The 86,065-nt window shown below is 67.0% G+C and carries 86 protein-coding genes, 1 tRNA gene and 3 pseudogenes; 21 read left to right on the top strand and 69 right to left on the bottom strand.

Annotation, left to right across the window (positions count from 1 at the left end; translation table 11 throughout):
- Positions 1-92: 92 nt before the first annotated feature.
- From SPI01S_RS17065 to SPI01S_RS17055, 3 genes are read right to left on the bottom strand one after another with little or no spacing between them, the layout of a single operon-like run.
- Positions 93-1,469, bottom strand: coding sequence for a glutamate--cysteine ligase (locus tag SPI01S_RS17065; protein ID WP_066725338.1), 1,377 nt, complete (start codon positions 1,467-1,469; stop codon positions 93-95).
- Between the two features lie 58 nt (positions 1,470-1,527).
- Positions 1,528-2,268, bottom strand: coding sequence for a 16S rRNA (uracil(1498)-N(3))-methyltransferase (locus tag SPI01S_RS17060; RefSeq protein WP_066725337.1), 741 nt, complete (start codon positions 2,266-2,268; stop codon positions 1,528-1,530).
- A 50-nt stretch (positions 2,269-2,318) separates the two neighbouring features.
- On the bottom strand, positions 2,319-4,124 hold the full coding sequence (locus SPI01S_RS17055; RefSeq protein WP_084253537.1) for a hypothetical protein: 1,806 nt from the start codon (positions 4,122-4,124) through the stop codon (positions 2,319-2,321).
- A 60-nt stretch (positions 4,125-4,184) separates the two neighbouring features.
- On the opposite strand from SPI01S_RS17055, the gene SPI01S_RS17050 reads away from it, so the two are divergent.
- Together SPI01S_RS17050 and SPI01S_RS17045 are read left to right on the top strand one after the other, a co-directional pair.
- Positions 4,185-4,604, top strand: coding sequence for a GtrA family protein (locus SPI01S_RS17050; RefSeq protein WP_174539123.1), 420 nt, complete (start codon positions 4,185-4,187; stop codon positions 4,602-4,604).
- A gap of 1 nt (position 4,605) precedes the next feature.
- Positions 4,606-5,337, top strand: coding sequence for a class I SAM-dependent methyltransferase (locus SPI01S_RS17045; RefSeq protein WP_066725336.1), 732 nt, complete (start codon positions 4,606-4,608; stop codon positions 5,335-5,337).
- 215 nt (positions 5,338-5,552) lie between these two features.
- Here SPI01S_RS17045 and SPI01S_RS17040 read toward each other — a convergent pair whose 3' ends face one another.
- Both SPI01S_RS17040 and SPI01S_RS17035 read right to left on the bottom strand, forming a co-directional pair.
- The gene (locus SPI01S_RS17040; protein WP_066725335.1) at positions 5,553-6,578 is read right to left on the bottom strand and encodes a glycosyltransferase family 2 protein; all 1,026 of its coding nucleotides are present in this window, start codon (positions 6,576-6,578) and stop codon (positions 5,553-5,555) included.
- 49 nt (positions 6,579-6,627) lie between these two features.
- Entirely contained in the window at positions 6,628-7,944 is a 1,317-nt protein-coding gene (locus SPI01S_RS17035; RefSeq protein ID WP_066725332.1) for an Nramp family divalent metal transporter, read from the bottom strand.
- A 164-nt stretch (positions 7,945-8,108) separates the two neighbouring features.
- On the opposite strand from SPI01S_RS17035, the gene SPI01S_RS17030 reads away from it, so the two are divergent.
- Together SPI01S_RS17030 and SPI01S_RS17025 are read left to right on the top strand one after the other, a co-directional pair.
- Positions 8,109-10,310, top strand: a complete 2,202-nt coding sequence (locus SPI01S_RS17030; RefSeq protein WP_066725329.1) for a TonB-dependent hemoglobin/transferrin/lactoferrin family receptor — start codon at positions 8,109-8,111, stop codon at positions 10,308-10,310.
- Between the two features lie 17 nt (positions 10,311-10,327).
- A complete protein-coding gene (locus SPI01S_RS17025; protein ID WP_066725326.1) occupies positions 10,328-11,311 on the top strand; it encodes a DUF6607 family protein in 984 nt (327 codons plus the stop codon).
- Positions 11,312-11,590: 279 nt separating this feature from the next.
- Here SPI01S_RS17025 and SPI01S_RS17020 read toward each other — a convergent pair whose 3' ends face one another.
- Both SPI01S_RS17020 and SPI01S_RS17015 read right to left on the bottom strand, forming a co-directional pair.
- On the bottom strand, positions 11,591-13,396 hold the full coding sequence (locus SPI01S_RS17020) for a DUF885 domain-containing protein (RefSeq protein WP_066725324.1): 1,806 nt from the start codon (positions 13,394-13,396) through the stop codon (positions 11,591-11,593).
- 102 nt (positions 13,397-13,498) lie between these two features.
- Positions 13,499-15,586 (bottom strand): RelA/SpoT family protein, encoded by a 2,088-nt coding sequence (locus SPI01S_RS17015; RefSeq protein WP_066725323.1) that lies wholly within the window; start codon positions 15,584-15,586, stop codon positions 13,499-13,501.
- Positions 15,587-15,722: 136 nt separating this feature from the next.
- On the opposite strand from SPI01S_RS17015, the gene SPI01S_RS17010 reads away from it, so the two are divergent.
- Both SPI01S_RS17010 and SPI01S_RS17005 read left to right on the top strand, forming a co-directional pair.
- The gene (locus tag SPI01S_RS17010; protein ID WP_066725321.1) at positions 15,723-16,205 is read left to right on the top strand and encodes a winged helix-turn-helix transcriptional regulator; all 483 of its coding nucleotides are present in this window, start codon (positions 15,723-15,725) and stop codon (positions 16,203-16,205) included.
- Positions 16,206-16,273: 68 nt separating this feature from the next.
- The gene (locus SPI01S_RS17005) at positions 16,274-16,576 is read left to right on the top strand and encodes a hypothetical protein (protein WP_066725318.1); all 303 of its coding nucleotides are present in this window, start codon (positions 16,274-16,276) and stop codon (positions 16,574-16,576) included.
- Here SPI01S_RS17005 and SPI01S_RS17000 read toward each other — a convergent pair.
- Complete coding sequence (locus SPI01S_RS17000) at positions 16,573-16,995, bottom strand: acyl-CoA thioesterase (RefSeq protein ID WP_066725315.1); 423 nt, start codon at positions 16,993-16,995, stop codon at positions 16,573-16,575. The genes SPI01S_RS17005 and SPI01S_RS17000 overlap by 4 nt on opposite strands.
- A gap of 280 nt (positions 16,996-17,275) precedes the next feature.
- On the bottom strand, positions 17,276-18,484 hold the full coding sequence (locus SPI01S_RS16995; RefSeq protein ID WP_066725356.1) for an LL-diaminopimelate aminotransferase: 1,209 nt from the start codon (positions 18,482-18,484) through the stop codon (positions 17,276-17,278).
- 130 nt (positions 18,485-18,614) lie between these two features.
- On the opposite strand from SPI01S_RS16995, the gene SPI01S_RS16990 reads away from it, so the two are divergent.
- The 3 genes from SPI01S_RS16990 to clpS all read left to right on the top strand — a co-directional run bounded on the left by SPI01S_RS16990 (position 18,615) and on the right by clpS (position 21,728).
- On the top strand, positions 18,615-20,351 hold the full coding sequence (locus SPI01S_RS16990; protein WP_066725309.1) for a PHA/PHB synthase family protein: 1,737 nt from the start codon (positions 18,615-18,617) through the stop codon (positions 20,349-20,351).
- Positions 20,352-20,470: 119 nt separating this feature from the next.
- Positions 20,471-21,229, top strand: a complete 759-nt coding sequence (locus SPI01S_RS16985; RefSeq protein ID WP_066725306.1) for a phasin family protein — start codon at positions 20,471-20,473, stop codon at positions 21,227-21,229.
- A gap of 166 nt (positions 21,230-21,395) precedes the next feature.
- Positions 21,396-21,728 (top strand): ATP-dependent Clp protease adapter ClpS, encoded by a 333-nt coding sequence (clpS, locus tag SPI01S_RS16980; RefSeq protein ID WP_064310916.1) that lies wholly within the window; start codon positions 21,396-21,398, stop codon positions 21,726-21,728.
- A gap of 177 nt (positions 21,729-21,905) precedes the next feature.
- On the opposite strand, the gene SPI01S_RS16975 is transcribed toward clpS, so the two are convergent.
- The gene (locus SPI01S_RS16975; RefSeq protein WP_066725304.1) at positions 21,906-22,613 is read right to left on the bottom strand and encodes a Crp/Fnr family transcriptional regulator; all 708 of its coding nucleotides are present in this window, start codon (positions 22,611-22,613) and stop codon (positions 21,906-21,908) included.
- 151 nt (positions 22,614-22,764) lie between these two features.
- Between SPI01S_RS16975 and murA the strand changes: the two genes are divergently transcribed.
- Positions 22,765-24,048, top strand: coding sequence for a UDP-N-acetylglucosamine 1-carboxyvinyltransferase (murA, locus tag SPI01S_RS16970; protein WP_066725301.1), 1,284 nt, complete (start codon positions 22,765-22,767; stop codon positions 24,046-24,048).
- 174 nt (positions 24,049-24,222) lie between these two features.
- On the opposite strand, the gene SPI01S_RS16965 is transcribed toward murA, so the two are convergent.
- The 3 genes from SPI01S_RS16965 to scpC form a co-directional block, all read right to left on the bottom strand.
- The gene (locus SPI01S_RS16965) at positions 24,223-26,550 is read right to left on the bottom strand and encodes a GH92 family glycosyl hydrolase (RefSeq protein ID WP_066725298.1); all 2,328 of its coding nucleotides are present in this window, start codon (positions 26,548-26,550) and stop codon (positions 24,223-24,225) included.
- Between the two features lie 48 nt (positions 26,551-26,598).
- Positions 26,599-27,873, bottom strand: coding sequence for a GGDEF domain-containing protein (locus SPI01S_RS16960; RefSeq protein WP_066725296.1), 1,275 nt, complete (start codon positions 27,871-27,873; stop codon positions 26,599-26,601).
- 102 nt (positions 27,874-27,975) lie between these two features.
- A complete protein-coding gene (scpC, locus tag SPI01S_RS16955; RefSeq protein ID WP_066725293.1) occupies positions 27,976-29,481 on the bottom strand; it encodes a succinyl-CoA:acetate CoA-transferase ScpC in 1,506 nt (501 codons plus the stop codon).
- A gap of 215 nt (positions 29,482-29,696) precedes the next feature.
- Here scpC and SPI01S_RS16950 point away from each other — a divergent pair, with 215 nt between their 5' ends.
- The gene (locus SPI01S_RS16950; protein WP_066725286.1) at positions 29,697-30,593 is read left to right on the top strand and encodes an iron-containing redox enzyme family protein; all 897 of its coding nucleotides are present in this window, start codon (positions 29,697-29,699) and stop codon (positions 30,591-30,593) included.
- A gap of 31 nt (positions 30,594-30,624) precedes the next feature.
- Complete coding sequence (locus tag SPI01S_RS16945; RefSeq protein WP_066725284.1) at positions 30,625-31,611, top strand: SGNH/GDSL hydrolase family protein; 987 nt, start codon at positions 30,625-30,627, stop codon at positions 31,609-31,611.
- A 99-nt stretch (positions 31,612-31,710) separates the two neighbouring features.
- Here SPI01S_RS16945 and SPI01S_RS16940 read toward each other — a convergent pair whose 3' ends face one another.
- Positions 31,711-33,027 carry a cystathionine gamma-synthase family protein gene (locus tag SPI01S_RS16940; RefSeq protein WP_066725282.1) on the bottom strand — a complete coding sequence of 439 codons (1,317 nt, stop codon included), beginning with the start codon at positions 33,025-33,027 and terminating at the stop codon, positions 31,711-31,713.
- A gap of 254 nt (positions 33,028-33,281) precedes the next feature.
- Between SPI01S_RS16940 and katG the strand changes: the two genes are divergently transcribed.
- Positions 33,282-35,489, top strand: a complete 2,208-nt coding sequence (katG, locus tag SPI01S_RS16935; protein WP_066725280.1) for a catalase/peroxidase HPI — start codon at positions 33,282-33,284, stop codon at positions 35,487-35,489.
- A gap of 133 nt (positions 35,490-35,622) precedes the next feature.
- Here katG and SPI01S_RS22840 read toward each other — a convergent pair whose 3' ends face one another.
- Positions 35,623-36,777: a DUF2171 domain-containing protein gene (locus SPI01S_RS22840; protein WP_066725278.1), complete on the bottom strand. Its 1,155-nt coding sequence runs from the start codon at positions 36,775-36,777 to the stop codon at positions 35,623-35,625.
- Between the two features lie 221 nt (positions 36,778-36,998).
- Between SPI01S_RS22840 and SPI01S_RS16925 the strand changes: the two genes are divergently transcribed.
- Positions 36,999-37,074, top strand: a tRNA-Ala gene (locus SPI01S_RS16925).
- Between the two features lie 33 nt (positions 37,075-37,107).
- On the opposite strand, the gene SPI01S_RS16920 is transcribed toward SPI01S_RS16925, so the two are convergent.
- The 17 genes from SPI01S_RS16920 to SPI01S_RS23375 all read right to left on the bottom strand — a co-directional run bounded on the left by SPI01S_RS16920 (position 37,108) and on the right by SPI01S_RS23375 (position 46,517).
- On the bottom strand, positions 37,108-38,244 hold the full coding sequence (locus SPI01S_RS16920; RefSeq protein WP_169804535.1) for a site-specific integrase: 1,137 nt from the start codon (positions 38,242-38,244) through the stop codon (positions 37,108-37,110).
- Between the two features lie 38 nt (positions 38,245-38,282).
- On the bottom strand, positions 38,283-38,654 hold the full coding sequence (locus SPI01S_RS22730; protein WP_169804534.1) for a hypothetical protein: 372 nt from the start codon (positions 38,652-38,654) through the stop codon (positions 38,283-38,285).
- Between the two features lie 333 nt (positions 38,655-38,987).
- On the bottom strand, positions 38,988-39,977 hold the full coding sequence (locus SPI01S_RS16910; protein ID WP_066725272.1) for an MT-A70 family methyltransferase: 990 nt from the start codon (positions 39,975-39,977) through the stop codon (positions 38,988-38,990).
- Positions 39,961-40,182: a hypothetical protein gene (locus SPI01S_RS16905; protein ID WP_066725270.1), complete on the bottom strand. Its 222-nt coding sequence runs from the start codon at positions 40,180-40,182 to the stop codon at positions 39,961-39,963. The genes SPI01S_RS16910 and SPI01S_RS16905 overlap by 17 nt, the downstream gene beginning before the upstream one ends.
- Entirely contained in the window at positions 40,179-40,574 is a 396-nt protein-coding gene (locus SPI01S_RS16900; RefSeq protein ID WP_066725267.1) for a hypothetical protein, read from the bottom strand. The genes SPI01S_RS16905 and SPI01S_RS16900 overlap by 4 nt, the downstream gene beginning before the upstream one ends.
- Entirely contained in the window at positions 40,571-40,873 is a 303-nt protein-coding gene (locus SPI01S_RS16895; RefSeq protein ID WP_066725265.1) for a hypothetical protein, read from the bottom strand. The genes SPI01S_RS16900 and SPI01S_RS16895 overlap by 4 nt, the downstream gene beginning before the upstream one ends.
- Positions 40,870-41,001: a hypothetical protein gene (locus SPI01S_RS23280; RefSeq protein ID WP_281179447.1), complete on the bottom strand. Its 132-nt coding sequence runs from the start codon at positions 40,999-41,001 to the stop codon at positions 40,870-40,872. Before SPI01S_RS23280 ends, SPI01S_RS16895 begins: the two co-directional genes overlap by 4 nt.
- Positions 40,998-41,138: a hypothetical protein gene (locus tag SPI01S_RS22415; RefSeq protein ID WP_157084754.1), complete on the bottom strand. Its 141-nt coding sequence runs from the start codon at positions 41,136-41,138 to the stop codon at positions 40,998-41,000. The genes SPI01S_RS23280 and SPI01S_RS22415 overlap by 4 nt, the downstream gene beginning before the upstream one ends.
- Positions 41,138-41,383: a DUF2312 domain-containing protein gene (locus tag SPI01S_RS16890; RefSeq protein ID WP_066725355.1), complete on the bottom strand. Its 246-nt coding sequence runs from the start codon at positions 41,381-41,383 to the stop codon at positions 41,138-41,140. Before SPI01S_RS16890 ends, SPI01S_RS22415 begins: the two co-directional genes overlap by 1 nt.
- Positions 41,384-41,502: 119 nt before the next feature.
- Positions 41,503-41,646, bottom strand: coding sequence for a hypothetical protein (locus tag SPI01S_RS22410; RefSeq protein ID WP_157084753.1), 144 nt, complete (start codon positions 41,644-41,646; stop codon positions 41,503-41,505).
- Positions 41,643-42,095 (bottom strand): hypothetical protein, encoded by a 453-nt coding sequence (locus SPI01S_RS16885; RefSeq protein ID WP_066725263.1) that lies wholly within the window; start codon positions 42,093-42,095, stop codon positions 41,643-41,645. Before SPI01S_RS16885 ends, SPI01S_RS22410 begins: the two co-directional genes overlap by 4 nt.
- 3 nt (positions 42,096-42,098) lie before the next feature.
- On the bottom strand, positions 42,099-44,813 hold the full coding sequence (locus tag SPI01S_RS16880) for a toprim domain-containing protein (RefSeq protein ID WP_066725261.1): 2,715 nt from the start codon (positions 44,811-44,813) through the stop codon (positions 42,099-42,101).
- Positions 44,814-44,918: 105 nt separating this feature from the next.
- A complete protein-coding gene (locus tag SPI01S_RS16875; protein WP_084253539.1) occupies positions 44,919-45,209 on the bottom strand; it encodes an ogr/Delta-like zinc finger family protein in 291 nt (96 codons plus the stop codon).
- 2 nt (positions 45,210-45,211) lie between these two features.
- Positions 45,212-45,703: a hypothetical protein gene (locus SPI01S_RS16870; RefSeq protein WP_066725254.1), complete on the bottom strand. Its 492-nt coding sequence runs from the start codon at positions 45,701-45,703 to the stop codon at positions 45,212-45,214.
- Positions 45,703-46,008 carry a hypothetical protein gene (locus SPI01S_RS16865; RefSeq protein ID WP_066725251.1) on the bottom strand — a complete coding sequence of 102 codons (306 nt, stop codon included), beginning with the start codon at positions 46,006-46,008 and terminating at the stop codon, positions 45,703-45,705. The genes SPI01S_RS16870 and SPI01S_RS16865 overlap by 1 nt, the downstream gene beginning before the upstream one ends.
- Entirely contained in the window at positions 46,001-46,204 is a 204-nt protein-coding gene (locus SPI01S_RS22405; RefSeq protein WP_157084752.1) for a hypothetical protein, read from the bottom strand. Before SPI01S_RS22405 ends, SPI01S_RS16865 begins: the two co-directional genes overlap by 8 nt.
- On the bottom strand, positions 46,197-46,517 hold the full coding sequence (locus tag SPI01S_RS23375) for a transcriptional regulator (RefSeq protein ID WP_084253536.1): 321 nt from the start codon (positions 46,515-46,517) through the stop codon (positions 46,197-46,199). Before SPI01S_RS23375 ends, SPI01S_RS22405 begins: the two co-directional genes overlap by 8 nt.
- A 61-nt stretch (positions 46,518-46,578) precedes the next feature.
- Here SPI01S_RS23375 and SPI01S_RS16855 point away from each other — a divergent pair, with 61 nt between their 5' ends.
- Together SPI01S_RS16855 and SPI01S_RS23105 are read left to right on the top strand one after the other, a co-directional pair.
- On the top strand, positions 46,579-47,133 hold the full coding sequence (locus SPI01S_RS16855) for a helix-turn-helix domain-containing protein (protein WP_084253535.1): 555 nt from the start codon (positions 46,579-46,581) through the stop codon (positions 47,131-47,133).
- A 357-nt stretch (positions 47,134-47,490) separates the two neighbouring features.
- Positions 47,491-48,021, top strand: a complete 531-nt coding sequence (locus SPI01S_RS23105) for a hypothetical protein (RefSeq protein WP_245653642.1) — start codon at positions 47,491-47,493, stop codon at positions 48,019-48,021.
- A 46-nt stretch (positions 48,022-48,067) separates the two neighbouring features.
- Here SPI01S_RS23105 and SPI01S_RS21950 read toward each other — a convergent pair.
- The 29 genes and pseudogenes from SPI01S_RS21950 to SPI01S_RS16710 form a co-directional block, all read right to left on the bottom strand.
- Positions 48,068-48,346: pseudogene (locus SPI01S_RS21950) on the bottom strand (thermonuclease family protein); the annotation flags it as partial.
- Between the two features lie 23 nt (positions 48,347-48,369).
- Entirely contained in the window at positions 48,370-48,648 is a 279-nt protein-coding gene (locus tag SPI01S_RS16845; RefSeq protein ID WP_066725243.1) for a BrnA antitoxin family protein, read from the bottom strand.
- On the bottom strand, positions 48,645-48,890 hold the full coding sequence (locus tag SPI01S_RS16840) for a BrnT family toxin (protein ID WP_066725239.1): 246 nt from the start codon (positions 48,888-48,890) through the stop codon (positions 48,645-48,647). Before SPI01S_RS16840 ends, SPI01S_RS16845 begins: the two co-directional genes overlap by 4 nt.
- 56 nt (positions 48,891-48,946) lie before the next feature.
- Positions 48,947-49,948 carry a contractile injection system protein, VgrG/Pvc8 family gene (locus tag SPI01S_RS16835; RefSeq protein ID WP_066725237.1) on the bottom strand — a complete coding sequence of 334 codons (1,002 nt, stop codon included), beginning with the start codon at positions 49,946-49,948 and terminating at the stop codon, positions 48,947-48,949.
- On the bottom strand, positions 49,945-50,334 hold the full coding sequence (locus SPI01S_RS16830) for a phage tail protein (protein WP_084253534.1): 390 nt from the start codon (positions 50,332-50,334) through the stop codon (positions 49,945-49,947). Before SPI01S_RS16830 ends, SPI01S_RS16835 begins: the two co-directional genes overlap by 4 nt.
- The gene (locus SPI01S_RS16825) at positions 50,331-52,850 is read right to left on the bottom strand and encodes a phage tail tape measure protein (RefSeq protein ID WP_245653639.1); all 2,520 of its coding nucleotides are present in this window, start codon (positions 52,848-52,850) and stop codon (positions 50,331-50,333) included. The genes SPI01S_RS16830 and SPI01S_RS16825 overlap by 4 nt, the downstream gene beginning before the upstream one ends.
- A gap of 4 nt (positions 52,851-52,854) precedes the next feature.
- On the bottom strand, positions 52,855-52,983 hold the full coding sequence (locus SPI01S_RS16820) for a GpE family phage tail protein (protein ID WP_066725226.1): 129 nt from the start codon (positions 52,981-52,983) through the stop codon (positions 52,855-52,857).
- 8 nt (positions 52,984-52,991) lie between these two features.
- Entirely contained in the window at positions 52,992-53,297 is a 306-nt protein-coding gene (locus tag SPI01S_RS16815) for a phage tail assembly protein (RefSeq protein WP_066725224.1), read from the bottom strand.
- A 36-nt stretch (positions 53,298-53,333) separates the two neighbouring features.
- Entirely contained in the window at positions 53,334-53,840 is a 507-nt protein-coding gene (locus tag SPI01S_RS16810; RefSeq protein ID WP_066725222.1) for a phage major tail tube protein, read from the bottom strand.
- A 37-nt stretch (positions 53,841-53,877) separates the two neighbouring features.
- Positions 53,878-55,044: a phage tail sheath subtilisin-like domain-containing protein gene (locus tag SPI01S_RS16805; RefSeq protein WP_066725220.1), complete on the bottom strand. Its 1,167-nt coding sequence runs from the start codon at positions 55,042-55,044 to the stop codon at positions 53,878-53,880.
- Between the two features lie 12 nt (positions 55,045-55,056).
- Positions 55,057-55,428 (bottom strand): GPW/gp25 family protein, encoded by a 372-nt coding sequence (locus SPI01S_RS16800; protein WP_066725218.1) that lies wholly within the window; start codon positions 55,426-55,428, stop codon positions 55,057-55,059.
- Positions 55,425-55,970 carry a phage baseplate assembly protein V gene (locus SPI01S_RS16795; protein ID WP_245653638.1) on the bottom strand — a complete coding sequence of 182 codons (546 nt, stop codon included), beginning with the start codon at positions 55,968-55,970 and terminating at the stop codon, positions 55,425-55,427. Before SPI01S_RS16795 ends, SPI01S_RS16800 begins: the two co-directional genes overlap by 4 nt.
- 76 nt (positions 55,971-56,046) lie before the next feature.
- Complete coding sequence (locus SPI01S_RS16790; protein WP_066725213.1) at positions 56,047-56,289, bottom strand: hypothetical protein; 243 nt, start codon at positions 56,287-56,289, stop codon at positions 56,047-56,049.
- A 17-nt stretch (positions 56,290-56,306) separates the two neighbouring features.
- Positions 56,307-58,097, bottom strand: a complete 1,791-nt coding sequence (locus SPI01S_RS16785) for a gp53-like domain-containing protein (protein ID WP_245653637.1) — start codon at positions 58,095-58,097, stop codon at positions 56,307-56,309.
- Between the two features lie 95 nt (positions 58,098-58,192).
- On the bottom strand, positions 58,193-58,735 hold the full coding sequence (locus tag SPI01S_RS16780; protein ID WP_066725209.1) for a phage tail protein I: 543 nt from the start codon (positions 58,733-58,735) through the stop codon (positions 58,193-58,195).
- Entirely contained in the window at positions 58,732-59,634 is a 903-nt protein-coding gene (locus SPI01S_RS16775) for a baseplate assembly protein (protein WP_066725207.1), read from the bottom strand. The genes SPI01S_RS16780 and SPI01S_RS16775 overlap by 4 nt, the downstream gene beginning before the upstream one ends.
- Before the next feature lie 69 nt (positions 59,635-59,703).
- The gene (locus SPI01S_RS16770; RefSeq protein ID WP_066725206.1) at positions 59,704-60,366 is read right to left on the bottom strand and encodes a phage virion morphogenesis family protein; all 663 of its coding nucleotides are present in this window, start codon (positions 60,364-60,366) and stop codon (positions 59,704-59,706) included.
- The gene (locus SPI01S_RS16765; RefSeq protein WP_066725205.1) at positions 60,363-60,764 is read right to left on the bottom strand and encodes a phage tail protein; all 402 of its coding nucleotides are present in this window, start codon (positions 60,762-60,764) and stop codon (positions 60,363-60,365) included. Before SPI01S_RS16765 ends, SPI01S_RS16770 begins: the two co-directional genes overlap by 4 nt.
- A gap of 77 nt (positions 60,765-60,841) precedes the next feature.
- Complete coding sequence (locus SPI01S_RS16760) at positions 60,842-63,364, bottom strand: spike base protein, RCAP_Rcc01079 family (protein WP_066725203.1); 2,523 nt, start codon at positions 63,362-63,364, stop codon at positions 60,842-60,844.
- 1 nt (position 63,365) lies between these two features.
- A complete protein-coding gene (locus SPI01S_RS16755) occupies positions 63,366-63,572 on the bottom strand; it encodes a hypothetical protein (protein WP_066725199.1) in 207 nt (68 codons plus the stop codon).
- 31 nt (positions 63,573-63,603) lie between these two features.
- The gene (locus tag SPI01S_RS16750; RefSeq protein WP_066725197.1) at positions 63,604-64,122 is read right to left on the bottom strand and encodes a hypothetical protein; all 519 of its coding nucleotides are present in this window, start codon (positions 64,120-64,122) and stop codon (positions 63,604-63,606) included.
- Positions 64,119-64,601 (bottom strand): glycoside hydrolase family protein, encoded by a 483-nt coding sequence (locus tag SPI01S_RS16745; protein WP_066725194.1) that lies wholly within the window; start codon positions 64,599-64,601, stop codon positions 64,119-64,121. The genes SPI01S_RS16750 and SPI01S_RS16745 overlap by 4 nt, the downstream gene beginning before the upstream one ends.
- Positions 64,598-64,942, bottom strand: a complete 345-nt coding sequence (locus tag SPI01S_RS16740; RefSeq protein WP_066725191.1) for a hypothetical protein — start codon at positions 64,940-64,942, stop codon at positions 64,598-64,600. The genes SPI01S_RS16745 and SPI01S_RS16740 overlap by 4 nt, the downstream gene beginning before the upstream one ends.
- A 2-nt stretch (positions 64,943-64,944) precedes the next feature.
- Positions 64,945-65,160: a tail protein X gene (locus tag SPI01S_RS16735; RefSeq protein ID WP_066725349.1), complete on the bottom strand. Its 216-nt coding sequence runs from the start codon at positions 65,158-65,160 to the stop codon at positions 64,945-64,947.
- A complete protein-coding gene (locus SPI01S_RS16730; protein WP_066725188.1) occupies positions 65,160-65,633 on the bottom strand; it encodes a head completion/stabilization protein in 474 nt (157 codons plus the stop codon). The genes SPI01S_RS16735 and SPI01S_RS16730 overlap by 1 nt, the downstream gene beginning before the upstream one ends.
- On the bottom strand, positions 65,630-65,824 hold the full coding sequence (locus tag SPI01S_RS16725) for a hypothetical protein (protein ID WP_066725185.1): 195 nt from the start codon (positions 65,822-65,824) through the stop codon (positions 65,630-65,632). The genes SPI01S_RS16730 and SPI01S_RS16725 overlap by 4 nt, the downstream gene beginning before the upstream one ends.
- 124 nt (positions 65,825-65,948) lie before the next feature.
- Complete coding sequence (gpM, locus tag SPI01S_RS16720; protein ID WP_066725182.1) at positions 65,949-66,818, bottom strand: phage terminase small subunit; 870 nt, start codon at positions 66,816-66,818, stop codon at positions 65,949-65,951.
- A 52-nt stretch (positions 66,819-66,870) separates the two neighbouring features.
- Positions 66,871-67,929 (bottom strand): phage major capsid protein, P2 family, encoded by a 1,059-nt coding sequence (locus SPI01S_RS16715; protein WP_066725180.1) that lies wholly within the window; start codon positions 67,927-67,929, stop codon positions 66,871-66,873.
- A gap of 58 nt (positions 67,930-67,987) precedes the next feature.
- Positions 67,988-68,800 (bottom strand): GPO family capsid scaffolding protein, encoded by an 813-nt coding sequence (locus SPI01S_RS16710; protein WP_066725178.1) that lies wholly within the window; start codon positions 68,798-68,800, stop codon positions 67,988-67,990.
- Positions 68,801-68,961: 161 nt separating this feature from the next.
- Here SPI01S_RS16710 and SPI01S_RS16705 point away from each other — a divergent pair.
- From SPI01S_RS16705 to SPI01S_RS16695, 3 genes and pseudogenes are all read left to right on the top strand, one after another.
- A pseudogene (locus tag SPI01S_RS16705) lies at positions 68,962-70,743 on the top strand (terminase large subunit domain-containing protein); the annotation flags it as partial.
- Positions 70,744-70,795: 52 nt separating this feature from the next.
- A complete protein-coding gene (locus tag SPI01S_RS16700) occupies positions 70,796-71,833 on the top strand; it encodes a phage portal protein (RefSeq protein WP_066725176.1) in 1,038 nt (345 codons plus the stop codon).
- Positions 71,834-71,986: 153 nt separating this feature from the next.
- Complete coding sequence (locus SPI01S_RS16695; protein WP_066725173.1) at positions 71,987-72,790, top strand: DNA adenine methylase; 804 nt, start codon at positions 71,987-71,989, stop codon at positions 72,788-72,790.
- 58 nt (positions 72,791-72,848) lie between these two features.
- Here the strand turns inward: SPI01S_RS16695 and SPI01S_RS16690 are convergent, their stop codons facing one another.
- The 8 genes and pseudogenes from SPI01S_RS16690 to SPI01S_RS23430 all read right to left on the bottom strand — a co-directional run bounded on the left by SPI01S_RS16690 (position 72,849) and on the right by SPI01S_RS23430 (position 80,235).
- A complete protein-coding gene (locus SPI01S_RS16690) occupies positions 72,849-73,250 on the bottom strand; it encodes a hypothetical protein (RefSeq protein ID WP_066725170.1) in 402 nt (133 codons plus the stop codon).
- On the bottom strand, positions 73,231-73,482 hold the full coding sequence (locus SPI01S_RS16685; RefSeq protein WP_066725167.1) for a hypothetical protein: 252 nt from the start codon (positions 73,480-73,482) through the stop codon (positions 73,231-73,233). Before SPI01S_RS16685 ends, SPI01S_RS16690 begins: the two co-directional genes overlap by 20 nt.
- On the bottom strand, positions 73,479-73,685 hold the full coding sequence (locus SPI01S_RS16680) for a hypothetical protein (protein ID WP_066725165.1): 207 nt from the start codon (positions 73,683-73,685) through the stop codon (positions 73,479-73,481). The genes SPI01S_RS16685 and SPI01S_RS16680 overlap by 4 nt, the downstream gene beginning before the upstream one ends.
- 1,078 nt (positions 73,686-74,763) lie before the next feature.
- Entirely contained in the window at positions 74,764-76,110 is a 1,347-nt protein-coding gene (locus tag SPI01S_RS16675; protein WP_066725162.1) for a sensor histidine kinase, read from the bottom strand.
- Positions 76,111-76,113: 3 nt separating this feature from the next.
- Positions 76,114-76,818, bottom strand: coding sequence for a response regulator transcription factor (locus SPI01S_RS16670; RefSeq protein WP_066725159.1), 705 nt, complete (start codon positions 76,816-76,818; stop codon positions 76,114-76,116).
- Between the two features lie 120 nt (positions 76,819-76,938).
- Positions 76,939-77,490, bottom strand: coding sequence for a DUF4142 domain-containing protein (locus tag SPI01S_RS16665; RefSeq protein ID WP_066725346.1), 552 nt, complete (start codon positions 77,488-77,490; stop codon positions 76,939-76,941).
- Between the two features lie 107 nt (positions 77,491-77,597).
- Positions 77,598-79,043, bottom strand: a complete 1,446-nt coding sequence (locus SPI01S_RS16660) for a S41 family peptidase (RefSeq protein WP_174539122.1) — start codon at positions 79,041-79,043, stop codon at positions 77,598-77,600.
- A gap of 410 nt (positions 79,044-79,453) precedes the next feature.
- A pseudogene (locus SPI01S_RS23430) lies at positions 79,454-80,235 on the bottom strand (IS5 family transposase).
- Between the two features lie 245 nt (positions 80,236-80,480).
- On the opposite strand from SPI01S_RS23430, the gene SPI01S_RS16645 reads away from it, so the two are divergent.
- Both SPI01S_RS16645 and SPI01S_RS16640 read left to right on the top strand, forming a co-directional pair.
- Positions 80,481-83,210 carry a TonB-dependent receptor gene (locus tag SPI01S_RS16645; protein WP_066725150.1) on the top strand — a complete coding sequence of 910 codons (2,730 nt, stop codon included), beginning with the start codon at positions 80,481-80,483 and terminating at the stop codon, positions 83,208-83,210.
- Between the two features lie 337 nt (positions 83,211-83,547).
- On the top strand, positions 83,548-86,065 hold a 2,518-nt coding region (locus SPI01S_RS16640; protein ID WP_066725147.1), incomplete at its 3' end, for a TonB-dependent receptor.

Raw genomic sequence — 86,065 nt, 5'->3', positions numbered from 1 at the left:
GGGGGAGGTAAGCGACCAACCAGCCGGCGTGCTTCCTCCCCCTCCGTCAGGCTGCGCCTGACACCTCCCCCTGGCGGGGGAGGATCGCAGGATCAGAACTTCGCCTCGCCATAGACCCGCGTGATATCCCCCTGCCAGTCGCCATGATAGCGATCGAGCAGCACCTGTGCCGGCACCTTGCCGGTGCGCACGATCTCGCGCAGCGGATCGAGGAAGCCGGATTCGTTGTCACCCGAGCCGTTGAGCCGCGCGCGCGCCTTGAGGCCCGCTCCGGCAATCTCCAGCACCTCGCCGGCGATGTCCGCCAGCTTGCCGCCGCCCGGCAACGGTGCATCCAAAGCGAGCTTCGGCACCGCGCTGCGCAGTGCCTCGCGGCCTTCCATCGACCAGCCCTTCACCAGATCCCAGGCCGCATCGAGCGCGCCCTGATCGTACAGCAGGCCCACCCACAGCGCCGGTAGCGCGCAGATGCGGCCCCAGCGGCCGCCATCGGCGCCGCGCATTTCGAGGAACTGCTTCATCCGCACTTCGGGGAAGGCGGTGGAGAGGTGGTCGGCCCAGTCGTCGATCGTCGGCAGCTCGCCTGGCAGGACCGACAGCTCGCCCTTGAGGAAGTCGCGGAAGCTGAGGCCCGCCGCGTCGATATACTTGCCGTCGCGGTAGACGAAGTACATCGGCACATCGAGCGCATAGTCGGCATAGCGCTCGTAGCCGAAGCCGTCCTCGAACACGAAGGGCAGCATGCCGGTGCGCGCCGGATCGGTGTCTGACCAGATATGGCTGCGGTAGGAGAGATAGCCGTTGGGCTTGCCCTCGGTGAAGGGCGAGTTGGCGAACAGCGCGGTCGCCAGCGGCTGCAGCGCCAGGCCGACGCGGAACTTCTTCGCCATGTCGGCTTCGCTGGCATAATCCAGGTTCACCTGGATCGTGCAGGTGCGCAGCATCATGTCGAGCCCGAGGCTCCCCACGCGCGGCATGTGGCGCAGCATGATCTCGTAGCGGCCCTTGGGCATGATCGGCAGCTCGGCGCGGGTCTTGTCCGGCCACATGCCCATGCCGAGGAAGCCGATGCCCAGCCGGTCGCCGACGGCCTTGACCTGCTTGAGGTGGCGGCCGGTTTCGGCGCAGGTGTCGTGGAGATTCTCCAGCGGCGCGCCGGAGAGTTCGAACTGGCCGGCGGGTTCCAGGCTGATCGCGCCGTCGGGGCCGGACAAAGCGATGACGTGCTCGCCCTCGTAGATCGGCTTCCAGCCGAATTCGGTGAGGCCGATCAGTAGCGCATGGATGCCGCCGCGCTCCTCATAGCTGGGCGCACGGTGGCTCCCGTCCATCCAATAGACGAACTTTTCGTGCTCGGTGCCGATGCGCCAGCGCTCCGCCGGCTTTTCGCCCTTGGCGAAATATTCCACCAGCTGGGCGCGATCCTCGATGACCGCCGCGGTCTTGGTCGAAACGGTCTTGGTGCTCATTTTCGCGCCCTTAGCGATGCCGACGAAACGACGCCAGCGGATTTTTGTACCGTTCGGTTTACCAGTCGCCGGCAGCGCCCATCCACAGGCTTACCGCCGCCGCCGCCGCGGTCTCGGCGCGCAGGATGCGGGGGCCGAGCGCAATGCCGATCGCTTGCGGAACGGCGCGGATCGATTCGCGTTCCTCGGCGTCGAATCCGCCTTCCGGGCCGACCAGGATCGCGGCGGGTCCCGGGTGCGCCCGCATCGCCTCCAAGGCAGGCACGCCGCCGGTCTCGTCGGCGAAGAACAGCGCGCGGTCCGCGGGCCAGTCGCGGAGCAGGGCGGGGAGCTTCACCGGTTCGACCAGCTCGGGCAGCGCGGTGCGGCCGCATTGCTCGGCGGCCTCGACCATGTGGCTGCGCAGGCGATCGAGGTTGAGCCGGTCGATCACCGTGCGGCGGGTGAGCACCGGCACCAGCCGCGCGACGCCCAGCTCGCAGGCCTTTTCCGCCACCCAGTCGATGCGGCCCTTCTTGATCGGTGCGGCGCACAGCCACAGGTCCGGCACGGCTTCGTGCGGGCGGAGCTGCTCGGTGACCTCCAGCGTCAGGTCGCGCTTGCCCACGTCGCGGGCGATGCCGAGCCATTCGCCGCTCGTGCCGTCGAACAGCTTCACCGCTTCGCCCGGCTTCAGCCGCATCACCGATCCCAGATAATGCGCCTGCGGTCCGTCGATCCGGCGCATGCCGGGTTCGAGCGGGCCCGCGACGAACAGGCGGGGGGCGGATTGCGGCGGCCAGGCGGGGGTTGCGGGCATGGGAGGCGCTGTAGCCGGGCAGCCCCCCGTCCGTCCATCCGCCCGGCGGGTTACTGCCCCTGGTACCGTATCTTCCAGAGCTTGTAGGGCGAGCCGTCGGGCAGCGCGACCGGCTCCAGCCAGTCCGGCACCCGGCCCCTGGCGAGCTGCGCGTAGAAGCCCACCGGGTTGTGCGAACGGTACACGGTTGTCTCGGCCATGTTGGGGCAGAGCAGCAGATAGGCCGCCTGGTGCCGCGCGGCGATGGCACGGAAGCCGTCCGCCGTGCCGGTGAAGGCGTGGTGGACGTCGAGGATCGCCTGGCCGTTGCGGTGATAGGGCCCGGCGACGGCGTTGTGGTGGGTCACCACGATCAGCCGCGGCCCGAGATCGACCTGGGTGAACATCGTCGCGGCCGGGATCGCGTCGAGCGTGCGCAGCTGCGAGGTGCGGGTGCAGGCGATGTTCGCCTGGCGTACCTTGTCGCTGCCGGGCCTGGAGGCGGTCTTGGTCGCCCAGGGCATCTTCACGCCGCTGGCGAGCACGCCGACGCCGACGAAGGCGAGCACCGCCACGCCGATGCGCAGCCACAGCGGCCCGCGCCGGACGATCAGGGGCACGAGGATCCAGATCAAGGCCGTGATGCCGGGCACCGCGAGCAGCTGCGCGCCGGGCGCCGCGCGCATCTGCCACAGCAGCATCGCGGCGGCGAAGGCGGTGAACAGCGCGACCGCGACCCAGCCGACCAGCTTCGGGCTGCGCCGCGCGTTCCACACCGCGAGCAGCGCACCGAGCAGGCCCAGCCCCGCCACGATCGCCACTGGGATCGCGACGTCGGCGGGATGGCGGTAGATCGGCCGCGCCTCGCGGACGTTGGACAGCCAGGTGTGGTAGAGCTCGTCGGAGACCTGCTCGGGCCGGCCGAGGCATTGCGGGAAGAAATGGACGAAGCCCGCGACGATCAGTCCGCCTGCGACGATCGCGAGCCCCAGCCGGATCCAGCGCGACGCCGGATTGAGCAGCGTCAGCGCGACCACCAGCGCACCGGCGGCGACCAGCACGCTCAGCCACACCGGCGTCAGCGCGTCGCAGCGCATCGCCTGGTTGGCGTACGACGCGAAGGCGGCGAAGCCGATCGCCGAGCCGCCGCCCAGCGTGAGGCCGTAGACCATCAGCCGGGGCCGCTCGGCCGCGTCCCAAACCCAGCGCAGCGCGAGGATCGCGCCCGCCATCGCGCAGAAGGGGAGCAACTCCAGCCCGATCGACAGCGAGAAGGCGCTGGCCAGCCCAACGGTCGCGCCGCCCCGGGCGCCCCTGGGGTCGGCGATCCCGGCGACGGTCATCGCCAGCGCGGCGAGCTGCCAGCCATGATGGTCGATGCGCAGCGGCGCGTACATCGGCAGCGTCGTGGTGCAGGCGGCGATCAGCAGCACCAGCGCGATCGGCCAGGCGAAATGCGAAACCAGCCGCCGCACGGTGAGTGCAAGACCGGTCATCGTGATCGACAGCGGCAGCAGCGGCGCGATGCCGCACGCCCATTTCTCCGCAGTGGCCATGCCGACGAACGGCTTGAGCAGCAGGATCAGCCCGGCGATCGGCAGGTCGACGATCCGCGACCAGTGGATGTCGAACCCGCCCAGCGCCGGATCCATCCGGTACTGGCGCAGATCGTACCAGCCTTGCCCCGCGAGCAGCGCGCGCACCTGCATCAGCCGCATGTTGTCGTCGGTGTCGCCGAGGGTCAGCCAATAGATGTTGGCCTGGCGCTGGACGAGGTACCAAACCGTCACGCACGCCCAGGCGACCAGCGTCCAGAGCAGCCAGTGGCGGTCGAATTCGTCTCGAAGGCGGAAAAGCCGCTGGATGTTGGGCGTCAAAATCGCTTTCCTCGGATGCTGCAGCGCATTAGGGCGAGCGCCGGTCGGAGGGCAAGCGAGATGACGGCAGTATTGCAACGAGTGGAGGCTTTGCGCGCCAGCGGCGTGCTGGGCCAGCTGATCCGCTTCGTGATCGTCGGCGGGCTTTCGACGGTGGTCTATGCCGCCGTCTACTGGCCGCTCGCCACCTATGTCATCCATCCGGTGGCGGCTTCGGTGGCGGGCTTTCTGGTCGCGGTGGTCTTCGGCTATTTCCTGCACAGCCGCTGGAGCTTCCAGGGCCATGGCGTCGAGGAGAATGCGGCGCTGAAGCTCAAATTTTTCGTCGTGCAGGCGACGGGCATGCTGCTCAACGCCGGCTTCACCTGGTTGCTGACCGGCCCCTGGGTCCATGGGCCCACCTGGTGGCCGCTGGTGCCGGCGGTGCTCGTCACGCCGTTTGCAACCTTTGCACTCAATCGCTTGTGGGTTTTCGGCTGAAATGGACCGTATCGTTTACGACCGCATGGCGGCGCATGATTCCACCCATTGGTGGTACCGCGCTCGCCGCGACATCCTCGCCGATTATCTCGCCCGCTACGGCGCGGTGCCGAAGGACGCCAGGATCCTCGAGATCGGCTGCGGCACCGGGCACAACCTGCCGATGCTCGGCGCGTTCGGCGAGGTCGATGCCATCGAGATCGATCCCGCGGCCGCCGCCATCGCCAGCGAGCGGCTGGGCAAGCCGGTCGGTTCGTCCCCGCTGCCCGACCTGACGGGGGTCGAGCCCGGCAGCTACGACCTCATCGCGGTGCTCGACGTGGTCGAGCATATCGACGACGATGTCGGCGCGCTCAAGGCGATGGCGCGGGTGCTGAAGCCCGGCGGCAAGATCCTGATCACCGTGCCCGCGCACCAGTGGATGTGGAGCGCCCACGATACGGTGAACCATCACAAGCGCCGCTATTCCAAGGGCACGCTGCTCGCGGCGCTGGAAAAGGCCGGGCTCAAGTGGCGCAAGCTGCGCTGGTTCAACTCGCTGCTGTTCCCGGTGGCGGTCGCCGCGCGCTTCGCCGGCAAGCTGATGGGCAAGGACGACAGCGACGATTCGCCGCCGCCGGCGCTGCTCAACAAGGCGTTCGAGACGATCTTCGGGCTGGAGCGGCACCTGCTCGGTCGCCTGCCGATGCCGCCGGGGCTGTCGATCATCGTGATCGCCGAGCCGAAGGGGTAAATCCTCCCTGTACGGAGAGGTGGCGCGCGAAGCGCGACGGAGGGGTGTCGACGCCTCAACAACCATCGTCATTCCCGCGAAGGCGGGAATCCATTCGCCTGTGCGTTCGGGGAAAGAAGTTCGGCATCAGCGCCAATGGATCCCCGCCTTCGCGGGGATGACGCGGTAGTTTGGCCGTAGGCGACTGCCTAGACAGGGGAGGATCTAGAAGAAACTCACTCCGCCGCGTCGTTGTGGCGGGCCTGGGGCGAGACGCTGACCGCGCCCGAATCCTGGTGGCGATAGCCGAGCGAGGCATGGCCCTGCACGGGGCCGGCCACATCGGCGATCAGGTAGAGCGGCCGCCGCTTCGACTCGACGTACAGCCGGCCGAGATATTCGCCGATCATCCCCAGCACGAACATCTGCACCGCGCCGATCACGACGACGACCAGCATCGTCGAGGTCCAGCCCTGGATCGCGTGGCCCATCGCCCACGCGATCAGGATGTAGAGGATCAGGAGCACCGACGCTGCCGTCAGCAGCAGCCCGACATGGCTGGCGAAGCGCAAGGGGGCGGTCGAGAAGCCGGTGATCGCGTCGAGCGCGAAACGGATCATCTTGCCCAGCGGATATTTGGTCTCGCCGGCATGGCGCTCGTGCCGGTCGTAGACGAACGGCACCTGGCGGAAGCCGATCCACGCGACCATGCCGCGGATGAAGCGCGCCTGTTCGGGCAGCGACAGCAGCGCGTCGAGCGCACGCCGGCTCATCAGGCGGAAGTCGCCGGTATCGAGCGGGATCGGCGTGTCGGTGATGCGATCCAGCATGCGGTAGAACACCGCCGCCGTCGCCTTCTTGAACAGGCTCTCACCCTCGCGCTTGCGGCGGACGGCATAGACCACGTCGGCGCCCTGCGCGGCCATGGTGGCGCGCATCTCGGTCAGCAGCTCGGGCGGGTCCTGCAGATCGGCGTCGATGATCAGAATCTGCTCGCCGGCGCACAGGTCGAGCCCGGCGGTGAGCGCGAGCTGGTGGCCGTGGTTGCGCGAGAGGTTGATCGCGACGAGGTGCGGATCGGCAGCGGACAGGCGCTGCATCACGTCCCAGCTGCGGTCGCGCGAGCCGTCGTTGACGAACACGATCTCGTACGACTCGCCCACCGCAGCGCGCGCGGCGGCGCTGACGCGGGCGTGGAGCATGTCGAGGCATGCTTCTTCGTTGTAGCACGGGACGACGACGGAAAGCTGGGGACGTTTCATGACCGGCGCTCTGTAGCGCTGCCGGAACGGCCCGTCGAGCGGGCGCGCATCACGCGAACAGGCTCGAAACGAGCCAGAGGTTCGCAGCGGTGATGCCTGCGAACAATAGCCAGCCGACCAGCTGCAGCCAGCGGGGGCTGGCGAAGCGGCCCATCAGCGTGCGATCGGCGGTGAGCAGCAGCAGCGGCGCCATCGCGAAGGGCAGGCCGGCGGACAGCACCACCTGCGTCAGCACCAGCAGCCGGCCGACCGCGCCGTCGCCGAGCAGCAGCACGCCGACCAGCGCGGGGATCAGCGCAAGGCCACGCGTGATCAGCCGTCGCACCCAGCAGGGGATCTTGAGGTCGAGAAACCCCTCCAGGATCACCTGCCCCGCGATCGTGCCGGTGAAGGTGGCGCTCTGCCCCGAGGCGAGCAGTGCGATGCCGAACAGGGGTGCGGCGATCGCGGCGCCGGTGGCGGGAACGAGGAGGCGGTAGGCGTCCTCGATCTCGCGCACGCCGGTGTTGCCGTTGGCGTGGAAGGCGGAAGCCGCGACGATCAGGATCGCGGCGTTGACGAAGGTGGCGGCGAGCAGGGCGGCGATGATGTCGATCTGGGCATAGCGCACCGCTTCCTTCAGGCCGCTTTCGTCGGTGCGCGACACGCGGGTCTGCACGACCGAACTGTGCAGGTAGAGATTGTGCGGCATCACCGTCGCGCCGAGAATGCCGATGGCCAGGTAGAGCGCGTGCGGGTCTGCCAGGCGCGCCGGATCGGGCACCATGCCGGCCAGCACCGCCGCGCCGTCCGGGGGCGAAAGGAACAGCTGCACCACGAAACAGGCCGCGACCGTGCCGACCAGCCCCAGCATGATCGCTTCCATCTGGCGGAAGCCCTGACCCTTGAGGCTCAGCACGATCACCACGTCCAGCGCGGTGATCAGCACGCCGATCCACAAGGGAATGCCGAGCAGCAGCTGGAAGGCGAGCGCGCTGCCCAGTACCTCGGCGACATCGGTGGCGATGATCGCCAGTTCGGCGAACACCCACAAGGTCCTGGCGACGCCCGGCGAATAGCGGTCGCGCACCAGCCGGGCGAGGTCGCGGCCCGTCGCGATGCCCAGCCGCGCGCAGAGGGATTGCAGCAGCATCGCCGCCGCGCTGGACGCCAGAATGACGAACAGGAGCCCATAGCCGTAGCGCGAACCCGCCTCGATGTCGGTCGCCCAGTTACCCGGGTCGATATAGCCGACCGAGACCAGCAGCCCCGGCCCCATGTAGCGCAGCAGCTTGGCAAGCGGCGGAAGGTTGGCGGGCACCATCACCGTGCCGCGCACCTCCGAGGGGCAGAAGGGCGCGGTGGCGGTGCGGGGAAGTCGAAACATGGCGGGCTCACGGACACGGGGAAGGCAACCGCCCTTGTGGCGGCGGGTTCCTGCGACGGCAACCATGCGGCCGTCTGCGATCGTTACGGAACGGGTTTGACGTCCTCCTCTTTCGGGTTATAGCAACTGCGAATCAGTTGCAATCGCAAGTAAGGGGAGCCTTCGTGATCCATTCCATCGCCCGCCTGGCCGGGGCGGCGAGCCTGTTCGCCTATCTATCTGCCGCGCCGGCTTTCGCCCAGGCGCAGCAGGCGCGCTTCGCCGCCAACGAGGAGGGCACGCCCGATCCTGCGACGATCACGGTGACGGCAACGCGCATCGCCACCGATACGCAGAAGGTGCCGGCCACCGTCACCGTGGTGACCGACGAGAAGATGGCGGACCAGCTGGTGAACGACATCAAGGACCTGGTGCGCTTCGAGCCCGGCATCAGCGTGCCCCGGCAGCCGGCGCGGTTCGGCGCGGCATCGGGTACCACCGGTCGCGCGGGCAATGAGGGTTTCGTGGTCCGCGGCATCGGCGGCAATCGCGTACTGATCCAGGTGGACGGCGTGCGCGTGCCCGACGGCTTCACCTTCGGCGCGCAGAGCGTGGGGCGCGGCGACTATGTCGATCTCGGCCTCGTCAAATCGGTCGAGATCCTGCGCGGGCCGGCCTCGGCGCTCTATGGCAGCGACGGCCTGGCGGGCGCGATCAGCTTCACCACCGCCGATCCGGGCGACTTCCTGACCGGCGGCAAGTCCGTGGGCGGGCTGGTGCGGGCCGGCTACCAGTCATCCGACCAGGAATGGAGCGAGACCGGCATCCTCGCAGGGCGCAGCGGCGCCTGGTCGGCGATGCTCGCCTATACCCGCCGCGACTTCGCCGAGCTCGACAACAAGGGCAGCGTGGGCGGCGTCGGTGCCGCGCGCACCGAACCTAATCCGCAGGACGGCGATTCGAACGCCGTGCTGGGTCGCATCGTCTACGAACCCGGCACCGGCCACAAGCTGCGGCTGACCGGCGAATATCTCGACAACCGGATGGACAGCAACGTGCTGACCAGCGTCAGCACCAGCGTCGCCGGCACCACGGCGAACGACAAGACGAAGCGCAAGCGTGCGGCGTTCGACTGGACCTGGGCCGGGCAGGGCGCGATCCAGCGCACGCGGCTCAGCCTCTACTGGCAGCAGGCCGAGGACCGCCAGTTCTCCGCCGAGGACCGCGTTGTGCTCGCCGATCGCACCCGGCTGAATACCTTCGACAACCGCGTGTTCGGCGGATCGGGCGACATCATGTTCGCCTATGAGACCGGCGCGCTGCGCCACCGGCTGATCATCGGTGCCGATGCCAGCCGTACCCGGCAGGAGGGATTCCGCGACGGCACCGTGCCGCCCGCCGGCGAGACCTATCCGACGCGCGCGTTCCCGATCACCGACTTCACGCTGGCGGGCGTGTTCGTATCCGACGAGATCAGTCTCGGGCCGGTGACGCTGTTCCCGGCGCTGCGCTTCGACCATTATGCGCTGGATCCGAAGAAGGACGCGGCGCTGCCCGCGTTCAATTCCGCCAGCCAGAGCGGCTCGCGCGTCTCGCCCAAGATCGGCGCGACGCTCGCGCTGAGCCCGGACGTGAGCCTGTTCGCCAACTATGCGCAGGGCTTCAAGGCGCCTGAGCCGAGCCAGGTCAACCAGTTCTTCCAGAACCTCGCCTTCGGCTATCGCTCCGAACCCAATCCGAACCTGAAGCCCGAGACCAGCCGCAGCGTGGAAGGCGGCATCCGCTTCGGCGGCGGCGGGGTGCGCGTGCAGCTGACCGGCTTCCATGCGGATTACGACAACTTCATCTCGCAGGAAGTGGTGGGCGGCGCATTCACGCCCGCGAACCCCGCGGTCTACCAGTTCATCAACCTCGACGAGGCGCGGGTGAACGGCATCGAAGGCCGGGTGGACGCGAAGCTCGGCCGCGGCTTCAGCGCCAATCTCGCCTTCGCCTATGCCGATGGTGACGTGATCCGCAACGGCGCGCGGGCGTCGCTCTCGACGGTCGATCCCGCGAAGATCGTCGGCGGGCTCGGCTATCGTGCGCCGGGCGGCGCGTTCGGCGGCCAGCTGACCGTGACGCACAGCACCCGCAAGGAGCTGAGTGCCACGACGGCCGTGTGCACCGCCGCCTGCTACCGGCCGGATGCCTTCACCATCGTCGACGCCACCGCCTTCGTGCGGGTGACGGACGGGCTCACGCTACGCGCCGGCATCTTCAACCTGCTCGACACGAAATATGCCTGGTGGAACGACGTGCGCGGCCTCGCCGCCAGCGCGACGATCACCGACGCCTATACCCAGCCGGGACGCAACGGCAGCGTCTCGATCAGCTACCGCTTCTGAGCATTGGAGGGGACATCATGAAGATCCACCATATCGGGCTGCTTGCCCTGAGCCTGCTGGCGACGCTGCCGGCGCTGCCCGCCGCCGCAGACGGCCCGGTGAAACCACGGACCGCTGCCGAGGAACAGGCATCGTTCGAGGCCGACCGGCGCGACATCCTCGCCATGGCGGGGGCGTACAAGGTGCGCTTTGACATGCAGGAATCGACTGCCTGGCGCGCCGATTACACGCCGATCGAGGCCAAGGTCTCCGGCGGCAACGAAGTGGTGCGGGTGATCGAGGACACCGGCCGCCATATCGTGCTCCAGCACCTGCTGGTGGTGGCGCAGGGCGGCAAGTCCATGGTGATCAAGCACTGGCGCCAGGACTGGGACTATGAGCCCGCCCGCGTCCTCGTCTATGCCGGGCCGAACAGCTGGAAATGGGAAGCGGTGCCCGAGGCGATGCGCCGGGGTCGCTGGTCGCAGACCGTCTATCAGGTCGATGACAGCCCGCGCTACGGCGGCTGGGGCCAGTGGACCACCGAGGGCAGGGTGCGGCGCTGGCGTTCCGGCTGGACCTGGCGTCCGCTCGCCCGGCGCGATGCGGTGCGCGGCCCCGTCTATGACCGCTATCTCGGCATTAACCGCCACCAGCCGACCCCGACCGGCTGGATCCACTGGCAGGACAATACCAAGATGGGCGTGATCGACGGCACGCTGCAGCCGGTCGTCCAGGAATATGTGCTGAACAGCTATACCCGCTTCGACGGCTATGACGTGAAGGCGGCGGATGCCTATTGGAGCGCGACCAAGGGCTATTGGGCGGCGATCCGCGCCGAATGGGATCGCATCGCCAACGCCAAGGGCGGCATCCGCATCACCGAGGCGGCGCAGGCCGGCACGGTGATCGCCAGCCGGCTGCTCGAAATCGCCGACGAGGTGCAGGCGGGCAAGAGGAAGGAAGCCGACGCGATCGCGCTGGCGAAGACGCTTATGGATCAGGCGACCAGGGCCGCCTGATCCTGCGCGCGGGCCGGGGAGTTCGAAGGCCACCGGCCCGCGCGCGAACCTCGTTATCGCGGACCCTCCCCCGCGAGGGGAGGGCTATCGCAGTTGAGGCGAGGGGCCAGCGGCACCTCCCTGACCATCGTCATTCCCGCGAAGGCGGGAATCCATTGCCCTCGGCGCTGGGGGAAAGAACCGGCGATCCAGCGCCAATGGATCCCCGCCTTCGCGGGGATGACGCGGTATTTCGGCAATGGGGGACAGCCCTGCCGTGTCGGGGAAGTCTCAATCCCCTCACGCAATCGCCTTGGCGCGCTCCTCCACCAGCCGTTCGAACATGGTGAGCGGCATCGCGCCCAGCCGGATCACCTCGTGGAACTGCTTGAGGTCGAACTTCGGGCCGGCGATCTTCTGCGCATTGGCGCGCGCGCGGGTCCAGGCGATGTGGCCGAGCTTGTAGCTGCACGCCTGGCCCGGCTGGGTGCAATAGCGCTCCACCTCGCGCTGCGAGCGGGCGCGCGGGAAACCGGTGGTGGCGACCAGATAGTCGGTCGCCTGCTCGCGGCTCCACTTCTTGGTGTGGATGCCGGTATCCACCACCAGCCGCGCGGCGCGGAACAGGAAGGACTGGAGATAGCCGGCGCGCTCCAGGGGGCCATGATAGGCGCCGATCTCGTCGGCCAGCTGCTCGGCATAGAGCGCCCAGCCCTCGGTATAGGCGCTGAAGAAGCCGAACTTGCGGATCAGCGGCCCTTCCGCCGCCTGCGCGGTGCTGATCTGGAGATGGTGGCCGGGCAGGCCTTCGTGGAAGGTGAGCGAGGGCAGGCTGTATTTCGGCCAGTCGTGCACGCTCTTGAGGTTGATCCAGTAGATCGCCGGGCGCGAGCCATCCAGCGCGGCGCGGGTGTAATAGCCGTTCGAGGCGCCGTCCTGGATCTCCACCGGCACCGCGCGGATCTCCAGCGGCGCCTTGTTGGGGTCGAGGAAGGCCTTGGGCAGCAGCGTCGCGATTTCCTGCACGCCGGTGTTGAGCCCGGCGATCAGCGCGGTGCGGCCCTCCGCCGTATCCGGATAGAGCTGGTCGGGGCGGGCGTTGAGCGCGGTCAGCCGCTCGCCGACGCTGCCCTGGGTCAGGCCCTGCGCCTTGAGCAGCGCATCGAGCTGGGCGCTGATCTCCGCCACCTGTTCCTGGCCCATCTTGTGGACCTGATCCGGCGTGAAGCTGGTGGTGGTCCATTGCTCCAGCGCGGCGGCATAGATGTCCTGGCCGCGCGGCACGTCCCACAGGCCGGCGGAGGTCCGGCCCTTGGCGTGCAGCGCCTGGATCAGCGCATATTGGCGGTCGAGGGCGGGATAGACCTTCTCGCCGACAATCTTGGCGGCGCGGCCCTGCCAGTCGCCCTGCAGCTGCTTGGCGGCCGCGCGGCGGACCAGCGACTGGGTGAGCGTGTTCGCCGCCGGATCGGGCTGCCGCAGCTTGGCCATCTGGGCGAGGGTGAGCTCAAGGCAGAAGCCGGGGGCGACGAGACCGCGGGCTGCGGCGTCCTTCTGGTCGGCGGTGTCCTGGTCGAGCGCGCCGGCAAAGGCGTCGAGGCGATCCAGATAGGCCTCGGCATCGTCCTGCGTCACGATGGTGTGGCTGGTATTGAGGAAGTCCGGCGTCGAGAAATAGGCGCCGCCCTGCTGGAAGATCGGGAAGGGTCGGCCGACCGAATCGATCTGGAACCTGTCCTGCGCGACGATCCCGCTGCGCAGCGAATAGAGTACGACCTCGCGATCCAGCCGCGCGGGTTCGGACAGGGTGGCGGGCGCGAACGCCTCGATCTTCGCGATCGCGGCTTTGGTGTCGGCAAGGGTGCGCGCCTTGGCGGCGGGGCTGCCGTCGCTGAGCTTGTGCTTGAGCGGCGCGTTCGGGCCTTTGTCGAAGCCGAGCGAGGTGGCGAATTCGGGCGCGCGCTGGATGCGCTCCAGGACGATCTGATTGTAGACGGCGTTGATCTCGGCATCGCGGGTGCCCGCCACCGCGGCGCGCGCGGCGGCCGGGATCAGCGCGGCAAGCGCGGCGGTGCTCGACGATGCGAGGAAGTGTCGACGGTCCACGGTGTTCCCCCTCCGATAGGTCTGATCGGGGGGAAGGTAGCGCGGATTTGGCCAAGGTCTACCGTGTTTCCTCCCCCGGGAGGGGGAGGAAACGGACGTTCCTCACACCCGCTCGGCCGAACTCACCGCGTCCGCCGCGCGCAGCGCCGCGAGCAGCTTCATCAGATGCGCGGCGTTGCGCACTTCGAGGTCGATCGTGTTGGTGTGGAAGGTCGTGTCGCGGTTATCCAGCCGCAGCCCGAGGATGTTGGCCTTGTGCTGGCCGATCAGCGTCGCGACCGTGCCCAGCGCGCCGGGTTCGTTCTTTAGCGTAACCGCGATTTCCGCCACGCCGCCATCGGCCTTGTCGCCCCAGGTCAGGTCCACCCAGTCCGCCTCTTCCACCGTCGCCAGGCTGGGGCAATCGATGCGGTGGACGACGATCGGCTGGTCGGGCTTGCGCACGCCCAGGATGCGGTCGCCCGGCACCGGGCAGCAATCCTCGGCATAGGTGAACGCCACGCCGGGCGTGAGACCCTTGATGTCGATCGCGTGGTGCTGGGGCGGCAACTGGTCATCCTCGCCGCTGGCCGAGCCGGGCATCACGGCTTCCATGACCTGGCCGTCGGTAAGCGTGCGGCGGGCGATCGCTTCCATCAGCGCTTCCGGGTCCGGAAGCTTCAGCCGCTTCAGCGCTTCGGCGAGCGCGCCTTCGCCCGGGGGCACGGGCAGGCGGGCGACGATGTCCTCGTAGAGCTTGCGGCCCAGCCGGATCGTCTCGTCGCGTTCCTTGTGGCGCAGGTGCCTGCGGATCGCGGCGCGCGCCTTGCCGGTGATCGCGAAGTTCAGCCAGTTGGGCTGCGGTTCCTGGGCCTTGGAGCGGAGGATCTGCACCTGGTCGCCCTGTTCGATCTCGGTACGCAGCGGCACCACCTTGCCGTTCACCTTGGCGCCGACCGACTGGTCGCCCAGATCGGTGTGCACCGCATAGGCGAAGTCGATCGGCGTCGCGCCCTTGGGCAGCTGGATCAGCTCGCCCTTCGGCGTGAAGGCGAAGATGCGATCCTGGTACATCGCCATGCGAGTATGTTCGAGCAGCTCTTCCGGGCTCTCGGCATGTTCGAGGATCTCGATCAGGTCGCGGATCCAGCTGACCTGGGTGTCGGGCCGCACCGAGCTCTGCTTGTACGCCCAGTGCGCCGCAAGGCCGAATTCGGCCTGGGCATGCATGTCGCGGGTGCGGATCTGCACCTCCACGCGCGTGTCGCCCGCGTGCATGATCGTGGTGTGGAGCGAGCGATAGCCGTTGCGCTTCGGCGTCGAGATGTAATCCTTGAACCGCCCGGGCACCATCGGCCAGCGGCGGTGGATGGCGCCGAGCGCGCGGTAGCACTCCTCCTCGCTGTCGACGATCGCGCGGAAGGCCATGATGTCGGAGAGCTGTTCGAGGCTGACATGGCGCTCGGACATCTTCTTCCAGATCGAATAGGGATGCTTCTCGCGCCCCGTCACGTCCGCCTCGATGCCGCCGCGGCCGAGCAGCAGCTTCAGGCCCGAGGCGATCTTGAGCACCCGGTCCTCGCCCTCGACGCGGAAGCTCTCCAGCCGCTTCGTGATCGATTCATAGGCCTCGGGCTCGAGCTCGCGGAAGGCGAGCGTCTGCATCTCCTTCATGAACTCGTACATGCCGATCCGCTCGGCGAGCGGGGCATAGATGTCCATCGTCTCGCGGGCGATGCGGCGGCGCTTCTCCTCCTTCTTGATGAAGTGGAGCGTGCGCATGTTGTGGAGGCGATCGGCCAGCTTCACCAGCAGCACGCGGATGTCGTCGGACATTGCGAGCAGGAACTTGCGGAGATTCTCGGCGGCGCGCTCGCTTTCGGTCTGCGCCTCGATCTTGGACAGCTTGGTGACGCCGTCGACCATGCGGGCGACGTTCGGGCCGAACAGCCGCCGGATCTCCTCCGGCGTCGCCACCGTGTCCTCGATCGTGTCGTGAAGGATCGCGGTCGCGATCGTCTCGTCGTCGAGATGCAGGTCGGTGAGGATGCCGGCCACCTCGATCGGGTGGCTGAAATAGGGGTCTCCCGAGGCCCGCTTCTGCGTGCCATGGGCGTTGACCGAGAAGACATAGGCCCGGTTGAGCAATGCCTCATCGGCTTCGGGGTCGTAGGAGAGGACCCGGTCTACAAGTTCATACTGACGCAGCACACTGTCTAGATGGCGTGACCAGCCCGGTTTTTGCAACCGATTTGACGGAAAAGTCGGGCTTCCGTGCCACGCTGTTGCAGAAGCGTGACGTTGCGCCCGGTTTCCCACCCCCGGATTTTACGATAGGGTAGCATCTATGGGTGGAGCCGTTCGAGAAACGCTGCGGGCGATGGCGCGGGAATGCAGCCTGCCGGCGGCGCTGGAGGCGATGGGGGAACGCTGGTCGTTCCTGATCCTGCGCGGTGCGTTCAACGGCATCCGCCACTTCGAGGAGTTCCAGAGCGAGCTGGGCATCGCCCGCAACATTCTCGCCAACCGCCTGGCGCGGCTGGTGGAGCATGGCATCCTCGCCCGCGTCCCGTGCGCCGACGACCGCCGCAAGGTGGAGTATCGCCTGACCGACAAGGGGCATGCGCTGCTGCCGACGATGGTGGCGCTGCGCCAATGGGGCGAGCGCTGGGAAACCGGCGTGCCCGCGTCGCCGATCCTGGTCGATGCACGCGACGGCAAGCCGATCGCGCCGGTAACGGTGCAGGCGCAGGACGGGCGGGTGCTCGGCAAGGGCGACCTGCTCTGGGCCCTGCCCGAGGACGCCGAGGAAGCCCGCGCTGCAGAGTAAGTGCGGCCGGGCGCGCCCGAAAGCGTAAATGCTTCTATAATGCGCCTGTGCATCAGGGAAATTTGCGCATGGCGTTCGGCATTTCGACGGTGGGGATCGGTGGCGTGAAGGGCGTGGCAGCAAGTGCTGCGATCCACGGCGGCGCAGGCGGCCCCGTGGACGACACCGCCGAGGCCTTTCTGCGCGAGGCCAGGAAGAGCCCGGCCGAACGCACCAAGGAAGCCGTGCTCAAGCGGCACAGCCTCACCCAGCAACAGTTCGACCAGCTCTCCCCGGAAAAGCAGGCGGCGATCCGCCAGGAGATCGAGGAAGAGATGAAGCGCAAGCTGGGCCGCGCCCAGGGCGGCGCCTTCGCCGACGTGGTCGTCTAGCCGCCGATCGCGAGCAGCGCGGTGCGCACCGCGTCCGGGATCGGCTTGGGACGGCGCGTCTCCAGGTCGAGATGGACGCTGACCAGTTCCACCTCGGCATGTAGCTCGCCCGTCTCGGCGTGGCAGAGATCGGCGCGCATCGTCATGCTGCTGTTGCCGAGCCGCTCCACGCGGACGAACACCTCGACCAGATCGTCGAAACGGAACGGGCGCTTATACTCGACCTGCGCGCGGACGACGTTGAACTCCGCCTCCATCCATTCGGGCCCGAGCTTGGCGAGATCGGCCCAGCGCCAGAATTCGGTGAGCCCGACATCGGCATATTCGAGATAGCGCGAGTTGAAGACGATCTTCTGCCCGTCGATCTCGGAATAGCGGACGCGGAAGCGGGTGGAGAAGGGGAAACCGGGACGGGACATGATCGCGGGCTTTGCCCCGAGCGAGCCGCGGTTCGCAAGTGCGACGTACGCATGCGGGCGTGCCGGGATCGAACACGACCGTCATCCCGGCGGAAGCCGGGATCCATTTGCCAGAACGCTGGGGATGGAGCCGAACCGCAGGCCTCACTGGATCCCGGCTTTCGCCGGGATGACGGTCGTAGGGGAATGAGCCCCCGCCGTTGCAGCTGCGGAGGCTCGCATCCTAGGAAGCCCATGTCATTTGCAACGGCAGTCTAGCAGAACCGCCGCATTGCCGCCATCACCCCGCGTTCGCCGCCGGCGTGTTGACCCCCATCGACTGGAGATACTTCTTCACGTTGCGCGCGGCCTGGCGGAGGCGCTGCTCGTTCTCCACCATCGCGATGCGGACGAAGCCCTCGCCATTCTCGCCGTACCCGACGCCGGGCGCCACCGCGACCTTGGCATGGGTGAGCATCTGCTTGGAAAACTCGAGGCTTCCCAGATGCGCCAGCGCCGGCGGCAGCGGCGCCCAGGCGAACATCGACGCGCGCGGGGAGGGGATTTCCCAGCCGGCACGCGCGAAGCTCTCCACCATCACGTCGCGGCGCTTGTGATAGAGCAGGCGGTTCTTCTCGACGATGTCCTGCGGGCCGTTGAGCGCGGCGCAGGCGGCGGCCTGGATCGGCGTGAACGCGCCGTAGTCGAGGTACGACTTCACTCGCGACATCGCCGCGATCAGCTGGCGGTTACCCACCGCGAAGCCGATGCGCCAGCCGGCCATCGAATAGGTCTTGCTGAGCGAGGTGAACTCGACCGCGACCTCTTTCGCGCCCTTCACCTGCAGGATCGACGGCGTCGGCTTGCCATCGAAATACAGCTCGGAATAGGCGAGGTCGGAGAGGATCCACACCTTGTTCTCGCGCGCCCAGGCAACGAGGCGCTCGTAGAAGGCGAGGTCCACCGTCTCCGCCGTGGGGTTGGACGGGTAGTTCACGACCAAGATCGAGGGGCGCGGCACGGTGAAGTTCATCGCGCGCTCGAGGCTCTCGAAATAGGCGTCGTCGGGCGTTGTCGGCACCGCGCGGATCGTCGCCCCTGCGATGATGAAGCCGAAGGTGTGGATCGGGTAGCTGGGGTTCGGCGCCAGCACCACGTCGCCCGGCGCGGTGATCGCGGTGGCGAGGCTGGCGAGGCCCTCCTTCGAGCCCATCGTCACGACGACTTCGGTCTCGGGATCGAGATCGACGCCGAAGCGGCGGCCATAATAGTTCGCCTGGGCGCGGCGCAGGCCCGGAATGCCCTTGGACTGCGAATAGCCGTGCGCGTCGGGCTTGCGGGCCACCTCGCACAGTTTCTCGATCACATGGTCGGGCGGGGGCAGATCGGGATTGCCCATGCCAAGGTCGATGATGTCCTCGCCTGCCGCCCGCGCCGCTGCCCGCATCGCGTTCACTTCTGCGATAACATAGGGAGGCAAGCGCTTGATGCGGTAGAATTCTTCGGACATTTCCTCGACTTTCAAGGGTTTTGACACGCGACACAAAATTGTGTCGTGCGCGCGTTCTACGCCATAAAAGCGTATCCGGGAATGACGCATTGCTCGGCCCGCGCTAAGGCGGGGCAAAGGAGAGGACCGAATGGCCGATACGCGCACGCCGACCTTGCCCCGCCTGGAGGACCTGCAGCACTGGACCTGGGTGCTAGGCCGCGCGCAGCAGATGATGCTGGAGCATGGTCTGGACCTGATGGAGCATGCGCCCGGCGCACCGCCCTTCGGCATGCTGCTCGATCCCACGCCGGCGATGCGGGCCAGCGCCGAGTTCTGGGCGGACACGATGCAGCTGTGGCAGCGCTTCCTCGATCCTGCCCATGCCGAGCCGTTCGTCGAGACGCCCGAGCAGGCGCGCGACAAGCGCTTCAAGGCGCCGCAGTGGCGCGAGCAGCCGGTGTTCGATTTCCTGCGGCAGAGCTATTTCGTGATCGCCGACCACATGCTCAAGAATGTCGAGGCGCTGGAGCATGTCGATGAACGGCAGAAGGACCAGATCCGGTTCGCCACCAAAGGCTTCATCGACGCGATCAGCCCCACCAACTTCCCCGCCACCAACCCGCAGGTGCTCGAGAAGATCGTCGAGACCAAGGGCGAGAGCCTCCTGAAGGGCCTGCAGCACATGCTGCAGGACATGGCCAAGGGCCAGATGACGCAGACCGCCGCGGGGGCCTTCGAACTCGGCCGCAACCTGGCGATGACGCCGGGCAAGGTGGTGAAGCGCACCCCGCTCTACGAGCTGATCCAGTATTCGCCGACGACGGACGAGGTGCTGGAAACGCCGCTGATCATCTTCCCGCCGTGGATCAACCGCTTCTACATTCTCGATCTCACCCCCGAGAAGAGCTTCATCCGCTGGGCGGTGGAGCAGGGGATCACCGTGTTCGTCGTCTCGTGGCGCTCGGCGGATGCGAGCATGAAGGACGTGGTGTGGGACGATTATGTCGAGCGCGGCCAGATCGACGCGATCGACACCGTACGCGACCTGCTCGGCGTGGAGAGCGTGCACACGATCGGCTATTGCGTCGCCGGCACCACGCTGGCGGCGACGCTGGCGGTGCTCGCCGCGCGCGGGGAGGCGGCGAAGGTGGCGAGCGCGACCTTCTTCACCGCGCAGGTCGACTTCACCGACGCGGGCGACCTGCGCGTGTTCGTTGACGACGATCAGCTGGCGATGATCCGCAGCCTCAGCGGCGACGGGTTCCTCGACGGGCGCTACATGGCGGCGACGTTCAACCTGCTGCGCGGGCGCGACCTGATCTGGAACTACGTCACCAACAACTATCTGATGGGGCAGGAATATGCGCCGTTCGACCTGCTCCACTGGAACTCGGACGTCACCAACCTGCCGGCGACCTGGCACCTCAGCTACCTGACCGACCTCTACCGCGACAACAAGCTGATCGTGCCCGGCGCGCTGAGCATCGGCGGCACTCCGGTCGACCTCTCCAAGGTGGAAACGCCGGCCTATATACAGGCGGGTCGCGAAGATCATATCGCGCCGGCCAAAAGTGTCTGGAAGTTGACGGAGCATTTTCGCGGGCCGCACAAGTTCGTGCTCGCGGGTTCCGGCCATATCGCGGGTGTAATAAACCCGCCTTCGGCGAAAAAATACCAATACTGGACCAATCAGAACCCTGCCGAGTCGCTCGATTCCTTCGTGGAAAATGCGACGGAACATGCCGGGAGCTGGTGGCCCGACTGGGTCGACTGGGTGCGTGCGGTCAACGGTGGCAAAGTCGCGGTGAACGGCGCGCGGGTGCCAGGGGGTGGGAACCTTTGTGCAGTTGCGGAAGCTCCGGGGGATTACGTTAAGATGCGCTGAGAAAATGTTGGGAAATAGCGGCATTTGTAACTTTTTGTGCAGTGCACAATGACGCCTTGCAAATCGGGCGCCATGTCGCTATCTGTTGCGGTGCAGCAATAGGCAGGGAAGCTAGTCACATGGCCATCAAGGGACCTAAGACGACGGCCAAGCCCGCCGCCAAAATGGCGGCACGCGGGGCTGTGAAGTCCGCGATACTGGCCGAAGCTGCCGCGGCACCGCCGACGCCCGTACCGCCCGTCGCCGAGACGATCGTCCCGGCCGCGGCGCTGATACCCGCGCCCGTCGATGCCGCTGCACCGCAGGAAGTGAAGACCAACGTCGAAGAGGCGATCGCCGCCCCCGCGGAAACGGCCACGGCCGTGGCCGAACCGGTGATCGAAGCAGCAGAGACCGTCGCGCCGGCGGTCACCACCAGCACCGCGAAGGAAACGACTATCATGGCTACCAATTTCGAGAACGCGACGACCCAGGCCCACAATGTGTTCGGCGACATGAACGAGCGCGCCAAGGCTGCCGTCGAGAAGTCGACCAAGCTGGTCGAGGAAGCGAACGAGTTCGCCAAGGGCAACATCGAAGCGATCGTCGAGTCCGGCCGCATCGCCGCCAAGGGCTTCGAGAGCCTGGGCCAGGAAGCTGCCGACTATAGCCGCCGCTCGTTCGAGAGCGCGACCGCTGCGATGAAGAACCTGGCCTCGGTCAAGTCGCCGACCGACTTCTTCAAGCTGCAGAGCGACTATATGCGCGGCGCGTTCGACGCCTATGTCGCCGAAGCCTCGAAGCACACCGAAGCGATGATCAAGCTGGCCGGCGACGCCGCGCAGCCGATCTCGAACCGCTTCGCGGTTGCCGTCGAGAAGGTGAAGACCAACGCCTGATCGGCTCTGCCGACCTGCGAAGGACCGAATTGGGGCAGTCGCTACGGCGGCTGCCCTTTTTTCTTGGCCACAAAATGCGGTCCGCCCGGCGCGACGCCTTGCCCTTGGGGGCAGCGCGTCATATTTTGCGACCCCTATGGTCGAGCTTCGTACAATTGAGATTCGGATGGCCGAGGACGGCGACCAGGATGATCGCGGTAACGACAACGCGGTCGGCATCGCCACGCGCACGCGCACCCGCACCAAGAAGCCGACCCCGTACCGAGTGTTGATGCTCAACGACGATTACACGCCGATGGAGTTCGTCGTGCTCGTCCTGCAGCGCTTCTTCCGCATGAACATCGAGGAAGCGACCCAGGTGATGCTCCACGTCCACCAGCGCGGCGTGGGCGTTTGTGGGGTCTTCAGCTACGAAGTCGCCGAGACCAAGGTCTCGCAGGTGATCGACTTCGCCCGGCAGAACCAGCACCCGCTGCAGTGCACGCTGGAAAAGGCATAAGCGATTTTCGCTGCGCCGAGGTGGTCGGCGTCGGTATCGTTCCCACGCATAACGCCCGTCCTTCCCGCGAAGGCGGGGATCCATTGGCGCTGAAATTGCGGTTCTTTCCCCCGCCGTCCCGGCAAATGGATTCCCGCCTTCGCGGGAAGGACGAGGGAGGTGGAGGAGTCCTGCGCCTCACCGCGCGGGCGGCAGCCAGCGCAGGTCGAGCCCTTCGTAGCGATTGACGTAGTTCGCTGCACCGGCCAGTGCCGCGCGGTCGAGCAGGGTGACGCGGCCGCCCTCGCGGGCGATCATGCCTTCCTCCTCCAGCTGGCGCAGCATCCGGTTGACGTGCACCGCGGTGAGGCCGGTGGCGTCGCCGATTTCCTCCTGCGTCAGTCCCAGCGTGTATTCGCGGTCGATCGACTTGTCGGTCGCGCGGAGGCGATTGCGCAGGTCGAGCAGCAGCGCCGCGACTCGCGCCTTGGCGCTGGTGCGGCCCAGCGCGGCGAGACGGTCGGTCAGCGCCACCCGCTCGATCTGGCTGTAGACGAGAATCATCGCCGAAAGGCGCGGATGCTGCTGCATGATGCCGGACAGCGCGGCGCGGTCGAACGGGCAGACCACCGTGTCCGAGAGGGCACAGAGCGTCTCCGGCGCCTCGCGATAGATTGCCGACGAGATCCCGAGCATGTCGCCCGGGAACAGGGATCGGAGGATCTGGCGGCTGCCATCGTCCAGCAGTACGTAGCTCATCATCAAGCCTTTGCGGAGAATGAACAATTCTCCGCATGGCTCGTTCTCACGCTGCAATATGGCGCCGCGCCGGATATGGCGCTGGCGCAGCTCGAGCGCATCCAGCGCCTCACGCTCTCGTTGCGTAAGCGTGATGAACTCGCTCAAAACATCGGCAAAACAACTGGCTGACACGCTCTGCACTTTCCCCCGGGCATTTCCTGCAAAGCAGCGCAACGAAATCAGTGCATTAAAATCGATCAAGCCCCTCCAGCAGCCCACCGCTTGCGCGGACGCGCAGAGCGGCTAGAAGCTCGCCATGGACCGTATCCTTATCCGTGGCGGCAATCGGCTTGCCGGCAAGATCGCGATTTCCGGCGCGAAGAACGCCGCCCTCACCCTGATGCCGTGTGCGCTGCTGACTGACGAGCCGCTCACGCTCAGGAACCTGCCACGGCTGGCGGACGTAGACAGCTTCGGACATCTACTGAATGAGCTGGGGGCATCGACCTCGGTAGAGGGCACCCGCCCGAACGAATTCGGCCGCGTCCTCTCGGTCCGCGCCAGCCGGTTGACGTCGACGGTTGCCCCCTATGACATCGTCCGCAAGATGCGCGCCTCGATCCTGGTGCTCGGCCCGCTGCTCGCGCGCGAAGGCGAGGCGACGGTGTCGCTGCCCGGCGGCTGCGCGATCGGCAACCGCCCGATCGATCTCCATCTCAAGGCGCTGGAGGCGCTGGGCGCCGAGATCGAGCTGAGTGCCGGCTATGTGAAGGCGATCGCGCCGGGCGGCCGGATTTCGGGCGGGCGCTTCCGCTTCCCCGTCGTCTCGGTCGGCGCGACCGAAAACGCGCTGATGGCGGCTGCGACGGCACGCGGGACCAGCGTCCTCGAAAACGCGGCGCGTGAGCCAGAGATCGTCGACCTGTGCAACCTGCTAGTCGCGATGGGCGCGGTTATCCGCGGCATCGGCACGGAGACGCTGGAGATCGACGGCCGCGATCGGCTGCACGGTGCCACCTATGCGGTGATGCCCGATCGCATCGAGGCGGGCAGCTATGCCTGCGCGGCGGCGATCACCGGCGGCGACGTCGAACTGGTCGGCGCTTCGGCCGAGGACATGCGCGCGACGCTCGATGCGCTGGTCGAAGCAGGCATCACGGTGGAGGAGACGGTGAACGGCGTACGCATCGCCGCCGAGAACGGCATCCAGCCGCTGACGCTCAACACCGCGCCGTTCCCGGGCTTCGCCACCGACATGCAGGCGCAGTTCATGGCGATGCTGTGCAAGGCCGACGGCGCCAGCACGCTGACCGAGACGATCTTCGAGAACCGCTACATGCACGTGCCCGAACTGGCGCGCATGGGGGCGGACATCGAGGTGCATGGCCGCACCGCGATCGTGCGCGGGGTGCCCAAGCTGACCGGTGCACCGGTGATGGCGACCGATCTGCGCGCCTCGATGAGCCTGATCCTCGCCGGCCTCGCCGCCGAGGGCGAGACCCAGGTCAACCGCGTGTACCATCTCGACCGCGGCTATGAGCGGCTGGAAGAGAAGCTGCAGGCGGTCGGGGCGGACATCGAACGCGTCGGCGACGGTTAAGGCATCCCGGCATAGCGTAACTTGCAAGACTGGCCCCTACTGATCGTCATCCCGGCGAAAGCCGGGATCCATTGGGGGCTAGGTCAAGGTTCTTGCCGAAACCGAGAGGCGAATGGATCCCGGCTTTCGCCGGGATGACGGTTTGAGGGAAGGGCTGACTTTTCAACGTCAGCGTCAGCGCGAGGCGGGCACGGACATCGAATAGGGCCGCCCCGCTGCCGGCACCACCGTCCGGTTCGGCATGGCCTGCATGGCGAAGCGCAGTTCGCCGCCGCGCATGACTTCCTCATGGGTGATGTACGCGCGGTCGAGCTTGCGGCCGTTCAGCGTCACGCTGCCGACATATCGGTTGGTGTCCGACAGCCCCGGCGCGGTCACCGTGAAGCGCTTGCCGTTCGGCAGCGTCAGCGCGGCGCGCGCGAGGAACGGGCGGCCGAGCACATATTGGTTCGATCCCGGCGCGACGGGGTAAAATCCCAGCATCGTGAACACCAGCCAGGCCGACATCTGGCCGAGATCGTCATTGCCGGCCAGACCGTCCGGCGTCGGCTTGTACTGGCTGTCGACGATCTGCTTGAGCCGCTCCTGCGTCCGCCAGGGCTGGCCGGCATAGCTGTACAGATAGGCGACGTGGTGGCTGGGCTCGTTGCCATGGATATACTGGCCGATCAGCCCGGCAATGTCCTCGGCATGGCTGTAGTCGATCTTTGAATTGTCGAAATCGAACATCGCGTCGAGCTTGCGGACGACCGCGGCATCGCCGCCCATCAGCCGGAACAGTCCGGCCTGATCGTGCGGCACGAACCACGAATATTGCCAGGCATTGCCCTCGGTATAGTCCGAACCATAGTTGATCGCGGTGGGATCGAACGGCGTGCGGTACGCGCCTTCGCTCTTGCGGGCGCGCAGGAAGCCGGTCTTGACGTCGAAGCTGTTGCGCCAGTTGCCCGCGCGCTTCTCGAACGTTGCGGCGAGATCGTCGCGGCCCAGCGCGCGGGCCATGCGGGCGATGGTCCAGTCGTCATAGGCATATTCGACGGTCTTGGAGGCCGCCTCGGGCTCCTTGTCGATCGGCACGAAGCCGAGCTTCTGGTACCAGTCGAGCCCGCCATAGGGGCCATAGGTCGCGCTCGCCACCATCGCGTCGAGCGCCGCCTTGCCGTCGAAGCCGCGTATGCCCTTCAGATAGGCGTCGGCCATCACCGGCACGGCGTGATAGCCGATCATCGTCCAGGTCTCGCGCCCCTGGAACTGCCACACCGGCAGGATGCCGAACGGGCTCGCCTGCTGGCTGGCGATCAGCGAGCGGACGATGTCGCGGTTGCGCGCCTCGGGCTGGACAAGCAGCAGCAGCGGGTGCTCGGCGCGGAACGTATCCCACAGCGAGAAGGTCGAGTGGAAGGTGAAGCCCTCGGCCTGGTGGACCTGGTCGTCGGGCCCGCGATAGCGGCCATCGGCGTCGGAGAAGACGCTGGGCGCCATCAGCGTGTGGTAGAAGGCCGAGTAGAAGTTGCGCAGCGCCTTGTCGCTTCCCTGCGCCTCGATCGCACCCAGCGCCTGGCGCCACGCGGCGGTGGTGCGGGCGCGCACCGTGTCGAAGTCGCCGGGCTCGCTGGCGAGGTTTGCCAGCGCGGCGTCCTCATCGACGCTCGACAGCGCGACGCGGAGTTCGAGCGGACGATCGAGTACGCCGAAATCGAGCCGCGCGACGATCGCGCGCCCCTGCAGTTGTGCGACGCCTTCGTCGCCGCGTCCGGGCCCCTGGAAGCCGCGATAGGGCAGCTTGCCCTCGGTATCGACGAAGGCGTGCGCCTTGAGCGGCACCGAGGGGCGGATCGCGAAGAACAGCTTGCGCGCGGGCGCCCAGCCGCGCGTCTCGCGCGCGCCGGTGATCGTACCGTCGGGGCGCACGCGCACCGAGGACCACAGGATCTTGCCCGGATAATTGTACAGCGAGCTCCGCAGATCGAGCACCAGATGCGCCGGCTTGCCGGCCGGGAAGGCATAGCGCTCCACCGCGACGCGGGTGCCCGCGGTCATCTCGGCGTGGACGGCCTGGTCCTGCAGCGTCACCGCATAATAGCCCGGCCGCGCGACTTCGTCGGCATGAGCGAAGCGCGAGCGATAGCCCGAGCCCGGCTGCTTCGGGTCGCCCGGTTCCAGCGGCACCGTGTCGCCCGCCACCGGCGCGATCAGGAGGTCGCCCAGATCCGAATGACCGGCGCCCGAGAAATGGGTCAGCGAGAAGCCCTGGATGGTCGGGTCGCCATAGCGATAGCCGGCGGCATGGCCGTAGCATTGGCGGATTTCGCAGCCGGTATCGGTATCGGGGCTCAGCTGCACCATGCCGAACGGGGCGACGGCGCCGGGGAAGGTGTGGCCCTCGCCGCCGGTGCCGACCAGCGGATCGGCATGCTCATAGCCGGTCTGCGCGGCGAGCGGTGCGGCGAGTAGCGCCGTGGCGGCGAGTGCGAGCGCGGCGCGCTGAAATGTCCCCTGCATTCCCGAGGCTTAACCGAGCGAAGCTGAAGGCGGAAGCCCGCTGGCGCGTCACTCTGCGGCGAGCGGGAGGATCGGCGTTTCGCGGCTCGGCGCGGCGACGACGCGGTTCCGCCCGCCTTCCTTGGCCTGATACAGCGCAGCGTCCGCCATGCCGAGCAGATCGGCCACCGCGCGGGTGCTATCGGGCATGGCGGCGACGCCGAACGAGGCGGAAACCTTGGCCTCGTGCATGGCGGACAGCGCTTCGATGCGTTCGCGCAGGATTTCCGCTTTCACCACGGCCTCGTCGAGCCTGCACTCGGGCAGGATCACCAGCAGTTCCTCGCCGCCGTAGCGGCAGGCGACGTCGGAGGTGCGCAGTGCACCCATGATCGTGGCGGCGGTCTCGCGCAGCACCGAATCGCCCACGGCATGGCCGAACTCGTCGTTCAGCTTCTTGAAGTGATCGAGGTCGATCATGATCACGGACAGGTGCGTGCCGCTGCGCTCGGTGAGGCTGGCATAGCGGCCGAGCGCGTCTTCCATGTAGCGGCGGTTGTACAGGCCGGTCAGCGGATCGCGCAGCGCCTGGGTGCGCAGTTTCTCGCGCAGCGCGATGTTGGAAATCGCCAGCGACATCGCATCGGCGATCGCGGTGGCGAGCGGCTGGATGCGCGCCAGCTCCGCCGCCGCGTCGGGCAGGGTGGTCGCTATCTTCAGCATGCCCTGGATCTCGCCATGCGCGGTCATCGGCAGTTCGAGCACGGTCGCCGTGCCGAGGTGATGATCGCAGCGCAGCGCCCCATGTTTCTCCGCGTTCACATGCGGTTTGCCGCGCTTCAGCGCCCAGCATTGCGACGGTGTGAGCATGGGGCGGAGCGTGTCCGCCTCCGGCCAATGCCAGCTGCCGGAAAGCTCCAGCCGGTCGCGGGAATTGTTGAGCACGTAGAGCGCGCCGCCGAACCCCGCGAGCAGCGATTCGATCGTTGCGCCCAGCACGGCGTTGGCGTCGGCATAGCCGTTGGCGCTTTGCAGCATCTCCGTCATGCGGAACAGATGGTTGATCTGCTTGCGCTCGGCATGCGCGCGCTCGGCATCCTGGCGGCGCTCGCGCAGCGCTCGGATCGATTGCGGACCGCCCAGCATCAGCAGGAGCAGCACGAAGACAGCGCCGCCGAATTCGATGGCGCTGTCGATCAGCTGCGCATCCCGCGAATGCGCGAGGGGATGAAGCACATGCGCGAGCATCATGATGATCACGGTCGCCGATGCGGCCGTCACGCGCAGCCTGAGCGCGGTTTCCAGCGGATCGCGTCGAGGCTCTTCGATCGGTTCCTTGCTCACCAGCCTGCAGACCCCTGGCCGTAGCGCAAGCCGCCACGGCGCAGGAGCATTATAGCGATGCCGCCGGCACGATTCGTCCCGTGGAACCGACCCTAGGTAGTCTTACAGCATCGAACCCGTATCGATGAATCGCTGGTGCCAGGCGAAGGCTTCGCCCGGCAGCATCGGCGTCTGCTTGCCATAGCTGCCGGCCAGCGCGCGCTCGTAATAGTCGCGCAGCATCGGGCGGAAGCTTGGATGGGCGCAGCGTTCGATCACCTGCTCGGCACGCTTGCGGGGCGCAAGGCCGCGCAGATCGGCCAGGCCCTGCTCGGTCACCACGATCTGCACGTCCTGCGCGATGTGATCGACATGGGAGACGTGCGGCACGATCGCGGAGATCGCGCCGCCCTTCGCGGTCGAAGGCGACATGAAGATCGAGATATAGGCGTTGCGCGCGAAGTCGCCCGATCCGCCGATGCCGTTCTGGATGCGCGAGCCCATCACATGGGTGGAATTGACGTTGCCGTACAGATCCGCCTCGATCATCCCGTTCATCGCCAGGCAGCCGAGGCGCCGCACGACTTCGGGATGGTTGCTGATCTCCTGCGAGCGCAGCAGGATGCGGTCGCGGAAGCGGTCGAGATCCTGGTTCAGCCGCTCGGCGGCGGCGGGGCTCAGCGAGAAGGCGGTGCAGCTCGCCATGCGCAGCTTGCCGGCGTCGAGCAGGTCGAGCATCCCGTCCTGCAGCACTTCGGTATAGGCGGTGAGGTTCTCGAACGGCGCGGTCATCAGCCCGGCGAGCACCGCATTGGCGATGTTGCCCACCCCCGATTGCAGCGGCAGCAGCGACGGCGGCAGCCGGCCCTTGCCGACTTCGTGGCGGAAGAACTCGATCAGATGCTGGGCGATGGCGACCGCGCTCGCGTCGGGTGCTGCGAAGGGCAGGTTGCGATCGGGGGCGTTGGTCTCGACCACCGCGATCACCTTGTGCGGATCGCAGCGCAGCGTCGGCTGGCCGATGCGCTGGTCGGGCGCGGTGAGCGGGATCGGCACGCGGTTGGGCGGCAGCGCGGTGCCGTAATAGATGTCGTGCATCCCCTCGAGCGCCGGGTTCTGCCAGCTGTTCACCTCCAGGATCACGCGCTTGGCGACATCGAGCCAGGTCTTGTTGTTGCCGACCGAGGTGGAGGGGATCAGCGATCCGTCCGCGCGGATGCCGGCGACTTCGATCACCGCGACGTCGAGCTGGCCGAGAAACCCCTCCCAGGCGAGCGGGGCGACCTGGCTGAGGTGCAGGTCGACATAGTCCATCTCGCCCGCGTTGATCTTCTCGCGGGCGATCGGATCGGAATTATAGGGCAGCCGGGCGGAAATGCCGTCGACGCGGGCGAGCGCGCCGTCCAGCTCCGGGCCGGTCGAGGCGCCGGTCCACACCTTGAGCCGCATCGGCTTGCCGACGGCATGTTCGGCCTCGATCTGCGCGGCGAGCGCGGTCGGCACCGCCTTGGGATAGCCGGAGCCGGTGAAGCCGCTCATCCCCACGGTCATGCCATCGGCGATGAACGAGGCGGCGTGTTCGGCGGTGGTGACCTTGGCGGCGAGTCCGGGGTGGGCGATACGCGACATGGATCCTCTCAGAGCTGCATCGTTGGCGGCGATGCAGCCCTATCGAGGCGCGTGCAATTGTTGCAATTACCTACTTGGGCGCGACGAATGCACCCGATGCACGCTGCGGTGCACATGACCATGCCGTGACAGCCAAGTGGTTGATCTACTTAAGTGGATCGGAACTCCCCCCTCGGCCTGCGGGTTTAGGCAGCCAAGCAGGAGAGAGTTTTCCCATGGCAACGCTCGCGCGCGACTTCGCGCCACGCATCCGTTCGCAGTTTCTTACCGACAGCTTCCAGCGCGGCCTGGCCCACTGGAACCGGGAGCGGCTGGAACCCGGCTTCCCGTCCGACGACTGGCAGCGCCTGTTCGAGCGCGACATGCGCATGGAGCGGCTGCAGGGCGCGTTCCTCGAGGAACTGCGCGCCGAGATCGTCGACGAGGCAGCGGCGGCGCCCACCGACGTCGAGGGCTTCATCGCCTGGTTCGAGGAACTGAAGGCGACCGGGCCGGGGCAGGGCGACCCGCTCTTCCCCTGGCTGGCTGCGGAGGCGGACCGGGACCAGCTTCGATGGTTCTTCGAGCAGGAGGCTGCCGGCGAGGCGGGGTTCGACGATCTCGTCGCGATGACGCAGGTGAAGCTGCCGACCCGCCCGAAGCTCGAACTCGCCCGCAATTACTGGGACGAGATGGGGCACGGCACCGAGAAGGGCATGCACGGCCCGATGCTCGATGCGCTGGTCGAGACGCTGGCCGTTACCCCGGTGATCGAGAACACCGTGTGGGAAAGCCTGTGCCTCGCCAATGCGATGACCGCGATGGCGAGCAGCCGCCGCTATGCCTGGCATTCGGTAGGGGCGCTGGGCGTGATCGAGCTGACCGCGCCCGGCCGCTCCGCCGCGACGGCCGAAGGGCTGAAGCGCGTGGGGCTCAGCCCCAAGGAAGCGCGCTACTTCACGCTGCACGCGGTGCTCGACATCAAGCACAGCGAGGACTGGAACCGCGAGGCCATTCGCCCGGCGGTGGAAGAGGATCCGCGCCGCGCGAACGCGATGGCCGAAGGCGCGCTGATCCGCCTGCGTTGCGGCGCGCGCTGCTTCGAGGCCTATCGCGAGCGGCTCTGGGGCTGACGGCGCCGCGCGGGGTTGCTAGGCAGGCTGCATGCTTCGCCTAGCCCTTGTCGCCGCGCTGATGCTCGCGCCTGCCGAAACGTCCATTCCGCTGCACGCCGGGGGCCGCGTGACTGCCGATGGCCGCTTCGGCTGGCCCGGCGTCTATTTCGAGGGGCGGTTCAAGGGCACCTCCGTCACCGTGTCGGTCGAGGCCGGCGAGGACCATCTCGCCGTGCTGATCGACGGGGTGGAGCGCGCGGTGCTGAAAAAGCCCGGCAAGGTGCAGCGCCGGTTCGAGGGGCTGGCGGACGGCGAACATGTCATCCGCGTCGAGAAGCTGACCGAGAGCCAGAGCGGCTATAGCCGCATGCTCGGCATCACCACAGACGGCACGGCGCTCGCCCCACCGATGCATGCGCGCCGCGTCGAGTTCATCGGCGACTCGCACAGCGTCGGCTATGGCGACACCGCGACCGTGCGGGATTGCACCGGCGAGCAGGTGCACGACACCACCGATACCCAGCGCGCCTTCGGGCCGCTGCTCGCGAAGAAATGGGATGCCGACTATCGCGTCATCGCCTTTTCAGGGCGCGGCGTGGTGCGCAACTATGCCGGCGGCAACCCCGGCGAGACGCTGCCGGTGCTCTACGCCCGCGCCATTCCCGGCGAACCGGCGCCCGCGGTGCAGGACGACTGGCAGCCGCAGCTGGTCGTGATCAACCTCGGAACCAACGATTTCTCGACGCCGGTCCATGCCGGCGAGGCGTGGAAGGACGATGCCGCGCTGCACGCCGATTATCGGGCGAAATATGTCGCATTCGTGCGGCAGCTGCAGGGCGCGAACCCGGCCGCGCGCTTCCTGCTGATGGGCGCGCCCGCCTTCATCGCCGACGTGCGAACGGTGGCGACGGCGACGGGGGCGACGGCGGTGGCGGTGCCCCAGCTGGAATTCACCGCCTGCCACTTCCATCCGTCGCTGAAGGACCAGCAGACGATGGCGGCGCTGGTCGAGGACGCCGCGCGGACGCTGAAGTAAGGGACGGTGCGGCGGTGTTTCTCCGCACCAAAGCCGCCATCCCGGCGTTCGCCGGGATGACGAAGGAGGGCTTTCTGTCCTCCTTCGTCACCGGAAAGATCACACCGCCTTCAGCGCATTCTCGAAGTCGGCGATAAGGTCGTCGGCATCCTCGACGCCGACCGAGATGCGGACCAGATTGTCGGTGATTCCCAGCGCCTGCTTGCGCGCCTCGGCCACCGACAGGTGCGTCATTCCCGCCGGGTGGCTGGCCAGCGTCTCGGTGCCGCCCAGGCTCACCGCCAGCTTGGCGATCTTGAGCGCGTCGAGGAACGCGAACGCCTCCTTCTCGCCGCCCTTCAGATAGAGCGAGAAGGTCGATCCCGCGCCGGTGCAGTGGCGGCGATAGATGTCGGCCTGGCGCTTGTCCTCGCCGCGCTCGAGGAAGCCGAGATAGCCGACGCGCTCCACCTTGGGATGCGCCGCGAGGAATTCGCACACCTTGGCGGCGTTCTCGCCCGCGCGGCTCATCCGCAGCTCCAGCGTCTCCAGCGAGCGCAGCAGCATCCACGCCGTGTTCGGATCGCAGATCGTGCCGATCGTGTTGCGCATCAGCCGGATGGTGTTGATGTGCGCCTTCGATCCGAGCACGCCGCCCGCCACCAGGTCCGAATGGCCGCCGGCATATTTGGTCAGCGAGTAGACGACGATGTCCGCACCTTGGCGGAGCGGCTGCGCCCAGAGCGGCCCGAGGAAGGTGTTGTCGATCGCGATCGGCGGCTTGGTGTCGCCCTTGAAGATCGCGTCGCGGCTGGCGGCGACGGCTTCGACGTCGACCAGCGCGTTGGTCGGGTTGGCCGGGCTCTCCAGATAGATCAGCGCGACGTTCCCGGTCGCCGCCTTGCTGAGCACCGCATCGATCTCCTCGCGGGTGGCGCCCGCCGGGAAGTCGAGCCAGTGAATGCCGAAGCGGCCGAGGATGCGCGCGATCAGCGTCTCGGTCGCCGCATAGAGCGGGCCCGAATGGACGATCGTGTCGCCGGGCTTGACCATCGACAGGAACAGGGTCGCGATCGCCGACATGCCCGAGGAAAAGGCCAGCGCGTCCTCGGCCTCTTCCCAGATCGCGAGGCGGTCTTCCAGGATCTCCTGGTTCGGGCCGTTGAAGCGCGAATAGACCAGGCCCTCGGCGCCGCCCGGGCGCTTGCCGGTCACGCCCTCGAAATGGCGCTTGCCCGCCGCCGCATTGGGGAAGACGAAGGTGGAGGTGAGGAAGATCGGCGGCTTGAGCGCGCCTTCGGAGAGCATCGGATCATAGCCGTGCCCCATCATCATCGTCGCCGGCTTGAGCTTGCGATCGCCGATCTTCTCGACATCGCCCTCGGGGCGGGGACGGGGGGTGCCGCCGGTCAGATCGGCTTCGGTGGCGTCGGTCATTGCAGGCTCTCCGATGTGTATTCTGATGATGGTTACATATGTAACCAAGTCAGGCGGGCAATCCACCCGTTGCTGTAATCATCCTGAGCGGGATCCGTTTCGTCTGCGTGACCATGGTCGGGGCCTATCCGTTGAGATATACTGACACGAGCGGAAAGATCGATCAGTGTGCCCGAACTAATCCATTTCATCGATCGCTCTGGCCGTGCGAGGCTCTGCGCAGACCATAGCCCGGATCCCAAGGAGATGCCCGAATGAACGCCGAATCCCAATGCCCGATGCATGGTGGCAAAATGGAGGGTAATGCCGTCCTGTTCGACATGACGAACCGGACCTGGTGGCCCAACCAGCTCGACCTGACCGTGCTCCACCAGAACCCGCCCGCCGGCGACCCGATGGGCGCGGACTTCGATTATGTCGCCGAATTCCAGAAGCTCGATCTGGCGGCAGTGAAGGCCGACATCTTCGCGCTGATGACCGATTCGCAGGATTGGTGGCCGGCGGACTTCGGCCATTACGGCCCGCTGTTCATCCGCATGGCGTGGCACAGCGCCGGCACCTACCGCGTCGGCGACGGGCGCGGCGGCGCGGGCTCGGGCACGCAGCGTTTCGCGCCGCTCAACAGCTGGCCGGACAATGCCAATCTCGACAAGGCGCGCATGCTGCTGTGGCCGATCAAGCAGAAGTACGGCCGGGCGCTGTCCTGGGCCGATCTGATGATCCTCACCGGCAATTGCGCGCTCGAATCGATGGGCTTCAAGACCGCCGGCTTCGGCGGCGGCCGCGCCGATGTGTGGGAGCCGGAGCGCGACATCAACTGGGGCCCCGAGCGCGAATGGCTGCAGACCAGCGAGAAGCCGGGCGGCCGCTATTCGGGTGAGCGCAGCCTCTCCAATCCGCTTGCGGCAGTGCAGATGGGCCTGATCTACGTCAATCCGGAAGGCCCGGACGGCAACCCCGATCCGCTGCTCGCCGCGCACGACATCCGCGAAACCTTCGCACGCATGGCGATGAACGACGAGGAGACGGTGGCGCTGATCGCCGGCGGCCATACCTTCGGCAAGACGCACGGCGCGGCGGACCCGAGCCAGCATATCGGGCCGGAGCCGGAAGGCGCGGGGCTGGAGATGCAGGCGCTCGGCTGGGCGAACAGCTTCGGCAAGGGCAATGCCGGCGACACGATCACCAGCGGCCTCGAAGTCACCTGGACCGAGACGCCAACCCAGTGGGGCAACGGCTTCTTCAAGAACCTGTTCGAGTATGAGTATGAACTGACCAAGAGCCCGGCCGGCGCGCACCAGTGGGTGGCGACGAACGCCGGCGAGGTGATCCCGGACGCGCATGATCCGTCGAAGAAGCATCGCCCGACGATGCTGACCACCGATCTCGCGCTGCGCGACGACCCCGCCTACGGCCCGATCTCGCGGCGCTTCTACGAGAATCCGGACCAGTTCGCCCATGCCTTTGCCGAGGCCTGGTACAAGCTGACCCACCGCGACAGCGGCCCGCACGGCAAGCTGCTCGGGCCTGAAGTTCCGGCCGAGCCGCGTATCTGGCAGGACCCGGTGCCGTCGGTGGACCATGCGCTGATCGACGACGCCGATGTGGCGGCGCTCAAGGCCGAGATTCTCGGCTCCGGCCTGTCGATCGCGCGTCTGGTGAAGACCGCCTGGGCATCGGCCGGCACCTATCGCGGTTCGGACAAGCGCGGCGGCGCCAATGGCGCGCGCATCCGCCTCGCCCCGCAAAAGGACTGGGCGGTGAACGAGCCGGCCGAACTCGCCCAGGCGCTGGGCGTGCTGGAAGGCATCCAGGCCAGGTTCAACGCGGCCCAGACCGGCGGCAAGAAGGTGTCGCTCGCGGATCTGATCGTGCTCGGCGGCACGGCGGCGGTGGAAGCCGCGGCGAAGAAGGCCGGGCATGCGCTGGCGCTGCCGTTCGCACCGGGCCGTACCGATGCGACGCAGGAGCAGACCGACGCGCACAGCTTCGAACCGCTCGAGCCCAAGGTAGACGGCTTCCGCAACTATGCGGGCGACACCATGGGCTGGTCGGAAGAGGAACTGCTGGTCGACCGTGCCGCGCTGCTGACGCTCACCGCGCCGGAAATGACCGTGCTGGTCGGCGGCCTGCGCGTGCTGGGCGCCAACCATGGCGACTCGAAGCACGGCGTGTTCACCGATCGTCCGGAAACGCTGACCAACGACTTCTTCCGCAACCTGCTCGTCACCAGCTTCACCGCGAAGTGGGAAGCGCAGGGCGACGGCAGCTTCGTGGCGAAGGACCGCAAGACCGGCGAAGCCAGGTGGACCGGCAGCCGCGTCGACCTGATCTTCGGTTCGAACTCGCAGCTGCGGGCGCTGGCCGAGGCCTATGCGACCGACGATGCCGAAGCGGCGTTCGTCGCCGCGTTCGGCAAGGCCTGGACCAAGGTGATGCACGCGGACCGCGTCGACCTGTGATCGGGTGAATGGGGCGTACCCGCAGCCGGCCCTCCCGTTTGGCGTTTCCTCCCCCTGGCGGGGGAGGATATGCTTCAACGGAAAGGGGCCGCCCGGTATTGCCGGACGGCCCCTCTCTTCGCCTCAGGCGCCCTTAGTAGGTGCCCTTGAAGCTCGAATTCAGATTACCGGTCGTGCTCCAGTCCTGCGAACCGTCACGCACGGCGCTCTGATCGGTGGTCGTGGCGGTGGACTTCACCTTGTCCTCGCCGAACATCGCGCCCGACTGTTCCTCGTCGCGCCAATGGTTCTTGGCTTCGTCGGCGGTCTTGCGCAGATTCACCTTGTCGTCGACCGTCTGGATCCAGCGCGACGGGATCGAGTGGTGGCGACCCTCGGCGTCGGTGTCGGTCTTGGTGAGGATGATGCGATCGCCCCGCACCTTGTCGACGGTGCCGACATGGCTGCCGTCCGAACCCAGCACTTCCATATGCTCGGTCACGCGGCGGAGCGAGTCGCGCTGGCCGGTGCGTTCGGTACGGAAATTCTCGAACTCGCTGTGAAAGCGCTGGGCATTCTCGCGGCGATATTCGTCATAGTCGCGGTCGAATTCCTGGAGGCGGCTGCGGCGCCATTCGCCGTAATGGTTGTCGGCATGGCCCTCGTTGCGCGCCTGCTGCTCGTCATAGCGCTGGTCCTGGCGGCGGCGGCGCTCGGCTTCCTCGTCGCCGAACCACGAGCGGACCTCGTCGCCGGCGCGATCGAAGAAGCCGCGATCGCTGTCATAGCCGCGCAGGTCGTTGCCGCCGCGGTTGCGATCATAGCCATAGGCACCGCGGCTCTGATCCTGCCGCCCATAGCCGGAACGGCCCTGGTCCTGCTGGCCGTAGCTGCGCGCGAATGCGTCGCGATCGCCCCAGTCGCTATTGCCATAGGTGCGCTGCCCATAGTCGCGGTCGCGTTGCTGGCCGGAGGCGCCGCCATAATTGCTGTAGCTGCGCGAGCTGGTATCGCTCCAGTCATTGTCGCCGCCGTCCCAGCCGCTGCGTTCCTGGCTGCGCTGGCCATAGGCCTGCGCGCCATAGTTCGAGCGATCCTGGTTGCGCCCGTCCGAGCGGCCGCGGTTCCAGTCGTCGCGCTGGTTGCGGTCGCGCCCGCGGCCCAGTTCGCCGGCGGCGGCATAGTCGCGCGCGCTGCTATAGGTGTAATCGCGGCCGGAGCCGTAATCCCGGCCATAGTCGCCCTGGCTGCTGCTGTCGTTATAGCCGGTGGGGCCATAGGGGCCGTAGCGGTTGTTGCGGTCGTCCATCGTATCTCTCCTGCTGAGATTTCGGCGGCTGCGGCATGCTTGCCGTCACACGTCGTTCAAGCGAGCGGAGGGGCAGATGGGTTCCGAGGATTTAACTTGGCGGACAGGCACTTCGCCGCTGCCGAACCAAAAGCGGCGGGAAGACGCCACAAGCCGGTTGCATCGCACGTTTGGGCTCGCTAAGGGGAGCGCCTCTCGGGCCAGCCCGGGATCAAGGCGGCGGGGCTGTAGCTCAGATGGGAGAGCGCTGCAATCGCACTGCAGAGGTCAGGGGTTCGATTCCCCTCAGCTCCACCACCGCCTTCTAGCTGAGATAGCTACCTTTTCCCATCACCGACGACAGCGCGCCGAGGCCAGTTCGGCCACGTTGGTATCGCGCTGGTATCGCAAGTGCGCGTCGGTGTGCTCCCCGACAGCCGCCCAGAATGCCTCAGTGGAGGTGATGAACTCGCGCAGATACTCCGGGCGCAGGTGCGTGTAATTCGCGCCGGTGCCCTCCTCGCTGTGCCCGGCCGCTGCGTCGATCTGCGCATCGGGCACGCCGAACCGCTTGTGCCAGGTGTGGATGGTGTGGCGCAGGGTGTTGGGCGTGCCGATGCCGCGCAGCTTCGGCCGAGGGCGCGTCTCGCCCAGCTTGCGACGGGGCGGAAGCCAGACCAGCTCGCCGGCTTTGTCGCGTACCTGCTCGGCAAAGCCGAGATCCGGCCGCGCTGCGTGGGCGGCGAGCAGCACGCCCTCGAAGGCGTTGCCGATATCGCTTGTCGGGCGCTCGTAATGGTCTGGGCCGCCGGCCGCGCGCGTCTTCTGCGACGTGGGCACGCGGTAGCGGATGATCTTGCCGGTGGCGCCTTCCAGCCATGGTGCGAGCGTGGGGCAGATCGGCACGATCGGCCGGCGCTTGCGGGTCTGCTCTTCGCCAGGCCGAAGGAAGTGGATCATGCCGCGGCGGATCTGCGATGCGTCCAGCTCGAGTGTCGCCTCGGCGCGGCCGTGGGTGCTCAGCATGATCAGCGTGAACAGGAAGACGTGGTCCCGTTCCGGCGCGCCGCGCGCGGCATCGAGGATGGCGGCCACCTGCTCTGGGCTCCACTCCAGTTCCTTCGGCTTCTTGCGGCCCTTCACGTCCTTGATCTTCGGTGCGCTAGACAGCCGGTTGATTTCCGGCTTCATCGCCCAGTTGATCGGGCCGCGCAGCGCAGCCAGGTCGCGCGAGATCGTCGGCGCCGAAACGCCCTGGGCGGCGCGCCAGGCGATGAAGGCGTCGACCAGCGCATTCGATACGTTGGCGACGCTGAACGGCTCGGGCAGCAGCTGCTGCGCGCGCAGCTCGGCCCAGAAGGCTTCGAGGCGATCCACGCTGTCGAGATAGCGCTCGGGGCTTTCGAGGTGCGCGACATGCTCTTCCAGCCAGGCGGCGGTGAGGTCGGCGAGCAGCACCTCATGGGGACCGCGCGGGCCGGTCGGCATGATCGCCTCGGCCTGCGCCTTCCACGCGGTCCAGTGGTCTATGAGGGCGAGTTTCGCTTCTTCCGGCGGATTTCCGCCGTCACCGCCGATACCCGTCGATGCGCGCCGAGTGACACGTCCATCGAGCCAACAGATGTTCCAGTCGTCGCGGTCGCGGCGATACCAAAGCCAGAAAGGCCCGAGCTCGAAGCGCTGGGCTTCGCCGGCCTTGGCCGTGCCGGAACCTGCACCGCTTCGCCTTCGACCTGCCATCCCGCCCTGAATTCCTCCGACTCGATCTCACACAGCACCGCGTAGACACGCGGGTCCATCAACGCCCGCGCATGCTCCGGACCAAGGTGCAGGCGCTCGCCATTACGCGCCGCGCGCCGCACCCGCTTGAGCAGGACACTGACGGGAAGATCATCCATGCCCGATCGTCTCCGATTCGGCGAATCTGTTCCTCCGACGTTCCACCGCCAGAAAGGCGGGGCTAAAGCTCGCGGTCCGCATCGCCGATCGTGGGTACCGCGATGCGTGCGGATATGAGACCGCGTGGAGGCGCATCCACAGCGCATTGCCATGGCGGGGGATGGCGTGCTCAAGGGAAAGCATGGCGTCCGCGACGGGCATCCGGTGGCGTGCGATAGCCCAAAGGAACCGGTCATATGGCCGGCGTGGCGTGAAGCGTTTGCGGACTTCCTTCAACCGGCCGGCCTTGGACTTCCAGCGGCGTATAAAGATTTCGTTGTGGCGCGTGCGCATCACCCGATCTCCGAGGCGAATTTCTCGACATCATTGCCCCAGCAGTCCCAGCCGGGCCGGCGCTGGCGGGCGAACAGCTCGACATAGGGGCCGGCATAGAGCGCCTCGACGTCGGCGATCATGCTGTCGGGCTTGCGGCTATGTTCGCGCACCGGCGCCACCAGCAGGTTGCGGACGCTGCGCGACTGGACGCGTGGCTTGCCGATCGTGCCGACGAGATAGAACTCGGCGGCCGAGCGGAAGACATAGCCGGTGCCGAAGGCCCAGCTGCGATCGGTCGACGTGCGCTTCGCCCAGGCCCCGGCGCTCTTGAAGGTGAAGCCCCACGCGCGCAGCAGCTCGATCGCGCGGTCGAGCAGCGGCGCCGTCGCCCACATGATCAGCGCGCAGTCGGGCGCGGCGAGCCGCGCGACCGGCAGGCGGGCGAGATCCGCGAGCGACATGCAAGGATAATGCGCCGTCGGGTTCTTCGCCTCGCCCTTGGCCGAGAAGTTTGCAAAGCGCCACGGCGGGTCCGCATAGATCACGCCGTATCCGCCGGGGCGCAGGTTGCCGAACGGCCACTCGGCCGAGGCCGGTGCCGGCGGCGCGAGCACCTCGGGAAGCGTGGGCAGAGTCGGGGTGCCCAAGTCGCCGCCGAACAGTTCAAGGTTGCCGGCGGCCTGCAGCCGCCGGCGGGACATCGTCTGCCTGACATTATGGGCGTGGTGATCACGGTCGTAGCCGAGATGGCACCGCTGGCACATGGCGCGGAGGTTCTCGTCCGTGCAGTGCTCGGGCTGGTGATCAAGGTGCGCGACGGTGAGCACCACCGTCGAGCCGGTGACGCTATGCGGCCCGCCGTTCACCTCGGGGCAACGCCCGAGGTGCGGGTGGCCGCATTCGCCCTGGCACTCGCACCGATCGCCCGCACGTTCCTTGCGGATGCGCAGGCTGATCGCGGGCCAGTCCTCGGGGTAGCGGGCGCGGTTTTCAGGGCTGATCGGCATTGATCGTCCATTCGATGCTGCTGCCCGGTCCCCACCGACGCGACTTCACCTTTCCCTGTTTCTCAAGGGCGGTGAGGCGTCGGCGGACCTGAGCGGTCGTGATCTCCATGCGGCCCAGCTCGGTCGCCAGGATGTTCCGCACGACATAGGTGTGCTGGCTGCACGGGCGCTGGGCGACAGCGGCTAGGATCTGTTCGTCTGTCATGAGCGAGACTTCCAGAGGTAGCGGTGCCCGTGCTGAGCAGATGCGTAGCCCTGATCCATGGCGCACCGATTTGTGCAGAAGAACCTGTCCTGCCAGCTCTCGCCATCCCAGTAGCTGACGCGCGAAAGCACCTCGCCGTCACGGCGAACACTGATGATCTCGCCGTTCACATAACGCTGTGCTTCTTCGCGACTGCGGGGCCTCTGATGGAGGTAGATTGAGTTCCCCTCCCGCCACCCGTCGGGCTTTGCCTCAATGGCATTATGGTCGCCGCCCCAAGAGTGTGGCTTAGGCGGCTGATACGCTACGGGTTCGCGAAAGAAGAAGTCGCTCGTGCGCTTGGCGATCGGGCGCCCGCATACGATGCAGAGGCGTTTGGCGGTGCTGCTCATGGCTCGCTCCTTTCGCCCAGCATCCGCGCCTGCAGCTCGTAGGCACGCTGTGGCGATATGCTGGGGGTGATGGTGGCCGGCGCCTTCGTGGGCACCGGCAGGTTCAGGAATGCGCCGGCCTGGCGACGGGCGGTGAGGTGGTCGCACCAGCGGCGCTGGTGGTGCGCTTCCTCGATCGCAATGCGGATCTCCGCGGGCAGGCGCTCGCGACAGCGGTCGCACACACGGCGCAGCGGCACGCGCGAACGACCGCAACCGATGACGTCGCAAAGCTGGGGTTGGGGGCGGCGGCGCTTCATCGGCGGCGCTCCCCCATCACGGTGCCGATGGCGATCAGGAACAGCGTGAACATCACGCCGATCGTCACGATGGCCTTGCCGGCGGTGCGGACGTGCGCGCCTGCGCGGCGCGGGTCGATGCGGATCATGGGCGGGTCTCCAATTGGGTTTCGCCGCAGGCGCGCTCGGGCCGCTGCTGCGCCAGAGCGAGCAGGAGCACGATGACGACGAAGGCGAGGATCGGGATCTCGCGCGTGATGGCGCGGACGAGGTCGGGGCGGCGCATCACACGATTCCCAGCGCGGACTTGTAGGTTTCGAGGATCTCCTCCGCCTCGATGCGGTGGTGCTTTTCCAGTTTCCGGATCTTCACGATGGTGCGCATCGTCTTGACGTCGAACCCGGTCGCCTTCGCCTCGGCATAGACTTCGTTGATGTCGCCAAGGATGCCCGCCTTCTCCTCCTCCAGGCGCTCGATGCGCTCGATCAGCTGGGCGAGCTGCTGCGCGGAGGTGTCGGGGTTGGCCTTGATCGGATCGGCCGGCTTGGTGGCCTTCTTGCCCTTGGCCTTGCCGGCGGTGGGGATGAACGGGGTGGGCACGTGGCGCAGCGAGCCGTCGCCCGCGCGCTCCTGGCGCATGGTCATGGTGGTCACTGGAAGTTCCTCAGGATCTGGATGATGATCAGGCCGACGCCCAGGCCGCCCCAGGCATTGAAGACCAGGCGGGCGAGCGGGTGCGCGGTGGGCTGGCAGCTCTTGCAGTTGCAGCCGAAGATGCGCTGCAGCCGGTTCATTGGGCCGCTCCGCTCTGGCAGCGGGTGCAGGTGCCGCGCTCCAGCGTGCAGATGCCGGCGGCGCCGGTGCACGGAAAATAGTCCGAACAGCCGCACGACAAGCAAACGGTCGGGTGACGGTCCACCGGATCGTTCGCGAGCTGGTTGTAGATGGCGACGTCGACGGGGATGATCGTTGCAAGCGCCTGGACCAGCTCGGGGTGCTTCGCACGCGAGCCGGGGCGTTCCAGCTGTTCGATCAGCGAGGCGATGGCGCCGATACCGCGGTGCCGTTGGGCTGGGCTGGGAAAACTGCTCAAGCGCACCGCCAGTTCTAAACTGTTCAAGCGCACCGCCAGTTCGTAGCGGGAGAGCCCCGCCGCCTTGCGGCGCAGCTCCAGATAGCGGGCGGCCGTCATGCGCATGGGCGCACTGCGCGTGCCGGGGACGTGCGTGTTGGGCAGCAGCATCGATTATGCTCCTTTGCTCTCGTGGGAATCGGGATTGCGGAAGACCCAGCAGGCGACGGTCTTGCCGGTGATGGAATTGATCGGCTTCACCGCGATGAAGCGGCGGCTCTTCGAGGTCTTGAGCAGCTTCTGCAGCTCGATCATCGTGCAGAGCGGGCGCAGGCCGCTGGTGGTGCAGCGCGATTCGTACTGCACCAGGCTGATGGCGATCTGATCGGCCTTGCGGCTGTGGTTGATTGGGTTCGGCGGGTTGGTGACGCTCGCGTCCTGGGCGAGGAAATGGTCGTACCGCTCCCAGAACTGCACGACATACGGGTGATCCGCGTCGGTGAGCTGGTGGCGCTCCACCAGCATGGCGAGGATCAGCGCGTGCGCATCTGCGACATCGCGGTCGCTGATGTTGGTGATGACGACGCGCATCGCGTCCAGCATCGCGGCGAGCTGTGCGTGGTTGTGCGCGAAGCGATAGTTGCCGCATCCGGGATAGTCCCGCATCGCCGGTTCGTGGCGGGCATAGGCCGCGAAATAGGCGGCTAGGATCTGCTCCTCGCGCCGGGTCACGTGCACCGGAAAGCCCGAAATCGCCTTGATGTCGGCGGCCTTGAGCTTGCCCGCGGCGGCCTTGCCTTCGGGGGAGAACCGGCCCTTGTCGAAGTGCACGCCCATGATGCGCTCGGTGAGCGCTTCCGATCCCTGCACGCGGGCGTTCTGGGCGATCACCAGCGCTGCGCGGAATGGCGGCTCGTAGGTTTCCATGCCGGCGTTCGCGACGGCGCGCGTGCGCACGGGGCGGCCGTTATAGGCGGTCTTCAGCTCGTCCCATTCGAAGCGGCGGGCATGCGCCGTCTCTTGGGTACGGTCGCCCTCGATCATCGCCACCGGCAGGTTCGCGACCTGGCCGAGCGTGCGTGCGATACCGGCGATCGTGCCCTTGGTGGGATCGAAGCCTTCGTATCCGGGGCGGCCGAGCAGTTTCCAGAGGAACTCCAGCAGCGTCGTCTTGCCGCTGCCGGGCTCGCCGGTCATTTCGAGGAAGCCCAGGCTCTCCTGGTGGTGGCGCACCTGCTCCGCGAACAGGCTCAGCACCCAATAGGCGAGCACCACCAGTCCCTTGGGGCCATAGGCCAGCGACAGCGGCTTCACCCATGTCAGGTCCAGGCGATCGGGATCGTACTCGATCCGCAGCATTCGCTCGTTGGAGCGCAGCTTCACCGACTGTTTGCCGAGGCGGAAATAATCCTCCTCGTTCACCTCATAGGTGCGGCCCTTGTGGACGGCGATGTCGCCGAAAACCCACGCCTCATGCTCCTTGGAATAGCCGACGAACTGCAGGGCCTCGACCATGCGGATCTGCGCCCATTGTACCTGCATCAGCTTGTCCAGCTGATACTGGTTGCCGGTCCACTGGGCGCCGGGGGCAATACTGGCGAGGCGCTTCTTGAAGTCGCCTGCACCCGAGCAGGCGGAGCCGGAAAAGGTGGCCTTCACGCCCGCACGGTCGGACGGAAAGTCGACGCGGATGAGGTACGAGCCTTCCTCGACGATCGGGTCGCGCTGATAATAGAGGGTGCGGAAGGTGCAGTTCGCCACCTCCTCGATCGCGACGGCGCGCTCGGCGGCCTTGTTCCACTGCTCGTCGAACGGCAGCTCCTTGAAGTCCTCGAACTCCGGATCCTGGCTTTCGAGCAGCGACTGCAGCTCTCCCTGGATGCGCTCCAGCGAGAAGTTGGCCCATAGCTGCTTGCCGCCGAAGGTGATCGGGAAAGACTCGAGCCGCTTGCGCTCGTAGATCAGCAGGGCCTTGGCGGTGGCCGAGCTGGCGATCGTGATCTCGCCGTTCCAGCGATACTCGTCCAGGTCGGACGGCTGCAGCTTGTCGCGCTGCGCCAGGTCGTTCCAGTCGAGCTTCTCGCCCTCGCCATCCGGGCGCACCTGGGCGGCGCCGCAGGTCCAGCCCTCGGCTCGGGCTTGGTCCGCGAACTTGCGGGTAAAGCGCACGCCAGCCGCGCCGACATCGAAGGCCCAGATCAGCTTGGGGGTGGCGATGTTGAGATCGCCGCACGTCTTGCGCAGCTCGGCGAGGAAGTGCTCAGGATAGACGTTGCACGACATCGCCGCGACGGCGTGCACCTTGCCGGTCTGGACGAGCGCGATGGCGTCGAAGATGCCCTCGGCGATCCAGATCTCGCCGGCACGCGCATAGTCGAGCATGCTGCTCTTCGGGTACAGCCAGCAATGGCCGCGCCAGGTGCTGCCATAGTTGAACCGCGCCTTCTTCTTCCCGAAGCGGCTGGGCTGGTCGATCAGCCGTTCCCAATAGCTGTCGCCGGGGAGGGGGAAGCGAACGGTGGCGGTCGTAAGGCCGAGCTTCTGATCGCTGTACCACTCCTGCCGGTAGCTGCCACGCAGGCCGGACAGGTTGAAGCCCCGGGCGTGCTGCAGATAGGCGTCGGCCGCCGCGTTCGGATCCTCGGGGGTGGCCTTGTGGCGGTTCGACCAGTTGTCGAACAGGTCCGGATACAGCTCCTTGACGGCGCTATCGCGCCCGCACTTGTTCTGGCGCCCGCACTTCACCACCCACGGGTTGTCGGCACGGACGAAGGCTTCCTTCTTGTCGCAGTGCGCGCAGCGACCCTCCTGCAGCCATGCGCCCTTTTCCTTGAAGCCGTAGTCACGCTTCAGGCGGGCCAGGACGTCCTTGAGCAAATCGTCGCGCATCGGGTGGTGTGGTCTTTCGCAGGCAAGCGGAGGGCGTTCCCGGAAGCGGGGCGCTTCGGGCTAGGCATTCGAGTTTCAGTTCGGCCGGCGCGGTGCCGGCGGGCGTCAGCCGGTCACGAGATCGGCGGCGATCCTGTCGTCATTGGCCGGGCGTGGTGGGCTATCGTCGTTCGCCGGCTCTCTCCACCTGCCGACCGGCAGGTGCAGCTCGGGGTTGGGGGCAAGGCCCCGAACCACGAGGCGCACGGCGATAATGTGAACGACGAAAGCGCACCCGCAGTCGTCGTTGTCGCACAGCATCCGCCCTTCGCGGACGGTGCGGGTCATCTGTTCGCTTGTGCGACAGGTCACGCGTGACCCGCACTCCGGACACAGCACATGGAGGCTTCGCTTCATGCTCATTGGGTTCCCCCCGCGATTTGCCGAGGCCCCGCGCCACGGCGAAAGATGGCGCCAAGTCGGCGCGTGATTGTCTTGGCCGCCTGTTCCAGTTCGGCCGCCTCCGTCATCGCCCGCAGCACGTCGCTGCGGCTGGCGGTCGACCGTGCGGCGGCGAGGCCGTGTTCGACGACCTCGCCGAATTCCTTGGCGGTGTCCGCGATATCATCGACGAGGGCGAGGCGGCACGGATCGGCAACGATCGCGCGGCACTCGGTCGCAGCCTGGTAGACCGCGAGGAAGGGCAACGTGTCGCCGCCGGCATCGAAAAATGCCATATCGAGCGCGAACGCTTGGGCCAGCGTGGGTGTGCCCTCAAGATCCGGATCGGCCCAGTTGTAGAAGGTGCGTTCGCTAACCTGCGCGACGGCAGCGGCGCGCTTGGCGCCGAGGTGCTCGCCGATCTTGAAGGCGGCGTGGGCCCAAGTGCCGGGGGTGCGTTGCTTGGTCATCAGAAAGGCAGCTCCTCACAGCTGGAGCACTCAGGTCCCGTCGCGCCGGCCAGATTCTCGAAGCAGTTGGCGCAAAAGCCATTCTCGATCGCGATCGCCGCAAGCATGCGGCGGATCTGGCTCAAGCGCTCGGCCTTCGCGTACTTCTTGGCACGCGTGCGCGGGCGGTATTGCCAGAGCCTCTCCCGCTCGGCCTTGAGATCGGCAAGATCAGGTAGGCCACCACCGCCGCAAGGAGACACAACGTCGATGGTGGCCTGCCCCACAGTGCGACCCGTGGGGTTATTCGGTGCGAGGTCAGCCATTGCGCGGCCTCGAAAAGCGGACGTTCAACAGACCGAGATCGTTCTTCTCGAGCACGATCTTCCAGCCTGCTGCGTTGTCGATGTTGGCGATGCCAACAGGCTCGCGCTGGATCTCGGCTGCCTTGGTTTGAAGGTCGGTCAGCGCGGCGAGCATATGGCCTAGCGTGCGAACCTCGTGCGAAGCGATCTCAGTCATCGGCCGGCGCCTTCGGCAAAAGCGGAGCCTGATTGCAGGCGACGCTTATAGTTTTCTCCGATACAGAGGCGTCATGAAGAGTCTCCTCTACCGCTCGCGGGTAAAAATCGGGACGAAGATCGTGGCGGGACACGCCAGTCGCAGCTTCGACTTTCAAGACGAAGCGCGCGGACAGCGGCTTACCCTGTTTCCGGGGCTGGTAGATTGCTCCGGGGGTGCAGCCGCAAATTCGGGCAAGCGCGCTCTGCGAACCTGCGATCTGCAGCGCGCGATCGAACGCGGCGAGCGCGGTTAAGAGGTGTCTCTCATCCATACGCCAACGTTATAGAAACCTCTCAAAGTACGCAAGAGGATTCTATGAGAGGGAACTATTAATGTCGGGAAGAGATGTCTCTGATAGCGAGCTACAATCTCTTGCACTATCGCTCGACCGCATGACGGCCTTGAACCCCGAGCGCGTGCGGCAGGCGATGGAGAGGGCGCAGCACGATCAGTCGTCGCTTGCGCGTGCAATCGGTGTGACGCCCGGAACGATCCATCAGATCATGAGCGGGAAGATCAAGCGATCCAAGTTCCTGCCTGAAATTGCTGAGGTGCTTGGCGTGTCGCTGCGCTGGCTGCGCGGCGAGGATGTTCCGTCTGATAAGGCTGACGAAGATGCGTTGGTGCCGGCGCCTCCCCCGGTCCGGCACCTGATGATGCATGTCGCGCTACCTAGTGAAGATGCGCTGACCCAGATGTTCGCGGCGCTGTTGGCTCTGGAGCGTCCAGACGACTCGCGGGACGAACGCGCTCGATTTCTCGCTCAGCTATTGCCAGCCGCTCTCGCGCAGCTTCAAGCGCAAATCCCTGTTGAAGATGTGGTCGCGTCGCTTGCGCGCGCGACAAAGTCTCAACCTGCAACCAAAGCGAATCTCGCGCGGCAGTGAGCACTGCGCAGGTCATGTTGCAATCTGAACACCCGAAATCACACCCCTGCCCCTGTTCACGAAAATTCACGTAATGCGCCCTCTAACGTTGCTCTTTTATGTTCCCGTTCCGTTCTCCATAATGAAAGAGCGAAGCTGTAGGAAACAACGTTCTCATGCCCGGTTCGTGCGACACTGGCATGTGACGGTATCCCTTGACGTTTTCGGTTTTTCGAGGCGGCATCGTGACGGCCCTCACGGCAGCATGGCGCCTGCCGGCGATATTGCATGACCGACGTCGGACAAGATCGACCGGGAGAAATCTCGGTTGCGCCGCTGCTTCGGCGGAGGCAATAGCACCGCCGTTCAGGGGGCTGAGTGACATATCTCGCAAATTCTGCGCCGGGCCGTCCGCGATGCACGCGGTTCGCTCGCGCGATTCTCTCCGTCACCGCGATCTTCGTCGCAGGTGGTGCATTGTTGACCCCGTTGAAGCCGGGCACCGCGGTGCCGGTTGGGCGGGTTCTGAACCCTTCGAGGGTGAACCTGTCTCGATCGGTTCAGCACCGGCTTGAGGCTCAGGTTTGGTTCGCCGACCGGATCGTAGACGCCCAAGTTTATGGGTCCATAGGGGCAGCAGTCCGGCTAGTAGCCGTCAATCTGGCGCATCGGCCTGACATCGATCCCGGCGACATTGTCGGGATATCTATCCATGACCGCGCGGGCCAGTTCTATCATCTGACCTTCACCTATGAGGCCTTGGCCAGGATCTTGCGGGAAGAGATCAGCGGGCAGCAGACGCTGCTGTTCGCGACAGAGCAGGCGATCGACGCCCCTCGCGCGGTCGAAGCGGCGCGGCAATGGGCTGCGTCCCGGCCGAACGGCTCATTGGATCGTCTAGGCCTGTGATTCCGCACGCGCGGGCAACTCGCCCGCCGTTGTCCCAGCGGGCAATATAAGCGGCATTGCCGCCGCGGATCTGGCCGCAACTGACATCGCGGCCATTCACACGGACGGCAGCAAGGGTGCGACCATAGCGATCGAGTCCGATCCGCTTGATCGTCGCGGCGCCACGGATGGCCAGTGCGAGCGCCTGCTTCGATCGCACTGGATCGCCGGGGACGCATTGCCGTCCGCGCCGGCAATGTCCTGGCATTTCGGGTGCGTCGATACCTAGCAGCCTTATGCGCTCACTGCCGCAGCGAAGCGTATCGCCGTCCACAGCGACCAACATGCAAGCGAGGGGAATGAAGCCGATCAACGGTGCTCTGCCACCCACTGGCGCAGGGCATCGTTGATCCGCGATTGCCACCCGTCGCCGCTGGCCTTGAAAAAGTCGACCACGTCCGGGGACAGTCGAATCGTAGTACTCACCTTCCGCGGTGCTTTCTGCGGCCCGCGCGAGCGAACCATCTTTGCCGCGAGATCCGGGAAGGCCTCCGCGAACGGGCGCGCGCCCGCGATCTGCTCCTCGGTCAACTCGGGGGTGTCGGAGACCGCATCAAGGTCGGCCTGGGTGTATCCGCGCTTGGTCATGCCAGCAGTTGCCTTTCCTTCTTGCTCGCGGGGCGCGCCGAAATGATCGACAGCCCTTCAGTGCCAAGGCGGGCGAAGATCACGGTGATTACGCCGTTCAGCTCGCCAACCGCGAAATAGCGGCCATCCTTGGCTTCACCAACGATCGCCGAGAGGAAGAAGTCGAAACCGACATGCGCAAAATCGATCCCGTGCTTGTCGAGATTTGCGAGGCGCTTCGGTTCGTCCCAAACGATGATCATGCAGAAACTGTAGTAACAATTCGCCCGGCTTGCAAGCAGAATGTTACTACAAAAAGCTAGGCGCGAATCTCCAGATTGACCGCCGTGGTGAAGCCTCCGCGCGCGTCCAGCTGATGGTTCACCTCCGAGATCAGCCAACGCTGTGCGTCGATATCGGCTTTGAACCCTTCTGCCGTGGCGGGCTGCTCGGGCGCCAGTTCGGCGCGGCCGAGGGCGAGGGTGAGATCCAGGCTGCGCGGCGCGCGGCCGGCGCGCTTCGTTTCCGCCGCTGCTGCGCGCTTCGCCTCGCCCTCGCTCGCATAGACGCGGGATAGCTTCCGCTCGGTGCCGTCGCCGCTGCCCGCGGTCACCTTCTTCTTTTTCGCAGCCTTCCGATCGTGCCATTCGGCTACCACCTTGCCCGCCGCCTCGCGCTTCTCAACGCGGTAGCTGTGCCGATCACCGTCGCGCCGGCGGATGGTAACGCCGGGCAGGGGCTGGCCGGTCGCCGTGATCCCGGCGCCGATCGGCGCGAAGATCAGGCACCCGGCCTTGATGGTCGCCACGGCATCATGCTCGCGGCCCAAGCGGCGCAGCAGCGCGATATCGCTTTCGCGCTCCTGCGCCTTGGCGTGGACGGCAATGGACGCGAGCGCGGGCGCGCAGCGCGGCTTGAGCTTGTGCCGCCCTGCCACGGTGTCGACGATCGCGCCCAGGGTGGTGCTGTGCCAGCTCTGCTCGCGGCGCGTGGTGAGGGCGCTGGCGAAGTCCGCCGCGCTGGCGCGGATGCTCACGGTATCTGGCGGTCCGCTATGCTCCACTTCGTCCACCTTGAAGCGGCCCTTGTCGACCAGCCCTATCGCCACGCCGTCGCCGGCTTTCCAGCCAAGCTCGACGGTCAGCACCGCGCCCTCGGGCGGCAGCGCCAAGCGGCCGTCGCTATCGTCGAGCACCAGGTCGAGCTGGTCGGCGTCGCCGCCGCGCTTCTCGGTGATGCGCAGGCTGATCAGGCGCGGCCGGATCTTCGGGGAGAGATCCTCGCCGTCCAGCGTAATGCGGAAATCGGCGATCGGCGTCATGCGGCAGCGTCCGGCGCTTCGAGCAGGTCGATGCCGAAGTCGATCTGGCGGGGCTGGCCGTCCGGCAGGAAGTGGCGGTGCCGCTCGTCGATCGAGGTGATGACGAAGCTGCCCAGCACGTTGCCCAGCCCGTCGACAAGGGGCCAATCCCCGCCCTCGGCCGCCATGTCGATCAGCTGATCGAGCGACGCGCGCCCGTCCGCCAGCTCGATATGCGTGCTGCCGGACAGGGTGATCGTCTCCAGATCCGCGCCGGTGAACTGGATCGCGTCCTTCGCGCCCACGCGGCCGTTCGTCGCGAAGCGCCAGGCGCGCTTCCGCTGCAGCTCGTCATAGGCGAGCGTGTCGATTGCGAAGACGAACATGCCCAGGCTGAGCAGCTTCACAGGTCGTCTCCATCCGGTCGGTCGGCCATGGACGTGCGCCGCCCAGCGCCGGCCCCGCCGCGCGTCAGCTTTTCCAGCTCGTCGCGCACCATGCGGGCGAGATCCTGACCGGACTGCCCGGGCTGCTGCTGGATCACGATGGTGATCGGGCCGATCGGCGCGGGCGCGGCGATGGGAGCGGCGGCGGCGGCGACCGGCCCGGCGCTGGGAACGGCGGCGGCCGGGCCGGCGCTGCCGGCGCCGATCGCCAGCGCCGCGGTGCCGGTGGCGACGGCGTTCGCCAGCCGGGCGGTAAGGCCATCCACGCGATCGACCGGCGCATCCTGCTCGCGCGCGAGGCCCTGATCGAGCCCCTGCATCATGAACCCGCCGAACGAGGCGAACACGCGGGAGGGCGAGTGGATGCCGAGCTTGCTCTTGAACCAGTTCGCCGCGGCCGATGCCGCGCCCATGACCGTTGCCTTGAGCTGGCCCAGCATGGCTGAGATGCCGGTGATGATGCCGCGCACGATATCGCCGCCGGCCGCGATCATCTGTTGCCCCAGCGGGCCCCGCATCCACGCCAGCAGCGCCATGAAGCCTTGGATCATCAGCCCCACAGGCGAGAAGTTCAGCAGCAGGCGGCCGACGAACTGGATCGCGGTCCAGGTCGCCGACTTGATGCTTTCCCACAGCCCGGCGAACCAGGTGCTGATCGCGCCCCAATTGGCATAGATCGCGTAGGCAGCAGCCCCGAGCGCCACCACGCCGAGCACGACGCCCCCGACGATGCCGATCAGCGGCAGCATGCCCACGCCGAGAAGGGTGGCCGTGGCCGAGAGCGCCGCGAACGGGGCGACCAGGCCGGCGATGAGGATGGCGCCGCCGCCCAGGACCAGAAACAGGGCGGCGAAGGCGGCGGCACCGACCGCGATCGAGCGCGAAAGGCCGGGGTTGGCGGCGGTCCACTTCGATACCCGATCGGTGAAGGCGTTCGCGCGCTCCAGCACGGCGTTGACGGTGGGGAGCAGCGCGGCGCCCAGCGTCACCGCCAGCGCGGTGCCGCTCACCTGCAGGCGCTTGGTCTGTTCGGCCGAGTCCTTCATGCGCTCGGCGAAGTCACGGTCGGTGGTGCCGCCGGCCGACAGCGCCTCGGCGCGGATGCGGCGATATTCCTCCATGTTGGCGATCAGCGGGCGCAGGCCCTGCTGCACCTGGGCATCCTCGAACAGGTTGCCCAGCTTCGACATGTCGCCCCCCAGCGTCTTGTTGGTCAGCTCGGCAATGGCTTCGAGCGGCGTCTTGCCCTCGGCGTAGAGCTTTTTCAGCGCCTTGGGCAGATCCACGCCCATCTTGCCGAACGCCTTGACCGTGCCCGGCGAGCTGATCTTCTGCAGGACGTTCGACACGTTGCCCGCTGCGGTCGCGGCGTCGCCCGCGCCCTTGCGGGCGATCTGCAGCGCGGCCGAGAGATCCGCGACGGCGCCGACGCCCTTCTGCCCCAGCGCCTGATAGCCGGCGCTGAGCGTGGGGAAATACTGCGCCATGTCCTTCATCTCGAAGGCACCGGCCTTGCCGGCCTGCGCCATCACGTCGATCGCGCGGCCGGTCTGCTCGATCGGCACCTTCAGATTGTCGAGATTGGCGAAGCTGGCGGCGGCCAGGTCCGAGATTTCGGCCTTGTACGCGGTCGCGGCGCGGCCGATCGGCGCGATCATCTCGGTCGCCTTGGCGGGGTTGAGGCCGAAGCCGCTCAGCACGTCGACGCCCTGCTGCAGGTTCTCGGGCAGCTGGTTGGCGGCGCGCGCGGCGACGAGCAGCCCTTCGCCCATCTTCTCGGCCTGGGCGCGGGTGAGGTCCGCCTTCTGGGCGATGTCCGTCATGCCCGATTGGAACTGCTGCGCGGCGACGACGGCGCCGACCAGCGGCGCGCCGATCGCGCGGCCGGTCTCGATCGCGGAGAAGCCGCTCGCGGCCATGCCGGCGGCGGTGCCCTGCATGGCGCCGAAGCGCTCCCGCGCGGCGCCCATGCGGCGGGCGCGGTCGCTCGATTGCTGCAGGCGGCGGCTCTGCTCCTCGAGCTGATCGTTGGTGCGGGCGACGGCCTGGCGCAGGTTGCGCTCGTGCTGGACGAGGCCCCCGGCGCCGAGCCCGGCCTCGCGCATCCGGTCGCGCAGGCGCTGCAGCTCGGCGCTCTGTCCCTCGGCTTGCGATTTCAGCGCTGCGGCTGCGCGCTTGGCGGCGTCGAAGTCGCGGGCGAGCTTGCGCGAGGGGTTCTCGGCCGCCTGCATCTGGCGCGCCAGCTCGGCGACGCGGGTGCGCGCGAGGCCGAGCTGCTGCTCGGTGCCGCGCAGGTCGTTCTTGAGGGTGCGGAACGACGCCAGATCGGACTGGGCGCGATTGAGCGCGGCGAGCTGGTCGCGGGTCTGCTGCAGGGATCGCGAAGCGCGGCCCGAGCCGCTGGCGATGTCGCGCAGCGGCCGGGATACCTTGTCGCCGGCTTCGAGCAGCATGCGGATGCGCAGATTGCGGTCCATCGTGTCAGTCCTCGATGCCGTTCATGGCCTTCAGCCGTTCGATCGCGCGGGCGTGCCAGCCCATCAGCTCGGCCACGCCCATCTCGTGCATGACGGGCGGCGGCCAGTGAAAGACCGCCGCCACGTCCGCCATCGCGTCTTCTATGCGTCGTGGGAGACCGGCTTCGCGGCCTTCGGCAGCAAAAAATCGATCACCTCGGTGCCGAACTGCAGCATGTCGTTGGGCGCCATCGCGGCGGCGAAGGGCTTGTGGATCGTGGGGCTGGTGATGCGCGGCGCCAGCGTCTCCAGCGAGGCGACGTCGAGGTTGATCAGGCTGTTCAGCGCCAGGCCGCGCAGCTCGCCCGAACCGGGCTTGCGAACGGTGATGACGGTGCCGGCGGCGATCTTCTCCTCGCCGGCAATGGTGATCGGATCGTCGAGGGTGAAGGTGCGGATTGCGGTCATGGAACAGGCTTTCGATTAGGGGGGAGGGGGACGCGATCAGGCGAGCAGGCTGCTCCAGCCGGCCAGGCGATCCTCACCGGCGATCCGATAGATGCCGTTCAGCGGATCGATCTCGGCCAGTTCCTCGCCGTTCCATTCGAGGCGGAAATAGGCGCACTGGAACTTGCACTTGAACTCGCCGCCCTCGCCGGGCTTCATCTCGCCGAAGTCCATCTCCTCGAAGCGACCGCGCACGGTGATCTCGCCGATATCGACCACGCCGGTGCCTTCATCCTGCCAGGCGCCGGCGAAGCGCAGATAGCTGCCGGCGACGCCGGGGCGGGCAAACTGGCGGAGAATGGAAAGCTCGGGACCGCCGAGGGTGAATTCCATCTCCATCGCCTCAGCGCCCTGGTCGAGCTTCACGGTGCCGTCCATGCCGGCGCCGCGATAGTCTTCGAGCTTGCGGGCGAGCTTGGGCAGCGTGACCGACGTCACGATGCCGCGGAACGATTCGCCCTCCGAATAGAGGTTCATGTCCTTGAGCTTGCGGGGCAGTGCCATGCCGGTGCCTTTCGATCAGATGGGGGAGGGGGTGCGATCAGGCGGCGACGCCGGCCGCGAAGTCGGCGAAATAGGTGTCGGTGATGCGCTGCTGCAGCGAGAGGTTTTCCAGCGGCGGCACCGGCGTGAAGTCGTAGGGGATCACCAGCTTGCCGCCTGCCAGCGTGTCAGGCGTGTTCTGCTGGGGATCGTACCAGGCGCGGCCACCGATGATCTGGCCGGCCAGCTTCATCTGCCGAAGCGTGCCGTTGATCGTCTCGACGATGTCCTTCGCCAGGCTGGGGCGCAGCGGCTTGTCGATCGCCCACAGCATGCCGGCGGCGATGGTGTCGCGGATCACCTGTGCGGTGCGGACGCTGCTTTCGAAGGCGAACAGCGGCTCCTCCGCGCAGGTGCGCGAGCCCCACACGCGGAAGCCGGTGCTGGTGCGCACCAGCGCGCAGATCTGCGCGGCATTGAGGAGGTTCGCCTCGCAGGCCGGATCCTGAATATCGAACTGGATATCCTTGGTGATGCCGGTGACGCCCGCGACCGCGACGTTGCTGATCGTCTTGTGCCAGCCCTGCTCCTGATCGATCCGCGCGCGCAGGCCGAGCACGCGGGCGACGCCGTAGCTGATCGCCGTTTCGCCGCTGATCGCGTCGGCCGCGTAGAAATCGGGATAGACGAGCATCAGCTCGCGCGCGCTGAAGGCGGCGCGATAGGCGATCGCCGCGCTGACATCGCCGCCGACCGCCGCGGCATAGGCCATGCCGCGCAGTTTGCCCGCGACGATCGCCAGCGCCTCGGCGACGGCCTGGCTGTCGAGGCCGGGGGCACCGAGGATGCGCGGCTTGACGCCGAGCTGCGCCTCGGCGGCGAGCAGCGCCTGCATGCCGGTCTTCTGGCCCTGCGCGGTGGTGGTGCCGACCGCGTTTGCCGTCTTCTCGGCCGCGTTGGCGCCGTCGGCGATGCGCACGACCACGATCGGGCAGCGCACCTGATCGCTGATCGCGCGCAGCACATTGGGCAGCGTGCCGGTGGCGCCCGCCTTGCCCAACGCCGCCTCTGCGTCGGTGACCAGGACGGCCTTGTTGAGCGGGAAGGCGTCGGCGTTCGCAGCCGGTGCGGTTGCGACCAGGCCGATCACTGCCGTCGCAACGGTGGTGAGCGGGCGACTGCCGCTGGTCACTTCGGTGATGTTGATGCCGTGCGAATAGGCCATGGCGTGGGGCTCCTAGGCGGTGAAGGTGAGGCCGGATCGTGAGGCGATCGGCACGGTGATGCGGGTGCGCGACGCGGCGCGGGGCTGGTCGGTGCGGATGCCGTCGATGACGACGGTCGCCGTGCCGGGCTCGAGCTGTGCCAGGCCGACGCGGGTTACGCGGATGCGCGGCTCCCAGCGCTTGAGCGCCAGGGCAGTCGCAGCGAAGATCCGGATCCGGAGCGCGGGGTTCGCGGGCTGGTCGATCAGCTCGGGCAGCAGCGAGCCGAAGTCGCGGCGGCCGACGCGCGTGCCGATCGGCGTGGAGAGAATGCGGCCGATCGACTGCGACAGGTGCGCTTCGCCTGCCAGCGGCTTGCCGGTGGCGGCATCCATGCCCCTCATTGCGGCGCCCCCGACACGCCGTTGCCGGGCTGCACCTGCAGATGCTTGTGGCCGGTGAGGCTCTTGCCGGCAGCGACGACGTCCTCGGCGCTGGTGATCTTGCCCGTCGCGTCCACCTTGCCGTTGAGCTGGACGTCGGCGTTGATGGTGAGGCCATCGGGGGCAGAGATCTCGGCCGCGCCGGCCACGGTGATCGAGAGCTTGCGCGCCTCGCTGTCGTAGGCGAGCCGCGTCCCGTCGCCGAAATCGACCAGATAGGTGCCGTCAGCGGTGGGGGCGGGGTGCGCATCGCAGAACAGCGCGCCCAGGATGATGCCGGCTTCGATGTCGCCTTCGGGGCAGAAGAGCAGGACCTGCTCGCCGATGCTCGGCGGCGCCCAGATACGCATGGCGCCGGCGCGCGGCGCGGCGAAGGGAATGTCGCCGGTGACGATCTCGCCCACGCGAACGCGCACGGTGCCCTGGGCAAGATCGATGCTCTCGATCGTGCCCAGGCGCATCAGGTTGCCGATCAGGCGGCGGGGATCGTTGAGGTCGCTCACGGTGCCGGACTGTGCCGCCGGCAGCGCCGCCGCGCGCGGGTCCGAGCTTGTAAGACAGCAGCTCTACAAGGTGCGGCTATTTCGTCGCGGGGGAATTCTGTTCCTGCGCCGGGAGCGGATTGGTGATCGCTCCGGCTGCGATCTTCACCTCCACGCCGCGCGCGACGTCCGCGATGCGCGCATCGGTCGCCGCCGCATCGAACTTGCCCTTGGCGGTGCGGCAGATGTTCACGTCCCGGGTATGGGTGATCCCGTCATGCTCGAAGGTCACCGAAGCGGTGCCGGCGCTCGCATCCACGCTGTTGATCGTCGTCTTCATGGGATTTCCTTTGCTGCTCAAATGCCGACCGCGCGCCAGTCGATGCCGTCGATCTGATTGATCGAGCTCGAGGCGGCAGTGTACTGGACCATCAGCGTGCAGCCATTTGCCGAGATATCGACGCGCTGCACGGTGATGTCGAAACGGTTGTTGGCGCTCGCGTTGACGGCGACGGGCGTGACCACGACCGAATTGGGGTCGGCGAAGGGGACCGGGAAGCTGATGCCGACCGCGCTCTCGGTGAAAGGACCCGTCACCTTCCCCCATTGCTCGATCACGCCGTTGGGGCGGCGCTCCCAATAGCCGTTCCCGTTCGATCCGAAGCGGGAGCCGTCGCTCAGCAGCGCGAAGTCGGACGCCTGGCGACCGTCGAGCAGATCGGCGTCCAGGCCGGAGCCCGCGCCGTCGTTGCTGCTCCGCCAGACGTCGGCAACATGACTGTCGAACAGGACGTTACCGATGTCGGTTGCGTCGACCGTCATCTTCACGCGCGCGCCTGACCATCCGATCTTGATGGTGTTCGGCAGCTGCCCGATGCCGGTTCCCTGCTGGACCGGCACATAGCCGAGACGGGCAAGAACGTCCGCGTAATAGCCGCCGTCATGCCCGTCGAGCAGATCGGCGTCGAGGCCGGAACCGGCGCCGTCGCTCCCGCTGTGCCAGATCTGATAGGCCTCGTTGCCGAAGGTGAAGCCGCCGACCTTGAGGCGGTTGTCGGTATCCAGCCCGAAGTGCATGCCGAAGCCGCCAGGGCGATGAAAGGTCATCATCGCCGCGCCGACGCCATTACCGCGGACCTCGATTTCGCCGCGGTCGCCGGTTGGTGCTGCCACGCCTCCGTTGCCGGCGGCGGCGGCGCTGAACACCAACCTGCCTGACGCCGTGTCGCCGGCCTTGGACAGGAAATCGGCAGCTTGCCGACCATCGAGCAGGTCCGCGTCGAGACCCGAACCGGCGCCATCATTGCCCGCGTGCCAAAGCGCGTACGAAATCGCGCCCATGCTAGATCCGCCGAACTTGAGCTGATTGTCGACGTCTACGCCAAGATAGGCGGCAAATGCGTTCGGACGGTGGAATGCGAGCATGGCGGCGCCCACGCCGTTGCCCTTGATCTCCAGCTCGCCGAGGAACGGAGTGCCGGTGCCGACGCCATTGCCTCCCGTAACGCCGCCGCCGAACGTGCATCGCCCGGTGAAAGCGTCTCCCGCACGGTTCGCAGGCACATAGCCTAGGCGGCCACTGATATCCGCGTACCAGCTGCCCTGCTGCCCATCGAGCAGATCGGCATCGAGGCCCGAGCCCGCGCCGTCGTTGCTTGCGCGCCAGATGTCGTTGCCCCAGCCGGCGAGGCGCGCGGAAAGGGCAAAGCTCAGGCCCTTGGGCGTGACGGCGCGGCGATCGTCCGTGCCGGCGCTGGTTTCGGCATCCGTCGCCAGCTCGGCGACACCGGCCCTATCCGTTGTGGCGGGTGGATTGAGGAAGTCGGTCGACCCGAAGGTGATGCTGGTCGCCGTGATGTCGACGAAGCGCACGTCGAGCGCGAGCAGCAGCATGGCCTGAGACGATTTTTCGACGAAGACATTGGCCTGTCCATAGACAGCAAACAGAGTGCCGTCGCTGAGATACAGAGCGATCGACCGCACGGCGTAGGCCGCGTTCGTCTCGTCCCGAACGGTGATGTGGATCGTATCGGCTGCGACGGCATCGCCGGAGATGGTCGCGATGCGTTTAATCTCGCCGGGGAGCGACGTGGTGGCAGCGCTGGGAGTGATGGCAGTCGCAGACACACCAACGGCGGCGATGCGCACCGCGTTGGTGCCGTCCTTGGCGGCGTTGACGAGCGCGGCGCGGCCCGCATTGGTGACGGTGATGGTGAGAGCGTCGGACATCGGCGGGGCTCCGGTCAGGCGGCGAACGCCAGGCGGGTGAAGACGAGGGGCCGCGCAGCGGCGATCAGGCCGGTCGCACCGGTGAAGCGGAGCCCCTGGGTGAAGGTGAAGTGCGAGCGCACCGGCTTGGTGCGGCGGACTTCGTTGATCACGGCATCGGCAAAGGCAGCGGTGGCGGGAGCGCCGCCGCCGCCGCTCAGCTCCACGGCCATGGTGAAGGTGTGGGGCTCGCCGGGCGGATCGAGCTGCCACCATTCGCGCAGCGCCACGGCGCCGCCGAACGATTGAACCACCGCGCGCACCGACGAGGCGGTGCCCTTGTGCCGCTGGATTTCGATCGCGCGGCGCACGCGGGCGCGCTTCACCTCCTCCGGCCAATCGCTCGACCAGGCGTCGATCGACACCGCCCAGGCCAGGTAGGGCAGGAGGGGAAGCGGGCAGGTGTCCGGATTGACCAGGTCGCGCAGCGGCACCGGCAGCGCACCCATGCGCGCGGTCGCCGCCTCGATCGCGCGTTCAAGGGCGGTGACGTTCGGCGGAAGCAGGCTGCTGCTCATTCGCCGATACCCGCATAGGTGACATCGATCGCGGTGCAGAAGGCCGCCTGCGTTCGATCCACCACGATGTCGGCCGCCGGCTCGGCGAGGACGACGTTCTGCACGCCCTCCGCGTGGAGCGCGGCGAAGATGCCGGAGCGCGTCACGTCGACGCCCAGGCGGTGCTGGCGCTCGCGATAGTCCTGCACGCGCCGCTGCGCCTCGGCGAGCACGATCGAGCCGTCGGGCCCGCTGTACGTCGTGAGGCTGGCGCGGATCTGGTAGGGCACGATGGTGGCGGACTGCACGGTCACCGCATCGGTGAGCGGACGGACCGTCTCGGCCGAGACGTGGGCCGCGATCTTGGCGATAAGCTCGGGCGAGGCGGTGCCGTCGCCCAGGCGCGACAGGATCGTCACCAGCACCTGGCCGGGCGCGGGGCTCGTGGCACTGGCGTCCAGCACGTCGCCATCGGCGGAGCGGGCATGGTAGATATAGGCGCCCTCCGGGCCTGCTACCGAGAAGCCCTCGGGCGCCAGCACCACGCGGGCGCGGAGCGAGGTGTCATCCTCATAGGTTGGCGGCACGTTGTTGGCGGCGTCGCCGGGATCGAGCTCCAGCCGGGTGACGTTCATCAACGCGGCCAGGTGATCGAGGTCGGAGCCGGTGGCGAAGGCCGGCATCACCGCCTTGGCGGCGTCGTTGATCTGGCCGCGCAGCAGCATCTCGCGATAGGCGCAGACCTGCAGCAGGATCACTGCCGGATCAGATTCGACGGTCGCGTCGAAGTCCGGTTTCAGCCGAACGAGCGAGGCGAGCATCTCGCCATAGATCTGCTCGAAGCTCAGCTGCTCGATCACTTTCGGCGCCGGCAGGCGCGAGAGATCGACTGCGGTGAAGGTGACGGAGGTATCGGCCATGCCGCCATGTCGCGGCGGTGCCCGGTCTGCTGCCAGTAGCTCGGCTTGTAGAGGTGTCGCTTTACAATGTCAGGGGTTCAGGTGGCGCAAGAGACGATCCAGCATCGCGCCAGCCTCGGCGTCGGTGACGCCCAGGACCGCTCGGCGGGCATAGCGCACTGGCTTTGCCTTGGCCGCCGGGCGGTCCATCAGCCCTTCCTGCGACACGCTGGCGATCTCCGACGCGCGGCCGGCGAAGCCAATCCACGCCTCGCGATCGGTGGCGCCGGCGCGGAGGTTGCGCCCGCTGCGAAGCTTGCGGAACATGGCGGCGCGGCGGATGCTGCCCTTGCGCCGGTATTTTCCCGCGCCCTTGTTCTGCTCCTCGGGCTCCAGCGGCAGCCAGCGGTCGACCTTGTCCCAGAAGAAGCTGCGCACGCCGCCGGCCTCGACGTCATAGCCGGTGAGCAGGTTGCCCTCGTGCGCCCAGCTTTTCATGAGCACCAGGCGCGGCTCGGCGGCGCCCTTGGGGTAGAGGAACTTCACGGCATAGTTGCCCGGGCGCGGTGCCGGCTTGGCCTTGCGCGGCGTGTAGGCGCTGCCATCGGGGTTCTGCTGGCGGCCGATCCGCGCGGACTGCGATCGCTGCAGGTCCTTGACCATCGCGCGCAGGATCCGGCGGCGCTCCGACGGCGCCGTCGTGCGCAGCAGCGCACCCGCGATCCGCTCCAGCTCGGCCAGGTCGCCGCTCATTCGACGAGCCGCGGCTCGGGGAGGTGGACCGCGTTGAAGCCGCCCTGCGCCAGCGCTTCGACCGACACCGCCTCGGTCAGCTCGATCCACAGCGACACGTCGGCCGTGTCGCCGTCGAGGAGTTCGGACTCGAAGCGAAACGGCTCCTGCTGGCCGGCCTCGAGCAGTTCGGGCTGCGCCTGCGCGATCCAGGCGAGGATGGGCACCATCAGCCCGTCGATCGAGCCGGCGTAATCCTGCACGACGATGTTGAGGGTGTAGCGATATTCGAACGACAGCCCGCCGGGCCGCGCGGCGATGCGGCCCTTGTCGACGAAGAGGCTGAGCTTCGACGGATCGGCGCCGAGCTGGAGCACATGGGCCAGCAACACGCGGCGCAGGCTATCGGGTTTGTTCATTGGTCCGAATTTCCCAGGATGCCGCGATGGGACCGGACGAGGAGGCGAGGGCACCGATCGCCTCCTCGTCGCGGACGTCAGAGGCCCTGGCCCATCTTCACCTTCAGCCGGACGACCGCCGCAGCCTGGATTTCATGGGCATAGGTGCTTTCGTGCAGGCCGTTGCCGCCCGCGTAGACGCCCCGGATCGTGGCGCCCTGAGCCGCCGCGCCGGTGCCGCCCTGCCAGACACAGGCGACCGTGCTCGTACCGTCGCCATTGTCCTGAACGGACGAGACGATGCCGTATGCCCAGCCGCCCGAGTCCAGCTGGATTTGGACGGCCAGCTTGTACGGGAACTGCCCGACCACCTTGAACGCGCCCGAGCCCGTCCAGGCGGCCGCCAGGGTGGAGCTGAATGGGGCGACCGGCCACTTGTCGCGGTTGGCGCCGGTGTCCGCTGCGCCGTCGCGCCAGGGCGCCTCGCTCCACGTGATGGCGTTGGTGCCGTTGCGCAGCGTCGCCGCCGCGTCGCCCAGCCCATCCGTGCCGCCGATAGCCTCGTTGAGCTTCCAGCGGATGCCGTTCGGGTACTGGTCGACGCCGCCGGGCCGGAAGGTCTGGCCGGTGAGCGTACCGAAGGCGTCCGTGCCGGCCGCGGCGTACGCGGTCAGTTCAAGCTGTGCGATCGGGACCGGCGCATTGCCGCCGCGCGTCCGCCAGAGACCGTACATGTCGCGATAGCTCTGGATCAGCGTGTTGAGGATCGCCGATCCGCCGATGCTGTTGGTCCCGTGCTGGCTCAGCAGCACGTCATACGGCAGGAGGCCGCCGTTGCGCTCGACCAGCTTGTCGATCATTTCGAGCATACCGCCGACCAGTGCCGGGTTGCCGAAATTCTCCACGTTCTGCCCGCTCACGCAGAAGTTGGCGAACGGGAGGCGCTTGGCCCCGACGTTGCTGTCCAGGCCGAGGCTGGCATAGCCCGCTTCCAGACGCGGCGAAATCTGCAGCGCCGCAGCCGCGCCGTCGCGGCCCAAGCCCTTGCTATCGCCTATGAGCAGCACGCACGGACGCCCATCGCCCCCCTTGGCCGCCATCTTGGTCGGGCGAAGCGCTGCGACGTTCGAGTTGTTGTAGGCTGCATTGTTCGTCAGGGTCGCAGCCATCGAGGTCGTCGATCCCTGCGCGGCGCCGCCCGTTACGCCGTAATAGTCGTTGCGCGGGAAGGTCTGGCCGGCCACATCGTCGAACTTGTATGTCGCGCGGAGGCGGATCTTGGTGTTGGCCGGCAGGGTGACGCCGCCCATCTTGATCCACTTGCCCTTCCCGTCGACCGACGTATCGAGCCGGGTGCTGTCAGGCGTGGCTTGCCGCCAGACACCACCCCACTCGAAGGCAAACCCGTCGAACGTCGCCGCATAGTTGGAGTCCTGAACGAACGACGTTCCGCCGCCAGCCAGGTAGGTCTGGTGATTGTAGTAGAACTCGGGGTTCGGAAGGTCCCAATCCCCGGTGCAGAAGTAGGTATCGGCACCGCAGAAGAGATACGTCCGGTTGAGGTCCCACGGGCCCACGGTGGTGCCGCTGACGTTTCGGCCAGCCGTGACGTTTTCGCGGAAGCCGGTGCCCGCGAAACTGAGTCGGTTTGCAGAGGTGCCCGTGCCGATTGCAGTAATGGTGAGCGCCAGAGTCGCGCCGTTCGCGCCGCCTGCTGCGACGTTGATGTTGACCTTGCCGTCGCTGATTGCGGCGTTGCCGAGCACGACAACCCAGCCGGTCCCGGCGCCGCCGCCGATCAGGAAGCGGCCGTCGTTCGGCGTCAGCGTGGGCGTTACCCCGGCGGGAACGTTGCCGATCGCCGCCAGCTGGTAGCCGGGTGCCGCGCTGGCGGGGACGGATGCGGTGGTGGGCGTGAGCGTAAGCGTCGGCAGATCGTCGTTGCTGATCGTGCCGGTGCTGGTGACCGTGTTGAGGCCCGAGGCGGTGACCGTCAGCGTGAAGGTTTCGTCCGGCTCGGCCGCCGTGTCGCCGCTCACCGGCAGGGTGATCGTCTTGGTGGTTTCGCCGGCTGCGAAGGTGCCGCTGCCACTGGGGAAGGTGCCGCCGAAGTCCGCGGCATTCGCCGGGTTGCTGCCGCTGCCGGTCACCGCCCAGGTGAACGGATAGGCGGCCGTCGAGCCGTCGCGGTTGAGGGTGAGCGTCCAGGTGAACGCGGTTGTGCCGGAATTGCCCTCGGCCTTGGTGACGGCGCTCGAAAGGCTGAGCGTCGGCTGGGGCGTGGGTGCGGGCGTGGGCGTCGGGGCCGGGGCAGGCGTCATGGCCAGCGCCACGGCGCTCAGCAGCGCGCTGAGTCCGGTCGCGGAGGTGCCGGTGTTGAACACGCGCTTGAAGCGCAAGGCGATCGTCTGTCCCGAGGCAATGGCGATGGTGCGATCCTTGCCGGCGGCGGTGCGCAGCTTCACGGTGCCGGCGTTGCCGCCGCAGGCGATTGCCGAGGCTTCCTGATCGAGATCGGCGGTGTCGCTGGGCGCGATCGGCACGGCATCGGTCGCCGGGGCGAGCGCCTGCAGCGCGGAGAGCATCTGCGCCTGCAGTTCAGCGGTGGCGGCTTTGGCCATTTCAACGGGTCTCCGGTTCGGGCTTGCAGGTTCTTGCGGCGATCCATTCGATCAGGCGGCGGAAGCGGACGCGCTGGTCGCGATCGTGGAGCACCAGGCCGCGCAGGGCGGCGCGCAGGGGCGGGGGGATGGTGGCGACCTGATCGGTGGGAAATGCGGGCGGGGCCTCGGGGCAGACGAGCAGGTCGGCGGAGGGCGTGTCCTTCACAGGAACGGCGACCACCTCCGCCGGGCGGTGCTCAATGGCTGGGCTGCATGCCGCCAAGGCGGTTGAGAGCAGCAAACCAGCTGCCATCGACGCGATCGTCGTCGCGGATCTGCGCATCGGCTTTCTCCATGGTGGTGAGGGCGACGGCCCGGTTCCCGGACTCGGCCTGGGCGGTGGTGCGGTCGCTGACGGCCTTGGCCTGCTGCTCGGCAGCGGCGGCGGTGAGCAGGCGGGCGGTGCTGGCGAGCGTTCCCGCGCGGAAGGCGGCGAGATCCTGCACCGCCTCGCTGCAGGCGACCCCGCGCGGCAGCACCGCCTTGTGGCGCTTCCCGGCGGCATCGACGCGCTCGGCCGTCGTGGCGGCGGGCGTCGCGCCTGCAAGGGCACAGGTCGCGGTGGCCCACGACGCCCAGGCATCGCGATCGGCGCGGACGCGGCGCGCATCGACGTAGAGGGCCGCGGTGGCGAGGCTGAGGGCGAGCAGGACGAGCCAGCTGTTGCCGGCCCATTTATGGAGCGCCGACCAGGCGCCGGTGATCAGCTTGATCATGCGGTTCCCTTTTCCATCATGGTCGCGAGGCGCTCGGCGCGCGCGCCGACCTGGCGGGCCCAGAGCGAGGCGCGCATGCCGGCGGCGGCGGCGGCGAAGTCGCCGCGCTGCATCTTCGCGAGCGTGTTCTTGAACCCGAGCAGGCCCGTGATGCCGAGGTTGAAGCACATGTTCAGCAGCACGCGCTGGCGCACGTCGCTGAGCCCCCGCCACCAGGGCAGCTTGGCGTCGAGCTGGCGCTCGCAGGCATCGATGTCGTTCGCGAGCAGCGCGCGAGACTGAGTGCGCGTGATGCCGTTCTTGAGCACGCTGGCGAGTGTGATGCCGAGCGCGGCGGACTCCGCCTTGGAGATCCCGACGTCATCAAGGTTGCGGCCGACGCCGATGGACCGCTTGTTCGCGGTGCAGCGGTAGACCTTGAGTTCCTCGCCTTCGTCGCGGATCAGCTCGGCTTCCAGCGCGGCGCGGTCGTAGCTCACTGGTCGCCTCCCTTGCCGAGGAAGCGGTCGCGTAAGGTCGCGGGGATGGTGCCGGCCACGTCGGCCGCCGCAGCGATGAAGCGGGGGGTAGCCTCGAAGGCGATCATGCCGACCGTGAAGGCGATGCCCTGGAGCACGAAGGGATCGAGCGCCCAGATCGCGCCGATCGCGCGGCCTGCGAACCACGACACAATGATGCCCACGACGAGCTGGATGAAGCGCTCGCGCCAGGTGAGGCCCTTGCGCCAGGCGAGCCCCACGGCCGCGCCGATCGCGCCGGGGGCAATACCCGAGAGCAGCGCGAAAAATGCGTCGAGCAGGGCCGCGATCTTCTGTTCCATGGTCAACTCCAGAGCTGGACCGTCTCGCGCACCGGCGGTGCCTGGGCGGCGAGGACGGGGAGGGTGACCGGCGTGCCGATCGGAAGGGTGGGGCCGCGCTCGGCCAGGCCGGGATTGGCGGCGAGCACCGCGTCGAGCGCTTCCGGGCCGAGGCCGCGCTCGCGCCACAGCAGCTCGTCCAGCGTGTCGCCCTGGCGCGTGGTGAGAATGTCCGCCATCACAGCAGCTCGACGTTGGTGCGGGTCTGGCCGAGGATCCGGCGCACGGCGTGGAGCGCGTCGCGGCGCAGCTCGCCGATCGAGTCGTCCAGCTCGTCCACCTTGCGCTGGCCGGCGCCGGTGAGGTCGACGTCGCGCTGCCGCTCGATCAGCAGTGCCTTGGCGGACGCGCCCACGGCGAGCTGGTACAGCACGACGTTGCGGCTCAAGCCGTCGAGCGTCGGCGCGGGAACCTCGGCGAAGCTGGGGGCCGACTGCTCGGCGCGCCAATCCTCGAGCTGGTCGTTGGTCCAGATGATCGCCTCGCGCACGGCGGCGCGCAGGCGATCCGCCGGCAGATCGCCGGGGATGCGCCGCGCCTTGCGCAGCTCGGCGGGGTCGATATCCGGAAACCAGCCGTCGTTGAAGATAGGTGCGGCATCGGGCGCGGCGGGTGGTGGCGTCAGGATGGGAGGGCAGCCGAACCCGCTCATGCGAGCGCCACCCGGCCGAACACGGCGCACCAGAGAACGAAGCCGAGCAGGTTCGCTACGGCCATACTGATTCCCTTCCAGTATGCCGATGCGGAAACCGCGAACAGGCTCGCGATCATGGCTCGCGCGAAGCCGACGCCCGCGACACAGAGGCCAAGCAGGATGAGCAGCAGGTCGAGGCCAATCATCATCGGATCGCGGTTCCTTCGGTGGCGACCCCGGCAAACGGGGGTGGGGACCGGGTCCGCGACGGCCCTCAGCCCGTAGGCCCTCCCGTCGCGCGCGATCCGCCCCCGAGCGCCGGGGGCGAGCTGGTCAGGCGCCCTGGGCGGGCGCGGATTCGGTGGTGGTGGCCGGAGCAGCCGCGCCGAGCAGCTTCTCCAGCTTCCGGATGTTACCCTTCACGCCAGCCCGTTCGTCGAGCTGGTGCGCGCGGCGCAGCGCATCGAGTGCCTTGTCGAGCGCAGGGCGCTGATCGTCGGCCGAAAGCAGCGCCTCGGCCGCGAGCGCGGTCTCCTGGCCGATCGCCTTGTAGAGCTTGGCGCGGATCTGATCGTGCATGTCCGCGCCCTCGGTAAGGCTTTCGACTGCCCAGAGGATGCCCAGCTCGAAGCGCTGGCCGGTGCTCTGCGCCTTGATGGCGGCGATGGCGATTTCCTCGGTTACCAGAGCGGCCGTGGTGCGCTGGTAGCGTGCGGGCATCGGCAGATCGTGCAGCAGCATGTATTCGGCCAGCTCGATCGCACCGCGATATTCGCCGACGTCGATCAGCCAGACCATGATGGTGGGGATCACTTCGTCGGCCACGGCCTTGCCGGCCTCGGCCGCCGCGGCGAGGCGTGCCATCACCCAATCGCGATAGGCGGGCAGCATTTCGCGCTTGGCCTCGATCTTCTTCTCGATCGACTGGATGCCCTTCAGGCGCCGCATGTCGTGGACCAGGCGCAGCATGATCTGCGCATCGGGCCCGTCGCCCAGCGCTGGATCGAGCGCGGCGGGATCTTCGATCGCCGCGCGCGCCGCGTGCTGCAGCGAGTGCAGACGCGCGGGGCTGGCAGACACGATGGGGGAGGCGAGCAGGGGTTCCTGCCCGCCCTCGCCCTCCGGCGCGGCAACGACTGTGCTGGTGTGATCGGACCTGGCCGAAGCGGCGAAGCGGTCACGATGCTGGCGAGCTGGGCTCATGATGCGTTCCGGTGCTGGGTGGGGAGAGGGCGGGCAGACCTGGCGCAGGTCCTCAGACCTTCGGGCCAAGCTTGATGTTCTCGACCAGGGCGGCCTTGCCGTATTCCTCGACGACGAAGGCGTCGTTGACGCTCTCGTAGTTGGCGATCTGGTCGTAGGCAGATTCCTCGACGACGTTGCGGCGCGCCGAACCCGTCTGCTGATAGTAGGACAGGTTGCTGAGGCTGGTGACCATCAGCGCATTGGCCGGGAAGTTCGGCACCTGCATGGTCGGCTTGCCGCCAAGCTGCCGGCTCGACAGGATCACGTCGCGCGCGACGATCTCGGTGGCGGTGTTGCCGGCCTCGCTCACGATCTTGAAGTATTTCTCGTGAACAAGATCGCTGCCGACGATCACCACCAGGTCGGTCGCGCCCCGGAACTGCTCATGCAGCAGGTTGTGGATCACGTCGAAGACGAGCGCGTCGAGGTTTTCGTAATCGGCGCTGCCGCTGTCCGACACATAGACCTTCGCCTGATCGAGGCCGCCATGGGACAGGACGCGGTTCGGCGCGTAGGTCCGCATCTTGTAGAGCCAACCATAGTTGACGTCCTGCAGCAGCGGATAGGTGACGCGGTCGGTCTGCGCCTTGGCGTCTACGCCGTTGAAGCCGATGGTGATGATGTCCTGCGACTTCTGCACCAGCACGGCGTCGCGGCAGAGCTGCTGGAATTCCGGGCGGTGCGCCCAGGCATCGAGCAGCGCATAGGGCCACGCATAGTCGTAGTCGGTCTTCTTGCAGATGTACTGGTCGATCGCGTCGCTGCCGAAGGGGCTGGTCGGTCGGCGGCGGTTGCCGGGAACCGACAGATCCGTGCGGCCCGCGAGCGTGCGGGTGACGCCGACGCCGACGCGGTCGCCAATCTGCGCGGCAACCGGGATCACGTTGATGCGCGACAGAAAGTCGCTGGTGGTCTGCAGCTTCGCGAGCAGCTTCTGCTCGATCGCGGGGGCGACCGAGAAGCTTTTGATCTCGGTCGAGCCGGGGGCGAAGAAGTGGCCGTCGAGGTTGTTCAGCTTGGCGAGCTGCCCAAGGTACGAGTTGAACAGCACGCGGGTCTGATTCTGCATGGAAGTTGCTCCGGGGTGCGGGGGAGGGGCGCGGGCGTGGGGAGGCGGTGGGCGACGATCAGCAGTCGGTGAGGTGCTGGCCGGCACCGCCGCTGGCCGGCGGGCGGCTGAACCCGGCTGGCGTGGTTTCGAGCTGGCCCTTCATGGTCGCCAGCTCGCCGCGGACTTCGCCCACAGCGTCCAGCGCGGGCTTGACCGCGGCCGAGACGGCATCGCTCATCGCCTTGCTGAAGGCTGTCATGTCGAAGGTGTTGTCGTTGGCGGGCTTGGGCTCCGGCTTCGGCTCGGGCTTTTGATCCTGCTGCTCGCCCGTGCGGAACATGCCGAATGCCTTGGCGATGCCGGCGGCAATGGCGTCGGCGATGCCCGCCGCGCCCTGCTCGAATTCGATCGCGACCGCCTGATCCGAGGCGCTGAAAATGGTGCCTGGCGCGGTGCGCGAGAACTGCAGCTTCTGGGTGCCGATCGAAGCGGGGGTGTCGGTGAAGGCGAGGCCGACCAGGCCGACCTTGCCGGTGCCGGCATAATCCGGGGTCAGCTCCACGGACGGATACGGCTTCTGGCCATCGGCCGAGAGCTTCACCAGGTTGTCGTTGGCGGCGACCTGCACATAGAGCGCGCGGCGCTTCTCGGACTTGCCATCGATGGTGAATTCGTCGTCCTGCGCCTTGACGGCGGCGACGTCGCCATAGCCGTTGAAGGGCGGCTCCGGGCTGAAGCCGGCGATATGCTCGATGTTGATGCGCGGCGAATAGGTGTCGCGGTTGAAGGTCGCGACCACGTCGTCGATCATCTCGTCGGTGATCGTGCGCCCGTCGCTGATCGTCTGGCCGGCGACGAAGGCGCGGAAGAACTTGGAGAGTTTGGCCATGGCGGTGCTGGTCCCTGCGTGATCGAGCCGAGGCGGCGTTTGACCAGGCGAACAGGGACCGGATCGGGCGATCTTCTCAAGCAAGCGGACTTGTAGAAACGGGGCTGCACAAGGCGAGCCGCTCAAAGGCGGGCGTTCGGCGTGGCTAGGTTCGCGGCGCCATGCATGCCGCCGACGAACCCCTGCCAGCATCGACGATGCCGATCCCCGTGGATGCACGGCGGAAGGCGCGCAGCCTGTACTGGCGCTATTGGACGGTTACCCAGATCGCCGAGGAGCTGGCGCTTTCGCGCGCGACGGTGGAGTCCTGGCGCCAGCGCGATCGGTGGGACGATGCGCCGGCACTCACCAAGATCGAGGACGCGATCGAGGCGCGCATCGTCGGGCTGGTCGACAAGGACAAGAAGACCCCCGGCGACTTCAAGGAAATCGACCTGCTCATGCGCGCGGTCACCACCGCCGCGCGGGTGCGGCGCTATGAGCAGCCGGGCGGGCACGAAGGCGACCTGAACGAGAAGGTCGGCAACCGGAACAGGGGCGAAAAGAAGAAGGCCAAGACCAACTATTTCACCCGCGAGCAGGTGGAGGAGCTGGAGCGCATCTTCCACGACGAGCTGTTCGGCTATCAGCAGGATTGGTGGGACGCGCGCGACCAGCGCACCCGCATGATCCTGAAATCCCGCCAGATCGGCGCGACCTGGTATTTCGCCCGCGAGGCGCTGCTCGACGCGCTGCGCGGGCGCGGCAACATGATCTTCCTGTCCGCATCGAAGAGCCAGGCGCATATCTTCCGGGGCTACATCATCCAGTTCGCGGCGAAGGTGGGAGTGAAGCTGCAGGGCGATCCGATCGTGCTGGATGCCGAGACGCTGCCCGAGGGCGAGGATCTGCCGCAGCTGATCTTCCTCGGCACCAACGCGCGCACCGCGCAGGCATATCACGGCAATTTCTATTTCGACGAGTTCTTCTGGACCTATGGATTCGAGGAGCTGAACAAGGTCGCCAGCGGCATGGCGATGCACAAGAATTGGCGGAAAACCTACTTCTCCACGCCGTCCACGGTGGCGCACCAGGCGCACCCCTATTGGACCGGCGAGCGCCGCAATCGCCGGGTGAAAAAGGAGCTCCGGGTCTCGATCGACACCGGGCACGGCCGCTTGAAAGCCGGCGTGCTGTGCGAAGACAATATCTGGCGCCAGATCGTGACGATCGAGGATGCCGAGGCGCGCGGCTGCGACCTGTTCGACCTGGACGAGCTGCGCATCGAATATGCGCCCGACGAATTCGCGAACCTGCTGATGTGCCAGTTCGTCGATGACAGCCTCTCGGCCTTCAAGTTCAACGAGCTGCAGCGCGCGACGGTCGACAGCGTCGTCGATTGGCTCGACGTGCAGCCGCTCAGCTCGCGTCCGGTGGGCACCCGCGCGGTCTGGGCCGGCTATGATCCGCAGGAGAGCGAGAACGGCGACAACGCAGCGCTGGTGATCGCGCTGCCGCCGGAAGGGCCCGGGGGCAAGTTCCGGCTGCTCGAGAAGTACCAGCTGCGCGGGCTCGACTACCAGGCCCAGGCCGAGTTCATCCGCCAGCGGCTCGCGCGGTACAACTGCACCTATCTGGGCATCGACGCCACCGGCATCGGCTCGGCCGTGTACCAGCTGCTCAGCGGCACGGTGCGCGGCTGCACCAAGATCGAATATTCGCTCGAGTCCAAGGCGCAGATGGTGATGAAGGCGCAGCACAGCTTTGCGCGCGGCCGCATCGAATTCGACGCGAGCTGGATCGACGTGCAGTCGAGCTTCCTCAGCATCAAGAAGGCGCTCACCAGCTCGGGCAAGGCGATCACCTTCAAGACCAGCCGCGGCGACGAAAGCATCGGCCACGGCGACCTGGCCTGGGCCGTGATGCACATCCTGATCAACGAACCACTGGACGGCAGCGCGCGGCCGCAGACGCGCTTGGAGATAATCGATGGCGAAGCGGACTCGGGCGCGGACGATGTCCCGGCAGGAAACGGCGGCGGCGTCGTCTGGGGCTTTGGTGCCGGCGAAGGAAGAGACCAGCTCGGGTGGCCTGGCGTTCAGCTTCGGCGATCCGGAGCCGGTGCTCAACCGGCGCGAGCTGCTCGACATGGCCGAGTGCTGGCACAACGGCCGCTGGTACGAACCGCCGGTGAGCCTGGACGGCCTGGCGCGCGCGTTCCGCGTATCGCCGCACCACAGCAGCGCCATCATGCTCAAGCGCAACCTGCTGGTGGCCTCGTTCCAGGCATCGCCGCTGCTCGGCACCGCGGCGTTCGAGGCGCTGGCGCAGGATTTCCTCGTGTTCGGCAACGGCTATCTGGAGGAGCGCCGCAACGTCCTGGGCGGCGTGCTGCGCTATGAGCATGCCATCGCCAAATACACCCGGCGCGGGGTGGAGGCGGGGCGGTTCTTCTATGTGCCCGGGGACCGCGACGAGGTGGAGTTCGCCCCCGGCAGCGTGCAGCAGGTCTGCCAGCCGGACGTGAACCAGGAGATCTACGGCGTGCCGGAATATCTGAGCGCGCTGCAGTCGGCGTTGCTCAACGAGGCGGCGACGCTGTTCCGCCGCCGCTATTATCTGAACGGCAGCCATGCCGGGTATATCCTCTATGCCACCGGCGAAATCGACGAGAAGGACACCACCGCCTTGAAGACGGCGCTCAAGGCGTCGCGCGGGCCGGGCAACTTCCGCAACCTGTTCGTGCACGCGCCGAACGCCAAGGAGGGGAGCCTCAAGATCCTGCCGATCGCCGAGGTGGGCGCGAAGGACGAGTTTCTCGGCATCAAGAACGCGACGCGCGACGACGTGCTCGCCGCACACCGCGTGCCGCCCCAGCTGCTCGGCATCGTGCCGGCGCAGGGCTCCAGCGGCTTTGGCAACCCGCTCCAGGCGGTCGACATGTTCTTCGAGCTGGAGATCCTGCCGCTGCAGGTGCGGCTGCTGCAGTTCAACGAGCTGGTCGGGCGCGAGGTCATCCGGTTTCGCGAGCGAAAGCAGGCCGCCGCCGCATAAAACCGTTTCGCCTGCGCTTCCGGCTGTTTCCTACAGATCGGGTGCCGTGTCACCGTGGCGCCCCCAAGATCCCGCCGGCCTGGTCGCGGTCGGCGGTTCCCCTTGCGCCGCCGACCGGCAGCGCCAACCCCAGAAGAGGCAGAGCCTTCCACCATGCTGAGTGCCGTTACCCCCGTGTCTCCCGCCGCCGGCTATATCGGCGGCAAGCGTAATCTCGCCGGCCGCATCGTTCGCATCATCGAGCAGGTCGACCACCAGCTCTACGCCGAGCCCTTCGTCGGCATGGGCGGCATCTTCCTGCGCCGCCGGCAGCGGCCGAAGGCCGAGGTGATCAACGACGTCAGCGGCGACGTCGCGACGTTCTTCCGCGTGCTGCAGGAGCACTATCCCTATCTGCTCGACATGCTGCGCTTTCGCGTCGCCAGTCGTGCCGAGTTTGAGCGGCTCCGGGCGCTGCCCAGCGAGCGCCTCACCGATCTCCAGCGCGCGGCGCGGTTCCTGTATCTGCAGCGGCTCGCCTTCGGGGGGAAGGTGAACGGGCGCGTGTTCGGGGTGGACGTGACCCAGGGCGCGCGGTTCAACATCACCAAGCTCGAGCCGGGGCTCGCGGACATCCATGATCGCCTGGCCGGCGTGGTGATCGAGCAGCTGAACTATGCCGCGTTCATCGATCGCTACGATCGCGCCGGCACGCTGTTCTACCTCGATCCGCCCTATTGGGGATGCGAGACCGACTATGGCCAGGAGGTCTTCGGCCGCGACGATTTCGAGCGGCTTGCCGCCCAGCTCGCCGGCATCAAGGGCAAGTTCCTGCTCTCGCTGAACGACACGCCGGGCGTGCGCGAGGTGTTCGGCGCTTTTGCAATGACCGAGGTGGGCACGACATACACGGTGGCGAAGGGCGCTGCCTCCAAGGCCGGTGAGCTGCTGATCAGCAATTTCCCGCTGCCCGGCTGATTACGGTCGCGCGCGACCGATTTCCGCGAGCCCGGAAGCACGAGCTTCCGGGCTCTTTTCATGCTCTCGGCGTGGCCCGCCGGCGCTGGCTGGCCGCACCCATCGAGCAGCCGTGGCGGCGACAGAATTGCTCCAGCGTCATCGTGTGCAGATCGTCCGCTCGGGCTGCCCACCAGGCGTTCCACTCGAAATGCAGGTCCAACTCGGCGCGCAGGCGCTTGATGGTGCTGGCGCCAATTGGCAGCACGATATCCCGCGGGCGCTCGACCGACTGCAAATACTCGGCGAGCGCAGCCGTGGTAATGACGCGCGGGTTGCCGGGGCCTACACCTTCTACGGGCCAGCCAAGCGGCAGCGCAAAACCCTGACCGCTGGGTCGAAACTCAGATACCAGCCATTCGGTGCCGTAGACATCGGTGATACGGTCGACCGCCAGACTTTCACGGGTTGGGCGGGGCATTATTCTCTCCGTCCAGCATTGCCTGCGCCTTGCGCTGGTCTAGCGTACCGATCGCGCCGGTGGGCAGCTGGATGACCAGCGATCCGGAGGCGAGGCGCAGTAGCCGCCCCTGATCCTCGCCGCGCTGGATGTAGCCGAGCGCTTGCGCTCCCGCCGGGGTATGCCAACGGATAAGCTCCAGCGCGCGAGGCGCTGGAGCGAGAAGGGTGATGCGCGAGCGATGGCGGCTCAAAACTGGGTGATCACTTCGCCGTCGATCTCAATCGAAATGATCTGCGCATCTTCGGCCTGGCGCAGCGCCTTGTAGGCGGGGGTGCGGCGGGCTTCTTCAAGGATCGCCTGGACCAAGCCATAGGCTTCGATTTCGCGTGCCCGCGGGGTAACCTGAATGTCGGTCTTGGCGGCGTCATTCATGGTGGCGATGTAGCTGGTCATTGTCTTGTTCCAACCCCTGATCCGGCGAGGTGCCCGATCGGCGATCACCGCCGATGCATTCCTCCTATGCTTCATCTTAGGTTGTGTAAAGCGAATAATGATGAGCCACGCGCGGAGATGCCTGCATATTGTGTGTAACATTGTTGTGTGAGTGAAAGGGCTGAGCCCCACCGCATGACCGCAAATAGACTGGGCCAGCACCCGCCGGGAGCGCCGTAGGGAGTGGGCGTGATCGTGGTGCGAATCTCAGCCGCCGAGCCAGATCGACCTTCATGCGGTCTCCAGCGGCTCGGGCGCCCACCCCCTGCCCCCTCGACCACTGCAACCCCGAAAAGAGCGCTTTTCCCCCCGCCTCGCCCGCCCCCTTTTCGTGCCCCTTTTGATGCAGTCTATCGCCGCTGAGCCGCCCTCAGAGGGAGCAGGCGCGATAACGTGATGCGATCTGATGCAGCTAAGGCTGCTCCCTGCCGGGCCTCTTGCACAAGAAGATGATGCGTCAGCGCGACGCTTTCCTACCCTCTAGGGGGCGGGAAGACATAATTTCGCTGATCTGCTGCCTTATGTGATCCTAAGTCACTGATTTAGCAAACTTAAAATGTTATAGCTGAGGCATAATCAATGTTAACCTCAGGGACGAGAAGCGTGGCAAGGTACTGTAAATGAACGATTATAATTTCTAGAAAGATTATATCACTCCACCATAACCCGGTTATATCGAGGTCAGCTATTTTGTTAGGTCAAAAGTGGCGGAAAACGGCCGATGTTATGGATGTTATAGCTATCCCGCGTGCTACTCTCCCTCTCGGCTAGGGGGGCGCATTATGCCTCCTGTCCAAGCCGGACAGCTGCAATGCCGAGCATGGATGCGCTTGATGCGAGATCGTGCCGCTAGTTCTGGTATCGCGCTGGTATCGCAAACAGCCTTATGTTCTTCGCTTGTTCGCGCCATTCGGGAGTAGCAATCGACGGAAATCTGCCGTTTTCGTCAACCTAGAATGCAATCGCACTGCAGAGGTCAGGGGTTCGATTCCCCTCAGCTCCACCAGCCGCCTTCTACCCTTCCCGACAGTCCGAACGATCAGGCCGCCAGCGCCAGCCGCAGCGTAACGCGCAGGCCGGGGCGCGCATCCTCCAGCGTCAGCGTGCCGTGGTGCAGCCGGGCGATCGCCACTGCGAGCGGCAGGCCCAGCCCGTGCCCGCGCGTGTGCCGGCTGGCGTCGAGCCTTCCGAAGCGCCGCAGCGCGCGGTCTCGGTCCGCGGCGGGGATGCCGGGGCCGTCGTCTTCGATGCTGAGCAGCGCCGCGCCGGCCTCGCGTCGCACCGCCAGCCGCACGGTGCTGCCGGCAGGCGTATGGGTGACGGCATTCTCGATCAGGTTGACCACCAGCTGGGTAAGGAGGCGCGGATCGCCCTCGACCGGCACCACCATGTCCGGCGACAGGAAGGTGAAGTCGCGACCGCTTTCGGTAGCTACCAGTTCCAGTCCTTCGCCCACCTCGCCCGCGAGCGCGGCGAGGTCGACGCGCTCGAAACCCGCGCGGCGCTCGCCACCCTCGATTTCGGTGATGCGCAGGATGGCGGCGAAGATCGCGAGGATCTCCTCGCTCTCGGCCACGGCATCGGCCAGTTCCTCCCGGACTGGCGCCGCCTCCGGCGCGACGGCCAGCGCCGCCAGCCGGCCGTGCAGCCGCGCCAGCGGGGTGCGCAGGTCGTGGGCGATGTCGTTGGAGATGCCGCGCATGCCGGTCATCAGGTCGCCGATCCGGTCGAGCATGCGGTTGAACGTCACCGCCAGCCCGCCAAATGCGCTGCCGGGCCGGTTCACCGGCACCCGCGCGCGCAGGTCGCCGTCGATGATCGCCTCGGCGGTGCTGCCGATCGCCGCGATGTTGATGCGGATCGCGCGGATCAGCGCGAAGGTGCCGATCAGCAGCAGCGCCACCACCGCGCCGAAGCCCATCGCCAGGATGCGCACGCGCCGGTGATCGTGCTGGTCGACCGGTTCGCTTTCCGCCACGAGTGCCAGCGTCTCGCCGCCGGGCAGCCGCTTCACCCAGGCCCTGCCGCGGCTGAGGCCGGGGATCGCCGCGTCGTGCCGGAGCGTGGAGACGCCGATCGGCAGCGGATGCGCCGGCGCGATGTTGCCGGCGATCACCCGCCCGGCGGAATCGCGTAGGAGGAAGCCGATATCGGCGCTCTCGCGCTCGCTGCTCTCGCGGGTGATGCGCCGGGCGATTTCGGGCAGGTCGGCATTGCCCTCCAGCAACTCGCGCGCCTCGCCTTGCAGTCGCAGATCCACCTGATGATCGATCGCGTCGAGCAGCGCGAGGTACACACCCACGCCGGCGAGCGTCGTCGCGGCCGAGAGGCCGAGCGCGAAGGCGATCGCGATCCGCCCGAGCGAATGGAGGCGCCGCCGCGGCACCGCTCAGGCGCGGAACATGTAGCCCACGCCCCGCACCGTCGCGATCGGATCGGGCAGGCCGGGCATTTCCAGCCGCTGGCGCAGCTTGAGGATGTGGACGTCGACGATATTGGTGGTCGGCACGAAGTCGTAGCCCCAGACGCGTTCGATCAGCATCTTGCGCGACAGCACGCTGCCCGCCTCGCGGACCAGCTCGGCGAGTAGCTTCAACTCTGTCTTCTGCAATTCGATCGGCTTGCCGGCGCGGGTGACGCGGTGGCGCAGCACGCTCACGGTCACATCGCCTGCGCTCAGCGTCGCATTGTCGGCTGCGGGCGTGCTGCGGCGGCGCAGCACCGCGCGGATGCGGGCGTTGAGCTCGTCGATCTCAAACGGCTTGACGATATAGTCGTCGGCGCCGGCCTCCAGGCCTTCCACCCGCTCCTGGGTCAGCCCCAGCGCGGTGAGCAGGATCACCGGCGTCTCCACGCCTTCGGCGCGCATGCGGCGCAGGACTTCGACACCCTCGATCGCGGGCAGCATGCGATCGAGCAATACCGCATCGAACTGCGCGCGGGCGAGGGTGGCGATCGCCGCGCGCCCGTCCTCCGCGCTCTCCACGTCATAACCCAGCGCGGACAGCTGCCGGACGAGCAGCGCGTTGAGCTGGGCATCATCCTCCACGACGAGGATGCGGACGGCGGCGGGCGTTTCGGACGGGGACTGCATGACGGGCACCCTTAGGACGGACGCCTGTTCCTAACCTTACAGTCCCGGCGGGTCGACCCGCCGCGCACGAAGCCTGTCTCGGCGGCGATCGTGCATCCCGGCTGGCAGGTGCGAGGCCGCTCAGCCCTTCGGCAGCTGGGCGAGCAGATCGATGTGGCGCTGCACGATGGGCACGGCGGCGGCAGCCACCTTGCGCAGCGCGGCGTTGTCGCCATTCTCCGCATAGCCGGAATGGAGCGCCAGCGCTTCCTGGTGCGCCATGCGCTGCTGGCGAAGATAGGCGGCATCGAACTGCGCGCCGGACAGGCCGCGCAGCTCGTCGATCATCTTCTGCTGCCGCGGTTCGAGCGCCGGGGGCGGCGGGGTCATGCCGGCGGCGCGGGCAGCGCTGGTGAGCTGCTGCGTCGTCATGTCATGATGCTCGATCATCATCTGGCCGAACTGGCGGACCGCCCCGCTTCCCGCCTTTTGCTGCGCAAGACGGGAGGATTGGATTTCGTACAGGTCGCCGGCGCCGGCCTTGCGGGCATAGCCCATCGCATCGCGCGGCATCGTCATCTGCGCCGGTGCCATGGGTTCGGTTTGCGGGCCTGCCCGGCTGGGCGCCTCGGCGGCCGTGGCAGCCGTCATCGCTAGCGACGCGAAGGCGCCGCACAGGATCATTGTCTTCATCATTTCCCTCCTGGACGTGCACGGTAAACCGGCCAGGCAGGCGATGGTTGCAAATTAACCTTTATCTACTTGCGGTTACTTGCGATCTTCGGCGCCGTTGACTTGCGTCAGAACAGGCCCGGCACTTCGCGCTGAGCGGTGCTGGGGCGTTCGGGCGTCAGCAGTTCCCTGGGCGCTGCCGCCAGCCGGGCAAAGCCGGTGCCGCCGATCGGGGTACAGCTGCGTCCGGCGACGAAATCGAGCGCGGCCTTCACCGACGCCTCCCGCACATCGCCCAGCGGTTGCGACAGATCGTCGGCAGCCGCGCAGCTCGCCTCGACGTTGCTGGCGAGGCCGCTGAAATAGCTGCCCTGCCGATTGGCGTTCTGCGTGGCGAAGGCGATCACGCGCAGCCGATCGTCGCATGCCGACTTGTCGATCGCGACCTGCCCGACCGGCTTGCCATAGGTGTTGGTGCCGACCAGCCCCAGGTTCGCGCGGAAATAGGGGATCATCCCGTTGATCACCAGCTCGCTGGCCGAGGCGGTGGCGCGCGTGCCGATGAAGGCAATGCGCGTGGGCGTGATCGATTCGGGCTTGGGCGCGAACAGGCGCACGGCGTCGTTCGCCGACTTCTCCGGCCGGAAGCTGGTATAGTCGAACACGTCGGTAGGCGCGCGCGCGCCCCCCAGCAGGTCGCCGAACAGTTCGGCGACCGCGACGAGGCCGCCGCCATTGTAGCGCAGGTCGACGATCACCTTGTCGATCCCCTGCGCCTTGAACGTCGCAAAGGCGCTGCGCAGCGCCGGATCGGCGGTGGTGATGAAGGTCCGCAGGTTGACATAGCCGACCCGCCCGCCGCCGTTCGGATCGGTCAGGACCTGTGCGCCATATCGGCTGGAGACCGGGGTGAGGGTAAAGTCGGACTTGGCCAGGGTGACGGTGCGGATGCTGCCGTTCGCATCCCGCACCCGCAGCACGCGGGTGGTGCCGCTGGTGTCGGGACCCAGCGCCGCCTGCACGCCGGCCGACCCTTGCGCCGCCATGATGTCGCTGACGTCGCGAAGGTCGTTGCTGGTAGTGCCGATCGCCAGGATCTGCGCCCCGCGATCGATGCCGGCCTGCAGTGCATTGCCGCCCTCGAAGCTCTCCGCGACGGTGATGGTCCGCATGCCGTCGCTGGTCAGGCGGAAGCCGAAGCCGGCGCTGGAGCCGCTGGAGTAATAGGCGTTCTCCTCGGCGATCGAGGTGAGATAGGTGAAGTAGCGGTCCCGCCCCTGGGCGCGCGCCGTGGCGGTCAGCGCATCGAGATAGGCATCGGCGCTGGTATAGCCTGCCGGATCGAGGCTGGCGGGCAGCGTCTCGGGGAACAGGTACCATTCGCGCATCGTGGCCAGGATCCAGTCCTGGCGCGCGCGCAGCGTGCAGGCACTGGCGGCAGGGGTGGGGCTGCTCGTGCCGGTGCCGGGCTGAACGACGGTCCCCGAGGAGCCACTGCCGCCGCCGCCCCCGCCGCATCCTGCCAGCAACGCAGCCAGCACCATCCCCGAAACGCTTGAACGCACGAAACGCATTGTCATCCCCCGTCTTCGGGGACGCAGACTAACCGCGCGTCAGATGGAAGGCCATAGGCTGCCGTACGCTGGGAACGACTGTTCGCACCCGCCCCTTCGCCGATGCGGCAGGCGCGGCGTTAATCCCATTCGCTCGATCGTGCCGGTCGTGCCGTTTTTCAGAGGTTCCGCATTGACGCCAAAGGCTTCATTCGATCTGGCAGCAGATCGTGAAAGGCCGCTTCCCGGCGATCCGGCTCAATGCCATGCGTGACATGCCCCACATCGTAGCGCGCGCTGGTGTGGGAAGTGCGCTGGCTGCGCTTGGAATGTGCCAGAACAGCGCCTCCCGGCGATGGCCGCAGGATGCTAACGTCTTGAGATTGCTGAGAGGGCGCAAACCCGTGTGCTAGCGCAGCTCCAGCTCAGGGCTAGGTCGTGTTGACAAAGTTGGGCAGCCACCGGCGGATGGCGGCGAGATTGAGGAAATTGGCGAACGATAGAGCGGTCTTGTCGTAGCGGGTGGTGATGCGGCGTTGATGCTTGAGGTAGCCGAACATGCGCTCGATGCGATTACGATCCCGGTATCGACGGAAGTCGCAGGCGATGGGCTCGCGCCGGTTGGCCTTGGGCGGGATGATCGGCAGGATACCGCGGATCAACAGGTTCGCCCGGACCACATCGCCGTCATAGCCTTTGTCGGCCAGCAGCGCGTTTGGCTTGTTGACCGGCAGCGCCATGAGGTCATCGACAGCGCCGTAATCCGACGTCTCGCCGCCGGTCAGGATGAAGCCAAGAGGACGTCCCTGATTGTCACAGCGGGCATGGACTTTGCACGTAAAGCCGCCGCGTGATCGACCAAAAGCCTCCTTATGAGTCCCCCTTTAGCGCCCGCTGCCGAAACATGGCCGCGAACCGTGGTGCTATCGATCATGTGCTGCCAGTCGTCGGTCAGCCCGAACTCGACCAGCGTGGCCAGCATCGCATCCCAGACGCCTTGTTCCGCCCAACGCCGGAACCGCACATAGACCGAGTTCCACTTGCCGCAGCGCTCGTGCATGTCGCGCCAGGGGCAGCCAACCCGCAGCACATGCAGCATGCCGTTCAGAAATCGCCGATTGTCATGGGCGGGTCGCGCCTTTCGGCCGCGCTCGGACGGCAGCAGACCTTCGAGCACCGCCCATTCCTCGTCCGTCAGATCGCCACGCGCCATTGCCGCTCCCTGCAAAGATCAGCCTCCATTGTTTGGTGAATAAGATGAAAATAGATTACTAATTTCATTTCCAATGCAGGAATAGATATTTGCATTAATTGTGATTGCAATATTATTGCAACAATTGTCACAAAAAATTAACAAATTTCTTTTGTCCCCGTTGCATGCAGGCCGCCCTCTACCCGGTCGAACCGCGCACACCGTGCGACACGTAACGACCTAATCTACGGGGGACATCGAAGATCATGTTGAACAAGCGCACCCTTTGGCTGGTGACGACGGCGCTCGGCTGTGTCGCGCAGCCCGCGCTGGCGCAGGACCAGCAGGCCACTGCCGACGCGCCGCAGGACATTGTCGTCACCGGCTATCGCGCCAGCCTGGAGCAGGCCCGCGACATCAAGCGCAAATCGGCGATCATCCAGGATTCGATCGCGGCCGACGACATCGCCGCCTTCCCCGATCTCAACCTCGCCGAGGCGATCCAGCGCCTGCCCGGCGTCGCGATCAACCGCGAAGCGGGCGAAGGCCGCCGCATCAGCCTGCGCGGCCTCGGCCCTGATTTCACCCGCGTCCAGCTGAACGGCATGGAAGTGCTGGGCAATGTCGATTCGCCGCAGGACAGCCGCGGCCAGAATTCGCGGGACCGCGCCTTCGACTTCAACCTGTTCGCCGCTGAATTGTTCAACCGCGTCGATGTCGAGAAATCGTACCAGGCGATCCAGACCGAAGGTGGCCTGGCGGGCACCGTCGGCCTGCACACCGGCCGTCCGTTCGACTATGCCGGCACCAAGGCGGTGCTTTCCGCCCAGCTGGGCACCAACACGCTGACCAAGGACGCGCAGCCGCGCTTCACCGGACTGCTGTCCAAGAACTGGGGCAATTTCGGCATCCTGATCTCGGGTGCGTACAGCCACCGCAATACGCGCGAAGAGGGCTTCGATACCTATCGCTGGCGCCGCAACAAGGCGAATGGCAGCGACATTTCGGCGCTAACTGCGGCTGAGCAGGCCAAGGTCAATTCGGGCGACCTGCGCTTCGCCCGCGGCAACCGTCTGTCGGTGTGGGACAGCACCCAGGATCGCCTGGGCCTGACCGCCGCGATCCAGTGGAAGCCCAGCGACAAGATCAACCTCGCGCTCGACGGCCTGTACGGCGAGTACAAGGCCGATCGCTTCGAGACTCACCTCGCCTCGCGCGGTGGTGGCGGCTCGACCTGGCTGGGCGGCGCGCAGACCTTTGCGGGCGTGACCTACAAGAACTCCAAGATCAACCAGATCCACTGGAACGACCAGAACGAGGTCGACTATCTCGACGTCGACGGCGCCAACACCGCGACCGAAACGCGCACGCAGAAGACCAAGAACATCTTCAAGCAGCTGGTGCTGAGCGGCGATGCCGAGCTGAGCGACAAGCTGAAGTTCTTCGTCACCGGCGGAGTCGAGCGTTCGAGCTACGACATGCCGATCAGCGACAAGTTCTACCTCGAAGCCTATGGCGGTGTGGCCTCGGACTATCGTGGTGGCACCTACTCCCTAGTAAACAGCTACAAATGGGACACGGGCAATCCGGCGCTGTGGCACGCCCACAACCTGCTGATCGGGTCCAACTATCAGGAATCGGCGTTCGACACTGCCAAGGGCCGGTTCGAATATGCGCTGAGCCCCGACGACAATCTGTCGTTCGGCGGTGAATGGCGGCGGTTCGAAAACAGCGGGTACAGCCGTGGTGGCCAGGTCAACGTCTATCAGACCGAGTTCCAGACCGGGAAGGTGAGCGCCAACATCGCCAACTATGCACAGGTCTATACCGGCTATAGCGGTCAGGACTGGGTGGTCGTCGATTACAACAAGGCGCTGAGCCAGCTCGGCATCGATCGCAACGCCTATCTTGGCCCGAAGCTGAGCGTCTACGGGGTCGAGGAGCGTACTGGCGCCGGTTTCGCGCAATATGACTGGGACCATCACCTTGGCAGCCTGCCGTTCCGCGGCAATATCGGCCTGCGCTATTATCGCACCGACCTGACCTCGAGCGGCGTGTCGAGCGGGCCGCTAGGCAGCGACAACGCAAGCATCAAGAAGCACTATGACGGCGTACTGCCGGCGATGAACCTGACGCTGGAACTGCAGCAGGGCCTGCAGCTGCGCGTATCGGCCGGCAAGAACATCAACCGTCCGACGTTGAGTGCCCTGGCGGCCAATGCGTCGGTGACGCGGACCGACGACGGCACCTACAGCGTCTCGGTCGGCAATCCGGAGCTGAAACCGTATAAATCCACCGACCTCAACGTGTCGCTCGAGCATTATTTCGGGCGGGTCGGCTATGTCGCGCTGGGCGGCTTCTACAAGCATCTCGACGGCTTCATCGCCACCAAGACGCTGTCGAACGTGCCCTACAGCGTCACCGGCCAGCCGACCACACTGGCGCCGAACCTGACGGCGAATACAATCATCGCCAGCTATTCGATCCCGGTGAACCTGGACGGCACCGATCTGGCGGGCGTGGAACTGGCGGGCCAGGCCGACTTCACCTTCCTGCCGGCACCGTTCGATCATTTCGGCGCCAGCGGCAACTTCACCTATCTCGATGCGAAATACGACTATCGCAAGGTCTATGGTTCGGACGCGATCCGCACCACGCTGGAAGGGCTCAGCCACGTCAACGCCAATGCGACGCTCTATTACCAGGACGCCAAGTTCGATGCGCGCGTCTCAGTCAACTACCGCAGCCGTTATGTCTACAGCGCGGCGCCGGTATCGACGAGCCTGGGCAAGGATCAGGATCTCAGTGGTTATGCCCCGACCACCTATCTGGACGCGTCGGCGCACTACAACCTGACCAGCAAGATCCAGCTGACCCTCGACGCGATCAATCTGACCAACCAGCGCGAGAAGCAATATTCGGACAGCACCCAGCGCCTCTACGTCGTCACCCGTTCGGGAACGACGGTGATGGGCGGCGTCCGCATTTCGTTCTGAACCTGGCCCGGGGAGGGACGGTGTCGCCGTTCCTCCCATGCCTGGGTCAACAATCTGTCATGTTCGACTGGTACCCGCACCGGCGGAGGCAAAGGGTCTGCGCGGGCATCGTCTATCGTACCGGTGGGTTTCAGGAGCGGTGCTGATCCTGGGATTGCTTTCGCCTGTTGCCGCCCCGTGCCAATCGCGTTCTACCGCCGAGCAACGCCGTATTCGCTTCGACGTGCCGCCCGGTCCGCTGGCGGAGGTGCTCGGCGCCTTGTCCCGCCAGGCCGGTGTAGAAATTCTCACCGCGCAATCCGCCTCGATACGCGTTGTACGGCGTATCCGCGGGCATATGACGATCGACGCGGCCATTACCCGCGCGATCACCGGTCTGCCGCTGGCCGCACGGGCGGCGGGGGGCGGCTATGTCGTGGTGCAGAGGCCCGCCCCGCCCGATATCGGCGCAGTCCTGCCGCCGTCGCCCGAACCGCCGCTGATCGTCGTGACCGGATATCGCGAGGCGGTGCGCCAGTCGGTCGCGATCAAGCGCCTTGCGCCGGGGGTGCGCGAAGCGACCCGCGCACAGGACATCGCCGATTTCCCGGATCGCAACGTCGCCGATGCATTGCAGCGGCTGCCGGGCGTTGCGATCAGCCGCGACAATGGCGAGGGGCGGCAGGTGTCGCTGCGCGGGCTCGGCCCGCTGTTCACCCGCACCACGCTCGACGGCATCGACGCGCTCGCCACCACCGCCTCGGGCTTCGACAATCGCGGATCGGTGAGCCGCGAGCGACGCTTCGACTATTCGGTGTTCGAGGCCAGCCTGGTCTCGCAGGTGGTGGTGGAGAAGAGCTGGTCGGCCGATGCCGATGCCGGCGGGATCGGTGGCACCGTCGCGTTGCAGACGGTGCGTCCGTTCGACCGGCCGGGGAACGAGACGCTGGTGTCGCTGCGTGCCCGGTCCGGCGGCAACGGCATGGCGACGACGCCCCAGGGCACCGTGGAGTTGTCGCGTCGCAACGCGCACTGGGGGGCGCTGGTCGCCGCGGCTTTCAGTCGCAACCATGTCGCCGAATATGGCTATCGTAACTGGGACTGGGCGCCGATCACCTTCGGTGCCGCCAATCTCGGGAGCGACATCGCGCCCGAGCAGCGCGGCCGGCTGACGGGGGCTCGCGGGCGCCCGGTCTATGGCCCGCGCGCATCGACCTATTCGAGCTGGGTCAACCGGCTCGACCGTCTCAACCTCGTCGCGGCACTCCAGCATGCCGGCGACGACGGGTCCGAGCTGGCCGTCGACTGGGTGCACGCAGCGCTTGCCGATCATCGGGACGAGCGATCGCTGGCGGCGGCGGGCGACAACGGCCTTACCGGCAACGTCACCGGCACGCAGCGCCTGCTCGCCGCGACCATCGTCGGCGATACGCTCGCGGCGGCACGCTATTCGGGCGTCGACCTGCGCACCGAGGCCAAGCGGACGGAGGATCGTACCCGGTTCGACCAGGCGACGCTCTCGCTGCGGAAGCCGATCGATGCCGTGACGATCGCGCAGTTGACCCTCGGCTACAACAGATCGGCGTTTCGCGGGCCGGTGTTCGACAAGGTGTTCCTGCAGACGCGGAACCGGGATTTCGCTACGATCTCCACCGGTGGCGCCCCGCGAAACGTGTATGGCTTCGATCCAGCCGGTCCTAGCGTCTGGAGTCTGATGCGCGCCGACGCACGCGAGGATGCGATCGATAACAGCAACGCCCAAGCGCGCCTGACCATGGATCGCACGCTGGCGCCCGGGCTGATGCTGCGCGCTGGCGGCGGCTGGCATCGCTTCGCCAACAGCGGCTATCAGCGGCGTACGCGTGTCGACTATTCCGATGGCCGGCCGGCGGTCACGACGCTGTTCAGCGGGCCGACGCTTGCGCCCTATGTGATCGCCGATGTCGATGCGACCTATGCCGCCACCGGTCAGCGACGGGACCTGAACGTCGGCGACAATGTTCCCGGCACCGATTACCGGCTGCGCGAGGAAAGCACGGCAGTGTTCGCGCTGCTCGATTGGGACGGGCGTCTCGGCGCGCTGCCGCTGCGGTTGCGCGGGGGGCTGCGCTATGAGGCGATCACCACCCGGTCGACGGGGACTGCGACCAGCGACATGCTGGCGGCCCCGGTCACGCACGTCACCGACAGCCGTGCCTGGCTGCCCTCGCTGGAGGTGCGGTTGAATTTGAAGCAAGACCTGGTGCTGCGCGCGGCAGCAAGCGAAAACGTGAACCGGCCCGACGTCGCAGACCTGCGTGCCGCAGCGGTGGTGTCGGTCTCGCCTTTTGGTGGCACGATCACGGCCGGCAATCCCGATCTCAAGCCGTTCCGCGCCCAGTCCCTCGACCTCGCGCTGGAACGCTATGGCGCCGGCGGCGGGGTGATCGCGGCCGGCCTGTTCTACAAGCGCATGAACTCGTTCATCACCTCGGCGACGACGGTGCAGCCCTATGTCGCCACCGGATATCCGCTGACCTTCCTGTTTCCCGGGCAGAGCGTGACCACGCTGTTCAACGTGGTGCGTCCGTTCAACGGCGGGGGAGCCGCTATCCGCGGCGCCGAGCTGACGCTGCAGCAGGAATTGCGCTTCCTGCCGTTGCCGCTCGACCGGCTGGGCGTGCAGCTGAACGGCACCTATGTCGATGGCCGGTCGGACGTGGTCTATGCCGGAGTGCCGGTGCGGCTGACGCTGATCGACCTCTCGCGGTGGCAGGGCAATGCGACGCTCTACTATACCGGCCGCGGCTGGGATGCGCGCATTGCGCTGGCCTATCGCGACCGCTATCGCACCGCGATCGGCAACAGCGGCAATATCGGCGAGTGGATCGCGCCCG

The organism is Sphingomonas pituitosa NBRC 102491 (assembly GCF_001598435.1).
In the GTDB taxonomy this organism is placed as follows: Bacteria; Pseudomonadota; Alphaproteobacteria; order Sphingomonadales; family Sphingomonadaceae; genus Sphingomonas; species Sphingomonas pituitosa.
Note: the sequence above shows the minus strand (reverse complement) of the source record. Positions and strands in the feature narration are given on the sequence as shown.

Bases quoted from the DNA above. Each gene is read 5' to 3' on its own strand.
- SPI01S_RS17065 (WP_066725338.1), bottom strand. From the start codon at position 1,469: ATGAGCACCAAGACCGTTTCGACCAAGACCGCGGCGGTCATCGAGGAT.
- SPI01S_RS17060 (WP_066725337.1), bottom strand. From the start codon at position 2,268: ATGCCCGCAACCCCCGCCTGGCCGCCGCAATCCGCCCCCCGCCTGTTC.
- SPI01S_RS17050 (WP_174539123.1), top strand. From the start codon at position 4,185: ATGACGGCAGTATTGCAACGAGTGGAGGCTTTGCGCGCCAGCGGCGTG.
- SPI01S_RS17045 (WP_066725336.1), top strand. From the start codon at position 4,606: ATGGACCGTATCGTTTACGACCGCATGGCGGCGCATGATTCCACCCAT.
- SPI01S_RS17040 (WP_066725335.1), bottom strand. From the start codon at position 6,578: ATGAAACGTCCCCAGCTTTCCGTCGTCGTCCCGTGCTACAACGAAGAA.
- SPI01S_RS17035 (WP_066725332.1), bottom strand. From the start codon at position 7,944: ATGTTTCGACTTCCCCGCACCGCCACCGCGCCCTTCTGCCCCTCGGAG.
- SPI01S_RS17025 (WP_066725326.1), top strand. From the start codon at position 10,328: ATGAAGATCCACCATATCGGGCTGCTTGCCCTGAGCCTGCTGGCGACG.
- SPI01S_RS17010 (WP_066725321.1), top strand. From the start codon at position 15,723: ATGGGTGGAGCCGTTCGAGAAACGCTGCGGGCGATGGCGCGGGAATGC.
- SPI01S_RS17005 (WP_066725318.1), top strand. From the start codon at position 16,274: ATGGCGTTCGGCATTTCGACGGTGGGGATCGGTGGCGTGAAGGGCGTG.
- SPI01S_RS17000 (WP_066725315.1), bottom strand. From the start codon at position 16,995: ATGTCCCGTCCCGGTTTCCCCTTCTCCACCCGCTTCCGCGTCCGCTAT.
- SPI01S_RS16995 (WP_066725356.1), bottom strand. From the start codon at position 18,484: ATGTCCGAAGAATTCTACCGCATCAAGCGCTTGCCTCCCTATGTTATC.
- SPI01S_RS16990 (WP_066725309.1), top strand. From the start codon at position 18,615: ATGGCCGATACGCGCACGCCGACCTTGCCCCGCCTGGAGGACCTGCAG.
- SPI01S_RS16985 (WP_066725306.1), top strand. From the start codon at position 20,471: ATGGCCATCAAGGGACCTAAGACGACGGCCAAGCCCGCCGCCAAAATG.
- clpS (WP_064310916.1), top strand. From the start codon at position 21,396: ATGGCCGAGGACGGCGACCAGGATGATCGCGGTAACGACAACGCGGTC.
- murA (WP_066725301.1), top strand. From the start codon at position 22,765: ATGGACCGTATCCTTATCCGTGGCGGCAATCGGCTTGCCGGCAAGATC.
- SPI01S_RS16965 (WP_066725298.1), bottom strand. From the start codon at position 26,550: ATGCAGGGGACATTTCAGCGCGCCGCGCTCGCACTCGCCGCCACGGCG.
- scpC (WP_066725293.1), bottom strand. From the start codon at position 29,481: ATGTCGCGTATCGCCCACCCCGGACTCGCCGCCAAGGTCACCACCGCC.
- SPI01S_RS16950 (WP_066725286.1), top strand. From the start codon at position 29,697: ATGGCAACGCTCGCGCGCGACTTCGCGCCACGCATCCGTTCGCAGTTT.
- SPI01S_RS16945 (WP_066725284.1), top strand. From the start codon at position 30,625: ATGCTTCGCCTAGCCCTTGTCGCCGCGCTGATGCTCGCGCCTGCCGAA.
- SPI01S_RS16940 (WP_066725282.1), bottom strand. From the start codon at position 33,027: ATGACCGACGCCACCGAAGCCGATCTGACCGGCGGCACCCCCCGTCCC.
- katG (WP_066725280.1), top strand. From the start codon at position 33,282: ATGAACGCCGAATCCCAATGCCCGATGCATGGTGGCAAAATGGAGGGT.
- SPI01S_RS22840 (WP_066725278.1), bottom strand. From the start codon at position 36,777: ATGGACGACCGCAACAACCGCTACGGCCCCTATGGCCCCACCGGCTAT.
- SPI01S_RS16920 (WP_169804535.1), bottom strand. From the start codon at position 38,244: ATGCCGACCGGCCCGCGCGGTCCCCATGAGGTGCTGCTCGCCGACCTC.
- SPI01S_RS22730 (WP_169804534.1), bottom strand. From the start codon at position 38,654: ATGGATGATCTTCCCGTCAGTGTCCTGCTCAAGCGGGTGCGGCGCGCG.
- SPI01S_RS16910 (WP_066725272.1), bottom strand. From the start codon at position 39,977: ATGCCGATCAGCCCTGAAAACCGCGCCCGCTACCCCGAGGACTGGCCC.
- SPI01S_RS16905 (WP_066725270.1), bottom strand. From the start codon at position 40,182: ATGACAGACGAACAGATCCTAGCCGCTGTCGCCCAGCGCCCGTGCAGC.
- SPI01S_RS16900 (WP_066725267.1), bottom strand. From the start codon at position 40,574: ATGAGCAGCACCGCCAAACGCCTCTGCATCGTATGCGGGCGCCCGATC.
- SPI01S_RS16895 (WP_066725265.1), bottom strand. From the start codon at position 40,873: ATGAAGCGCCGCCGCCCCCAACCCCAGCTTTGCGACGTCATCGGTTGC.
- SPI01S_RS23280 (WP_281179447.1), bottom strand. From the start codon at position 41,001: ATGATCCGCATCGACCCGCGCCGCGCAGGCGCGCACGTCCGCACCGCC.
- SPI01S_RS22415 (WP_157084754.1), bottom strand. From the start codon at position 41,138: ATGCGCCGCCCCGACCTCGTCCGCGCCATCACGCGCGAGATCCCGATC.
- SPI01S_RS22410 (WP_157084753.1), bottom strand. From the start codon at position 41,646: ATGAACCGGCTGCAGCGCATCTTCGGCTGCAACTGCAAGAGCTGCCAG.
- SPI01S_RS16885 (WP_066725263.1), bottom strand. From the start codon at position 42,095: ATGCTGCTGCCCAACACGCACGTCCCCGGCACGCGCAGTGCGCCCATG.
- SPI01S_RS16880 (WP_066725261.1), bottom strand. From the start codon at position 44,813: ATGCGCGACGATTTGCTCAAGGACGTCCTGGCCCGCCTGAAGCGTGAC.
- SPI01S_RS16875 (WP_084253539.1), bottom strand. From the start codon at position 45,209: ATGAAGCGAAGCCTCCATGTGCTGTGTCCGGAGTGCGGGTCACGCGTG.
- SPI01S_RS16870 (WP_066725254.1), bottom strand. From the start codon at position 45,703: ATGACCAAGCAACGCACCCCCGGCACTTGGGCCCACGCCGCCTTCAAG.
- SPI01S_RS16865 (WP_066725251.1), bottom strand. From the start codon at position 46,008: ATGGCTGACCTCGCACCGAATAACCCCACGGGTCGCACTGTGGGGCAG.
- SPI01S_RS22405 (WP_157084752.1), bottom strand. From the start codon at position 46,204: ATGACTGAGATCGCTTCGCACGAGGTTCGCACGCTAGGCCATATGCTC.
- SPI01S_RS23375 (WP_084253536.1), bottom strand. From the start codon at position 46,517: ATGGATGAGAGACACCTCTTAACCGCGCTCGCCGCGTTCGATCGCGCG.
- SPI01S_RS16855 (WP_084253535.1), top strand. From the start codon at position 46,579: ATGTCGGGAAGAGATGTCTCTGATAGCGAGCTACAATCTCTTGCACTA.
- SPI01S_RS16845 (WP_066725243.1), bottom strand. From the start codon at position 48,648: ATGACCAAGCGCGGATACACCCAGGCCGACCTTGATGCGGTCTCCGAC.
- SPI01S_RS16840 (WP_066725239.1), bottom strand. From the start codon at position 48,890: ATGATCATCGTTTGGGACGAACCGAAGCGCCTCGCAAATCTCGACAAG.
- SPI01S_RS16835 (WP_066725237.1), bottom strand. From the start codon at position 49,948: ATGACGCCGATCGCCGATTTCCGCATTACGCTGGACGGCGAGGATCTC.
- SPI01S_RS16825 (WP_245653639.1), bottom strand. From the start codon at position 52,850: ATGGACCGCAATCTGCGCATCCGCATGCTGCTCGAAGCCGGCGACAAG.
- SPI01S_RS16820 (WP_066725226.1), bottom strand. From the start codon at position 52,983: ATGGCGGACGTGGCGGCGGTCTTTCACTGGCCGCCGCCCGTCATGCAC.
- SPI01S_RS16815 (WP_066725224.1), bottom strand. From the start codon at position 53,297: ATGACCGCAATCCGCACCTTCACCCTCGACGATCCGATCACCATTGCC.
- SPI01S_RS16810 (WP_066725222.1), bottom strand. From the start codon at position 53,840: ATGGCACTGCCCCGCAAGCTCAAGGACATGAACCTCTATTCGGAGGGC.
- SPI01S_RS16805 (WP_066725220.1), bottom strand. From the start codon at position 55,044: ATGGCCTATTCGCACGGCATCAACATCACCGAAGTGACCAGCGGCAGT.
- SPI01S_RS16800 (WP_066725218.1), bottom strand. From the start codon at position 55,428: ATGAGGGGCATGGATGCCGCCACCGGCAAGCCGCTGGCAGGCGAAGCG.
- SPI01S_RS16790 (WP_066725213.1), bottom strand. From the start codon at position 56,289: ATGAAGACGACGATCAACAGCGTGGATGCGAGCGCCGGCACCGCTTCG.
- SPI01S_RS16780 (WP_066725209.1), bottom strand. From the start codon at position 58,735: ATGAGCAGCAGCCTGCTTCCGCCGAACGTCACCGCCCTTGAACGCGCG.
- SPI01S_RS16775 (WP_066725207.1), bottom strand. From the start codon at position 59,634: ATGGCCGATACCTCCGTCACCTTCACCGCAGTCGATCTCTCGCGCCTG.
- SPI01S_RS16770 (WP_066725206.1), bottom strand. From the start codon at position 60,366: ATGAGCGGCGACCTGGCCGAGCTGGAGCGGATCGCGGGTGCGCTGCTG.
- SPI01S_RS16765 (WP_066725205.1), bottom strand. From the start codon at position 60,764: ATGAACAAACCCGATAGCCTGCGCCGCGTGTTGCTGGCCCATGTGCTC.
- SPI01S_RS16760 (WP_066725203.1), bottom strand. From the start codon at position 63,364: ATGGCCAAAGCCGCCACCGCTGAACTGCAGGCGCAGATGCTCTCCGCG.
- SPI01S_RS16750 (WP_066725197.1), bottom strand. From the start codon at position 64,122: ATGATCAAGCTGATCACCGGCGCCTGGTCGGCGCTCCATAAATGGGCC.
- SPI01S_RS16740 (WP_066725191.1), bottom strand. From the start codon at position 64,942: ATGGAACAGAAGATCGCGGCCCTGCTCGACGCATTTTTCGCGCTGCTC.
- SPI01S_RS16735 (WP_066725349.1), bottom strand. From the start codon at position 65,160: ATGGCGGACATTCTCACCACGCGCCAGGGCGACACGCTGGACGAGCTG.
- SPI01S_RS16730 (WP_066725188.1), bottom strand. From the start codon at position 65,633: ATGAGCGGGTTCGGCTGCCCTCCCATCCTGACGCCACCACCCGCCGCG.
- SPI01S_RS16725 (WP_066725185.1), bottom strand. From the start codon at position 65,824: ATGATGATTGGCCTCGACCTGCTGCTCATCCTGCTTGGCCTCTGTGTC.
- gpM (WP_066725182.1), bottom strand. From the start codon at position 66,818: ATGAGCCCAGCTCGCCAGCATCGTGACCGCTTCGCCGCTTCGGCCAGG.
- SPI01S_RS16715 (WP_066725180.1), bottom strand. From the start codon at position 67,929: ATGCAGAATCAGACCCGCGTGCTGTTCAACTCGTACCTTGGGCAGCTC.
- SPI01S_RS16710 (WP_066725178.1), bottom strand. From the start codon at position 68,800: ATGGCCAAACTCTCCAAGTTCTTCCGCGCCTTCGTCGCCGGCCAGACG.
- SPI01S_RS16700 (WP_066725176.1), top strand. From the start codon at position 70,796: ATGTCCCGGCAGGAAACGGCGGCGGCGTCGTCTGGGGCTTTGGTGCCG.
- SPI01S_RS16695 (WP_066725173.1), top strand. From the start codon at position 71,987: ATGCTGAGTGCCGTTACCCCCGTGTCTCCCGCCGCCGGCTATATCGGC.
- SPI01S_RS16690 (WP_066725170.1), bottom strand. From the start codon at position 73,250: ATGCCCCGCCCAACCCGTGAAAGTCTGGCGGTCGACCGTATCACCGAT.
- SPI01S_RS16680 (WP_066725165.1), bottom strand. From the start codon at position 73,685: ATGACCAGCTACATCGCCACCATGAATGACGCCGCCAAGACCGACATT.
- SPI01S_RS16670 (WP_066725159.1), bottom strand. From the start codon at position 76,818: ATGCAGTCCCCGTCCGAAACGCCCGCCGCCGTCCGCATCCTCGTCGTG.
- SPI01S_RS16665 (WP_066725346.1), bottom strand. From the start codon at position 77,490: ATGAAGACAATGATCCTGTGCGGCGCCTTCGCGTCGCTAGCGATGACG.
- SPI01S_RS16660 (WP_174539122.1), bottom strand. From the start codon at position 79,043: ATGCGTTTCGTGCGTTCAAGCGTTTCGGGGATGGTGCTGGCTGCGTTG.
- SPI01S_RS16645 (WP_066725150.1), top strand. From the start codon at position 80,481: ATGTTGAACAAGCGCACCCTTTGGCTGGTGACGACGGCGCTCGGCTGT.